The sequence below is a fragment of the Comamonas sp. A7-5 genome (assembly GCF_039581385.1).
GTDB classification, from domain to species: domain Bacteria; phylum Pseudomonadota; class Gammaproteobacteria; order Burkholderiales; family Burkholderiaceae_C; genus Comamonas; species Comamonas thiooxydans.
In genome coordinates this window covers 1-112,250 of record NZ_JBCPWO010000016.1, presented here as the reverse complement: position 1 = coordinate 112,250, position 112,250 = coordinate 1, and the positions used below count along the sequence as shown (strand labels likewise).

Annotated in this window: 104 protein-coding genes, 4 tRNA genes and 1 pseudogene; 58 read left to right on the top strand and 51 right to left on the bottom strand. The window is 60.2% G+C overall.

The window, feature by feature from the left end; genetic code table 11:
• Positions 1-270: 270 nt before the first annotated feature.
• Positions 271-873, bottom strand: a complete 603-nt coding sequence (locus AAIL67_RS21160) for a hypothetical protein (protein WP_343484797.1) — start codon at positions 871-873, stop codon at positions 271-273.
• A gap of 389 nt (positions 874-1,262) precedes the next feature.
• Here AAIL67_RS21160 and AAIL67_RS21155 point away from each other — a divergent pair, with 389 nt between their 5' ends.
• From AAIL67_RS21155 to AAIL67_RS21145, 3 genes are read left to right on the top strand one after another with little or no spacing between them, the layout of a single operon-like run.
• Positions 1,263-2,177: a hypothetical protein gene (locus tag AAIL67_RS21155; protein WP_343484796.1), complete on the top strand. Its 915-nt coding sequence runs from the start codon at positions 1,263-1,265 to the stop codon at positions 2,175-2,177.
• Positions 2,167-3,213, top strand: a complete 1,047-nt coding sequence (locus AAIL67_RS21150; protein ID WP_343484795.1) for a hypothetical protein — start codon at positions 2,167-2,169, stop codon at positions 3,211-3,213. Before AAIL67_RS21155 ends, AAIL67_RS21150 begins: the two co-directional genes overlap by 11 nt.
• Positions 3,210-3,596: a hypothetical protein gene (locus AAIL67_RS21145; RefSeq protein WP_343484794.1), complete on the top strand. Its 387-nt coding sequence runs from the start codon at positions 3,210-3,212 to the stop codon at positions 3,594-3,596. The genes AAIL67_RS21150 and AAIL67_RS21145 overlap by 4 nt, the downstream gene beginning before the upstream one ends.
• Before the next feature lie 511 nt (positions 3,597-4,107).
• Here AAIL67_RS21145 and umuD read toward each other — a convergent pair.
• On the bottom strand, positions 4,108-4,518 hold the full coding sequence (umuD, locus tag AAIL67_RS21140; protein WP_343484793.1) for a translesion error-prone DNA polymerase V autoproteolytic subunit: 411 nt from the start codon (positions 4,516-4,518) through the stop codon (positions 4,108-4,110).
• A 228-nt stretch (positions 4,519-4,746) separates the two neighbouring features.
• Between umuD and AAIL67_RS21135 the strand changes: the two genes are divergently transcribed.
• Positions 4,747-4,823: transfer RNA gene (locus tag AAIL67_RS21135), tRNA-Arg, on the top strand.
• 106 nt (positions 4,824-4,929) lie between these two features.
• Here the strand turns inward: AAIL67_RS21135 and AAIL67_RS21130 are convergent.
• A complete protein-coding gene (locus tag AAIL67_RS21130; protein WP_343484792.1) occupies positions 4,930-6,666 on the bottom strand; it encodes a M14 family zinc carboxypeptidase in 1,737 nt (578 codons plus the stop codon).
• A gap of 213 nt (positions 6,667-6,879) precedes the next feature.
• Complete coding sequence (locus AAIL67_RS21125; protein ID WP_063665236.1) at positions 6,880-8,718, bottom strand: DEAD/DEAH box helicase; 1,839 nt, start codon at positions 8,716-8,718, stop codon at positions 6,880-6,882.
• 264 nt (positions 8,719-8,982) lie between these two features.
• Between AAIL67_RS21125 and ettA the strand changes: the two genes are divergently transcribed.
• Entirely contained in the window at positions 8,983-10,644 is a 1,662-nt protein-coding gene (ettA, locus tag AAIL67_RS21120) for an energy-dependent translational throttle protein EttA (protein WP_003063408.1), read from the top strand.
• A 48-nt stretch (positions 10,645-10,692) separates the two neighbouring features.
• Positions 10,693-12,996 carry a DUF1631 family protein gene (locus tag AAIL67_RS21115; protein ID WP_063665235.1) on the top strand — a complete coding sequence of 768 codons (2,304 nt, stop codon included), beginning with the start codon at positions 10,693-10,695 and terminating at the stop codon, positions 12,994-12,996.
• Here the strand turns inward: AAIL67_RS21115 and AAIL67_RS21110 are convergent.
• Entirely contained in the window at positions 12,993-14,030 is a 1,038-nt protein-coding gene (locus AAIL67_RS21110) for a P1 family peptidase (protein ID WP_063665234.1), read from the bottom strand. The two genes, AAIL67_RS21115 and AAIL67_RS21110, sit on opposite strands and share 4 nt — an antisense overlap.
• A gap of 162 nt (positions 14,031-14,192) precedes the next feature.
• Here AAIL67_RS21110 and AAIL67_RS21105 point away from each other — a divergent pair, with 162 nt between their 5' ends.
• Positions 14,193-15,029 carry a MetQ/NlpA family ABC transporter substrate-binding protein gene (locus tag AAIL67_RS21105; RefSeq protein ID WP_034359209.1) on the top strand — a complete coding sequence of 279 codons (837 nt, stop codon included), beginning with the start codon at positions 14,193-14,195 and terminating at the stop codon, positions 15,027-15,029.
• A gap of 206 nt (positions 15,030-15,235) precedes the next feature.
• Complete coding sequence (locus AAIL67_RS21100) at positions 15,236-16,078, top strand: MetQ/NlpA family ABC transporter substrate-binding protein (RefSeq protein ID WP_224650378.1); 843 nt, start codon at positions 15,236-15,238, stop codon at positions 16,076-16,078.
• A gap of 3 nt (positions 16,079-16,081) precedes the next feature.
• On the opposite strand, the gene AAIL67_RS21095 is transcribed toward AAIL67_RS21100, so the two are convergent.
• On the bottom strand, positions 16,082-17,284 hold the full coding sequence (locus tag AAIL67_RS21095; RefSeq protein WP_224650380.1) for a leucine-rich repeat-containing protein kinase family protein: 1,203 nt from the start codon (positions 17,282-17,284) through the stop codon (positions 16,082-16,084).
• 65 nt (positions 17,285-17,349) lie between these two features.
• Between AAIL67_RS21095 and AAIL67_RS21090 the strand changes: the two genes are divergently transcribed.
• Together AAIL67_RS21090 and AAIL67_RS21085 are read left to right on the top strand one after the other, a co-directional pair.
• Positions 17,350-18,327 (top strand): SMI1/KNR4 family protein, encoded by a 978-nt coding sequence (locus tag AAIL67_RS21090; RefSeq protein ID WP_224650381.1) that lies wholly within the window; start codon positions 17,350-17,352, stop codon positions 18,325-18,327.
• 1 nt (position 18,328) lies between these two features.
• Complete coding sequence (locus AAIL67_RS21085) at positions 18,329-18,838, top strand: ankyrin repeat domain-containing protein (RefSeq protein WP_224650383.1); 510 nt, start codon at positions 18,329-18,331, stop codon at positions 18,836-18,838.
• A 57-nt stretch (positions 18,839-18,895) separates the two neighbouring features.
• On the opposite strand, the gene AAIL67_RS21080 is transcribed toward AAIL67_RS21085, so the two are convergent.
• The 8 genes from AAIL67_RS21080 to AAIL67_RS21045 all read right to left on the bottom strand — a co-directional run bounded on the left by AAIL67_RS21080 (position 18,896) and on the right by AAIL67_RS21045 (position 26,320).
• Entirely contained in the window at positions 18,896-19,264 is a 369-nt protein-coding gene (locus tag AAIL67_RS21080; RefSeq protein WP_003063394.1) for a copper-binding protein, read from the bottom strand.
• A gap of 23 nt (positions 19,265-19,287) precedes the next feature.
• Positions 19,288-19,776 carry a DUF411 domain-containing protein gene (locus AAIL67_RS21075; protein WP_224650385.1) on the bottom strand — a complete coding sequence of 163 codons (489 nt, stop codon included), beginning with the start codon at positions 19,774-19,776 and terminating at the stop codon, positions 19,288-19,290.
• A 19-nt stretch (positions 19,777-19,795) separates the two neighbouring features.
• Positions 19,796-20,278 carry a cupredoxin family protein gene (locus tag AAIL67_RS21070; protein WP_343484791.1) on the bottom strand — a complete coding sequence of 161 codons (483 nt, stop codon included), beginning with the start codon at positions 20,276-20,278 and terminating at the stop codon, positions 19,796-19,798.
• Positions 20,279-20,293: 15 nt separating this feature from the next.
• Complete coding sequence (locus AAIL67_RS21065) at positions 20,294-21,700, bottom strand: copper oxidase (RefSeq protein WP_224650389.1); 1,407 nt, start codon at positions 21,698-21,700, stop codon at positions 20,294-20,296.
• A 1-nt stretch (position 21,701) separates the two neighbouring features.
• Positions 21,702-23,147: a TolC family protein gene (locus AAIL67_RS21060; protein WP_343484790.1), complete on the bottom strand. Its 1,446-nt coding sequence runs from the start codon at positions 23,145-23,147 to the stop codon at positions 21,702-21,704.
• Positions 23,144-23,503: a hypothetical protein gene (locus AAIL67_RS21055; RefSeq protein WP_063665227.1), complete on the bottom strand. Its 360-nt coding sequence runs from the start codon at positions 23,501-23,503 to the stop codon at positions 23,144-23,146. Before AAIL67_RS21055 ends, AAIL67_RS21060 begins: the two co-directional genes overlap by 4 nt.
• Positions 23,504-23,618: 115 nt before the next feature.
• On the bottom strand, positions 23,619-24,080 hold the full coding sequence (locus AAIL67_RS21050) for a hypothetical protein (RefSeq protein ID WP_063665226.1): 462 nt from the start codon (positions 24,078-24,080) through the stop codon (positions 23,619-23,621).
• Between the two features lie 104 nt (positions 24,081-24,184).
• Complete coding sequence (locus AAIL67_RS21045) at positions 24,185-26,320, bottom strand: cation-translocating P-type ATPase (RefSeq protein WP_197483996.1); 2,136 nt, start codon at positions 26,318-26,320, stop codon at positions 24,185-24,187.
• 39 nt (positions 26,321-26,359) lie between these two features.
• Between AAIL67_RS21045 and AAIL67_RS21040 the strand changes: the two genes are divergently transcribed.
• Genes AAIL67_RS21040 through AAIL67_RS21025 form a run of 4 tightly spaced genes read left to right on the top strand, consistent with a single transcriptional unit; the run spans position 26,360 to position 29,398 of the window.
• Positions 26,360-26,833 (top strand): Cd(II)/Pb(II)-responsive transcriptional regulator, encoded by a 474-nt coding sequence (locus AAIL67_RS21040; protein WP_343484789.1) that lies wholly within the window; start codon positions 26,360-26,362, stop codon positions 26,831-26,833.
• Positions 26,834-26,890: 57 nt separating this feature from the next.
• Positions 26,891-27,694, top strand: a complete 804-nt coding sequence (locus tag AAIL67_RS21035; protein WP_003077169.1) for an ABC transporter permease — start codon at positions 26,891-26,893, stop codon at positions 27,692-27,694.
• Between the two features lie 13 nt (positions 27,695-27,707).
• Positions 27,708-28,697 carry an MlaD family protein gene (locus AAIL67_RS21030; protein ID WP_343484788.1) on the top strand — a complete coding sequence of 330 codons (990 nt, stop codon included), beginning with the start codon at positions 27,708-27,710 and terminating at the stop codon, positions 28,695-28,697.
• Positions 28,694-29,398: a hypothetical protein gene (locus AAIL67_RS21025; RefSeq protein WP_343484787.1), complete on the top strand. Its 705-nt coding sequence runs from the start codon at positions 28,694-28,696 to the stop codon at positions 29,396-29,398. The genes AAIL67_RS21030 and AAIL67_RS21025 overlap by 4 nt, the downstream gene beginning before the upstream one ends.
• Before the next feature lie 92 nt (positions 29,399-29,490).
• Here the strand turns inward: AAIL67_RS21025 and AAIL67_RS21020 are convergent, their stop codons facing one another.
• Positions 29,491-30,528, bottom strand: a complete 1,038-nt coding sequence (locus AAIL67_RS21020) for a porin (protein WP_003063368.1) — start codon at positions 30,526-30,528, stop codon at positions 29,491-29,493.
• A 568-nt stretch (positions 30,529-31,096) separates the two neighbouring features.
• Between AAIL67_RS21020 and AAIL67_RS21015 the strand changes: the two genes are divergently transcribed.
• Positions 31,097-31,173: transfer RNA gene (locus tag AAIL67_RS21015), tRNA-Pro, on the top strand.
• A 169-nt stretch (positions 31,174-31,342) separates the two neighbouring features.
• Positions 31,343-31,419 (top strand) — tRNA-Pro (locus tag AAIL67_RS21010).
• 130 nt (positions 31,420-31,549) lie between these two features.
• On the opposite strand, the gene AAIL67_RS21005 is transcribed toward AAIL67_RS21010, so the two are convergent.
• Genes AAIL67_RS21005 through fepB form a run of 3 tightly spaced genes read right to left on the bottom strand, consistent with a single transcriptional unit; the run spans position 31,550 to position 34,581 of the window.
• A complete protein-coding gene (locus AAIL67_RS21005; protein WP_343484785.1) occupies positions 31,550-32,578 on the bottom strand; it encodes an iron chelate uptake ABC transporter family permease subunit in 1,029 nt (342 codons plus the stop codon).
• Positions 32,579-32,586: 8 nt separating this feature from the next.
• Positions 32,587-33,615, bottom strand: a complete 1,029-nt coding sequence (locus AAIL67_RS21000) for an iron ABC transporter permease (RefSeq protein WP_343484809.1) — start codon at positions 33,613-33,615, stop codon at positions 32,587-32,589.
• A 27-nt stretch (positions 33,616-33,642) separates the two neighbouring features.
• On the bottom strand, positions 33,643-34,581 hold the full coding sequence (gene fepB, locus AAIL67_RS20995) for a Fe2+-enterobactin ABC transporter substrate-binding protein (RefSeq protein ID WP_343484784.1): 939 nt from the start codon (positions 34,579-34,581) through the stop codon (positions 33,643-33,645).
• A gap of 118 nt (positions 34,582-34,699) precedes the next feature.
• Here fepB and AAIL67_RS20990 point away from each other — a divergent pair, with 118 nt between their 5' ends.
• Entirely contained in the window at positions 34,700-35,503 is an 804-nt protein-coding gene (locus AAIL67_RS20990; protein WP_034395612.1) for an ABC transporter ATP-binding protein, read from the top strand.
• Positions 35,504-35,533: 30 nt separating this feature from the next.
• Here AAIL67_RS20990 and AAIL67_RS20985 read toward each other — a convergent pair whose 3' ends face one another.
• On the bottom strand, positions 35,534-36,433 hold the full coding sequence (locus tag AAIL67_RS20985; RefSeq protein ID WP_034356617.1) for an IclR family transcriptional regulator: 900 nt from the start codon (positions 36,431-36,433) through the stop codon (positions 35,534-35,536).
• A gap of 118 nt (positions 36,434-36,551) precedes the next feature.
• Between AAIL67_RS20985 and AAIL67_RS20980 the strand changes: the two genes are divergently transcribed.
• On the top strand, positions 36,552-38,642 hold the full coding sequence (locus AAIL67_RS20980) for a TonB-dependent receptor (protein WP_343484783.1): 2,091 nt from the start codon (positions 36,552-36,554) through the stop codon (positions 38,640-38,642).
• A gap of 19 nt (positions 38,643-38,661) precedes the next feature.
• Positions 38,662-40,014: an NtaA/DmoA family FMN-dependent monooxygenase gene (locus AAIL67_RS20975; RefSeq protein WP_343484782.1), complete on the top strand. Its 1,353-nt coding sequence runs from the start codon at positions 38,662-38,664 to the stop codon at positions 40,012-40,014.
• Between the two features lie 669 nt (positions 40,015-40,683).
• Here the strand turns inward: AAIL67_RS20975 and AAIL67_RS20970 are convergent.
• Positions 40,684-41,118, bottom strand: coding sequence for a YbaN family protein (locus tag AAIL67_RS20970; protein WP_343484781.1), 435 nt, complete (start codon positions 41,116-41,118; stop codon positions 40,684-40,686).
• A gap of 216 nt (positions 41,119-41,334) precedes the next feature.
• Between AAIL67_RS20970 and AAIL67_RS20965 the strand changes: the two genes are divergently transcribed.
• On the top strand, positions 41,335-42,438 hold the full coding sequence (locus AAIL67_RS20965) for an enoyl-CoA hydratase/isomerase family protein (protein ID WP_343484780.1): 1,104 nt from the start codon (positions 41,335-41,337) through the stop codon (positions 42,436-42,438).
• A 109-nt stretch (positions 42,439-42,547) separates the two neighbouring features.
• Here the strand turns inward: AAIL67_RS20965 and AAIL67_RS20960 are convergent, their stop codons facing one another.
• Complete coding sequence (locus AAIL67_RS20960; protein WP_343484779.1) at positions 42,548-43,666, bottom strand: DUF72 domain-containing protein; 1,119 nt, start codon at positions 43,664-43,666, stop codon at positions 42,548-42,550.
• A 178-nt stretch (positions 43,667-43,844) separates the two neighbouring features.
• On the opposite strand from AAIL67_RS20960, the gene AAIL67_RS20955 reads away from it, so the two are divergent.
• The 7 genes from AAIL67_RS20955 (at position 43,845) to AAIL67_RS20925 (ending at position 54,163) form a co-directional block, all read left to right on the top strand.
• A complete protein-coding gene (locus AAIL67_RS20955) occupies positions 43,845-46,226 on the top strand; it encodes a Tex family protein (protein ID WP_343484778.1) in 2,382 nt (793 codons plus the stop codon).
• A gap of 60 nt (positions 46,227-46,286) precedes the next feature.
• Complete coding sequence (locus AAIL67_RS20950) at positions 46,287-47,534, top strand: dipeptidyl aminopeptidase (RefSeq protein WP_343484777.1); 1,248 nt, start codon at positions 46,287-46,289, stop codon at positions 47,532-47,534.
• A gap of 66 nt (positions 47,535-47,600) precedes the next feature.
• The gene (locus tag AAIL67_RS20945) at positions 47,601-48,443 is read left to right on the top strand and encodes an HDOD domain-containing protein (protein WP_034356638.1); all 843 of its coding nucleotides are present in this window, start codon (positions 47,601-47,603) and stop codon (positions 48,441-48,443) included.
• Positions 48,444-48,651: 208 nt separating this feature from the next.
• Positions 48,652-49,413, top strand: a complete 762-nt coding sequence (locus AAIL67_RS20940; protein ID WP_034395630.1) for a response regulator transcription factor — start codon at positions 48,652-48,654, stop codon at positions 49,411-49,413.
• A gap of 273 nt (positions 49,414-49,686) precedes the next feature.
• Positions 49,687-50,283 (top strand): ATP-binding protein, encoded by a 597-nt coding sequence (locus AAIL67_RS20935; protein ID WP_253233117.1) that lies wholly within the window; start codon positions 49,687-49,689, stop codon positions 50,281-50,283.
• Between the two features lie 133 nt (positions 50,284-50,416).
• Positions 50,417-51,436 (top strand): patatin-like phospholipase family protein, encoded by a 1,020-nt coding sequence (locus AAIL67_RS20930; protein ID WP_343484776.1) that lies wholly within the window; start codon positions 50,417-50,419, stop codon positions 51,434-51,436.
• Between the two features lie 300 nt (positions 51,437-51,736).
• Positions 51,737-54,163, top strand: coding sequence for an AI-2E family transporter (locus AAIL67_RS20925; RefSeq protein WP_343484808.1), 2,427 nt, complete (start codon positions 51,737-51,739; stop codon positions 54,161-54,163).
• A gap of 17 nt (positions 54,164-54,180) precedes the next feature.
• On the opposite strand, the gene AAIL67_RS20920 is transcribed toward AAIL67_RS20925, so the two are convergent.
• The 8 genes from AAIL67_RS20920 to AAIL67_RS20885 all read right to left on the bottom strand — a co-directional run bounded on the left by AAIL67_RS20920 (position 54,181) and on the right by AAIL67_RS20885 (position 63,277).
• Positions 54,181-55,317 (bottom strand): iron-containing alcohol dehydrogenase, encoded by a 1,137-nt coding sequence (locus AAIL67_RS20920; RefSeq protein ID WP_343484774.1) that lies wholly within the window; start codon positions 55,315-55,317, stop codon positions 54,181-54,183.
• A gap of 583 nt (positions 55,318-55,900) precedes the next feature.
• Positions 55,901-56,248 carry a DUF4148 domain-containing protein gene (locus tag AAIL67_RS20915; RefSeq protein WP_343484773.1) on the bottom strand — a complete coding sequence of 116 codons (348 nt, stop codon included), beginning with the start codon at positions 56,246-56,248 and terminating at the stop codon, positions 55,901-55,903.
• A gap of 281 nt (positions 56,249-56,529) precedes the next feature.
• Positions 56,530-57,624, bottom strand: a complete 1,095-nt coding sequence (locus AAIL67_RS20910) for a porin (RefSeq protein WP_343484772.1) — start codon at positions 57,622-57,624, stop codon at positions 56,530-56,532.
• Between the two features lie 107 nt (positions 57,625-57,731).
• Entirely contained in the window at positions 57,732-58,535 is an 804-nt protein-coding gene (locus tag AAIL67_RS20905) for an SRPBCC family protein (RefSeq protein WP_343484771.1), read from the bottom strand.
• Positions 58,525-59,004, bottom strand: coding sequence for a (2Fe-2S)-binding protein (locus AAIL67_RS20900; protein ID WP_343484770.1), 480 nt, complete (start codon positions 59,002-59,004; stop codon positions 58,525-58,527). Before AAIL67_RS20900 ends, AAIL67_RS20905 begins: the two co-directional genes overlap by 11 nt.
• The gene (locus tag AAIL67_RS20895) at positions 59,001-59,882 is read right to left on the bottom strand and encodes a xanthine dehydrogenase family protein subunit M (RefSeq protein ID WP_343484769.1); all 882 of its coding nucleotides are present in this window, start codon (positions 59,880-59,882) and stop codon (positions 59,001-59,003) included. Before AAIL67_RS20895 ends, AAIL67_RS20900 begins: the two co-directional genes overlap by 4 nt.
• Complete coding sequence (locus AAIL67_RS20890; RefSeq protein WP_343484768.1) at positions 59,875-62,181, bottom strand: xanthine dehydrogenase family protein molybdopterin-binding subunit; 2,307 nt, start codon at positions 62,179-62,181, stop codon at positions 59,875-59,877. Before AAIL67_RS20890 ends, AAIL67_RS20895 begins: the two co-directional genes overlap by 8 nt.
• Positions 62,182-62,293: 112 nt before the next feature.
• Positions 62,294-63,277, bottom strand: coding sequence for a tripartite tricarboxylate transporter substrate-binding protein (locus AAIL67_RS20885; protein WP_343484767.1), 984 nt, complete (start codon positions 63,275-63,277; stop codon positions 62,294-62,296).
• 178 nt (positions 63,278-63,455) lie between these two features.
• On the opposite strand from AAIL67_RS20885, the gene AAIL67_RS20880 reads away from it, so the two are divergent.
• Complete coding sequence (locus tag AAIL67_RS20880; RefSeq protein WP_343484766.1) at positions 63,456-63,980, top strand: MarR family transcriptional regulator; 525 nt, start codon at positions 63,456-63,458, stop codon at positions 63,978-63,980.
• A gap of 481 nt (positions 63,981-64,461) precedes the next feature.
• On the opposite strand, the gene AAIL67_RS20875 is transcribed toward AAIL67_RS20880, so the two are convergent.
• Positions 64,462-65,634 (bottom strand): FAD-dependent monooxygenase, encoded by a 1,173-nt coding sequence (locus AAIL67_RS20875; RefSeq protein ID WP_343484765.1) that lies wholly within the window; start codon positions 65,632-65,634, stop codon positions 64,462-64,464.
• Positions 65,635-65,777: 143 nt separating this feature from the next.
• On the opposite strand from AAIL67_RS20875, the gene AAIL67_RS20870 reads away from it, so the two are divergent.
• Positions 65,778-66,749 carry an AraC family transcriptional regulator gene (locus tag AAIL67_RS20870; protein ID WP_343484764.1) on the top strand — a complete coding sequence of 324 codons (972 nt, stop codon included), beginning with the start codon at positions 65,778-65,780 and terminating at the stop codon, positions 66,747-66,749.
• 144 nt (positions 66,750-66,893) lie between these two features.
• Here the strand turns inward: AAIL67_RS20870 and AAIL67_RS20865 are convergent, their stop codons facing one another.
• The 5 genes from AAIL67_RS20865 to AAIL67_RS20845 form a co-directional block, all read right to left on the bottom strand.
• Positions 66,894-69,080, bottom strand: coding sequence for a TonB-dependent siderophore receptor (locus AAIL67_RS20865; protein ID WP_343484763.1), 2,187 nt, complete (start codon positions 69,078-69,080; stop codon positions 66,894-66,896).
• Positions 69,081-69,164: 84 nt separating this feature from the next.
• Positions 69,165-69,881 carry a DUF4198 domain-containing protein gene (locus AAIL67_RS20860; protein ID WP_034356725.1) on the bottom strand — a complete coding sequence of 239 codons (717 nt, stop codon included), beginning with the start codon at positions 69,879-69,881 and terminating at the stop codon, positions 69,165-69,167.
• Positions 69,882-70,221: 340 nt separating this feature from the next.
• Complete coding sequence (locus tag AAIL67_RS20855) at positions 70,222-70,581, bottom strand: DUF3325 domain-containing protein (RefSeq protein WP_034381224.1); 360 nt, start codon at positions 70,579-70,581, stop codon at positions 70,222-70,224.
• A gap of 2 nt (positions 70,582-70,583) precedes the next feature.
• The gene (locus tag AAIL67_RS20850) at positions 70,584-72,296 is read right to left on the bottom strand and encodes a PepSY-associated TM helix domain-containing protein (RefSeq protein WP_343484762.1); all 1,713 of its coding nucleotides are present in this window, start codon (positions 72,294-72,296) and stop codon (positions 70,584-70,586) included.
• Positions 72,293-72,601 carry a DUF3649 domain-containing protein gene (locus AAIL67_RS20845; protein WP_343484761.1) on the bottom strand — a complete coding sequence of 103 codons (309 nt, stop codon included), beginning with the start codon at positions 72,599-72,601 and terminating at the stop codon, positions 72,293-72,295. Before AAIL67_RS20845 ends, AAIL67_RS20850 begins: the two co-directional genes overlap by 4 nt.
• Before the next feature lie 902 nt (positions 72,602-73,503).
• Between AAIL67_RS20845 and AAIL67_RS20840 the strand changes: the two genes are divergently transcribed.
• The gene (locus AAIL67_RS20840; protein ID WP_224651094.1) at positions 73,504-74,484 is read left to right on the top strand and encodes an alpha/beta hydrolase; all 981 of its coding nucleotides are present in this window, start codon (positions 73,504-73,506) and stop codon (positions 74,482-74,484) included.
• 16 nt (positions 74,485-74,500) lie between these two features.
• Positions 74,501-75,358, top strand: coding sequence for a GNAT family N-acetyltransferase (locus AAIL67_RS20835; protein ID WP_034356690.1), 858 nt, complete (start codon positions 74,501-74,503; stop codon positions 75,356-75,358).
• Positions 75,359-75,669: 311 nt separating this feature from the next.
• Here the strand turns inward: AAIL67_RS20835 and AAIL67_RS20830 are convergent.
• Together AAIL67_RS20830 and AAIL67_RS20825 are read right to left on the bottom strand one after the other, a co-directional pair.
• Positions 75,670-75,956 (bottom strand): annotated as a pseudogene (locus AAIL67_RS20830) (heme-binding protein); the annotation flags it as partial.
• A gap of 211 nt (positions 75,957-76,167) precedes the next feature.
• A complete protein-coding gene (locus AAIL67_RS20825; RefSeq protein ID WP_343484760.1) occupies positions 76,168-77,124 on the bottom strand; it encodes a folate-binding protein in 957 nt (318 codons plus the stop codon).
• Positions 77,125-77,168: 44 nt separating this feature from the next.
• On the opposite strand from AAIL67_RS20825, the gene mltG reads away from it, so the two are divergent.
• From mltG to AAIL67_RS20795, 6 genes are all read left to right on the top strand, one after another.
• Positions 77,169-78,161 (top strand): endolytic transglycosylase MltG, encoded by a 993-nt coding sequence (mltG, locus tag AAIL67_RS20820; protein ID WP_343484759.1) that lies wholly within the window; start codon positions 77,169-77,171, stop codon positions 78,159-78,161.
• 89 nt (positions 78,162-78,250) lie between these two features.
• Complete coding sequence (gene tmk / locus AAIL67_RS20815; protein WP_343484758.1) at positions 78,251-78,940, top strand: dTMP kinase; 690 nt, start codon at positions 78,251-78,253, stop codon at positions 78,938-78,940.
• On the top strand, positions 78,937-79,962 hold the full coding sequence (gene holB, locus AAIL67_RS20810; protein ID WP_343484757.1) for a DNA polymerase III subunit delta': 1,026 nt from the start codon (positions 78,937-78,939) through the stop codon (positions 79,960-79,962). Before tmk ends, holB begins: the two co-directional genes overlap by 4 nt.
• 122 nt (positions 79,963-80,084) lie before the next feature.
• The gene (locus tag AAIL67_RS20805) at positions 80,085-80,408 is read left to right on the top strand and encodes a PilZ domain-containing protein (protein WP_176391731.1); all 324 of its coding nucleotides are present in this window, start codon (positions 80,085-80,087) and stop codon (positions 80,406-80,408) included.
• A 112-nt stretch (positions 80,409-80,520) separates the two neighbouring features.
• Positions 80,521-81,351: a TatD family hydrolase gene (locus AAIL67_RS20800; RefSeq protein ID WP_034356703.1), complete on the top strand. Its 831-nt coding sequence runs from the start codon at positions 80,521-80,523 to the stop codon at positions 81,349-81,351.
• Positions 81,348-82,076 carry an ankyrin repeat domain-containing protein gene (locus AAIL67_RS20795; RefSeq protein ID WP_034356706.1) on the top strand — a complete coding sequence of 243 codons (729 nt, stop codon included), beginning with the start codon at positions 81,348-81,350 and terminating at the stop codon, positions 82,074-82,076. The genes AAIL67_RS20800 and AAIL67_RS20795 overlap by 4 nt, the downstream gene beginning before the upstream one ends.
• 112 nt (positions 82,077-82,188) lie before the next feature.
• Here the strand turns inward: AAIL67_RS20795 and msbA are convergent, their stop codons facing one another.
• Positions 82,189-84,057 (bottom strand): lipid A export permease/ATP-binding protein MsbA, encoded by a 1,869-nt coding sequence (msbA, locus tag AAIL67_RS20790; protein ID WP_034356707.1) that lies wholly within the window; start codon positions 84,055-84,057, stop codon positions 82,189-82,191.
• Positions 84,058-84,357: 300 nt separating this feature from the next.
• Here msbA and tolB point away from each other — a divergent pair, with 300 nt between their 5' ends.
• The 5 genes from tolB to AAIL67_RS20765 all read left to right on the top strand — a co-directional run bounded on the left by tolB (position 84,358) and on the right by AAIL67_RS20765 (position 88,029).
• On the top strand, positions 84,358-85,677 hold the full coding sequence (tolB, locus tag AAIL67_RS20785; RefSeq protein WP_343484756.1) for a Tol-Pal system beta propeller repeat protein TolB: 1,320 nt from the start codon (positions 84,358-84,360) through the stop codon (positions 85,675-85,677).
• A 67-nt stretch (positions 85,678-85,744) separates the two neighbouring features.
• The gene (gene pal / locus AAIL67_RS20780) at positions 85,745-86,272 is read left to right on the top strand and encodes a peptidoglycan-associated lipoprotein Pal (RefSeq protein ID WP_034356711.1); all 528 of its coding nucleotides are present in this window, start codon (positions 85,745-85,747) and stop codon (positions 86,270-86,272) included.
• Positions 86,272-87,033: a tol-pal system protein YbgF gene (gene ybgF, locus AAIL67_RS20775; protein WP_224650436.1), complete on the top strand. Its 762-nt coding sequence runs from the start codon at positions 86,272-86,274 to the stop codon at positions 87,031-87,033. The genes pal and ybgF overlap by 1 nt, the downstream gene beginning before the upstream one ends.
• Positions 87,033-87,857 (top strand): tRNA threonylcarbamoyladenosine dehydratase, encoded by an 825-nt coding sequence (locus tag AAIL67_RS20770; RefSeq protein ID WP_343484755.1) that lies wholly within the window; start codon positions 87,033-87,035, stop codon positions 87,855-87,857. The genes ybgF and AAIL67_RS20770 overlap by 1 nt, the downstream gene beginning before the upstream one ends.
• 96 nt (positions 87,858-87,953) lie before the next feature.
• A tRNA-Lys gene (locus AAIL67_RS20765) sits at positions 87,954-88,029 on the top strand.
• A 100-nt stretch (positions 88,030-88,129) separates the two neighbouring features.
• Here the strand turns inward: AAIL67_RS20765 and AAIL67_RS20760 are convergent.
• The 13 genes from AAIL67_RS20760 to AAIL67_RS20700 all read right to left on the bottom strand — a co-directional run bounded on the left by AAIL67_RS20760 (position 88,130) and on the right by AAIL67_RS20700 (position 97,681).
• Positions 88,130-89,188 (bottom strand): tyrosine-type recombinase/integrase, encoded by a 1,059-nt coding sequence (locus tag AAIL67_RS20760; RefSeq protein WP_343484754.1) that lies wholly within the window; start codon positions 89,186-89,188, stop codon positions 88,130-88,132.
• 13 nt (positions 89,189-89,201) lie between these two features.
• Positions 89,202-89,483, bottom strand: a complete 282-nt coding sequence (locus AAIL67_RS20755) for a DUF4224 domain-containing protein (protein ID WP_302091485.1) — start codon at positions 89,481-89,483, stop codon at positions 89,202-89,204.
• A 63-nt stretch (positions 89,484-89,546) separates the two neighbouring features.
• Positions 89,547-90,089, bottom strand: a complete 543-nt coding sequence (locus tag AAIL67_RS20750) for a hypothetical protein (protein ID WP_343484753.1) — start codon at positions 90,087-90,089, stop codon at positions 89,547-89,549.
• A 126-nt stretch (positions 90,090-90,215) separates the two neighbouring features.
• Positions 90,216-92,012: a DNA cytosine methyltransferase gene (locus AAIL67_RS20745; RefSeq protein ID WP_343484752.1), complete on the bottom strand. Its 1,797-nt coding sequence runs from the start codon at positions 92,010-92,012 to the stop codon at positions 90,216-90,218.
• Between the two features lie 55 nt (positions 92,013-92,067).
• Positions 92,068-92,280: a hypothetical protein gene (locus AAIL67_RS20740; RefSeq protein WP_343484751.1), complete on the bottom strand. Its 213-nt coding sequence runs from the start codon at positions 92,278-92,280 to the stop codon at positions 92,068-92,070.
• The gene (locus AAIL67_RS20735; protein ID WP_343484750.1) at positions 92,273-92,530 is read right to left on the bottom strand and encodes a hypothetical protein; all 258 of its coding nucleotides are present in this window, start codon (positions 92,528-92,530) and stop codon (positions 92,273-92,275) included. The genes AAIL67_RS20740 and AAIL67_RS20735 overlap by 8 nt, the downstream gene beginning before the upstream one ends.
• Before the next feature lie 317 nt (positions 92,531-92,847).
• Positions 92,848-93,087 (bottom strand): hypothetical protein, encoded by a 240-nt coding sequence (locus AAIL67_RS20730; protein WP_343484749.1) that lies wholly within the window; start codon positions 93,085-93,087, stop codon positions 92,848-92,850.
• A gap of 35 nt (positions 93,088-93,122) precedes the next feature.
• Complete coding sequence (locus tag AAIL67_RS20725; RefSeq protein ID WP_343484748.1) at positions 93,123-93,461, bottom strand: hypothetical protein; 339 nt, start codon at positions 93,459-93,461, stop codon at positions 93,123-93,125.
• Positions 93,462-93,488: 27 nt separating this feature from the next.
• Positions 93,489-93,896, bottom strand: a complete 408-nt coding sequence (locus AAIL67_RS20720; RefSeq protein ID WP_343484747.1) for a hypothetical protein — start codon at positions 93,894-93,896, stop codon at positions 93,489-93,491.
• A 28-nt stretch (positions 93,897-93,924) separates the two neighbouring features.
• Positions 93,925-94,644, bottom strand: a complete 720-nt coding sequence (locus AAIL67_RS20715) for a hypothetical protein (RefSeq protein WP_343484746.1) — start codon at positions 94,642-94,644, stop codon at positions 93,925-93,927.
• Positions 94,645-95,054: 410 nt separating this feature from the next.
• Positions 95,055-95,684 carry a hypothetical protein gene (locus tag AAIL67_RS20710; protein WP_343484745.1) on the bottom strand — a complete coding sequence of 210 codons (630 nt, stop codon included), beginning with the start codon at positions 95,682-95,684 and terminating at the stop codon, positions 95,055-95,057.
• Positions 95,685-96,036: 352 nt separating this feature from the next.
• Entirely contained in the window at positions 96,037-96,771 is a 735-nt protein-coding gene (locus AAIL67_RS20705; RefSeq protein WP_343484744.1) for a S24 family peptidase, read from the bottom strand.
• A gap of 487 nt (positions 96,772-97,258) precedes the next feature.
• Positions 97,259-97,681: a hypothetical protein gene (locus tag AAIL67_RS20700; protein WP_343484743.1), complete on the bottom strand. Its 423-nt coding sequence runs from the start codon at positions 97,679-97,681 to the stop codon at positions 97,259-97,261.
• 27 nt (positions 97,682-97,708) lie between these two features.
• Here AAIL67_RS20700 and AAIL67_RS20695 point away from each other — a divergent pair, with 27 nt between their 5' ends.
• The 16 genes from AAIL67_RS20695 to AAIL67_RS20620 form a co-directional block, all read left to right on the top strand.
• On the top strand, positions 97,709-98,251 hold the full coding sequence (locus tag AAIL67_RS20695) for a phage regulatory CII family protein (protein ID WP_343484742.1): 543 nt from the start codon (positions 97,709-97,711) through the stop codon (positions 98,249-98,251).
• A 25-nt stretch (positions 98,252-98,276) separates the two neighbouring features.
• Positions 98,277-99,086, top strand: coding sequence for a hypothetical protein (locus tag AAIL67_RS20690; protein WP_343484741.1), 810 nt, complete (start codon positions 98,277-98,279; stop codon positions 99,084-99,086).
• A 59-nt stretch (positions 99,087-99,145) separates the two neighbouring features.
• Complete coding sequence (locus AAIL67_RS20685) at positions 99,146-99,487, top strand: hypothetical protein (RefSeq protein WP_343484740.1); 342 nt, start codon at positions 99,146-99,148, stop codon at positions 99,485-99,487.
• Between the two features lie 15 nt (positions 99,488-99,502).
• A complete protein-coding gene (locus AAIL67_RS20680) occupies positions 99,503-100,564 on the top strand; it encodes a YdaU family protein (protein ID WP_343484739.1) in 1,062 nt (353 codons plus the stop codon).
• A gap of 169 nt (positions 100,565-100,733) precedes the next feature.
• A complete protein-coding gene (locus tag AAIL67_RS20675) occupies positions 100,734-101,222 on the top strand; it encodes a hypothetical protein (RefSeq protein WP_343484738.1) in 489 nt (162 codons plus the stop codon).
• Positions 101,219-103,291 carry a phage terminase large subunit family protein gene (locus AAIL67_RS20670; protein ID WP_343484737.1) on the top strand — a complete coding sequence of 691 codons (2,073 nt, stop codon included), beginning with the start codon at positions 101,219-101,221 and terminating at the stop codon, positions 103,289-103,291. Before AAIL67_RS20675 ends, AAIL67_RS20670 begins: the two co-directional genes overlap by 4 nt.
• Positions 103,288-103,668 carry a Mor transcription activator family protein gene (locus tag AAIL67_RS20665; protein ID WP_202788892.1) on the top strand — a complete coding sequence of 127 codons (381 nt, stop codon included), beginning with the start codon at positions 103,288-103,290 and terminating at the stop codon, positions 103,666-103,668. Before AAIL67_RS20670 ends, AAIL67_RS20665 begins: the two co-directional genes overlap by 4 nt.
• A 71-nt stretch (positions 103,669-103,739) precedes the next feature.
• Positions 103,740-103,961, top strand: coding sequence for a hypothetical protein (locus AAIL67_RS20660; RefSeq protein WP_343484736.1), 222 nt, complete (start codon positions 103,740-103,742; stop codon positions 103,959-103,961).
• Positions 103,962-103,973: 12 nt separating this feature from the next.
• Positions 103,974-105,452: a phage portal protein gene (locus AAIL67_RS20655; RefSeq protein ID WP_343484735.1), complete on the top strand. Its 1,479-nt coding sequence runs from the start codon at positions 103,974-103,976 to the stop codon at positions 105,450-105,452.
• A 221-nt stretch (positions 105,453-105,673) separates the two neighbouring features.
• Positions 105,674-106,783 carry a DUF262 domain-containing protein gene (locus tag AAIL67_RS20650; protein WP_343484734.1) on the top strand — a complete coding sequence of 370 codons (1,110 nt, stop codon included), beginning with the start codon at positions 105,674-105,676 and terminating at the stop codon, positions 106,781-106,783.
• The gene (locus AAIL67_RS20645) at positions 106,784-107,467 is read left to right on the top strand and encodes an MAE_28990/MAE_18760 family HEPN-like nuclease (protein ID WP_343484733.1); all 684 of its coding nucleotides are present in this window, start codon (positions 106,784-106,786) and stop codon (positions 107,465-107,467) included.
• A 76-nt stretch (positions 107,468-107,543) separates the two neighbouring features.
• Positions 107,544-108,827, top strand: coding sequence for a DNA methyltransferase (locus AAIL67_RS20640; RefSeq protein ID WP_343484732.1), 1,284 nt, complete (start codon positions 107,544-107,546; stop codon positions 108,825-108,827).
• Positions 108,828-109,008: 181 nt separating this feature from the next.
• On the top strand, positions 109,009-111,159 hold the full coding sequence (locus AAIL67_RS20635; protein WP_343484731.1) for a ClpP-like prohead protease/major capsid protein fusion protein: 2,151 nt from the start codon (positions 109,009-109,011) through the stop codon (positions 111,157-111,159).
• A 28-nt stretch (positions 111,160-111,187) separates the two neighbouring features.
• The gene (locus AAIL67_RS20630) at positions 111,188-111,553 is read left to right on the top strand and encodes a capsid cement protein (RefSeq protein WP_343484730.1); all 366 of its coding nucleotides are present in this window, start codon (positions 111,188-111,190) and stop codon (positions 111,551-111,553) included.
• A gap of 5 nt (positions 111,554-111,558) precedes the next feature.
• Complete coding sequence (locus AAIL67_RS20625; RefSeq protein WP_343484729.1) at positions 111,559-111,879, top strand: hypothetical protein; 321 nt, start codon at positions 111,559-111,561, stop codon at positions 111,877-111,879.
• A 5-nt stretch (positions 111,880-111,884) separates the two neighbouring features.
• Positions 111,885-112,250, top strand: a 366-nt coding sequence (locus AAIL67_RS20620; protein ID WP_343484728.1) for a hypothetical protein, incomplete at its 3' end; no start/stop codon positions are given.

The window sequence follows — 112,250 nt, the reverse complement described above, 5'->3', positions numbered from 1 at the left end:
AGGTGATGGACCGTGCAGGGTTGGTCGACCGGACCAAGGAGCCGGCACACCCTCGCGGGTGTCCCCACACGGCCCACCGTAAAGCGGAGCCATGCGCGCGCAGGCATGCTCATAAAAGCAAATTAGCCGCAGACCATGTTTGATGGCGCGGCTGCTGCGCCTTGGTTACCGGGCGACCAAGCCCAGATCACGCTTAACGGGCGTGATGGATGCAATTGTAGCTGCTTCTAGGTGGATGGGGACAACTGAAAAATAGAAACTATATTTCTACTATAGTGCGGCATAGGTTTTTATGTTTTTATTCAAGATGGCCATTAATTTTATTTGAGCTTCAAGTGATGAGTCATGAGCTTCGATTACATCGAATTCGCCATCATCAAATGAGCGAGCAATTTCTTGATCTCTTTTCTGGTAATTTTTTACTGCTTCTATTATCTCTTTGTTTAATAATTGACTATATACATGTACTGTTTGGGTTAAACTTTTATTAAATTTTTCTGAAATGGAGTCATCCCAGACGAAATTTTCATGGTTTTGAATTCCTTGCATGTTATCAATTTCATTGCTTATGAAGTTTTCAGTCTGAACTATTGTTTCGGCAAGCGAAGTGGATAGTCGTATAAGTAAATCTTTGTTGACTTCCCAGCGACGATTTTCCTTCTGACTTTTTATGGAAAAATAGCTTATTATTAGTGCTGTAAATGTACAAAGGGCAATAATTGAATTCGCAATTGTTCCTGCTGCGATGTCAGCGTTGTTGGATGCATAAAAATATATTGATGATGCAATAAGTCCTAGGCATGCACCAATTAATAATGCAATGCATTCATTAGTTATGCGGAATCTTGGATTAGAGTCTTTTGTATGTGGCATATATATTAATTATTATTTTGATTATGTGCTTTGTCAATTCGTGTGCGCTGCTCACGGTCCAGCGATAGTTTTCTAGTTCTCCCTGGCATCAATGCTTCAGCTCAAAGATGGCTGACAGTACGCCGGCTTCTGCGGGAGGTGAGACGGCGCCGGAAGCCGTGGTATATGCGCTACTGCTCGTCATTTCGTTCTGTGTGCGAAGAGATCACCGGCTTAAAATGTCATGGAATTTTGCTCTTTAGCTTAACCAGACGATTGCTTCTGGCAACTGCAATGTTGTTTTCAATGAGTAATTCATCGGTGGAAACCCTTGATTCTAATGCCTGAAATTTTTCATTGTGAAATTGAGTTATAGTAATAATATAATTATATTTTATTTATAAGTATCTATGAAGAATAAATTAATGTTAATTACTGGGAGTCATGATGCGACATGTGACTATATTCAGGGGAAATTCCAAGATAAATATTTCTTTCGTCTGAATTTGGATCTATTTTCGGATTACAAGATTGCTATTGATAATGGATCTTTTCAAATTATTCATGAAGGCTTAGATATTTGTTCTGATGAATGTCTTGGTATTTATTTTAGGAAGCCAATTTTTGAGAATCTTGAAGGTGTATTTGATAGCGCTTATCATAATTTTGCACATCGAGAAACCTTTAGCTTGATTGAAGGTCTCGTTGAGTCTTTTGATGGGCCTTGCTTATCAAAGCCTTCTAAAATTAGAAAAGCAAATAATAAGGTGTTCCAGCTATTTTTGGCCGAAAAATTGGGGTTTAAGGTTCCTGCATCGCGGATCACAAATAATATGGAGGTTGTTCGTGATTTTGATGTGAGCGCCATGATTGTAAAGCCTCTTGCTATAGGCACTGTTGAACATGCCAATCATCGGGAGTATGTGCAGACCAATATGGTTTCTAAAGAAACTCCCATGGATAAGCTAAAGTTTGCTCCAGCATATTTTCAAGAGTACACTGAAAAGGACTACGAAGTAAGGGTAACCTTTGTTCGCGATCAAGCGCATGCGGTACGTATTGAGTCTGAAAATAAGATTGACTGGCGAAAGAAGGAGAATAATATAATATATAGGCCTTATACATTGCCTAGTAGCATTTATCTTAAATGCCTGGATTTCATGAGGGAGGCTGATATGGAGTTCGGATGCTTTGATTTTATTGTCAATAATGGGGAATTTGTATTTTTAGAGATGAATGCCAATGGTCAATGGGCTTGGCTGGAAAAAATACCTGGCTGCAATGTGGCAAATTCAATAATTGATTATCTAAGCGATGTTAGCTAAAATTATTTTTAGATTTCTTAATTTCTCGCCTTTGCTGCATGTTTCTTGTGATGAGAACTTTGGTGCCTTTGACGAGGAATGTGCTCGAAGATATTCTGTAGTTGCGGTAACTCTTCTTCGGAGCAAATTATATGTATTAACTTTTAGTGATGGTGGTTTTTATTTATTTAAAATTATTAATTTTAAGGAGAAATGTCCTGAGATTGATAAAAATGATGTAGATGATAAAACGAGAACATATATAATTCATGCAAACAATATAGATGAGGATACTTCAAAAATTCATTATGAATATTTGAAAGAAAATTACAATGCGACTTCTGCTTCCAAGGCATCGCTTGAGACTCGTGTCTCTGTGTATATTTCTTGTTATCTTGTGTTGCTGGGTTTTTTTGGTTATATATTAACCGAGGCATTAAAGAAATCCATTGATCAATTTGTTTTTATTGGATATTTATTTCTTTTTATTGGCGCATTGTTTTTAATGGCAACGACTGCTTTTATGCAGCTTTTCTTGAAGGTGAAATCAGTGGTTAGATCCACCTTCAGGGAGCTTAAAGCAGAAGAGGGTTCTGCTCAGAAGGCACTTACTTCTGCAATGTATACGAATTGGTATGCAGCGAAATATGAGTTCCAACGTCTTGCGAGTCAGGTGAAAAATATAGAGATAAATCTCGCACTATCTTTGTTGATGAGTATTTTTGCATGGTTGGCAGTCTCTATTAATTTAATTAAGAATAATAACGATATTAAATTATCTGATAAACCAAAGGTTGAGCATATAATTTTTGATGCGACAGGGTTTTTACAGTATAGAGAGTTAAAGACTCTATTGAGTGAGTTGGATACAGGAAAATATATTGAATGTCAGAAATATATTATTTTTGGAGGGCAAGCAAGCAAAGAACAATTAGATCTTATTAAATTGATTACTAAACCATATGTGATAAAAGTTGGTGTGCATTTTATTGAGCTTAAAATAGCTCCAGGTTTCGAAAAATCTATAGTGTTTAAGATTGAAGGATGTGCTAAATGAAGCCATACGTACTAAATTATAGTGAAACCATTGGTCGAGAGTGCGAATCGGTGAAGCGAAACTCGTTGCTGGATAAAATTGATAGCGGGCAAGCTATTAATGATGCTACCTTAATAACTGCGGTTGTCGAGCCTAGTGATACCGATGAAATATTCGCTTTTTCCACAGTGATTACACGATCCTTGGAAGATTGTGACGATCCAGATCACATCTTGCTTGGATCTACTTTCATGACAGAAGCACTTGAGAACTCGGATCCCGATGAGATTCTTTTCGAGGGTTCAACACTTATTACAAAGACTATTGAACCAAGTGATGCAGACGAAGTTGCTGGTGATTACTTTCCAGGACCCAGTAGCAGAAATGTGCTTTTTTTATGTTAGTCAGATTTAAGTTGCAGCTTCTGCAATTTGGTGTTCATGAGCTTGCCAATCTTGTGAAGGGGACTGCGGTGGGGATGGGCAAGGGGTTCGCTCTGGATGGGGATGGTGCGTGACTTCCTGCTCATAAGAGCAAATACCATATATGTGCTTGTCATCAAGTTGAGAGCGATATCTCGTGGGGTGTGCCGGGTGATCGTGCTGACCTATATTGCCGTGTTCAAGCAGGGCAGGGAGGCTTTGCTCGAACTTGGCGGGCCGAAGCCCGCGCTTTCATCTAGGTCAGTTGGTTGCGAAGCAGTACATCAGCCTGGCACTGCCGCTTTGTTTGGGCTAGTCAACGCTGCAGCCGTGCGTGCCGTGCGATGAGTTCCACGAGGCGTTGGCCACAGGGTCGGGGTTTGTGTCTTGGTGGCCCACGATGGCAGAGCCGCCGTCGCTCTTGGTTCAGTGGCCGCAGGTAGTGTCCTTGCCGGGCTCGGGTACGGCCATGGCGCTGTCAGGGGGCATGTGTTCATCTTGCAAAGCGCTTGATGCAGCTGGTGACGATACCCCATATTTCCAGCGTCTGTCCTTCCTGCGGCACGATGTCGGGGTAGGTGGGCGCGCCTGCCTTGAGCTTGCAGGTGTCGCCATCGCTGCCTAGCACTCTGATGACGAGCTCGCGCTCGACAACTGCCACGACGATGCTCCCATCGCGAGCGCGCAACTCCCTGTCCACCACGACGATATCGCCGTCATCGATGCCGTGCTCCTGCATGGACGGGCCGGCCACGCGCAGCAGGAACGTGGCCTTGGGGTGCGTGACCAGCAGGTCTGTAATATCCAGCCGCTTGCCTGCAAAGTCATTGGCGGGCGAGCCTGCAAGCGCGCTGCGATCAGCCAGCGGCAAAGTAACCGGGGACGCGATCAGTTGGACGGGCATACCACTCATGAGACGATAACTGTGCATATGTACTGTGTAGCGGTTGGCCACCATCAACCCCTCTGTGACCTTTTGGCGCTGGATGCATGCCTGCCGCGCGTTGTACTGAAGACGGCCCGAACCAAGGCATAATAACGACCGGTCATATCAAACGAGAAGTGACCGATGCGGAGCGCTCCGCAAATCTAGGTTGAGGCTAGACCGAAAAAACCTAGTGAAATCAATCATCTGCCCGTAGCTCAGTTGGATAGAGCAACAGCCTTCTAAGCTGTGGGTCACAGGTTCGATCCCTGTCGGGCAGGCCAAGCGAAGAAAAAGCCCGTTCATGCAATTGCATGAACGGGCTTTTGATTTCTGCATCAGCCGTGCTGCAGAGTGCATTTAAGACTCTGCGATCTTGCCTCTATATTTTCATTCCATTTCTTCTTCAAAAACGACCGATGGTGCGGCGACGACGCGTGCAATGTCCGTGAGGGCAGTAATCAGGCTTTTGCTTACATAGCTGAAAGGTGTGTCAGGCTCGAGGGCTGCAGTCGCCAAATGCGCTTTTGCCTGGTTGAGAGTGATGTAGTAGCTGCCCATTGGCGCTTCAATGGCGCCACGCGTCAGCACAGGGGTGTTGCTGCTGGTACGGGATGGGGTGTAGTTTTCTGCCAGCATCTGACCAGATTCTGCAATCTGCATGACTTGCACCCCCTGCAGGCGCAAACGGTCGACGGCTCGCCCTGAGTCAGCTGACAGCCAGTAACCGCATGGGCGGGGACGGCTTTGTTCGGGCTTTATGTTCAGCGATGAATTCCAGTCCACACGGGCTTCGATTTCCTGGCCGGATTCGGCCTGCAGCATGCGGATGGTGCGCTGCTCAGGTGTTTGTTTGGCCTGGATGGTCAGGGTGTTGCGGCAAGCGAGAGCGGAAATGTCGCGGGACACAAAGGATTCGACCTGCTTCAGGTTTTTTGATTTCTCGGCTGTGGCTCGCAGTGCTGCAGTTGCCGCAGTGACCAGGCTGTGCACGCGGCGCTGAATGTTCAGGCGCCCCAGATCGGAGCCGCGGCTGGCTATCAGCAGGGCGACAGAGTTTTTGAGACTGCTGGTGTTGGCAAGAGTGTCGGCAGTCAAACCGGCCATGGACATTGATTTGTCCTCAGGCTGAGCGCTGGGCTGAAAAAACCATTCATTGCTGAGCTCTGCCTGCTTGAGAGCGTTGCGTATGGGTTGACTGAACCACTCTCGCGCTGCCTTGTTGACAAATTCGTGTGCATTGGCCGTGGCAGCGGGTTGCAGCAGTACGTCGTAGCGCTGCACGGCCTGAAATTTCTGCAGCAACGTGCCAGCTGCTGCAAATTCACGTAGATCAATCACAGCTGCAGGCCGGTAGTTACGGGTCAGGCGGGCGAGGGCCTGTGCTTCCGGAGTGCTCAGCAGCAGATGATCGTGAACGAGGTCTGTGCCGTCTGCGGTGACGTGGCTGGCCGTGCCTGCCGCATCAGGATTGGCCCGGGGTACGATGATGATGTTGGTCTGCTGCAGCAAGGGCGCCAGCAGGCCGCCCTGGCTCAGTTCGCGTGCGACGACCAGCAGGGCCTCAGTGCTGGCGGGTTCGTCGCCACGCTGGCCGCCGACCAAAAGCACGGTGGGTTTGCCGCTGCTGTTGATGGCTGTTGCCTGGGTGCTTTGGCCCTGAGTCGCAATAAGTGCTTGAATCGGCAGTCCTTTTTGAGAGGTGCCGATAGTGACGGTGGACAGTTGCGAGCCGTTACCGGCCTTGCTGCTCATTGATTGCAGCCATGCAGAAATTTCTGTCTGCGTGCTGAACTGTTGTCGCCCGCTACCCAGGCCCGGTGTGTCATAAAGAGTGGTGGGGTCGGTAAAGCGAGACTCGATGGCCGGGTTATAGGGCAGGGCTGTCAGCTGTGGCGTAGGGACAACCGCCTGACTGATCACCGAAGAGGCGGCAGGAGAACTTGCTGCGGAAGGGGTTGGGGCCGGTGCAGGGCCTGACATGCCAGTCCAGGGCGGCAGCTGCACATTGGCACAGGCCGTCAATAGCACTGCCGAGCCCACTGTCGTCAGCTTGAGCATGCTTTGGGTCCAGACGGACTGCGTGCGCTTGGCATGAGAGAAAACAGGCTTGGTAAGAAATGTCATAAGTTCAACGCAGATAAAAAGAACATGCCAAGAGCGAAAGCTCGAGCTTCGCACATCTGGAACCCATATTAGGTCGGCTGGCTTGCTGTCGGCTGTCAGCGCGCAGCGATGCTGCAGCTGGAAAAAACAGAAGGGCTGCAATATTGGAGATTGCAGCCCTTCGGGAGGTTGGGTTGAAGGTAGTTTTACACCTTCAGCCATAGACGCCGTGGATTAACGGCCGTAACCGCCGCCAAAGCCCCCACGGTTGCCACCGCGATTGCCTCCGCCAAAGCCACCACGACCGCCGCCAAAGCCGCCACGGCGACCACGGTCGGCCATGCTGTCCACGCTGGTGCGCATAGGATCTGGCTGGCCACCAGCGTTGCTGCCGCGCGCGCCGTTGTGGCGGGCGTGGCCTTGCTGCGTACCCAGGTGCGCATCGGCACGGGGGGGCTGGTCGTCGTAGCGGTTGCCGCGCTCACGATCACCGAACTGGCGGGCGCCGCCGCGTTTGGGGGCTCGCTGTTGATCGCTATTGCCTTGGGGGCGTGGAGCACGCTCGCTTTGGCCAAACGAGTTGCTGCGCTCGCCATGGCGCTCGGTGCTGCGATCGGAGTTGCGTTCGCCGCGTTCGACAGCTTGCTGGCCCTGGCCGCGCTGGCTGTTGACGCGGCTGTTGCTGCGGGGCTTGTGCTGGCGTGCGGGGCGTTGCTGTGCTTCACCTTCTGCTTCGCCTTGCTGGGCATCTGCAGCAGGACGGCGACTACCGCGGCTGCCATTGGGAGTCTTGTTGGAGCGGATGCGCTCCATCATTTCCTGGCGGGCTGCCTTGGCAGCTGCCTGCATCACATCGCGGCTGGGAGGCTTGCCAGCGCCACCCCACAGGGTTTGTCGGCCCATGGCGATGGGCTCGGCGATTTCGCCTTCTTCAGGACCAAAACCTTCGATGGGCTGCACCGGAATCTCCTGCTTGGTAAAGCGCTCGATATCCATCATGAAGCCTTCTTCGTCCATGCAGACCAGGCTGACTGCGTTACCTTCGCGGCCGGCACGGCCGGTACGGCCGATACGGTGTACATAGTCTTCCGAGATATTGGGGATCTCGTAGTTCACCACGTTGGGCAGTTCATCAATGTCGATGCCGCGTGCCGCGATATCTGTTGCCACCAGCGCGCGCAGTTCGCCTGTCTTGAAGCCTTCCAAGGCCTGGGTACGGGCGCTCTGGCTCTTGTTGCCGTGCAAGGCCATGGCGGAAACGCCGTTCTTGGTCAGGTACTCGGCCACGTTGTTGGCGCCAAACTTGGTGCGAGTGAACACCAGCACCTGACTCCAGTTGTTTTCCTGGATGATGTGCAGCAGCACCTGCTTTTTCTTGCCGCGCCCCACGGGGTGGATGACCTGCTTGATACGCTGCACGGTGGTGTTGCGCGGCGTGACTTGGATGGATTGGGGGTTGCGCAGCAGACCATTGGCCAGCTCGCGAATTTCATCGCTGAAGGTGGCAGAGAACAGCAGGCTTTGCTTGTCCTTGGGCACAAGAGCCAGAACCTTCTTGACGTCATGGATGAAGCCCATGTCCAGCATGCGGTCGGCCTCGTCCAGGATCAGCATCTCGACGGTGGACAGGTCCATGAAGCCCTGACCAGCCAGGTCCAGCAGACGGCCTGGCGTGGCAACCAGAACGTCAACGCCTTTTTCGATGCGTGCGATCTGCGGCTTCATGCCGACACCGCCAAAAATCACGGTGGAGGTAATGTCCAGATATTTGGCGTAGCTACGCAGGTTTTCTTCCACCTGGGCCGCCAGTTCGCGGGTAGGGGTCAGCACCAGAGTGCGGATGCCCTTGCCGCCAAACTTGTTCTTGGGCGCTGTGCCGCTTGCCAGGCGCTGCAACATGGGCAGCGTGAAGGCGGCAGTCTTGCCGGTACCGGTCTGGGCGCCGGCCAGCAGATCGTGCCCGGCGAGAACCAGAGGAATGGCCTGTGCCTGAATGGGAGTCGGGTTTTCATAACCCTGTTCTTGTACGGCCTTCAGAATGGCGGGTGCCAGATTCAGTTCTTCAAATGTCATTGTGATCAATTGCGCCAATCCTGGGCGCGGGGTATCAGCCTGTCATGGCACCCGTGGGGTGCCTGGCCAGTTGTAGGCAGATATAGTTTGCGTGTTGGGAGCTTGGAAACGCTTCCTTTGTCCCCAGCTGAAGTGCTGCTGCAGCAGGCAACTGGACGCCTGTTGCGAGGGGTATTGTCGCATGCACCGATAATCATGGTTTGATTGCCGTGTAAAGCGGCACACTTTTTTGCATAAATCCAAGTAACTCAAAGCAATTCGGACATGGCTCAATACGTTTTTTCGATGAATCAGCTGACCAAGACGGTGCCGCCCAAGCGCCAGATCTTGAAAGGCATTTCCCTGAGTTTCTTCCCCGGCGCCAAGATCGGCGTGCTGGGTCTGAACGGCTCGGGCAAGTCTTCGCTGTTGAAGATCATGGCCGGTGTGGACAAGGAGTATGAAGGCGAAGCCATCCCCATGCAGGGCCTGTCCATCGGCTACCTGCCCCAGGAGCCTCAGCTCAATCCCGAACACACCGTGCGCCAGGCTGTGGAAGAAGCCATGGCCGAGGTGAACAATGCCAAGGCTCGTCTGGAAGAGGTGTACGCCGCTTACGCAGAAGAAGATGCGGACTTTGACGCCCTGGCTGCCGAGCAAGGTGAGCTGGAAGCCATCATCGCTGCTGCGGGAACGGACTCCGAGCATCAGCTGGAAATCGCTGCGGATGCACTGCGCCTGCCGGCATGGGACGCTATCGTGGGGCAGCTCTCCGGTGGCGAAAAGCGCCGCGTTGCCCTGTGCAAGCTGCTGCTGTCCAAGCCTGACATGCTGCTGCTGGACGAGCCGACCAACCACTTGGATGCCGAGTCCGTGGACTGGCTGGAGCAGTTCCTGCATCGCTTCTCCGGCACCGTGGTGGCCATTACCCACGACCGCTACTTCCTCGACAACGCGGCCGAATGGATTCTGGAACTGGACCGTGGACACGGCATTCCCTACAAGGGCAACTACTCCGACTGGCTGATCCAGAAGGGCAACCGCCTGGAAGCCGAGCAGAAGGGCGAAGAAGCCCGTGCCAAGGCCCTGAAGAAGGAACTGGAGTGGGTACGCCAGAACGCCAAGGGGCGTCAGGCCAAGTCCAAGGCCCGTATTGCGCGCTTTGAAGAGCTGAGCGATTACGAATACCAGCAGCGCAATGAAACACAGGAAATTTTCATTCCTGTGGCCGAGCGTCTGGGCTCCAAGGTCATCGAGTTCACCAATGTCTCCAAGTCCTTTGGTGACCGCATGCTGATCGACAACCTTTCGATGAACATTCCCGCTGGTGCCATCGTCGGCATCATCGGACCGAATGGTGCCGGTAAGTCGACTCTGTTCAAGCTGATAGCGGGTAAGGAGCAGCCTGATTCAGGTACGGTGGATATCGGCCAGACCGTGAAGATGGCCTTTGTGGACCAGCACCGTGATGAACTGGCCAACGAAAAGACCGTGTGGGAAGACATCTCCGGCGGTTTGGACATGATCACCGTGGGCAAGTTCACCATGGCGTCGCGCGCTTACGCGGGCCGCTTCAACTTCAACGGCCAAGACCAGCAAAAGAAGGTCGGCAACCTCTCCGGTGGCGAGCGCGGTCGCCTGCACCTGGCCAAGACGCTGATTCAAGGCGGCAACGTGCTGCTGCTGGACGAGCCCTCCAATGACTTGGACGTGGAAACCCTGCGTGCGCTGGAAGACGCGCTGCTGGAGTATGCGGGTACCGTGATGGTCATCTCGCATGACCGCTGGTTCCTGGACCGTATTGCCACGCATATCCTGGCCGCCGAAGGCGATTCCCAGTGGGTATTCTTTGACGGCAACTACCAGGAGTACGAAGCCGATAAGAAGAAACGACTGGGTGAGGAAGGTGCTGCGCCCAAGCGCATGCGTTACAAGGCGTTGAAGTAAGCATCAAAATGTCTCCAGCATCGGCTGGAGCGGGTATTCTTAGGGGCTATGAGCCTCGCACATGCATCCGTTTCCGTGCTGCGCACCTGCCTTGTCCAGGTGGTGCGTGGCGCTGATGCATTCGCGCTGCGATTGTTGCAGCGCACTGAATATGCGTTGGAGCAATCGCTTTCGACGGGTTCCCACTCTGTAAGGCGCGATGTGCTCGGCGCTGCGCTGCATAACCTGCAGCAGCACCGGGCCTCGGTGATCAGCAGCTTCCCGCAGAATTTGCTGGAGGCGCTGGTACTGTCAGCGCGCCAACCTTTTTCCTTTTCTGCACAGACGCTGGATACTGTCACTGGCCGGCTTTTGCCATTGGCGGCCATGGCCGAGTCGGCCAGCCGCCAGCTCAAGGCCGAGCACAAGCTGGTGCAGATGGTCGAGCCCCAGGTCGAGCTGGCGCTGGCCGATCTGGATGCGTTGATGAGCGGCGCTCAGGGGCTTGAATCCGCTCGGCCAGAGTGCAATCCGCTGCGGCTGGAGAACTATGTACGCGCTTTGAGCCAGTCGTTGACGGCTGTTCAGCCCGCCACGGAAGTGGCCGATTGCTGGCATGAATTCATGTCGCAGCAGCTGGGCTCGATTCTGGCTTCTGAATATTCCCGTGCTGCCAATTTGCTGCGCCAGCATGGCGTGCAGCCTGCTCGCTATGGCGCGGACGGTGACACCCGGCCTCAATGCCTGCTGACCTTGCGGCTGTTGCAGGAGTTGGCCTCAGATCTGCGCTGGATTGATGATTCGCGCTGCACCGTGCCCCAGTCGCTGACGGACTCCATGCTGGCGGGTTGGCCGGCGACCGAGCCGGCCTCTATCGCGCCTGTGCAAGATTCGGGGCTGGAGCCAGGTTGGACTTCGTATTCGGCCAATGCGCTGCAGACTTCGCAACAACCCTGGGTACCCAGTGCTCTGAGGGGATTGCGCGCACCACAGTCCAGTCAGGCGCCCAGTGCTCTGATTCAGATACGCACGCTGCAGCGAATGATGAGCCATATGACCAGCGACGGCCGCCTGCTGCCGCCGGTGCAGCGGGTCTTGTTGCGGCTTGAACCCATGTTGAGCCAGTTGGTGGCGCAAGACGGTGTTTTCTTTGAAGATCGCTTGCACCCGGCACGGCAGTTGCTGGACGAGCTGACGGCTCGCAGCCTCTGGTTTGCCAGCGAATCTGCTCTGGGATTTGCCCACTTCATCACCGTGGCAGAGGCTGCGGCGAACCAGTTGGCTAGTGCAGGGCAGGCAAATGCCAATGTATTTGCCCGAGTGCTGCAATTTGTGCGCGAGCAGTGGCCGCCGGAAGGTCGTATGAGCCGCATTGCGGCGCTGAGCCTGCATACCGAAGTCGAGCATTCCACGCGGCAAGGGCTGATGAGCTCGGCGCTGGGGCTGGTCGATCGTCAAGTTGTGAGCGCCATCGAGCAGACCAAGCCCGATGCCCTGCAACTGGCGCAGATGATTCGCAGCTTGCCCAGTGCCAAGGGTGTGCCTGAAGATATTCTGGATTTTGTGACGGGCCCGTGGGCCGGTGTGATTGCCCAGGCACAGCAGCGGGCCGAACCAGGGCAGGAGCGCGACCCGGGTGGCTATCTGGCGCTGGTGCCCAGCCTGCTGTGGAGCGTGTCGCCGCAGGCCGCTCAGGATGTGACGCGGCTGGTGGCCATGGCGCCCAAGTTGCAGCGCCGCCTGGCGCGAGGCTTGCGCAGCGTGGGCCGCACGGATGTCGAAATCGCCGCACTGGCGGCCCGACTGGGAAGCCTTCAGCAGCGGGTGCTGGATGTGGCCGAGGCCGTGGGCCAGTCCGGCTCCGACGAATTTGCCAGGGGGGATGTACTCGGTGAACTGCCCAGCGTGCTGGCGGGTCTGGATGGTGCCTCAGAAACCGTGCGCGCAGGACTGGATATCACCTTGCCGGTACTGACCGACAGAGTCGAGGATCTGCCATCAGTGGCCGTGAAGCGAGAGGCGCAGGTTCAGGCCGCAACCCATTCCTCAGGAGTTGTCTTCAAGACCACAGCGCCGCAAAAGATAGTCAGTGCTCCATTGGACGAGACTGAAGCAGTTGTTTCTGCTCCCATGCCGACGCATGCATCCATGGGGCAGAGCAAGCCTGCTGATGTTGCCGAATGGCCTTTGGGCACCTGGGTGGAGCTGTGCAACGAGCGCCAGCAGCTGCGCACCAAGCTCACCTGGGTCAGCCCGCAGCAAAGCCTGTTTCTGTTTACTGCCGAAGACGGAAGCACCCAGTCCATGACGCGCCGCATGCGCGACAAATTGCTGACGCAGGGGCAGTTGCGGCGACTTGAGGCGATGGCCTAGCTTCTTGCGCGTAAATCCTGATGGCTGGGTAGTGTCGCCTGGCCTTCGATCTGTACCGATTGAGCCAGCAAGACGGCGCGTGCGGTGGCTATGGCCACGGCTTCGGCCGCCAATGTGCTCAGCGTCATCACTCCTAGCGATTTGCCGCTGCGGCCCGTGCCCAGGGCAAACAGGCTGTCGCCATCGCTCATGGTGTGCACGGGGTTGATGGCACGTGCCAGGCCATCATGGGCTACCACGGCCAGGCGGTGGGCCTGGGCCTTGGTGATAGCGGCGTCGGTCGCTACGACGCCTATCGTTGTGTTGCTGCCGGCTAGAATCGGCTTGGGCTCTTCGCCCGCCAGCAAGGCATCGCGGGTGCCGCACAATTGCAGGCCGTCTGCCGTGCGTGCCCCGGCCAGCAACTCACCGTTGAAGGGGTTGAATACATCGCCCAGCGCATTGCAGGCAATGATGGCTCCTACGGTGACGCCATCGACGGTGAAGCTGGCCGTGCCTATGCCGCCCTTCATGGCGCGCTCGTGGCCGAAGACCTTGCCCACCACGGCGCCAGCGCCAGCGCCTACGCTGCCCTCGGCGGGTCGCCCGGTGCCGGAGTCCTGCCCCGCATTCCGGCAGGCGGCATAGCCGGCCACAGCATCGGGGCGTATGCGCATATCGCCCATCATTACGTCAAACAACACGGCTGCCGGCACCAGCGGAATCCGGCCCACGCCGATATTCAGGCCGGCACCTTGCTCTTCCAGCCAGCGCACGGCTCCTGTGGCTGCGTCCAGCCCCCATGCACTGCCGCCGGCCAGCATGATGCCGTGTACCTCCTGCACCAGATTGCTGGGGTGCAGCAAATCGGTCTCGCGCGTGCCAGGGGCTGCGCCGCGCACATCCACACCGCCCACGGCACCCTGGGGGCACAGCACGACGGTGCAGCCCGTGGGGCGGTGCGAGTCGCTGAAATGGCCGACCGAAATGCCCTGCACACGGCCGATATGGCCTTCGTGCGCGAGCAGATCCTCAATAGTTGAAAAAGCGCTCATGCCAGTACTCCTTGTATTTCTTATATATTTTTATGGATAAACAGATGGTTTTTTATTCTTTAGGGTTTGCCCGTGTAGGGGTCATACTTGCTCACATTGTTGCAGCTCGGTAAACAAATGAGAGCCGTGCTGCCCACGTGTATCCAATTCCAGGAGAGATCCATGCCCGCCCATTTTTCTTTTGCTGCCAGCCGCCGTGCCGTTCTGGCCACTGCCGCAGTAGCATTGCTGGCGACTGCCGGTGTACCTGCTCTGGCACAGGACCCGGCCAAAAAGAACCTGCTGATTGGCGCCACCGCCGGCTCCAATTACGACCTGCTGCAAAAAGGCATAGTGCCCCAGCTGCAGAAAAAGGGCTACCAGATCAAGCTGATCGAGTTCAACGACTATGTGCAGCCCAATCTGGCGCTGTCCGATGGCTCGCTGGATGCCAATTTCTTCCAGCACCGTGCCTATTTCGATCAGTTCACCACGGATCGCAAGCTGGCGCTGACTGCGATTGCCCAGGGCCCGGTGGCACCCATGGGTGTGTACAGCAAAAAGCACAAGTCTCTGGCCGATATCAAGAGTGGCGCCAAGGTGGCTCTGCCCAATGACCCCAGCAACCTGGCGCGTGCATTGCTGGTGTTGCAGCAGGCAGGCCTCGTCAAGGTCAAGGAAGGGGTGAACCCGGCCCGTATCTCCGAGTTGGATCTGGCCGCCAATCCCCACAAGCTCAAGTTTGTGGCGCTGGAGGCAGCCCAGTTGCCGCGTGTGCTGGAAGACGCCGACTATGTGGTGGTCAATGGCAACTTTGCCGTTTCCTCGGGTCTGAAGCTGAGCGAGGCCGTGGTGCTGGAAAAGACTCCCGATCTGTACCTGAACGTGGTGGCCGTGAAGACCGGCAACGAAAACAGCCAGTGGGCCAAGGATCTGTCTGCTGCCTACCGCTCGCCAGAGTTCAAGGCCGTGGTGGACAGCCAGTTCCCCGGCTACTCCAAGCCTGCTTTCCTGAAGTGATGGGGTTGGACTGAATACGCCAAGGGCCGCGATGCGGCCCTTTTTTCATGCCCGTGGATTTGCTGGTTTTAGATGAAAAGCAAATAAGAGCATGGGTTTTTATTGGTTGGAATTTGCGCCCGCGGTCTGGATACTGCAAAGGCCTCTGCATGGATGCAGAGTCAGACCTTTGATATCAAAACACAGTACATCAACGAGGAGCAAGCATGACCCATCTTTTTTCCGTGGCACGGCGCCGCCGCAGTCTTCTGGCCACCACTTTGCTGGCAGGCGCTGCACTGGTCATGGGCGTCTTGCCGGCGGCGGCCCAGGACGCGGGCAAAAAGCAACTGGTCATCGGCGGCACGGCCGGCTCCAACATTGATCAGCTGCAATACGGCATAGTTCCCATTCTGCAGAAGAAGGGCTACAAGGTTCGCCTGGTGGAGTTCAACGACTATGTCCAGCCCAACCTGGCTTTGGCCGACGGTTCGCTGGATGCCAATTTCTTCCAGCACGAGGTCTATTTCAACCAGTTCAAGGGCGACCGCAAGCTCGATCTGACGGCCCTGGTACAGGGGCCGATTGCACCAATGGGCGTCTACAGCAAGCAGCGCAAAAGTCTGGCCGACCTGAAGGAGGGGGATCGCATTGCCCTGCCCAACGACGCCAGCAATCTGGCTCGGGGCATTCTGCTGCTGCAGCAGGCGGGACTGGTCAGGCTCAAGGAAGGCGTGAACCCGCTGCGCGTGTCCGAGCTGGATCTGGCCTCCAATCCCAAGAAGATCAAGCTCGTGCCCCTGGATGCGGCTCATCTGCCGCGCGCGCTTGATGATGCACAGTACGCCATCATCAACGGCAACTTTGCGATTTCCTCGGGCCTGAAGCTGTCGGACTCGGTGCTGCTGGAAAAAACGCCCGAGCATTATCTGAACATCGTGGCCGTCAAGACCAAGGACAAGGATGCGCAATGGGCCAAGGATCTGGCTGCAGCTTACAAGTCCTCCGAGTTCAAGGGCGTGGTGGACAGCAAGTTTGCGGGTTATGCCAAGCCCGCATTCTTGCAATAAGACTCAGCCGACAAGAGCCTGAACCTCGTTTTCCAGGTGGCGCAGCGCACGCAGCTCGATCTGCTGCAGCAGCGCTTGCTGCGTTTCGGGCAGGCCTTGCAAAAGCGCGGCGGCGCCAAAGTCGCTGAGCACGGCCTGCCCGGTCTGCAGATTGCACAGGATATTGTGGGCATACAGATCTCCATGGAGCAGACCACGGCCGTGCAGATGGGTGATGGCAGAACGTATGCCTTGCAGCAGCTGCTGGGCCTGGTCGGCTTGCAGGCGAAGTTCGGGGTCATAGACATCTCGTGTGCAGCTGTCGAAGCTGGGCGGCCCGGCCAGCGGGTGCATGGCTGAATCCAGCAGGGGCAGGGCCATGGCCATTTGTCCGTCAGGAGCACCCAGAACCTGCGCCAGCGGCGTCAGCAGATGAGGGTGCTGTCCTGCCGCAATGCCTGCCGCCAGTTCGGATTGCGGCGTGCCGTCGCTGGTCTGGGCGGCCTTGAAAACCTTGAGTGCCAGATCCTGCCCGTTGAGGCTGGCGCGGTAGATATGGCCGCTGGCGCCTTCGCCCAGCTTGCCGGTGATCTGCAGATTTTGATAGAAAATGGGCTCAATCCCATGCCCTGAAATCGTATCCAGCTCCTGTTTTTGAGTCATTGGGTTACCTGCCAACGCCAGCCACGCTAGGCGAGGCAGCCGGAAGATGACTTCGGGAGCATCTTCGAAACGGTTGCTTGCAATGCGCAGCAACTCCAGCGCTTGGCAATGCTCCAGGCTCTGGGGCAACTGACTCAGCTGGTTGCACGACAGCATGAGTTTTTGCAGGCGCGTGCATCGGCCCATGGATTCGGGCAGCCGCTGCACGCGGTTGTCCGTGAGAATCAGCCAGCGCAATCGCGGCGGCAGGCTGTCCTCGGGCACATGCTCGATGCGGCAGGCCTTGAAGCCCACCATTTCAAGTTGCGGCATGCGGCCCAGCACGCGGGGCAGTTCGCTGAACGGATTGTTCGAGGCAAACAGAATACGCAGCCGCGCAAAACGCGTCAGCTCTTCTGGCAATGTGGTGAGCTGGTTGCCGGACAGATCGAGGATCTCCAGCGTCTCGGTCAGCTGAGAAAGCGCGGCGGGGAACTCGGTCAGCCCATCGCAGAGCCTGATATGGTGTGCGCGGGCCAGTGAACCATTGGCCAGCCCGGAGTGAAACTGCTCTAGCGTCAACATAGGACGCGCAGTCTACGCCCTGTGCACCCCATGCACCTAAAACACACAATGCACGGAATGCCTGCATGAAAATCTTCAAAGACCTGCCTGCGCTGGTGCAGGCATTGCCCGAACTGACGCTGAGCGACTGGGTGGATCTGCCTGCCGATGCCGCTGCCCAGCTTGATGCGCCACATCAGTCCCCGCCAGCAGGTCTGCTGGCACAGCCTGCCTTGCGCTTTGTGGTGCGTGATGCGAATGAGGCGCCGCGCATGGGCCATAAGCCCTGGATGCCGGTGGCGGTGCTCGCTCAGATGCACTGGCCTTCACCCTCGGACGCGGTGGCATGGTCTCGTTTTTTGCAGGCCGAGTTCGGGCGCAGCCAGCGCTTTGTAGAAAACCATGATGTGTGGGATGAGGCCGACCTGCCCGAGCCGTATTGGCAGCCCGCCGATGCTTCGCTCGATCAGCGGCTGGCCCACTGGTATCAAGGCCTGCAGGCTCATGCCTGGATGGATGAAGAGCCCGCCCAAGCCAGGCCATTCAGCCGGGCCGAGCTGCGCCTGTGCGAATGGCGCCTGGGTTGCAATCTGCCCGAGTCCTTGCGTGACTATCTTTTGCAGCTCGGTGTGCTGGACTGGGCCGAGCGCTTGCTGAGTCCGTGCTTTGATCTCATGGCGCCGGATGCAGACATGGATGCCATCGGGCCGGTGCAAGTCGTGTTTCCGGGCATCGCCGATATTGTGGAGATGAGTGCGCCGGAACAGGCGCTGGCCTTGAAGGCGCAGTTGAGCGAGCTGGTGGTGTTCGGGGACTACCTGGGCAATGGCAATCTCTGGTGCTTTGACCGCCGCGATGGCTCTGTCTGGTATCTGGACCATGACAGCAGCCCCTTGCTGACCCGTATGTTCGACGATGTGGGCGACTATCTGGACGCGCTGGCCTTGATGTCGCTATGCCGCAGTCACGCCGTGGCCCAGGGGCGGGATGATGGCGATGAGCAGGCCGAAGTGCGGCTGGAAAAGCGCTTTGGGCGGGCGCTGATCAGGAAATGGATGTACTGAGATGAGTATGAAACTGCTCAAGGCCGCTGAAAAAGGCGATATTGCTGCGCTGGAGTTGCGCCTGAGGGACGGTGACGATATCGCCTATGTGCAAAAGAGCACAGGTCTCAATGCGCTGATCACTGCCCTCAATTGCGGCAACGATGCCGCGGCCCAATGGCTGGTGGAGCAAGGCAGTCCGCTGGATCAGGTGAGTCTGGCAACGGGCATGACCGCCACCGCCTGGGCGGCCTTCAACGGGCGCACAGAGATGCTGCAAGTGCTGCTGCAAGCGGGGAGCGACCTCGACAGGACCGGGGATGACAAGGGCCGAACCCCGTATCTGATGGCCGTGGACCATGGCGCGTGGGAGGCAGTGCGCTGGTTCTGGTCGGCCGGGGTCGATCTCCAGCGAAGGGATGCCCTGGGTCGCAATGCCCATGATCTGCTGGTGCACGGCGGTCGTGATGTGCCCGGGGATGTACTGGAGCGCGTGGCAGGCCATGCGGGAGTGACATCCACGGGGTTGTGACGGGATGACGATGCCATGCTTGCATGGCATCGTCATCGCTTTAACGGCGAGACTGCATCAGGACGCCGGCTGGATGCGGGTGATGATCAGCGAGCCATCCTTGTCCTCGGCGCGGAACAGCACTTTGTCACCGGCTTTGAAATCGTTGGACTGGCTGGCGTCTGCCAGCGCAAACACCATGGTCATGGGAGGCATGTCCAGGTTCTTGATTTCTTCGTGGCGAATCGTCAGCTTGCCTGTGCGCTTGTCCACGCGGGTGATTTCACCGGCGGTCAATGCATCGGCCTGAGCTGCAGGTGCGGTTGCAGAAGTGCCGGCTGCTGCGCCGTGACCAGCGTGTGCCGAGTGATCCTGCGCCAAAGCGGGAGTGGTCAGCGCAAAGCCCAGGCTCAGGGCTGCCAAAGTGGTGTGAAAGAGGTTTCTCATCATGTTCTCCTGAATTGAGGGGGTCAGCCGCGATAGCTGGTGAAGACCGAGGTGCTGACATCGCTGCGCATCAGGCTTTGGGTGACCAGCAGCACGTCGTAGGGGTCTTTGCGGCCGCCGTACTCGGGGCCGTCCATGCCGGGACTGCCGATGGGCATGCCCGGTACGGCGATGCCCAGCGCCTTGGGTTTTTGCTTCAGCAGCTTGTGCACATCGGCGGCAGGCACATGGCCTTCGACCAGATAACCGCCTACCAGGGCGGTATGGCAGGAACCCAGGCGGGTAGGCAGGCCCAGTTTGGCGCGTACGGCGCTGTTGCCCACGTCGTGCACCTTGACGGCGAAACCAGCCTGCTCCATCAGGGCAATCCAGTCCTTGCAGCAGCCGCAGTTCGGGTCTTTCCAGACCTCCATGGCAATCTTGGCGGGAGCAGCCGCCATTGCTGGCAGCGCAGCCATGCAGGCAGCGGCGGCCAGCAGATGCAGAACGTGGCGGCGGTTGGTGCTTGTCATCGGGAATTCCTTTCTTGCGTTATTCGGTGACGGTGAAACGCCCCGTCATGCCGGCCTGGTAATGGCCGGCGATCAGGCAGGCGAAGTCGAATTCGCCTGCGCGGTTGAAGCTCCACACCATGTCTTCGGTCTGGCCTGTGGCCACATGGGCCATATAGGGTTCGGCATGTTCCATGCCGGGGTACTTGAGCATCATCTGCGCGTGCTCATCGAGCGATGCCCGGGTGCCCAGCACCATCTCGTGCATGAGAAGGCCTTTGTTGACCACGCGCATGCGCAGGGTTTCGCCCTTTTTCACGCTGAAATGACTGGGGCTGAAGCGCATGTCGTCCGTCATCTGGATGGTGATGGTGCGCTGGGCCTCCCTGGTCTCGGCAGCAATGCCCCAGGGCTTTTGCTCCTTGACTACGGGACCGCTGGCATGGGCGTTGTTTCCATGTGCAAAACTTGCACTGACGCTTGCTGCCAAAGCGCAGGCGGCTATGAAATGAACAGTCTTCATGGGAGTCTCCTGGCATCAGTGCTGGGTGTGAGCCCCCGTGGCGGGGCCGGTTTCGGGTTTGCGTACGGTGGCGGCTCCGGGAGCGGTGCCGGGCGTGCTCTGGCGGGGGGCCTTGGCATCGAAAGGTGCGCCCTGCCATTCATAGGCACGGGTCCCTTTGGGCTGCTGGTACCAGCCGGGGTCCTTGTAGTCGTTGGCACCCAGGTTTTTGCGTACCTTGAAGCTGGTGAACATCCCGCCCATTTCGATGGGGCCGTAAGGGCCCTGGCCGGTCATCATGGGGAAGGTGTTGTCGGGCAAAGGCATTTCCATGCCGCCCATATCGCCCATGCCGCGCTCGCCCATCAGCATGTAGTCGGGCACGATCTTCTGGATCTTGCCCACCAGGCCGCGGTGGTCCACGCCGATCATGGTGGGCACGTCGTGACCCATGGCGCCCATGGTGTGGTGGCTCTTGTGGCAGTGGAAAGCCCAGTCGCCGGGTTCGTCGGCAATGAATTCGACCTGGCGCATCTGACCCACGGCCACATCCGTTGTCACCTCGGGCCAGCGGGCGGACTTTGGAATGGGGCCGCCGTCGGTGCCTGTAACCTCGAACTCATGGCCGTGGATATGGATGGGGTGGTTGGTCATGGTCAGATTGCCCACGCGGATGCGCACCTTGTCACCCTGACGAGCCACCAGTGGGCTGATGGCGGGGAAGGCGCGGCTGTTGAAGGTCCAGATATTGAAATCCGTCATCTCGTTGATGCGCGGTGTCATGGTGCCGGGCTCGACTGCATAGGCGCTGAGCAGGAAGGCATAGTCGCGCTGCACCTTGTCGATCAGCGGGTGGGCTGTCTTGGGGTGGGTGATCCACAAGCCCATCATGCCCATGGCCATCTGCACCATCTCGTCCGAATGCGGGTGGTACATGAAGGTGCCGGGGCGGCGCGCCTCGAACTCATAGACGAAGGTCTTGCCCGGAGGGATGTGGGGCTGGTTCAGACCGCCCACACCGTCCATGCCATTGGGCAGACGCTGGCCATGCCAGTGGATGGTGGTGCTCTCGGGCAGGCGGTTGGTGACGAAGATGCGCACCTTGTCGCCTTCCACCACTTCGATCGTGGGGCCCGGCGACTGGCCGTTGTAGCCCCACATATTGACGAAAAATCCGGGCGCCACCTCGCGCACCACGGGCTCGGCCACGAGGTGGAACTCCTTGACGCCCGCATTCATGCGCCAGGGCGTGGTCCAGCCGTTGAGCGTGACCACGGGTTGGTAGGGGCGACCGTTGGGCGGCGTCAAAGGCGCAGCCGTGTCGGCGCTGCCTTGCATGACGGGTTCGGGCAGGGCCGCCATGGCAACCCGGCTGACGGCCATTGAGGTTGTGGCGGCTGCCACTGCAGTGGCAGCGCCAGTGAAAAAGGATCGGCGTTGCATATCAGTGACCTGCTGCGGCTTGTGCAGCGGGCGCTGCGGTGGTGTTGACGGTGGGGGAGGTTCCTGGCGATGTGCCTGTCAGGGCCAGGCGCAGATCGGTCTCGGCCAGCCAGAAGTCGCGCTGTGCCTCGGTGGCGGTCACCACCGCTTGCGTGGTGCTGCGGGCCTGGGCCAGCAGTTGCCACACACTCATGAACATGCCGTTGTAGCGGTAGACGGTTTCTTCCTGCATCAGCTTGGCCAAGGGCAGAACCTCGGCCTGCTGCTGCTGGGCCAGGTCGTAAGCCGTGCGATAGGCCAGCCAGCTGCTGCGGGCTTCGCTGCGTGCGCGTATGGCGTTGTCGCGCAGCAGCGATGCGCTGCGCAGCACTTGGTTGCGTGCCATGCCGCGCGCGGCAAAGCCCCAGTCGAACAGCGGCAGCGGCACGTCGAACTCCCAGCCTTGCGTCTTGTCGCTATGGCCGGTGGCTCTGTCGGTGCTGGTGTTGTTGCTGTAGCTGGCGCCGATATCACCAAAGATGGTGCCAATCGTGGCCCAGCCCTGGCGGCCGGCGGTCACATCCAGGTCGCGCCGCAGCGCGCCCAAGTCCAGCCGCTGGCGCAAGGCGGTGGCTTCGGCGTCATCGCCGCCGCGCAGCTCGGTGGCTTTGGGCAAGGCGGGCAGTTGCTCGGACAGCTTGTAGGCCAACTGCTCGCCCCACAGGCCCATGCGGCGGGCCAGCTGCTCGCGTTCCAGCTGGGCGTTCAGACGCGCGCGTGCCAGCTGGGCGGAGGCCTGCTGCTGCTGGGCCAGCTCTCTGGCTTGGTCCATCTTGCTGAAGTTGCCGACCTGGGCCATGCGGCGGGCCAGCTCGCCGCCCAGGGCCGCTGCCTCGTGCATGCGCTCGTTGGCGGCCAGGGCTTGCTCGGCTGCCACGGCGCGCAGCCATGCGCGGCGTGTGTCGGAGGCAAGCAGCAGCACCTGCTGGGCGGCCGTCAGAGTGGCCTGTTCCATCTGCCAGCCCTGCCAGCGGCTGCGCCAGGGCAGGGTGATGAGCTGCACCAGCCCAAAGCTGAGTTGGCGCTCGATCTCGCGCTCGTGGCCGTTGCGAAAGCGGCCGAAGGTAAAGCTGGGGTTGGGCAGGGTCAGCACTTGCACGCGCTGCGCGTCGGCAATGCCGAGCGCAGCCAGCTGGGCCTGCAGACCAGGGTTGTTGAGCAGGGCGATGCGCACGGCGGTGTCGGCATCGACAGGGGCTTTGAGCCAGTCGGCAATCTGGGTCTGCGCATCCTGCAGGGCCTGGGCGTCCGGCGACGGCAGCTGTGCACCCGCGGGCAGCCTGCCTTCGGTATGTCTGGCCACGTCGCCGCGAAGTCCGTCGGGCGAGATACTGGCGCAGCCGGCCAGCACAAGTGTGAGTGACATTGCGGCGAGCAATGGTGCGGCTTTGAATGCAAGGCGCTTCATGGCTGGCCTCCGTGATGGTGCTGATGTGCGGAAGCACCGCTGTCCGGGGCTGGGCCGGAGGCATTGCCCTGGGATTTCTCCCACCTGAGCACATCGCCATGGCCGCGCGGGAACTCGCTCACCACGGCATTGGCGGCCTTCCAGTCACCGGGCTGGGCGACGATGGCCGCGCTGGCGGCAAGTGGCTGGTGCTGCAGCGCCAGCGTGGGAGCATCGGGATCGAAAACGCGGTTGCCGTTGGCTGGGGATTGGGCCACCGGGAGAGTCGACGCAGGCGTCTGGGCCAGGACTGGCGGGCTGACGCCGGTCATGAGCAAAGCCATGGCTGTCAAAGAAAGAGGGTGCGCGTGGCGCATAGAGGATTCCTGTCGTCTAAAACCGGGAGAAGGTCCGCAGCCTTGAGCGTTTGACGGCTCGAAACTAGACAGCAAGCACGATGGCTGCCATCAAAATGCGGACGCACCTAGGGCGTCAGAGCGCAGAAATCGGTGGTTTGACGAGGTCGGCAGGCGCTGCGCTGGCAAAGCGCGCTGCACCATGGGTCGGCTGGGCGGCCAGGGGGAGGCTGGAGTGAAGCGTCAGCAACTCGGGGTTGGCCAGCGTCGAGTGGCAGATGCCGCAGGCCGTGCAATGGCCTTCATGCTGGTGGCAGTCGCTGTCGGCGGCATTGGCGCTGCAGTTGACGGTCCCTGCAGGGCCTGCCTTGTGGGACGCGGCCATGTCGTGATGCGGCTGTGCGTCGGCTGCGAGGCTTGCATGCGCGTGGTGCACAGCGGCTGCCATGGCGGCCACTTCGTCCAGGCTCTGCGTCTGCACAAACGCATGTCCCATGTGATGGGACTGGTCGGTGTTCTGCTCCATGGCCATGGCATCACCTGCCAGGCCGCGCAGGGCCAGCAGCAAAACCAGGAACAAGGAGAAAAAGCGACGCATGGGCTGAATGATAGCGAAGGGCGGGGTTTAGTTCCCCGCCCGGTGCAGTAAATCGTAAATTAGATAGCTGCTTGCGCTTTCCCATCAAGGGCTAAGGTCGAATTTCATGTGTTTTCAGGCCTGTTCCCCCAATGGCGCAGGCGCAGGCCGTTGGCGACCACCAGCAGGCTCACGCCCATATCGGCCAGCACGGCCAGCCACATGCTGGCATTGCCGCTGACGGCCAGAACGAAGAAGGCCAGCTTGATGCCCAGGGCCAGGCTGATGTTCTGCCACAGCACGCTGTGAGCGCGCTGCGAGAGATCGACCACCTCGGGGATACGGCGCAGGTCGTCGTTCATGAGCACCACATCGGCAGTCTCCATGGCCATGTCGGTGGCATGCATGCCGCCCATGGCAAAGCCTATATCGGCCTGGGCCAGCGCCGGCGCGTCGTTGATGCCGTCGCCTGTCATGGCCGTGGGGCCGATGTCGCGCTGCAACTCGCTCAGGGTCTTGAGCTTGTCCTCGGGCAGCATATTGCCGCGTGCATCGCTGATGCCTGCTTCCGCGGCCACCGTGCGCACGGTGGCGCTGTTGTCGCCGCTGAGCACAATGGGTTTGACGCCCAGCGCCTGCAACTGGGCCACGGCCGCCTTGGCCTGCGGGCGCAGCGGGTCGGCCACGGCAAACAGCGCCTGCACGCCCTGTTCATTGGCCAGCAGGGTGACGGTGCGGCCCTGTTGCTCCTGCAGCATCAGCGCGGCTTGGAGTTCGGCACTGTCCCAGCCTTGCTCGCCCACCCAGCGCAGATTGGCCAGCGTCCAGCGTTCACCGTTGATTTGGGCCTGCACGCCGCGGCCGGGCAGGGCTTGCAATTGCTGTGCTTCGGCAAAGTCCTTGCCGACCTGGGTCTCCAGCCCCTGGGTAATCGCGCGCGATACCGGGTGGTCGGAGCGCGATGCCAGCGCATAGGCGCGGGCTGCGGCTTCATCGCTGCTCGCCGCATTCCAGTTCTGCCAGTCCACCAGCTTGGGTGAGCCCGTGGTCAGCGTGCCGGTCTTGTCGAGTGCGATGGCCTTGAGCTGGCGGGCCGATTCCAGTGCGCTGCCTCCCTTGATGAGAATACCGCGCTTGGCAGCAGCCGTGAGCGCGCTGACCACGGTGACCGGGGTGGACAGCACCAGGGCACAGGGGCAGGCGATGACCAGCAGGGCCAGGGCCTGGTAAGCGGCCTGATGCCAGCTCCAGTCCAGCAGCCAGGGCGCGAGCAGGCCCAGGGCAATCGCCAGCACCAGCACGATGGGGGTGTAGACCTCGGCGAAGCGGTCGACAAAGCGCTGGGTGGGAGCCTTGGAGGACTGCGCCTGCTCCACGGCATGGACGATGCGCGCAATCAGGCTGTCGCTGGCCGGTGCAGTTACACGCAGGTGCAACTCGCCGTCCTGGTTGATGGAGCCTGCATACAGCTCGTCGCCCGGGCCTTTGTGCGCCAGCGCGCTCTCGCCCGTGATGGGGGCCTGGTTGACCGAGCTTTCACCTTCGGTGACCAGACCGTCCAGCGGCACGCGAGCGCCGGGCGTCACGCGCAGCACGGCGCCCAGGGGGACCTCGTTGGCGGCCATGCGCACAGTGCTGCCGTCGGGCTGCAGCACATCGGCGGTCTCTGGCGCCAGTTGCAGCAGATTGCGGATGGCCAGGCGGGCCTTGTCCATGGCCTGGTCTTCGATGCGCTCGGCCGCCGCATAAAGGGCCATGACCATGGCGGCTTCGGGCCACTGGCCGATGATGAAGGCGCCGGTGACGGCCACCGCCATCAGTGCATGAATTCCGAGCTTGAAGCGCAGCAGATCCTTGAGGCCGGCCTTGTAGACCCCCAGACCCGACAACGCGATACCCAGCACGGCCAGTGCCATGCCCAGATATTGAAGCGTCGAGTTGGCGTCGTCGCCGCCAAACCAGTGGCAGGCCTCGGCCGCCAGAGCCGCCGCCAGAGCGGCGTAGATGCGCGGCCAGCCGGGCAGCACGCCATGGTCGTGAGCATGGTCATGACCGTCACCCTCATCGTGAGCCTGGCTCTTGGCTGGCTCGCTGATGGAAAACGGTGCACAGCAGCCGGTTCCGCAGGCCGATGTGGCTGTGGCGGCAATAGGTTTCGAAGTGGCTGGCACATGTTCATGCGGATGTGCATGATCGTGATCATGTGAATGACCATTGTGGCCGCCGCCATGGGCGTGGGTGGACAGGCTTTCTTGCTTCATGGCAGTATTGAAAACAATAAAGTCACTTCAAGGTCAAGCATGTCCCTCAATTCGCACGATATTCCGCGCTGGCGCATTGGCGAGGCAGCGAAGCGTTCCGGCATCGCCGCGGCCAATATCCGTTACTACGAGAAGGAGCAACTGCTCTCGCCTGGCATGCGCGAGGACAACCAGTACCGTCTCTACACCGATGGCGATGTTCACAGGCTGCGTTTTATTCGGCTGTGCCGGGCCATGGATATGTCGCTGGACGAAGTGCGAACACTGCTGGCGCTCGATGGTGCGCGCAAGGCCGATTGCGTGGCTGCCAACAAAACCCTGGACGCCCATCTGGGCCATGTGCGCGAGCGACTGGCCGAGCTGCAGGCTCTGGAGCATGAGCTGATGCAACTGCGCAGCCAGTGCGACGGCTCGGACAGCTTTTGTCACATCATCGAGGCCTTGCATGCCCAGGCCGATGAGCCCTTGCCCGAAGGCTTGCAGGTCAGTGCTGCGGCAAAGCGCCATGTCTGACAGGCGGCAACCGTGGCGGCTGCGCCCGTACCCTTAAGTGGACGCTATCATTCCTGCATGAGCTGGAGTGAAACCACCATCAAGCTGCCGGGGCGGATCTGGGCCGCGCTGGGCGCGCAGGCCCTGGCGTGGTGGCGCAGCATTTATCTGACAGCCGTGCTGCTGGTGCTGGTCAGCTCGCCGTCGAGCTACCAGAAGCGCGGGCGGGCCATGCTGGCCCAGCAGATGTTTGCGCAGACCGCCCCCATACTCACAGGCTTTACCGCGCTGGCGGCCCTGCTGTGTGCGGTGATTGCGCGCATCGTCATTGTCACCGCACAAAGTTACGGCCTGTCGCGCTATGCACTGGATCTGGTGGTGCGGGTGATGGTGATCGAGCTGATACCGCTGACGGCCGCACTGTTTGTGGCCATGCGCTGCACCATTCCAGCCGGCGTGCAGGTGGTGCAGATGCGTATGCAGGGCCAGCTCGCGAAGTGGAAGACGCAAGGCATTGACCCCGTCCGTGCGGCGCTGGTGCCGCGTGCGGCGGCGGGCGTGTTTGCCGCCATCACACTGGCCGCACTCAGCTGCATCGTGGCCTTGGTCACCGTGTATCTGAGCGTCTACGGCTTCAGCCTGGCCGGGTTTGGTGCGTACACACGCATCTTTGGTCAGATCTTCACACCGTCGCTGACGCTGGTGTTCGTGCTCAAGACCTGGTTTTTCAGCCTCACGGTGGCCGTCATGCCGCTGGCCTCTGCCATGTACACGCCGGTTGCACGGCACCGGCAGGGCGGGGCGGAGCTGGGTGGCTTTGCACGCATGTTTGCCGTGTTGCTCCTGATCGAGGTGATCTCGCTCATGGGCAACTATTACTGAAAAGGATGGAGCCATGAGCGAAACGCGTATGGCCGAGGAGCAGCTGATTGACGAGGAGTTGCTCAGCCTCAAACCCGTCGCGCACCTGCGCGCCAAGGCAGCCGCGCTGCTGGCGCTGACCCTGATCTTGATTCTGAGTGCTGCCGCTTATCTGCTCTATGCGCGCGGGGTGTTCGAGCCCACGCAGCGTCTGGTGCTGACGGCCGATGACTCCGAAGGCGTGGTCGTGGGCATGGACATGACCTTCTCGGGCTTTCCCATAGGCCGTGTGCACAAGATAGAGCTGGCCAAGGACGGCTCGGTTCGCATTCTGGTCGATGTGACCGAGAAGGATGCCCACTGGCTGCGCCAGTCCAGCGTGTTCACGCTGGTCAAGGGCCTGGTGGGCGGTACCACCATCAAGGCCTATACCGGCATGCTGGACGATGCGCCGCTGCCGCCGGATTCCGTGCGACCCGTGCTCAGCGGCGACGCCACGGCAGAGCTGCCCCAGATCATCAATTCCGCCAAGGAGGTGCTGGCCAATGTGGCTGCACTGACCGCCACGGATTCGGCCTTGGGCGGATCACTGGCCGAAGTGCGCAAGCTGGCCGAGCGCATGCAGGGCCAGGGCGGGGTTCTCGGAGCGGTGCTGGGCAGCGATGAGGAAGCGAAGAAGGTCGGCCAGATGCTGGAGCGCGCCAACTCCCTGCTCGGACGCATGGACCGCATGGTGGCGCGCGCCGACAGCCAGGTCTTCGATGCGCATGGCGTCATGCCCCAGGTCAAGGCCACCATGGAGCAGCTCAACGGCTTGTTGGCCGATACGCGCAAAAGCATGGCCAAGGTCGATGCCGTACTGGCCGATATGCAGGTGGTGGGCAGCAATGCCCGCGAGGCCTCGACCGACCTGGGTGCGCTGCGCGCCGAGGTCGAAAGCAATCTGCTGAGGCTGGAGTCCGTGCTCAACGATCTGCAGCGCAAATGGCCGTTTTCCCACAAGCCGGAGTTGAAACTGCCATGACGCAAAAAATCAAGAAAAAACAGACTCTAGGCCAATGGGGTAGAACGCTGGCTGCTATATCCGTCATAGCGATTTCGGCCTGTGGCAACCAAGCCCCGGCACCGGATTGGGCCTTGAGTGCCGAAGCTGCGGCGCAAAAAGCTACTCAGGCCTATTTGCAGGGGCATCAGCGCGTGGAGGCGCTGCAGTGGCAGAAGGCGCGTGATGCAGTGGCAAGCACCGGCCAGCCCGCGCAGGCCGCCAAGCTGGAGTTGATGCGCTGCGCGGCGCAGGTGGCCAGCCTGGACTGGAACAGCTGCCCGGCCTATGAGGCGCTGGCGCAGGATGCGGGCAAGCCAGAGCAAGCCTATGCCCGCTATCTGCAGGCCAGTCCGCAAGCGGGTGATATAGAGCTTTTGCCCGAGGCACAGCGCGGCGTGGCGCGGCAGTTGCTCGGCGGCGGAACAGGTGTAGCCGCTACGGCTGAGATCAAGGATCCGCTATCGAGACTGGTGGCTGCGGGTGTGCTGCTGCGTGGCGGCGCTGCGGTGCCTGACCTGCTGCAGCAAGGCGTCGATACCGCTTCGGAGCAAGGCTGGCGCAGGCCTTTGATGGCCTGGCTTCTGCTGCAACTCAAGGCAGCGCAGCAGGGCGGCGATGTGGAAAAGCAGGCGCAGCTGCAGCGTCGGCTGAAGCTATTGGAGACATCCGCACCCAAGTGAATCGGCCGGCCACCGGATTGAAAATGAAAAAGCGAGGCCTGAGCCTCGCTTTTGAGTGGATGGCGAGCCAGAGGCTCGCTCAAACCCGGTGCTTAGAAGCGGTGACGGATACCGGCGATCAGGCTGGTGCCGGTCTTGGGGTTGGCATCGGTCACGCGGTCGTACATCAGAGCGGTGTAGACATCGGTGCGCTTGGACAGGAAGTGGTCGTAGCCCAGGGTTGCTGTGGTGCGGGTGGCGTCGGTGGCCGCTTCGTACTTGGTGCGAGCCACGGCGGCCTTGACAGTACCGGGGGTGCCGGAGACAGGAATGTCCAGGCCCAGCGAGTAGGTCTTGCTCTTGCTATCCAGATCCTTGACCTTGGCCTGGCCGTAGGTGGCGTAGAGCTTCACGACGTTGAAGTTGTAGCTGCCGCCGACCATCCAGTCGCTCTTGGTGGGCATGACTGTGCCGCTGCCGGGGTTGGTGATCTGGTCGCGCTCGTAGAAGGCCGTCAGGCTCAGAGGACCGTTGAAGTACAGGGCGTTCACGCCGACGTTCTTCTTGCTCTTGTTGCCAGGAGTCGTTTGCTCGCCGAACTGGTAGTAGACATTGGCAGTCAGACCGCCAAAGCTAGGTGTCGTGTAGACCAGCATATTGCTCCAGCCGGTGTCGGCGGGCGTTGTCAGGCGGTTGCCGCCCCAGGCTGCGGTGGGCGTGTTCGCGTGCAGCACCAGAGGCGAGATGGTGAAGGAATCGCCGAAGGGGTTGGTCAGAATGGTGGGCAGGAAGTTGGGCGCCTTGTCGCGGCCCAGGCCGATGCGGCCGAAGTTGCCGTTCAGGCCGATGTTGGCATCGCGCGAGAAAAAGGTATCGCCGGGGAAGCGGCCGGGTTCACCCGTGTCCATGCGCATGAAGGCGGTGAGGTTGAAATCGACCTTCAGGCCGCCGCCCAGGTCTTCCGTGCCCTTCAGGCCCCACCAGGAAGTGGTCATGCCGCCGGAGCCGACAACGCCCTTGCGATCCTGGCCGGCCATTTTGACCGAGCCGGCATACATATCGGCCAGTCCGGTCAGTTGCACATTGCTCTGGGCAAAAGCGGCGCCGGAGCAGGCCAGGGCTGCAGCCATGGCGATAAAAGCAGTCTTCATGAGTGTCCTCTCGAGTTAGATATTGGATTTACGTTTTGAAATATAGCGGGGGTTTGTATACAGCTTGCTCTGCAGTTCCGCGGATGCCGATGAAATCATCTTTTCAGCGATATGACAGTGGTTTTTTTACCTCAAGGACTCAGGGAAATCTCTTGTGTGCACCGTGTTGGTGCTATCGATATTGCCGTGCAAAGCGGCTGGGTGAAGCCAGCTGAGCGAGAGTGAGTACTGAGGGTTTCGTGATCAAGGAATAACAGTCATTCCTGGTGGACCAGGTTTGATCAGGAGGTTCGGGGATGACAGCGTCAGCGGATGGAACAGGAGTGACTCGGCGATGGATGCCTGCCTGGAATCGCTGAAGCGCCCACTCTTGTCGTTCCCTTGGGCAGTCTTGGTCAGGCCCTGCGCAGGGCTCGCGATTGGCCGGAGTGTGCTGAGCGCTTATGCGGCCGGGTGTGCGTTGATATCAGGCCTGCAGCTTTCAGCACCAGTTCGATACTTTTTTGAAAAAAGTGCGCGTTTTCCCCGGGGAGGGTGTTTTTCCTCCCTATAATTCATCCCATCGACACGGAATGTAGCGCAGCCTGGTAGCGCACTTGCATGGGGTGCAAGGGGTCGCGAGTTCGAATCCCGCCATTCCGACCAAATTGAAAAGGCCTGTGATGAAAATCACAGGCCTTTTTCAATGCCGCTGCGAGGTTTGCTATGAAACCTGCAGCGCCAGATGACCGTCGTGGCTAATAACCGAGCAACTGCTTGAGTTGCAGCCTTCCCAAAAGATGGTCGAAAATCGGTTACAATAGCGTCATCGACACGGAATGTAGCGCAGCCTGGTAGCGCACTTGCATGGGGTGCAAGGGGTCGCGAGTTCGAATCCCGCCATTCCGACCAATCTAAAAGGGCTCCTAACTATAAAGTTAGGAGCCCTTTTTCTATCCAGGTCGCATGATGTCGTACGCCTCTTCAGGGCGATGGCTCGAAGAGAGATAGAAGTGGTGTCTCAACTTCTGCTGTTGCACTCCTAGCCCTTGCGGGAGCGAAAAAGCAGCCACAGCAGATACACCCCACCTAGCAAGCCCGTCACCAGTCCAATAGGCAGATGCAGGTGCACCGGCGCCCACTGGCTGAGCAGGTCGGCCGCCAGCAGCAGCACGGCCCCCATGGCTGCGGCCGTGAAAAGAGGCACGTCGGGCGACCGGCCCAGGCGCCTGGCCACCTGGGGCGCTGCCAGCGCGATGAACGCGATGGGCCCGGCCGCCGCCGTGGCAATGGCCGTCAGGGCAACGGCGCACATCACCATGATCAGCCGGGTACGCGGCACGTTGATGCCGAGCTGGGTGGCTGCGTCATCGCCCAGTTCCAGAAGGTTGATGCGGCGGGCGCACAGCAGCACGACCGGCACGATGGCGACGAAGCTGAACGCGGCCGGCACGACATGCGCCCAGGTTCGCGCACTGAGCGAGCCGGCCAGCCAGCGCTGTGCGGAGACGGCCCGGTCCAGATCGCCCATGACCAGCAGGATGGTGTTCAGGCCCGAGAGCGTGGCCCCCACGCCTATGCCCACCAGCACCAGCCGGTAGCCCCCTGCCACGCGCCGGCCGCTGGACAGCGCGAGCACGACCGCCGCCGTGGCCATGCCCGACAGCACGGCGGCCAGCGATATCCACAGTGGTCCGGCATCGCCCAGTACGATCAGCGCAATTGCCCCGCTGGCTGCGCCCGTGGTGAAGCCGATCACGTCCGGCGAGCCCAGCGCATTGCGGGAGACGGACTGGAAGATGGCACCGGCCATGCCCAGCGCCGCACCCACGAAGACCGCCGTGAGCACGCGCGGCAGCCGCACGCGCAGAACCACGCGCTCGGCGGCGGGGCTGGCGCCCGTGTTCAGCAGACTGTCCAGCACCTCGGCCGGGCTCAGCGACAGGGTTCCCGTGCCCAGCAGCAACACACCCAGCATCAGGGTCAGAACGACCAGTGCCATGCCCGCGGCCAGCGGCCTTGGTCGCCAGCGGAACGAATATGGGCCCCAGCGCAGTACCGGGGTCTTCACGGACGCCTTCATAGCCTGCTTAACCGGTATCTGCACGCCACCCAGACAAAGAACGGCCCGCCGATCAGGCAGGCGACGATGCCCGCAGCTACTTCCGCGGGCGTTGCGATGACGCGGCCGAGCACGTCGGCACCCAGCAGCAGCACTGCAGCGTAGAGCGCTGACAGCGGCAGGATCCAGCGGTAGTCGGGCCCGGACGAGAGGCGCGCAATATGCGGGGCCACAAGGCCGACAAACGCGATGGGGCCTACGGCAGCCGTGGCTGCGCCGGCCAGCAGCATGACCGCAACGCAGGCTAGTTGAGCGGTGGCGCGGACATTGACGCCCAGCGCCAGGCCCAGGTCATGGCCCAGCGCCATGGCGTTGAGCTGGCCGACAATGGCCCAGGCCGCCGCCAGCCCTGCCGCTACGGCGGCCGCCAGCACGGCGGCGTTGGCGTAGCCGCTGCCCTCCAGTGAACCGGCTGCCCAGTGTCGGAAGCCGTCAAAGACTTCCGGAGGCGCATTGAGCAGGATGATGCCGGCGCTGGAGGTGAGCATGACGGACAGGCCGGCCCCGGCCAGCACCAGGCGCACCGGGTGCGTGCCCGCCCCCCGAAACTGGCCGAACGCGAAGACGGCCGCGCCGGCCAGCCCCGCGCCGGCAAAGGCGCACCAGACATACTGGGCCACGGTTGTCAGGTCGAAGGCCGTCATGCCGATCAGCACGGCCAGGGCTGCGCCGGCATTGACACCCAGCAGGCCCGGCTCGGCCAGAGGATTGCGGGTCACGGCCTGCATGAGCGCGCCAGCAACGCCCAGGGCCATGCCGGCCAGGATGGCCACCACGGTACGAGGCATGCGCAGCAGGCTGACCACCAGATGTCGGTCATCGCCCAGGTCCGGTGCGCGCAGTGCCCCGAGGATGTCGGCCAGCGCAATGTCGCGCGAGCCCACGGTGATGCTCAGCATGGCGATGAGGCCTAAGGCCAGCATGCCGGTCGTCAAGCCCAGGCTGCGACTGCGGCGCCGGCGTGAGCCTTGAGCGGGCCGCGCCATCGCGCGTTCAGGCAATTCATGCATGGTTCAGTGGAAATGGCTGGCCACGGCATCGACCATCTGTTGCCCGGAGTAGTAGTCGATGCGAAACGATGTCGGCCCCAGCGCATAGACGCGCCGGCCGGCGACGGCTGGAAGGTTGGCCAGCAGCGGGTCGGCCAGGAAGGCCTGGACATCGCTTTGCGAGGCGCCCAGCAGAAAGACGGCATCCCCGGTGATGGCGGCCGACAGGTTTTCGCGGGAAATGAATTCGAAGTCCGAGGAGCGCGTCACCTGCGCGGCCAGCGTGGGCGGCAGACCTTCCACCTTGAAGCCCAGCGCGGCCAGCAGCCGCGCATGCGGGCTGGCAGGACGGCCGATGGAGTAGCTGCCGGCCAGGTTGTAGGCGACGATGCTGACCGGCTTGGCGGGTGGCGTGATGGATCCGGCGGCCTGGGCGACGTGGGCATCGAAGCGGGCAATCGCCGCCGCTGCCTCCTTCGTGCGACCGGTGATGCTGCCCAACTGCGTGGCGATGTCCTGCCAGGACTGGCTGGAGTAGTCGACCATGACCATGGGAACGCCTTGGACCTGCAGCTCGGAACGGTGCTGGGCCACGCTGTCGGCGCCGGTGGCAGAGGCCACCAGCAGATCAGGGTTGGCGCCCAGGACGGCCTCAATGTCGAACTGCAGGTTGCGGTAGAGCACCTGCACGTCACGTTCGTCGGCAACATGGGCCCATTGCGAGAAAAAGCCCTTGTCGTCGGTCAACCGGCTGGGCGTGGTGGCTGCGGTTGCCGCCACGGGGGCTTCGATGGCCAACAGGATGCCCGTCACGCTGGGCGAGGTGGACACGATGCGCTGCGGTAGCGAGGTCTGCTGCGTGGCGCCCGCCTCGGGGGCGGTGTTGCGCTGCATGAGCGCGATACCGGCCAGCACGGACAGTGCCGCAGTTGCGCCCAGGGCGGTAAGTTTTAGTCTGTTCATATCGATCTGACCGTGACAGGGCCGAGTGCATCCAGGTTCTTCAGGATATTCCTCATTGTAGAATGCATTCCAAATTTGTAATGCCTAAGAACCTATTGCTTGTGGGGCATGACCGGCCATGACACATCGACTGAGTGCTGATGCAGTGACGCTGCGCTACGGCGAGCGCACCATTTCGCAGGGCCTGTCCCTTGCTGTTCCAGATGGTTCCTTTGCCGTCATCGTGGGGCCGAACGCCTGCGGCAAGTCCACCCTGCTGCGCGCGCTGTCGCGCCTTCTGGCACCGGCCATAGGGAGGGTCATCCTGGATGGCAGGCATATCGCGCAATGGCCCGCCAAGGAGGTCGCGCGGCGCCTGGGATTGCTGCCGCAAAGCGCGATCGCGCCCGAGGGCATCACGGTGGCAGACCTGGTGGCGCGTGGGCGCTACCCCCATCAGTCTTTCCTGAAGCAGTGGACGGATGCCGACGAGCAGGCGGTGGCCGAGGCCATGCAGGCCACTGATGTGATGGCCCTTTCGGATCGGCTTCTGGACGAGTTGTCAGGCGGGCAGCGCCAACGTGTGTGGATTGCGATGGTGCTGGCGCAGCAGACGCCCATCCTGTTGCTGGACGAGCCCACGACGTTTCTGGACATTGCACACCAGATCGAGTTGCTGGAGTTGCTGGCGGACCTCAACCGGGCCGGCCGCACCGTGATTGCGGTGCTGCACGATCTCAACCACGCCTGCCGCTACGCCTCACACCTGATCGCCATGCGTGACGGGCGCATCGCCGCACAGGGCAAGCCCGGGGCGATCTTTACCGAGCAATTGGTTGAGGAGGTGTTCGGCCTGTCATCGGTGATCATTCCTGACCCTGTGACCGGGACTCCCCTGGTGGTGCCAAGGGGGCGCAAGGCGGTGCATGCCATGCAAGGCTGAAGCGCCGGGGTATCTTCTTGCGCGTCGCTTCTAGGGAGAGTCTGAGCCAAAGGCTCGTCCGCCTGTAGCCTGGTTGATCAGGCTGGCTTCGCGCAGCAGCGCATGTCTGTCGTCGGGCGACTTGAGCTGGCCCAGGTCAGAGACAGTGGTGACCGCGCAGGCGATCTCATGCTGTGCGTCGAACACCGGGGCTGCCTGGCCCGTGACGTTGGACAGAAGGTGGCTGGTCAATTCGGACCAGCAGCGCTCGCGCACTTCATCGAGCACGGCCTTGGTCGGTGGCTTGCCGCGGAAATGGGCGGGTTGCTGGCGGCGCGCGGCGTCGATGGTGGCCTTGGGCAGGAAGGCCTGGAACACCAGACCGCAGGCGGTGTTGTCTATGGGAAGGATGTCGCCAAGCGCCAGCGGATTGATAGAGAAGTAGGCGCTTCGATACCAGCGCACCAGGGTCGGCCCGCGGTCGGTCCAGATGGCCACGCCGCCGCTGAGCGCGTGCTGGTGTGTCAGCGACTTCATATGCTGCGCCGCAATTTCCACCGCATCCACGCGCTTGAGCGCGCCAATGCCGATGCTCAGTGCCGCGCTGCCCAGGTCGTAGAGGCCGCTGGCCGGGTCCTGTCTTGCCAGACCCTCCTTGACCAGGCTTTGCAGGTAGCGGTGGGCCGTGGAGCCCCCCGTTCCGGTGCGCCTTGCCACCTCGCCAAGCGCCAGCTCGCTTTCGGCATTGGCCAGGACCATGAGGAAGCGGGCGGCGATCGAGACCGACTGGATGGTGCCGGAGCGCTTCTCCCCGGCGGTTGTCTGAGGTGTTGTTGTTTTCAAAGGCTCGGCTTCCTTGCCTGTACTTGGAGCATCGCAGGTGGGCGCCCGGGCGCCGCTGGTCTCGATGATACCGGCTCCTTTCGGGTGGAAGGCACCCCCGGTACGCATACATCTTTGCAGTGTTGTTCTTTCTTTCCGCAGGTAGGAATGAATTCCTAATGGTGGAATTTCTATGCATCATGCTGTAACATAAAAACAAGAATCATTCTCATTAAAGGAAGATGCCGTGAAACTGTGTTTGCATCGCAGGCTCCCCTCCCGGGCGGGCGCTGTCGTACTCTCTACCTTGATGGCGCCGGCCGGCGTCTTTGCACAGGGTGTGTCGGGCTCCGAAGGCGAGGGGGAAACCGCCACGCTTGATGTGGTCGTGGTCAGCGGTGAAAAGGTCAGACGCGAACTCAAGGACACGGCATCCTCCGTGTCGGTCAAATCTGGCAAGGACATCGAGAAGGAGGAGAGCGGCAATGCCTCGGTTCACGAGGTGCTGCATGACGTGCCCAACGTGATCTACACCGACACGGTGGGTGCGCCCATCATCCGCGGACAGGACACGCAGGGCCCCAACAACGGCCAGAACGTCTTCTGGGGCGGCACGGTGCCGCGCGCCACCATCAATCTGGATGGGCACTACCTCAACTACAACGAGATGTTCTTCGGCGCGACCTCGGTCTGGGATGTGGAGAGCATCGAGGTGTTCCGCGGCCCGCAGACCACCTCGCAGGGCGCCAATGCCATTGCGGGCGCCATCGTCGTGAACACCAAGGACCCCAGCTTCAAGCGCGAAGGGGCCTACCAGCTGGAGGCGGGCGACTACCAATCGCGGCGTGCGTCCATCGCCGTCTCCGGCCCCGTGGGCGAGGAGCTGGCCGCGCGGCTGGCCGTGGACTACTCGGGGCGCGATACCTTCATCGACTACACCAATCCGCAGTTCCAGCGGGGCCAGGCCGATCAGGATTTCCGCGCGCTGAACGCACGCATGAAGTTCCTGTGGCTGCCCAGCCGCATTCCCGGCCTGGAGGCCAAGTTCACCTATTCCCACAACGACAGCAACCGCCCCAGCCAGGAGGCGGCGTCCGCTCCGTTCAGCGCGCTGGAGCACTGGACGACGACCATGCCCAGCTGGAAGCAGAAGACCGACACCGGCATCCTCGACCTCAGCTACGAGCTGGGCAACGGCGTGCGGCTGGTCAACCAGTCCCAGTATTCGCGCTCGTCCGTGCAGCGCTATACCGGCATTCCCGGCGAGGGCGATGCCGATATCCGTCAGAACAATGTCTCCAATGAGTTCCGCGCCCTGGTGGGCAGCGACAAGGACCGCCTGAGCGGCTTCGGCGGCGTCTACTACGCGCGCACCGGCACGGACGAAAGCCTGCTGCTGCGCGGCCTGTCCGCCTTCGACGACACGAAGAAGAACCTGGGCGTCTTCGGCGAGCTGAACTGGCGCCTGGCCGACCGCTGGACCCTGACCAGCGGCCTGCGCTACCAACAGGACGAGGTGGTGCGCACCGGCACTTCGGTGCTGGCACCCACCGCCCTCGACTACACAAAAACCTTCTCGGCACTGCTGCCCAAGCTGTCCCTGGCCTATGCCGCCACACCGCGCTGGACCGTGGGCGCGCTGGTCAGCCGGGGCTACAACCCGGGCGGTGTGTCGCTGAACCTCACCAGCCGGCAGTGGGCGTATTTCAAGAAGGAGTCGATCTGGAACTACGAGCTGTTCAGCCGCGCCAGCCTGCTCGATGACCGGCTGATGCTCAACACCAACCTGTTCTACATGGACATGCGGGATGCGCAGTACAACATCCCCGTGGTCATCTCCCCGGGCGTGGCCCAGTCCTACACCATCAACGCGGAGAAGGCCCATGCCTACGGCTTCGAGCTGGGCGCCGACTACCGCGCGCTGGACAACCTGCGGATCAAGGCCGGCGTGGGCGTGCTGCGCACCCGCATCGAGGAGATGGGCAGCAACCCCGGCTACGAGCACAACCGCTTCGCCCGCTCGCCCGGCTACAACCTGAGCCTGGGCGTGAGCTGGGACGCCAGCCCCCGGTTCAATGTCTCCGGCCAGGTGCGCCACCTGGACGGCTACTACTCCGATACCGCCAACACGCGCGCCTATGCGGTCGGCTCCAACACCATCGCCGACCTGCGCATGACCTATGCCTACAGCGCGCGCGTGCAGCTGTACGGCTATATCAAGAACGTGTTCGACAGGCGCGCACCGACGTACCTGCAGCAAAACCGCGGCATCGGCGGCATCGAGGCCAGCATGACCGCGCCGCGCATGATCGGCGTGGGCGTGCGGGGAACGTTCTGAGATGGGAATGACAGCAGACATGACAACCCGCAAACCCCTGCACATCGGCCTTTCGCTGGCCCCCACCTGGCTGAGCGGCGACGCCTGGCGGCGGCCCGGCAGCAATATCGAAGGGCTGTACTCCAGCGACTTCGCCCTGGACCTGGCCCGGCGCGCCGAGGCCGCGCACCTGGACTTCGTCTTCCGCCCGGACGTGAGCTTTCTGCCCATGGAGGCGCTGGAGACGGGCGCGGGCTTCGCCAGCCTGGACCCCACGGTGCTGATGGCCGCGCTGGCACGCGAGACCTCGCGCATCGGCCTGGTGTCCACGGTATCGACCACGTTTTTCCCGCCCTATGCGGTGGCGCGCCAGCTGCAGTCGCTGCACTGGATCAGCAACGGACGCGCCGGGTGGAACATCGTCACGGCCCTGCAGGGCCACGAGAACTTCGGGCTGCAGGCCATGCCCGATGCCGATGAACGCTATGCGCGGGCCGCAGAGTTCACCGACGTGGTGCGCCGGCTGTGGGCCAGCTTCCCCAACGAGGCCTTGAAGATCGACCGGCACAGCGGCCGCTACGCCGATGCCTCGCTGGTCCACCCCATAGACCACGAGGGACCGCACCTGAAGGTGCGCGGCCCGCTGAACCTGCCGGAGTTCGGAGGCCCGCGCATTCCGCTGGTGCAGGCGGGCGCATCCAGCACCGGGCGCGACTTTGCCGCATCGGTGGCAGACATTGTCTTCGCGCCCACGCCGGACCTGGACGCGGCGCTGGAGCTGCGCCGGGACCTGTCTCGGCGCGCCCAGCGCCATGGTCGCCGGGCACAGGATGTGCGCCTGCTGCCCGGCCTGAGCCTGTACCTGGCCGACACCCGCGAGCAGGCCCGGGAGATGTTCCAGCAGACGCACGGCCGGGTGGACAGGGGCCGCAAGCTGGCATCGATCAAGGCCATGGTCGGCCTGGACCTGACGGACTGGCCCGCGGACCGGCCGATCACCGCAGCCGACCTTCCGCCGCCCGTGGCAACCCCGTCCAGCCGCACGCATGCGGGCCTGCTCAGGCGCCTGATGGAGCGCGAGTCATTGCGCATCGACGAGCTGCTGCTGCGGCCGGAAATCCTCTCCGCCGCGCACTGGCAGGTGGTCGGCACGGTGGACGATGCCGTGGCGCAGATCACCGAGTGGAGCGCCGCCGGCGCCATCGATGGCTTTCTGGCCGCGCCCGGCGGCTCCGTCGAGTCCCTGCATTGCGTGCTGGAGCAGTTGATACCCCGCCTGGTGGAAGCCGGCCTGTTCCGCTCCCGCTACACAGGCACCACGTTCATGGAGCACCTTGAAGAGTCGCGTCAGGAGCGTGTTCATGCAGCGGCCTACCCATCTGCTCGCTCGTAGCGGCGATCACGCAGCTTAGTTGTCGCAGTCACGTCCGTCATTGGCCTCAATACTCTGTGGGTCAAACCCTCCCTGGGGCTTGCAGTTGGAGTCGAGTGTCTGTGGATCAGGACATTCTTTGTTACGTTGGCGCCTGCCAATGAGATACGGAGAGAAAGCATGGCGAGAGCATCGCTGTGCTTGGGGAGTCACACCAGCGCAGCCCGCCAATGCCGCGGCGGCCGCTGATGCGCTGCGCTAGCGCGTGAAGGCGCAGCACTTGACGTCGATCAGTTGGTGACTCGGTTTCCTGTTGCCCTTGATGTTGATCATCGTGCGGCCTTGGCGTTTTATGCTCATCGGCGCAGGCGCGCAATTTTTCCCGGATGTGCTGTCACCTTCCCAGCCCCTGGCCGGAACCTGAGTGGAGGTCATCGGGATATTGCAGGTGTCGTTGTCGCCCGGCTCACGCGGGTCGGCCTGGTTGCTTCCGCGCCGGCTCCCTGCGCGAGAGGCTCCTGCATGTCGATGCACGTGGCCGATGCCGTGGCCAGAGCAGGCATTCTTGGGGGGGGCAGACACTTGCCCTAGCTGTTGGTCTTTCCTACCCGATAGCGTGTGTTGTCCAGAACCAAGAATTGGCGGCAACATTGCCTGCACACGCTTCGTGGAGCGCTGCAGTGAGCTGCTCTAGACCTGCGGCTCCGGCCTGAGCCACAGCCAGAGCAATACGCAGGCCATGATGCTCAGCGTCATGGCCGTGAGCCATGGCTTGTACGAGAAATACAGAATCAGCAGGCTGCTGGCGCCCATGCTGACGGTTGCCGTCCATTTGGCACGGCGGCTGACCTTGCCGCCAGTGTCCCAGTTGTGCAGCAGCGGGCCGAACACACGGTGAGCATAGAGCCAGCGATGCAGTCTGGGTGAGCTGCGCACAGCCGCCCAGGCGGCCATCAATATGAATACCGTGGTGGGCATGCCGGGAACCACGGCGCCTATCAGCCCCAATATCACGCAAACCAGCGCAAAGGCAATGAGCAGATAGCGCAGCGGCGCGGAAAGCTGCTTGGATTCCAGGTGCGGTTCTTCGCGAGGGGTTTCGGGCGGTGGTGGCAGTTCGTTCATGAGGCAGAAGGTGGGCCGCAGAAGCTGGTGAAGCTGCAGCCTGGCACGGCTCCCATATTAGTCAGCATTGCAGACCGCTCGGGCTTTGTGGCTGCGATGCTGGCGGTATTTGTCACGTCCTTGTCCCTGCTTGCGTGGAGTGCAACCGCATAATCGGTGCGCATGGCCTGGCGACCGATTGGCGACCAGCATGGAATTGATTCAAGGAGCAAGACAATGACCCCCACCCCGAGCGCCGATATGTCCGATGTGATTGCCGAAGTCCGTGGCAAGCTGGGCATGATTACGCTCAACCGGCCCAAGGCGCTCAACGCGCTGTCTCTGGGTATGGTGCGCGATCTGCTGGGTACTTTGCTGGCCTGGCAAAAAGACGACTCGATTCTGGGCGTGGCCATTCGTGGCAGCAACAAGGAAGGGGTGTTCGGGGCGTTCTGCGCCGGTGGCGACATTCGCTTCCTGCACGCGGCCGGCAGCAGCGGCAATCCGCAGCTCGAAGATTTCTTCACCGAGGAATATGCGCTCAACCATCTGATTCACAGCTTTGGCAAGCCCTATATCGCCTTCATGGACGGCATCGTCATGGGCGGCGGTATGGGCATCAGCCAGGGCGGCTCGCTGCGTATCGTGACCGAGCGCACCAAGATGGCCATGCCCGAGACGGCCATTGGCCTGTTCCCCGATGTGGGGGGGGGCTATTTCCTCTCGCGCTGCCCCGGTGCCGTGGGCGAATGGCTGGCCTTGACCGGCGACACCATCGGAGCGGGCGATGCCCTGGCTTTTGGTCTGGCCGATGGCTGCATTCCTGCCGAACAGCAGACAGAGCTGTGGGAGACCCTTGCGACCACGGACTTTGCCAATGTAGAGGCGCTCAATGCCGTGGTGCGCTCCCGCTTTGTGAGCGCCGAACCAAAGACAACCGCTCACCGCGCGGAAATCGATGCCTGTTTTTCTCAGCCCACGGTGGCTGCGGTTGTGCAGGCCTTGCAGGCCGGCAGCGAATGGGCCCAGTCCGAAGCTGCCACGCTGCGCAAGCGCTCGCCGCTGATGCTGCATGTGGTGCTGGAGCAAATCCGCCGTGCGCGCCAGATGGATCTGGCCGAAGATCTGCGCATGGAGCGCGATATGGTGCGCCACTGCTTTTATCTGCGTCCGGGTCGCAGCGAGACCGTGGAGGGCATCCGCGCACTGGCGGTGGACAAGGATCACAGCCCGCACTGGAATCCCGCCAGCATCGAAGAGGTGAGCGATGCCGAGTGGCAAGCGTTCTTTGACAGCCCCTGGCCTGCGCATTCGCACCCGCTGGCGGCGCTGAAGGACTAATTGAAGTTCTCATTCAGAAAGCCCGGCAGGTTTGTGGCCTGTCGGGCTTTGTTTTTGATAGCCATCAGCGCTTTGAAAGTAAGCGTCTGAGGGGGATTCGAGTATTAATTCAGGATGACGGCCGCGGATGCTTGTCAGAGCCTGAGTCTGAAAGACTCGCAAGCGCCTGCGCCAGCAGCGCTATCGAGCGGGGGGCACATCCCTCGGCATCGTTGCTGATGGTCACAAAAGCGGGTTGACCGGCACCGGTGATGCCGGCAATCGTGCGGGCCAGCCGCTCGCGGGTATGCCGATCTTCGCTGAGGATCTCGTTGAACGGCTGGTGCTTCTTCTGGGCATCGGCATAGCCATAGGCGCCAAAGATGCGATTCAGGTTCCAGCGGCAGACCAGCGGCCCGGGCCATAGCGCACGCAGCATGTCCAATTGCGCCTCGATGGGCGGCATCTTGCCGTGCAAGCCTAGACAGAAGGTTGCGCCATGGGTCTTGAGTGTCTGGGGCAGCGCCGGGGTCAGCAGCTCGGGGTCTCTGACCTCGACGGCCACGACGACTTGCGGATGTGCTTGTAGCGCCTGCCTTACGGCGGACAGCAGCAGTCCGAGCTTGTCCATCAGCAGGCCGGGGCGGCTGAGCAGACTCCACGGCAGGGGGCTGAGCTGAAAGACCAGAACGCCCAGCTTGCTGCCCAGTCCTTCGAGTGTGGGCTCCACAAAATGCTCTATGGCCAGGTGAGGGTCGAGAAACGCCGGGTTGCTCTCGCGCGGCTTGCCTTCCTCGCTGCGTACCTGGGCATCGGTGATTCCGGCCGGGCATTTGACGACAAAGCGAAAGTCGTCATCGACCTGCGCGGCAAAGGCTGCATATTGGCTGGCCGTCAGCGGCCGCCAGAAGCTGCGGTCGACGCAGACGGTGCGTAGCAGTGGGTGCTGGTGATAGGCCGTCAGACCTTTTTTGGCCAGCACGCTGCTGTCGTAGGCACCGTCCCAGACCAGGCCTTCCCAGCCCGGATAGGACCAGGTCGAGACGCCCATGCGCAGCAGGGGAGACAGTTGCGCGGCCAGGTCCTGGTACTGCGCAGCTGCAGGGGCCAGAGAAATAGCGCCGCGCCTGGGTTTGCGTTCAACTGTGTCATCGGCCTGCGGCGCTTCTTCAGTCCGAGCCTTACCGGTACCGTCTCCGGGTGGAGGCAGCTCATCGGCAAAAAAATCGTCCTGGAAGGTATCGGGCATGTCGCAATAATTTTAATGAAATTGGCCTTCCGTGCATGCTCATCAAGGGAAAGCAGCTATGGAAAGCATAGTTTTTAAGGTTTGCTTGCACTTATGCTGGATATCGAGGGCAGTCTGGCGGCATGCCTATGGCAAACTCATTGGCTTCCTGTGTTGAACGCCGTGGGGCGAATATCGAATGCAAAAAATCATTGGTCAGATTGCTCAAGAACTGAATGTCAAGCCGCAGCAGGTGAGCGCGGCTGTGGAGTTGCTCGATGGCGGCGCCACGGTTCCGTTTGTGGCCCGCTACCGCAAGGAGGCTACGGGCGGTCTGGACGATACGCAACTGCGCACGCTGGACGAGCGCCTGACCTATCTGCGTGAGCTGGACGACCGCCGTGAGACGGTGCTCAAGGCCATTGACGAGCAAGGCAAGCTGACCGATGCGCTGCGCCTGGCGATTGCCAGTGCGCCGACCAAGCAGGAGCTGGAGGACATTTACCTGCCCTTCAAGCAAAAGCGCCGTACCAAGGGCCAGATTGCCAAGGAGTTCGGCATCGAGCCGCTGGCCGACAAGCTGTTTGCCGACCCCACACTGGATCCGCACAAGGAAGCCGAGGCTTTCTGCAAGCCCGCGACGACCTTGGACGATGGCAAGCCCGGCCCCGACTTCAGTACCACCTTTGCCGTGCTGGACGGCGTACGCGACATCCTGTCCGAGCGCTGGGCCGAAGACCCGGCACTGGTGCAGAAGCTGCGCGAATGGCTGTGGGATGAGGGCCTGCTCAAGTCCAAGAAGGTCGAGAGCAAGAACGAAAACGACCCCGAGGTCGCCAAGTTTCGCGACTACTTCGAATACGACGAGCCCATTGGCCGCGTGCCCTCGCACCGTGCCCTGGCCGTGTTCCGTGGCCGTGCACTGGAGGTTCTCGAAGCGAAGCTGGTGCAACCGGTCGAGCCTGAACCGGGCCAACCCAGCCTTGCTGAAGGCAAGATCGCGCTGCACCTGGGCTGGAGCCATGCCAAGCGCGCCGCTGACGATCTGATTCGTAAATGCGTCGCCTGGACATGGCGCGTGAAGCTGAGCCTGTCCACCGAGCGCGACCTGTTCAGCCGCCTGCGCGAAGATGCCGAGAAGGTGGCCATCAAGGTGTTTGGCGACAATCTGCGCGACCTGCTGCTGGCGGCGCCTGCCGGCCAGCGTGCCGTGATCGGCCTGGACCCCGGCATTCGCACCGGCGTCAAGGTGGCCGTGGTGGACAGCACCGGCAAGCTGGTGGACACGACCACCATCTACCCGCACGAGCCGCGCCGCGACTGGGATGGTTCTTTGGCGGTGCTCGCCCGTCTGGTGGAAAAGCACGATATCAATCTGATCGCCATCGGCAACGGTACGGCCAGCCGCGAGACGGACAAGCTGGCGGCGGACCTGATCAAGATAGCCTCCAAGGCCGACAAGAAAATCGACAAGGTGGTGGTGAGCGAGGCAGGTGCCTCGGTCTATTCGGCCAGCGAGTTTGCGGCGCAGGAAATGCCGGACATCGATGTGAGCCTGCGTGGTGCGGCATCGATTGCCCGCCGCCTGCAGGATCCGCTGGCCGAGCTGGTCAAGATCGACCCCAAGAGCATTGGCGTGGGCCAGTACCAGCACGATGTGAACCAGAGCGAGCTGGCGCGCCAGCTGGATGCCGTGGTCGAGGATTGCGTGAACTCCGTGGGTGTGGACCTGAACACCGCTTCGGCTCCGCTGCTGACGCGCGTCTCAGGCCTGTCGGGTTCGGTCGCCAAGTCGGTGGTGCGCTGGCGCGATGCCAATGGCTCGTTCAAGAACCGCAAGCAACTGATGGAAGTGGCCGGTCTGGGGGCCAAGACCTTCGAGCAGGCCGCAGGCTTTCTGCGCATTCGCGGTGGCGACAATCCGCTCGATATGACAGGCGTTCACCCCGAAACCTATCCCGTGGTGGAGCAGATCATTGTCTCTACCGGCAAGCCCGTGGACCAGATCATGGGTCGTGGCGAAGTGCTCAAGTCTTTGAAGCCTGAACAGTTTGCCAATGACAAATTTGGTGCTGTGACGATCAAGGACATTCTTGGCGAGCTGGAGAAGCCCGGCCGCGACCCGCGCCCCGACTTTGTCGTCGCCCGCTTCAATGATGGTGTGGAAGACATCAAGGACCTGAAGGAAGGCATGACGCTGGAGGGCACGGTCAGCAACGTGGCCCAGTTCGGCGCGTTTGTGGACTTGGGCGTGCATCAGGACGGACTGGTGCACGTGAGCCAGATGAGTCACAAGTTCATCGAAGATGCGCGTGAAGTGGTAAAGACCGGGCAGATCGTCAAGGTCAAGGTGCTGGAAGTCGATGTGGACCGCAAGCGCATCAGCCTGACCATGAAGCTGGACGCTGCGCCTGCGCGCCGCGATGGCCCGCGCGATAACCGCTTTGAAGGCGCTGGTCGTGGCAACAGTTACGGCGCCGGCAACCGTGGTGGCTATGCGCAACCCCAGCGTGGCAACCAGCCCGCAGAGCAAAACGCCATGGCATCAGCCTTTGCGAAGTTGCAGGGACTGAAGAAATAATCTCCTACCGGGCCGCCACTTAATTCATATTACAGGCGGCTTTTTTGTGGGAGCACATCAATGCGCAAAGCGAGAGGGCGGGTAATACTGCCGGCCATAGGGGTGGCAATCTTGGTGGTCTTTATCGGCGCCAAGATGGCATCGCGCGGCTGGATATCGTTGGACAGAATCAAAAGCAAGGCCCATGCCCAGCAGCCTGCACCCCTGGTCTGGCCACCAGCCCTGGCGCCAGAGAACGATGACTTTTGTCATACCGTCAAGCTCAATCTTGCCCAGGTTGACAAGGCCCAGGAAGAGGGCATCAACATAGATCAGCAGCGGCGCTGCATCACGCGTGCAGCGATGGCAGAGCATGAGGTGGCCAAAGTGCGTCACGCTGCCGCTCGCAAGCAGCACGAGAGCCAGCACGCGGAGCAGGTGCAGATCGAGCAGCTGGTGGATCAACAGATCGCTTCTGGCGAAATCGCTCTGCAAAGCCTGATGCAGGCTCGTGCCGGCAAGACAACACAGATTGCGACAGCCTTGTTGCCGGCGGCCCATAAGCCTATCCAGCCGATGCCGACACCGCCTTCTCAGCTGTTTGTTCCCATGAGCTATCGGAGCGGGGATCTGAAACTCAATGCCTTTGTCACCCCGGATCCCAGAGATGGGAGGAAGCAGCCTTTGATGGTCTGGCTGACGGGGGGAGATACCAATAGCCTGGGCGATTTCTGGAGCGAAGGGCCAGCCGCCAATGATCAAAGCGCCAGCGCTTTTCGCAAGGCTGGCATGGCGATGCTGTTTCCCGCATTGCGCGGCGGCAATGACAATCCCGGCCAGCGTGAGTATTTCTGGGGGGAAGTGCAGGACGTGGCAGCAGCCATCCTGCAGGCCGCACAGCTGCCTTATGTCGATCCGGCACGCATCTATCTCGGTGGGCACAGCACCGGAGCCACGCTGGCCTTGCTGACGGCGACGGCTGGCTTGCCCGTTCAGGGGGTGTTCGCTTTTGGTCCGGTGGACGAGATCGGCGGCTATGGCTGGCCCGTGAAATGGGGCTTGCTCTCGGCGGATGAAAAGCGCTTGCGTTCGCCCGTCTACTGGCTGCATGCCATAAAGAGCCCGACGTGGATCATCGAGGGCAGCAAGAGCCCGGGCAATATCAACAGTCTTGACAATATGTGCGCCGCACGAAAATCGAATCAGCTGCACTGTGTCTCGGTTCAGGGGGCTGATCACTTTTCCGTGTTACAACCCCTGACACGCAAGCTTGCCAGCCAGCTGGTCATGGGTCAGCCAGTGCAACTGAATAGAGATGAAAAGCTCTGACCTTCCTATGGGCCCACTCGTGTTCATTTCGTGGTGGCGACAGCCTTGCCACTGCCTTTGATCCAGATGAGCCGCGTCAAACCATTGAGCCTGTCAACGTTGCTGGAGCAGCATGTATTGCTGCCAAGCCAGCCGCGCGTCGTTGCGCTGCTGTCGAGTGAACTGCGCAAGCCGGAGCCCGGCATGCGCAGCCTGGTGCAATTGTTTTCCAGCGATCCGGTTCTGACCGCTCGTCTGCTGGCTGCGGCCAATGGGCCAGCGCATCTGCTGGGGCAGCGCGTGCACAGCATTCCCGAAGCACTGGTGCTGCTGGCGCCGGTTCAGTTGCGGCAATTGGTGCAGAAGGCGGCTCCAGTCAGCGCATCTCATGTTTCGGCAGGCTGGAGTCTGGCGAATTTCTGGCGCTACAGCCTGGACACGGCACGCATGGCGCGCGCGCTTGCAATGTCGGTTCAGGCCAACGCCTCGCAGGCCTATGCGTTGGGACTGCTGCATGGCCTGGGAGAGCTGTTGCTGCAGGCTGCCGACCCTGACACTTTCTTCCGACTTTCCGAGTTGCTGGAGCCCATGCATCCCAAGCGCCCTCAGGTGGAAATGCAGCTGATGGGCTATTGCTCGGGGCAGATTACGGCCCATCTGGCGCGGCAGTGGAATTTTCCGGAGCAGATCAGCGATGCCTTTCAGTTCATGCATGCGCCGATGGAGCAGCCTGTATTCGAGCCCTTGACGGGGGTGCTGCATCTGGCCATCTGGCGGGCATCGACCCGAGCGCTTAACTGGGGTGAGCGCCAGCTGGCTGTGACTTTCCCTGCTGAAACTGGACTGGCGCTGAGCATGGACATCGACATGGTGCTGCGTCAGGCATCCATCGACTGGCACGCGGCAGGCTCTCTGGATGTTCAGTTTTAGGGCTCCTTGGCGCCTGTGACGAGGAGTCGGCGGTTTTGAGTAGGTGTCGTCAGAAAACCGTGATTACTCAAATTGCATTTTTTCTTACGCTGAGTTGCAGTTTTAATTGCTAAAAACTATCTAATGACGCGCTGGGGAGTTTTTATCTATATGGTGTCTTGAGCACCATCCTGAGTCCCCGGCAGGCAACTCTGGCCAGGAGAGAGAAATGGACCCGAACGGTGCAAACAACTCTGGTGATGCCCTGATGCTCCGACCCATGGCTGTGGAGCTCGGTAGTCCTTCCATGTGGCCCGATCATATGGTGGGGCAGCCCGACAAGCCCGTCAGAGTTCTGTTGGTGGACGATGATGCGCATCTGCGCATGGTGATCGCACAGGAAATCATGAATGATCGGCGCACCATGGTGGTTGCTCAGGCGGACAACCTCAAGGATGCAAGAAAAGCCATTCGTCAACATGAGTTTGATGTCATGTTGCTGGATCTGAAGCTGGGGGCTGACGATGGTCTTGAGTTGATCGAGGTGATGAAAAGCCAGCGCCCGCAGGCCGAGGTCATTGTGGTTTCGGTGGTGGAGACGGAGGAGCAGGTGTTGCACGCTTTCGAGCTGGGGGCAACCGGCTATCTGGTCAAGAACTCCTGGTTTGGCAACTATCCTCAAGCGGTGCTGCAGGTCGTCAATGGCGGTGCATCCATCACTCCCAGTCTCGCCAGGCGGCTGTTGCAGCGGTATGACAAGCGGCCGGCCACCGGGGCCGTGCCGGGGGCCGGTATGTCCGACAGGCTCTCCAGCCGCGAATGCGAGGTCTTGCGCATGGTTGCCAGTGGCAATACCAGTGCAGAGATCGGCGTGCAGTTGGAGATCAGCACCATGACGGTCAACACGCACATCAAGAACATCTATCGAAAGCTCCAGGTGCGCACCCGAGCACAAGCCGTGCGTTTCGCCTACCTGCGTGGCTGGTTCTAGGCGCCAGTATCTGCGAACGCATTCACCATGTCCTACGTCTGGCAGCTGCTTCTGTGGAGTGTTCAGCTGCTGCTGTGGCTGCCCTGGCTTTTGCAGCCTGGAGCGGTGTTCAATTCAGCTCCCTGGTGGACTGCTGCGCTAGGCGCGGCGGGCAGCATGGCGGCTGTCGTCTGGCTGTTGCCTCTGGCATATCGCAGCGTGCTGTGGCGCAGACGTAAAAGCGCACGTCCATCGAGAGAGGTACAGCTGGAGCGCAGGCGCATAGCGGAGGCATTGCATGACGATGTCGGCAGCCAACTGGTGCAGCTGATCAGCCTGACCGGGCTCGGCACGGACCCGGCGATTCGCAGCAACGCAGAACAATGCCTGCTCGATCTAAGGCTGATTGTTGATTCCATGGATAGCCGAAACGAACCCTTGGGTGTCCTTCTTGCTCGTTTCAGGCACAGGCTGCAACCTGTGCTGGATCATCGAGGCATGAATCTGCACTGGGATGTTTGGGACCCGGAGATGTCTGGCGATACCGGCAGTCTGCCATGCGGCGCCATGGCCGAGGAAATCATGGCAGTGGTGAAGGAGGCCGTGAGCAATGTGCTGCAGCACACTGACGCGCCTGAACTCTGGATCACGCTGGCTGCCGACGAACAGTGGAAAAGTGCTTCAAATGTTTCAGATGCCTCCTTTGTGCATGCTCGCCTGAGCATTGAGGATGCGGGGCCTGTCAGACCGGCTGATGGCAGGCAAATCCCGGGCGTAGCATCTGCTGGCATGGGGTGGGTCAATATGCGCCGCAGAGCGCTTGTCATGGGGGCGAAACTGAGCATCTCCGCTCGACCCGGTGGCGGTACCTCGGTCACGCTCAACTGGTGAAGTCGCCGAGCTGATCGCGAGCAACGGGGCTTGCAAGCACAATGCCCACATGACGTCATCCACAAGAGCATTGCGAATCTATGCCGGTCTCAAGGCGCGGCAATCTATAGAGCGGCGGGGCTTGCAGCCGGATATGGTCAGAGTCATACCGGCGGCTGCAGGCGGTCCCAAGGGCTTGATTCTCGGACCTTTGGATCGCTTCATCTTTGGACAGTGGTTGCAGGCCAGCGCGCAGCCGGTGGATCTGATTGGAGCCTCCATTGGTGCCTGGCGCATGGCGACGGCTTGCCTGGACGCACCAGTGGAAGCCTTTGAGCGACTGGAGCGTGACTATATTGCACAGCGCTTCGATCCCCCCGAAGGGCAGAGGCGCACGCCGTCGTCGCTGGTCAGTGAGCGGTTTGCGCAGTCGCTGCAGGATTTTTACGGGGGGCGTGTGAGTGAGGTTCTGGCGAATCCGCGCTATAGGCTGCATGTGATCGCCGCCCGCGGGCGTGGCCTGCTGTCACGTGCATCGCCCTGGCGCACACCATTGGGCTATGCGGCCGCGTTTGCAGGCAATGCATTGCATCGGTCGGCATTGGGCTGCTTGCTGGAGCGGGTGATCTTTTCCTCTTCTGCAAGCGATGCTGTGCATGCTCTTCCCTTTGGTGTTGCGGACATTCGGTCTGCACAGACCCGGCTGACGGAGAGTAATTTCATGGAAGCCTTGCGAGCCAGTTGCTCCATCCCTTTCGTGCTGGATGCCGTGCAAGACATTTCAGATGCTCCCAAGGGTGCCTACTGGGATGGCGGCATTACCGACTATCACATGCATCTGGATTATCTGGCCTCTCGTAACGGCGATGGGGTGGTGCTATATCCTCATTTTCAGAAGGCGGTGATTCCTGGATGGTTGGACAAGGGGCTGAAATGGCGTCATGGACCGAGTTCGTATCTGGACTCGATGATTGTGCTGGCCCCTGATCCCGCCTGGGTGGCTTGCCTGCCAAACGCCAAGTTGCCGGATCGGCACGATTTTCTGAGCTATGGCACAGACCATGATGCACGCGCCAAGGCCTGGAATACTGCGGCGGCGGCCAGTCTGCAACTGGCCGATGAGTTTGCGCAGTGGCTGCATGCACCTGATCCGGGTCGAGTCGAGGCTCTATAGCGCTTTTTTGCAAATTACGACAAAGCCTGACAGCAGAGGGGGGCAGAGCCAGTTGGAATTCTGGATGAGCGCACTTTGTCTCAGAAAATCATAGACAACAGTCCATCAAGGATGCCAATGTCAGAGAACCGAAACGAGAATTCCCCGTCCGATGAGTCGTCTGCAATCCCCGAGGTCAACTTTGGCGCGGTTGCGCCAACCAAGCCGTATGCGGGGGCACCGGTCGAAATCGAGACTTTCTCGCGAGAGGCGGGTTCGGCCGGAGAGGGCCGGCAGCCAGCTCCCGGTTTGTGGGAGGGCATGGACAGACGAGCCAGGGCCAACGTGGCTCCGGGGCTTGTGCATCTGGCGGAAATGCTGCCGGCCCTGCGTTTGCTCATCGGGCTGATGATTGCTTCCATCGTGATTCTTGCCCTCTATTTCGGGCGGGACATGCTGATTCCACTGGCCCTGGCAATGCTGTTCGGCTTCTTGCTCGACCCTGCTGTCAGCAAGCTCAAGCGCTGGGGGCTGCCGCGAATGGCTTCGGCCATTGTGGTCGTGGCTTTTTCTCTGGCAGCACTCGGCGGCTTGGGCATGTATCTGGGTAGTCAGGTGCAGCAACTCAGTGCCGATCTGCCGACCTATCAATCGACAATCCGTGACAAATTGCGCAGTCTGCGCAAGAGCGCAAACATGCCCAGCGCCTGGGATGGTGTTTTCAAGACCTACAACACGGTGGAGAAGGAGATTGCCAGCGTGGATAGTGCCAGGGCGCGGGTACAGAAAGTGGAGGTTCAGCCTCCCGAGTCCAAGCCCACCACGCGGATGCTGCAGTGGCTGGGGCGTATTGCCGAGCCGGTGACGACCGCAGGCATCGTGTTGCTGTTTGTCATTTTGATTCTGCTCGACAGGGACGAATTGAGGGATCGGTTGCTTAGGCTGGTGGGAGGCAACCTCAATGTGGCCACCGATGCGCTGGATGAGGCCTCGCAGCGCATTGGCAAATATCTGCGCATGCAGTTCATCGTCAATGTCAGCTATGGCGTGCCACTCGCCATGGGCTTGTTGCTCATTGGTGTGCCAGGGGCGATTCTCTGGGGCGTGCTGGGTGCCATCATGCGTTTTGTGCCTTATGTGGGCCCGATGATGTCTGCGGTATTTCCGCTGGCGCTGGCTTTTGCGGTCGATCCCAGCTGGGACATGTTTTTGATGACTCTGGGCCTGATTCTGCTGCTGGAGCTGATCAGCAACAATGTGATCGAGCCGTGGCTATATGGCTCAAGTACAGGTTTGTCGACCTTGTCAATCATTGTCGCTGCAACCTTCTGGACGGCGCTTTGGGGGCCGATCGGCCTGATTCTTTCCACTCCTTTGACGGTGTGCCTGCTGGTGCTGGGGCGCTACATTCCCTCGCTCAAATTCATGGAGGTATTGCTGGGCAGCGAGCCTGTTCTCGGGCCGCAGCAACGGCTGTACCAGCGTCTGCTGGCCGATGACGCTGATGATGCCATCAGCATGGCCGTACAGTCCGTGGAGGAGCGCCTGCTCTCGAAGCCCAACCAGGATGACAGAGCCAGTGCCGTCAGCGGGTTTTATGATGAGGTTGCCATTCCTGCTCTGCGTATTGCAACCCAGCAGCATCTGGAGTCGGCGACGGCCGAACATCGCTTGCGGCTGTCCAATGGCATGGCAGCCTTGCTTGAGGAGTTGCAGGACCAATATGCATTCAGAAGCAGTGGCGAGCATGCCCGGGTAGCTCCCGGTGAAGGTGATCAGCGTCGATGCCTGCGCATTCATTGCGCAGGTGTGCGCTGGGAGGTGGATGCCCTGGGCGCAGCCATGGTGGCCCATGCAGAGAGCTTGCATGGTCATGAGGTTAGCTGCTCCGGATGGGCACTTGCCCCGGACTCGAAGTCCTTGCAGTTTGATGCCAATGGCTTGTTGGCGGATCGCGAGTGGGTTCAGGCCGTGAAGCAATCGGATTTATTGGTGCTGTCGATTTTCAATCACCAGCCACAAAGCATGGCGAGACGCATTGTGCGGCGCATTCGCCGCCATTGGCCGGGTGCACGAGTGGTGCTGTGCCTGTGGAATGCTCCAGCCGTGGCAGCTGACCCCGAGTTTTCCCGGCAGACAGGAGCGCAGGCCTGCGTGACCAGTCTGCGTGAGTTGCATCTCTGGGTAGAGGCCATGCAGGTTGGAGATCCCGGCGAGTGTGTGATTGCTGCTCCGATTCCCGATGATGATGAGCAGCGCGTCAAAATGCTGCATGAAAGCGGAGTGCTGGCACCAGCATTGACAGCGCTATACCGCGATACGGCCAAGAAGGCAGTCAACGCTTTCAACACCAAGTGGGCTCAAGTTTCCTGGGTGGATGCTGAACATGTCTTTGCGCCGGGCAGTCTGCTTCCGCTGTCAGCGCAAGAGGGCGCTCAACAAGGCTTCCCTCGTGATGGCACGGTGTGCTCGTATGTCGTGTATGAAGAGGAGGCCATTGTGGTCGGAGACTTGGCGCGAGACCCCCGATTTGCAAGCGACTCGGTGGTGCATAGCCTGAAGCTGCGCTTTTACGCGGGTGTGCCTCTGGTGGACAAGAAAGGCAATGTGCTGGGCTGCCTTTCCATACTTGATGACGAGCCTCGAAACATGTCCGACGATGAGCTCGAGGTGCTCAGCAGCATGGCGAGGCAATTGATGGACGATGTGCGCGAAGCGCTCAAGCAGGGTCCTGTCGTTGAGGCTTGAGCGCTGTGTGCAGTCTGTCAGAGCGAGGTGCTGAGCATCTGCTCATAGTCCTGTGCGGATGCCAGCCGTGGATTGGTGGCGTGACAGTGATCCTTGAGTGCACCGCTGATGATTGCATCAAACTGCGCGCGCTCCACGCCCATGGCAGCCAGACCCGATGGCAGGTTCAGGCGGGCATTCATATCTCGGATCGCGTCGGGGATATCGCTTCCGCTGCTGAGACCCATGGCATGTGCCATCCGGTTGAGGCGGTCCTCGCGCTGAACGCTTTCGGCTTCGGCATTGAAACGCACGACTGCGGGCAGAAACATGGCGTTGAGCGTGCCGTGGTGCAGGCGTGGGTTGATGCCGCCCAGGCTGTGACTGAGGCTATGCACGCAGCCCAGCCCTTTCTGAAAAGCCATGGCTCCTTGCATGCTTGCGCTCATTAATTGGCGGCGGGCTTCCGCGTCGTTGCCATTGAGCATGGCCCGCTCGATATGCGCCCAGCCCCGGGTCAGTCCGTCCAGGCCGATGCCGTCAGCCGGGGGATTGAAGGCCGAGGCCATAAAGGTTTCCATGCAATGGGCTATGGCATCCATGCCGGTTGCTGCCGTCAGCATGGGGGGGAGGCCGAAGGTGAGCTCGGGGTCGCAGATGGCAGCCTTGGGCACCAGATGCCAGCTGTGAAAACCCAGTTTGCGATGGTCGTCCACGATGATGATGGCGCCACGCGCTACCTCGCTGCCCGTGCCGCTGGTGGTGGGTACGGCAATCAGCGGAGCAACTCGCTCCGTAATACGAGGCGAGCCGCCTTCAATCGTCGCGTAGTACGAAAGCGGGCCTTCATGCGTAGCCGCAATTGCCACGCCTTTGGCACAGTCAATGGCACTGCCACCGCCCACAGCGATCAATCCATCGCAGTTCTGGGCTTTGTAGATTTCAGCCGCAGCGCGCACAGCCGCTTCAGTGGGGTTGGAAGGAGTCTGATCAAATACGGCATGGGGCAGGCCGCCCAGTGCATTTATGGCTTTTTGCAAGATTCCTGCCGCCTTGACGCCGGGGTCGGTCACGATCAGCGGCTTGCTGATACCGACACGCTCGCATTCCTGGCGCAGCATTTGCACGGCGCCAAAGTCAAACTGGATCTGAGTCACGTAATTGATGAAGGCCATGTTCTGCTTGCTCAGTAATAAGGGGGTCTTGGCAATCTAGAAGCCGCATGCGGCCACGCAAAGACAGCAAACCCTAGGGGGGTGGAAAAATCGTCTCCCAGGGGACAGGGGGTGTTCTGGGCAGATTCGATCACGCCACCCCTTTAGATGCCAACCTGAAGCACTGATGCTTCATGCCTTCATGGCAAGATAATCCGTTAACAAAGAACTGTGGCGATGACTGCGGCCCTACTTCCAGCCTTCGCACCTTTGCCAAAGGTTGCGCACGTTAGCTATCTGTGAGCGATGAAGCTACATGTGAACTGCGCTTTGCCAATTGACGGGCACTGTCTGCTGCTCGCCCGCCCCCCGTTGGTTGGTCTTCAGGAACGGCTCAGGGGGCGGCGTCTGTGGGGCGATGATCAATTGAAGGAAGCGGATAAAGGCTTGGACTGGGTGATGCCAGCAATCCAAGCATTGATCATCGCCACTCGGCCGGCAGCATGGGGCAGTTGCTGCCGGTGGCCAGATCAAGCATGCCGGTCATCGCATCGCGCAATGCTGGTCAAGTAAGACCGGGGGCCCAACAAGGCCTCTATAGGCCTCAGCGAGCGATGGACTGCAACCGAGCTTCCCGCGCTGCTGGAGATTCGCGCAGCAATTCGTTAATCACTTCTTCGCGTGTTTTACCGGGACCTGCAGGGGGCGCAAAGTTGGGGAAGTTGCTTTCTCCATACGACAGGCGGCCGCTTTTCATCGCATCCGCAGTTTCGGCCCTGACTTGATCACGTGTCTTCTGGCTCACGAAATGTTCCGGATGAACAGTCACGCCTTGCTCGTTATTGGCTGGGTGTTCGTAGGCTGCCGAAGCCATCCCCGGCATGGCTAGTACAGCTACTACTGCTGCTGCGCTTGCAAATACGGATGCGATGGAGAGACGACGTTGAGACATGGTGATAGCTCCTAAGAAAGTCGGTGAAACACAATCTCCCAGGCCTTGATAGAGGTAAGGAGGAGATGTGTGGATCTTAGAAATCCGACCCCAACAGAAGCGGGACAGCGCGGTGACATTGTTGTCAGCTTCTTCTCATGCCGACCTGGACTGCCCATGGGCAGGTAGACATGCCCGGTCTATGTTGGTGAACGAGCCCCGCCTTGGGGGACTGTCACTTCTTCTTCTGAAAAGCGGGTGCAGGCCACCAGGCTACCCGCACCCGCTGATTGGCACCGGCTTTAGAACGTATGGCGCAAGCCCATGCCAAAGCCAGTCTGGTTGACGCCAGGCATTGGCGTTCCACCAGCTTGAGCGCTGCTTGCTCCAAAGGCCGCATTGCCGCTGTTCTTCATATAGCCCAGCGAGGCATAGGCCGAAGTGCGCTTGGACAGGTTGTAGGTACCGCGCAGTACCAGCAGCTGGCCCTTGTCCGCGTTGTCCTTGTACTTGAGCTGGTTGTACTGGGCGTCCACGCTCCATTGCCCAAGGGGGTAGGTCACGCCCACAAACCACAGGTCGTTGCGCGGCGATGCGATATAGCCGTCATTCTTGCGACGCATATAGCCACCACCAATCTTGGCGCCACCAAGCTTCACATAGCCGTTGAGCATAGTGCGCTTGTCGACTTTGTCGCTGCTGGTCAGCCCTGCGAAAGCACCGGGACCGCCGCGCAGCTCGTCATGCGCCAGCGCCGCTCCCCATGTCGTGGTGTCGTACTTGAGCATGGCCGACCACTCGCGGCAGGTCTTGGAGTCGGTGCTGCTTTCACCCGCGCAGTTGGTACCGCCGGGACTGGGGCCCGCATTGACGGCATCGCGGCCGAGGCTATAGGTTGCGCCGACCGTCAGGCCCGAGAAGGTGCCCTTGTAGGAGATCGCATTGTCGGCACGTGCATTGGGAAAGTAGTTGTCCAGACTGGCCATGCTGTGCAGGCTCGGACCGATCACGTCAGCGTCGAGTACGGACCAGAACAGCATGGTGTATTGACGGCCCAGCCCCAGCGATCCCCAGGGGCCATTGAGGCTGACGAAGGACTGGCGGCCGAAACCGCGACCGCCCTGGTTGAGAGCTCCGCTGTCGGGGCCGATACCCATCTCCAGCGTGAAGGATGCGCTCAATCCGCCTCCCAGATCCTCGCGGCCGCGAAAGCCCAGGCGCGATGGAACGCTGCCCGTCAGATTGGGCATGCGTGTGAGGCTGGACTTGGTTGCGCCCACGTTGTTCATGGTTTCGACGGCCGTATCCATGATGCCGTAAATCTGTACGGACGATTGTGCATGTGCCAACCCTCCCACCCCCAGAAGCGCAATGGCGCTCGCTACCTTCTTCAGCATGAATGTCTCCAATTTTTAATGTCGTTCAGTATTTTTTGCATGCGTGGTTTGATGTGATTGAGCTGTTGAGTCGTGAGCCTCCTTACTGGTCGGAGCAAAAAAAGTGCTTACTTGTGCAGAGACTGGAGCCATTCCCGGCATTCGGATGCAGCTGTGGCAGGCCACTCGACACAGATCGTCTTGTCCATCTGACGCACTTCTACGCGTATGACCTGGCCGGCGCGGCGTGCATTGCGAGCACCTCCGAAGATGCGGGCCCACCAGCCGGCTTCGCTGTATGTGTCCTGTGTCGAGGCTGTGATGGCTGCTTCCATCTGTTCCTGCGGAACTTTGCTAGAGGAGACGGTCGGCGCTGCGGCAGGTTTGATCTCAGGGCTCGCGACAGCTTGCTCGGCCAATGAAGGCATGGTGGGCGCTGTCGAGGGGCCGACGGTGGAAGGTGGTGCCGCATCAATGATCAACCCACCGGCCTCGAGGCGAGCAGCCAGATTGCTGCCAAACTCTTCCCAGAGACGATCGGCCTTGGTCTTCATGACCGACAGGCCAAAGGCGCCCAGGCGGCCCAGCACGTCGACATTGACTTTGATCCGTAAATCGGTGCCGCCGTTGGCAGCAGGCGTCAGGAACACTTCGCTGGTCTGCTTGAGCGAGCTGGCCACCGAGGCATCCTCGCCGGTGCCTTCCACGCGCATGTATTCCGGGGCCTTCTGTTCGACGATCTTGGTCTTGAGCTTGAACTTGGCGCTGATGAAGGAAATCTTCTGGTGCATCTCCGCCACGTACTCGGTGGGACTGATGACATCGATGGACTTCATCCCGGGCACGGCGCCGGCCATGATCTGGGGATTGAGGAGCAGATCCCAGACCTGCTGGGGAGGGGCTGAAACGGACAGGGTTTTTTCAATTTCCATGATGCATCTCCTGTGCTGCATGCAGCACGGATTCCACGATTTGGGTGTAGCCGGTGCAGCGGCAGAGGTTGCCGCTGAGGCCGTGGCGCACTTCCTCGCAACTGGGCTGGGGAGTGTTCTTGAGCAGGTCGCAGGAGGCCATGATGAAACCCGGCGTGCAGTAGCCGCATTGCAGGCCGCCGCACTGCATGAAGTTCTTCTGCAGGGGGTGCAGCTTGTCGTTGGCGGACAGCCCTTCGATGGTGGTGATGCTGCGTCCGTGAACCTGCACGGCCAGCATCAGACAGGATTTGATGACTTCGCCGTCCAGCAGCACCGAGCAGGCGCCGCAGGTTCCGGTTTCGCAACCCCGCTTGGTGCCTGTCAGATGCAGGTCGTCTCGCAGGAAATCCGATAGCAGCCGCCGCGACGCGACTTCGGCGCTATGCGATTCGCCGTTGACCTGGCATTCGATGCGATGCGTGCTCATGCCGCAACTCCTTCATTGATATCGATTCCAAACAACGTGGCCACCGTGCGGCGGGTCACCGTGCGCACCATGGCGCGGCGAAACTCGCTGCTGCCCCGCAGGTCGGAGACCGGCTGGATGTCCTCGGCCACGATGCTTGCGACCTCTGAAGCGAGCTGCGCATTCACGGTCTTGCCGCGCAAGCAGTCTTCGGCACGGCGCAGCCTGGTGGGAATGGGCGTGGATGCCCCAATAGCCAGACGTGCCTGGTGACATATCTGCCCCTCTCTTTGCACGACCAGGGCCACGCTGACCAGGGGGCGGTGCTCTGCTGCCGTGCGCAGAAAGCGCGTGTATTCCCCCTGGGTGCCGGGCGCCTGCAGCGGCACCCGGATTTCCAGCAGTAGCTCATCGCTCTCCATGGCCGTGGTGTAGTAGTCGACCAGGAACTCTTCCATCGACAGCACGCGTTCTCCGCGTGTGCTGCCCAGAACGACCGAGGCGTCGAGGGCCATCAGACAGCCGGGCGGGTCCGTGGATGGGTCGGCATAACAGAGATTGCCGCCTATCGTGCCCTGGTTGCGCACCTGCGGATTGGCCACCTGGGCGGCCATCCGGGCCAGCACCGGTGCATGCGCCTTCACGAGCTCGGAGCGAGCCACATCGATATGGCGGCTCATGGCCCCGATACGCAGACCTTGGTGCGGATCGAAATCGATGCCATGCAGCCGGGGCAGCCTTGCCACCGAGATCAGGTGCGTGGGCGCAAGCATGCGTTGGCGCATGGCCAGCATCAGCGCCGACCCGCCCGCGATGATGCGTGCATCGTCACCGTACTCGGCCAGCATCTGGCTGGCCTCTGTAACCGAGCGGGGCTCCGCAAAATCAAATTCACGCATGGCTTGCTCCTTGCTGCTGCTTGTCGCGCAATGCAGCCAGCACTTTTTCCGGGGTGATGGGCAGATCGGTGATGCGCACGCCAATCGCGTCATAGACGGCGTTGGCTATGGCTGGCGCGCCGGGCAGGATGGCGGTTTCGCTGGCACCCTTGGCGCCATAGGGGCCGTTGGGGTCGTTGGATTCCACAAGGCCGCCACGCAGCATGGGAACGGCATCGGCGGTGGCCATGTTGTAGTCCGCGAAATTGCCGTTCGCCAGGCGCCCGCCCTCGTAGTGCAACTGCTCATACAGCGTCCAGCCTATGGCCTGAACGGTGGCGCCATTGGTCTGGCCGTGAATCGCAAGGGGGTTGAGCGCCTTGCCGCAGTCGTCGGCGACATAGCTGTCGATGACGCTGACCTGGCCGGTCTCGATATCCACTTCAACTTCAACGGCCTGGGCTGCGTAGGAGTAAGCCGCGGCAATATTGCCGTAGAGCTTGTCGTCATGCATGACGGTCTTGGGGTCCCAGGTTCCTGTGACCTGAATGCCTCCTCCGCCATGGCGCCAGATATGCTGACGCGCCAGATCGGCCAGGGTGCTGCGGCGTTCAGGATCGGCACTTACATAGACAGCACCGCCCTCCAGCGTCAGTGCGTCTGAGGGGGTATTCAGGCGCTCGGCAGCCAGGCTCAGCAACTCTTGCCGCACCTTGCGCGCGGCGATGATGGCCGCGTTGCCGCCCGACATGGTGACGCGTGAAGCCAGGGTGCCCACGGCTACCGGTGCGACATCGGTGTCGGGTGCAAGCACATGAATATCGGCCAGAGGCAAGTCCAGTTCATGGGCCACGATCTGGCTGAGCATGGTGCTTGCCCCCTGGCCCATATCGCATTCACCACTGATGATGAAGACTCGACCGTCCTCATTGATCTTGATGACCAAGGTCGAACCATCCCAGTTGCCGATGGTTCGGTTGCCGCTCACATGCATGGCCGCTGCCATGCCCACGCCGCGGCGCTTGATGCCGCTGGGCTTGACGCGTTGGCGTTTGCTTGCCCAACCTATGGCCTCGGTTGCCTGGTCTATGCACTCCAGCAGTCCGGTGCTGCCGATATGCCAGCCGTGAATTGAGACATCACCTGCCTTGAGTGCGTTGAGCTTGTGCACCTGCACCGGATCCAGGCCCAGTTTCTCCGCCATGGTATGAATATGGCTGTTGAGCGCAAACTGCATCTGCGTTCCGCCAAAGCCCCGGAAGGCACCGCGTGGCGGATTGTTGGTGTAGTACAGCGTCGCTTCCGAACGCACATTCGGATTGCGGTGCATGTTGTCGCTGCGCATGGCGCTGACGTGCATCACATCACCGGCAAGGCCTGCATAGGCACCGCATTCGGCAATGATGCGAACCTGCTTGGCGACAATGCGGCCGTCCTTGAGCATGCCCAGCTTGAGGGTGATGCGCTCGGGCACGCTGGCGCATGCGGCCTGGAAGTCCTCCAGGCGATTGTTGACCAGCCGCACCGGACGTCCGGTATGCAGGGCCAGCAGGCCGGCAAGCAACTGGTTGTCGTCCTCCACGATCTTGCCGCCGAAGCCGCCACCGGTCGCCGCCTGCACCACCCGCACGCGGGAAATGGGCAGACCCAGGGTCATGGCCACCTGCATGCGCACCAGATTCACTGCCTGGGTCGAGGTGTAGAGCACCAGCCGGCCATCGGGGTCCAGCGAGGCCACGGTGGCCATGGGCTCCATATAGCCGGGGTATTGCGAGTGAGTTGTGTAGCTGGCTTCGTGAATCAGATCCGCAGCGGCAAAGCCTGCATCCACATCCCCGCGCTCGAACTGGATATGGTGGCCCACATTGTTGCGCCCTGGATGGATGCCGAAGGCTTCCTCATCCATGGCTTCCTCGGGCGTCAGAATGGCGGGCAGTTCTTCGTACTCCACCCGAATCAGATCCAGCGCATCACGCGCGATTTCGTCGGAAACGGCGGCCACCGCGGCTACTTCTTCGCCGCAATAGCGCGCCACGCCTTTGGCCAGAACGGCGCGTTCCTTGTGATGCGCCCCCCAAAGATTGGCAGGCGCATCGTCGCCGGTCAGAACCGCCTTGACGCCGGGCAGAGCGCGTGCCTCGGCAGTGTCTATGCGAACGATGCGCGCATGCGGGTAGGGGCTGCGCAGAACCTTGCCGTGCAGCATGCCGGCAAGTTTCAGGTCTCCCGCATAGATGGCTCGGCCCAGCACCTTGGCCTTGGCCGTTACCTGGGGAGTGTCCATGCCTAGCGTGGACTGAGATGAAAGAGCAGATGTCATATCCGTACCTCGCGGCAAGAGGGCCTCGGTCCCTGTGGACCTGAGGCTTCTGCCACGTCATTGAGATGTCTGTTTGAATCGCCCAGGACTGCGCCTGCACGATTCATCGAGCTCACTCGGCCACGATGCCCAGTTCCTTGATGGCCTTGCCCATCACCATGTACTCGCGCTGATTCAGATCGGTCAGCACCTTGGGCGAGCCGCCGGCCGGCAGGGCTCCGAAGACAGCCAGTTTTTCCACGACTTCGGGCTCACGCAAAATGGCATTGAGGTGCTCATTGAGCAGATTGATCACTGCGGCTGGGGTCTTCTTGGGAGCAAAGAAGCCGTTCCAGGCGCTGACGGCTACATCCTTGTAGCCCAGCTCCGCCAGTGTCGGCACAGCTGGTGCAAGCGATGAGCGCCTGGTATCGCCAATGGCCAGCGCGACCAGCTTGCCCGAGTCCAGATACTGGCGCACAGGCCCGAAGGTGACCCAGGCAGTATCGACATGCCCGGCCACGACATCGGTTACTGACGGGCCGACGCCGCGGTAGGGAACATGAGACAGCTTCACGCCTGCGGCTTTGTTCAGCCATTCGCCAGCGATATGCATGGGCGAGCCGGCTCCCGGACTGGCATAGGAGACGGTGGCGCCGCTCCTGGCCCTGGCAATCAGCTCAGGCAGATTCTTGACCCCCATTTTCGGGCTCGTAACCAGCACCAGAGGCTGAGTGGCTGTATTGATGATGGCTTCGTAGCCGTTGAGTACGTCGTAGGCCGCAGCTCCCGACAGCTTCATGACCAGAGGCGCGGTGGTGAACGGGTTGGGCGTGAACAGCAGCGTGTAGCCATCGGCGCGTGCACGCCCCACCATACCGTTGCCTATCGCACCGCCGGCACCTGGACGGTTGTCGATCAGCACGGTCTGCTTGAGCCTGTGGCTGAGCTTGTCGGCAAAGAGGCGGGCGATTGCATCGGTATCCCCGCCCGGCGGGTAGGACACGATCACCGTGATGGGCTTGCTTGGATAACTTTCTTCGGCAAGCACCGGCTGGGCAAGCAGCGTGCCGCAGGCAAGCGCGGTAAAGCAAAACTGGCGTCTATCAACTGACATGGTCGCCTCTCCTTGGGCCGTGGGTATAAATCTGGCGCTCAATCTCAATTGATTCATTAATGAAACAACGAATCGCAAGAGAAACAATAGACGGAGTTATACGCCTATGGTTGATCGATCAAATTGCCGTTTTCACTATTGACATGTGAATTTGTTATTTAAGGTGGAACAATGGCGCATGAACAAGAAAACGTGTGAAACGCCCTGGTCGCACTTGAACGCGCAAGGTGATGGACTGACGGTGGACGACTTCATCACCACCTTGATGAGCCAGGTGGGAAATGCTCTGCGGCGCACGATTACCGTGCCCTATGCCGAGAAACACGATCTGACGGTCTCTGAGTGGCGCTTGCTGGCCTTGATTGCTCACTCGAAGCGGTTGGCCTTCTCGGATCTGGTCATTCAGTCCACCTCGGACAAGGCCTTGGTGAGCCGCGCTCTCAAGCGGCTGCAAGCCAAAGGCCTGGTGGATCTGCAGGGTGAAGGCAATACGCCGCGCAAGAAGATTTTTTGTCAGGTCACCGAACAGGGCGAGGCCCTGCATGCACAGGTCATGCCCTTGGCGCGTGCCAGCCAGGCTGCCGCCATTCGGGCATTGCCTGAAGATGAGCGCAATGCCATGTACAACGCGCTGATGCGCTTGCGTGCACATTGCGAGAAAGCAGGCGCTTTGTCCGGCGAGGATGAAGCAGGTATGGAATAGTTCCTGTGTCCCTGTGTTGGACAACCGCCAGGATGCTGTTGCAACACATATAGACGCACGAATTTCCGCATGCTGCAGGCGGGGTCATCCGCACATTAAATGTGCTTCGCCGGTTGATGCGCCATTTGAGAATGAGGGCCGGGGTCCGCAACTTCCAAAGCAGCGGCTGGAAGTCACAGGCCAATACTTTCTCACCTGGCTTCCGAGGCCGCTCGTCACCGTCCTCTGACATGTCTCGCAAGTCAGCAGCGCTTGGCGAGATCCGGATCCACCATGGCAAGATGCGCTCCCGCAGACGCCTGTTTTCTTGCTCATGGGCAGAGGCAGGCTCATGCAATGGGCCAAGCAAGGCATGGGTGCCTGCCAGCCATGCACCGTGGTTTTTCGCCAGATGCCGACAGCGCCACGATGCTCGTTCAAGACCGCACCATCAACCCCCGAAGGCGCTGCGCAGGGCAACACTGCCGGGGTGTACTGTCGTTTAGGTAGAGCAGGCAACCGGCTCGGCCGTCAAAGCAACTTGCCACGCGTCATAGCCATAGACCCAGTCGGCATTGCCTCCGGCACGCAGCCAGTTATTGCCTCGCGAGCCTATCTGGATCTGGCTGGTGCGCTGCTTGCGCATGGCCTCGTAGTTCTGCAAGGCTTGCGCAACGCCTTCGGCATCCTGCACTGCATCAAGGTTGCGGGCCAGCACCACGGCATCTTCGATAGCCATGCCGGCGCCCTGGGCCATGAACGGCATCATGGGATGGCTGGCATCGCCGAGCAGCGACACGCGTCCCTGCGACCAGTGCGGCAGCGGGTCGCGTTCATACAAAGCCGTCTTGAGCACGCTGTCACACGCATCCAGCAAGGCTCGTGCATGTGGATGAAAGCCGGCATAAAAGCTGCGCAGTTCGGTCACGCTGCCCTCGGTGGTCCAGGATTCCTCATGCCAGGATTCCTGCGCCGTGGTGGCGAAGATAAAGGTGTCGCGGCCCTGATTGAGCGGAAAGGTCACGATCTGGCTGTCCGGAGTCGGTCCCCACCATTTGGTGAAGGCCCCGATATCGGGAACATGGCGCACACGCTCGGTGGGCACCACGGTGCGAAATGCCACCACACCGGTAAAGCGCGGGCTCTCTGCGCCAAACAGGGATGTGCGCACCACCGAATGAATTCCGTCCGAGCCTATCAGCGCATCCAGTCCATCGACTCGCGCGCCGTCGGAAAATTCCACGGCAACACCGGCATCGGTTTGCACAATCCGGTTGACGCGTTTGGCGAACTTCACCTGCTCATGGGGAAAGGCATCGGCCAGCGCAGCCAGCAGGTCGGCGCGATGGATGGTGAGTTGTGGCGCACCGTATTGACGCTCGGCCTCATTGCCCATGGTCAGGCGCGATGTTTCCTCGCCGTTGTCCCAGGTGCGGCTGATACGGTGCGTTGGGCGGGCTGCCGAAGCCCGTACGGCCGCCGCAATGCCGTCGCCCAGTCCGTCTAGTGCGCGCACAGCATTGGGCGTCAGATTGATGTCGGCGCCCACGCGCAGGTATTGCCGGCTCTGCTCGAACACCGTCACCTCGTGTCCGCTGCGGTGCAGCGCGTTGGCGGCGGCCAGGCCACCAATGCCGCCTCCCACAATGCCTATTTTCAATCGTGTCTTGGACATGCTTGCTCCTTGATATGGGTATGGTTTGCACGTTCCGGGCTGCGCAGGCAGCCCGCATACGGTGCCTGCCAGTGTCGACAAGGCCGCCTGTCACGTGAAGCGCAAAGCATCCATAAAATGACACAAATCGTCCGGAATCCTCCATGAAACAAAGCAGCGACCATTTAAGCGACGTGTTGGCCATCTGTCGAGCCGAGCGCGCGGTGACGGCCAGCTTTTCATTGGGTGAGCCTTGGGCGCTGGCGTCCGAGGGAGTGCCTGGGACCATGATCCGCGTCGCCCAGGGGCAGCCGTACTGGCTGCAAGTACAAGGCCAGGCACCGTTGCAGGTCTTTCCTGGCGATCTGGTGGTGCTGCCGCTGGGCAGTCCGCACGTAATTGCGTCGGACCTCGCACTGGCACCGGTTCCGTTCGCACGCATGATCGAGCGCTTTGCCCAGGGGCCAAAGGACGAGAATCCTCTGACGTTCGAGCATGGCGGAGGCGGGGCCCGGACCCGCATTGATTCGGTGCTGCTCTGGATATCGGCCTACTGCAGGCACTCCATATTGACTCTGCTGCCGCCGCTGCTGCACATACCTGCAGCGCAGGCAGCTCCACCGGCCATGCTGGGCAACATGCTGCAGACTCTGATAGAGGACTCGCTGGCGCGACGCGCCGGCTGGCGTTTGGCGGCCGCGCGCCTGGGTGAGTTGGTCCTGATCCACGTGCTCAGCAACCATTTCGCCGCACAGCAGCAGCGCGGTCAAGGCTGGGTGCGCGGTCTGGCCGATGTGCAGATTGCCAGGGCCATGGCCGCCATCCACGGTCGCCCCAGCCATGGCTGGACCTTGCAGGCCCTGGCCAGGGAGGCTGCCATGTCGCGCTCGCTCTTTGCCGAAAAATTCAAGGCGCTGGTTGGAGAATCGCCCATGGCCTATCTGCAGCAGCAGCGTATGGCCCATGCAGCCCAGCAACTGGAATCGGGTTTGCCGCTGGCCCAGATCGCCGAGGATTGCGGCTACGAGTCAGAGCGTGTTTTTGCCCGCGCCTTCAAGCGCTGGTGCGGTTTGCCACCGCGCGCCTATCAGCGCAGCGCCAAGGCGCTCAGAAACGAATTTGCTGCGCTGAAATGAGGTTCTCCAGCCGCTTGCGTGCAGCACTTCAATCAAACGCAGCCTGCCTTGCCAGCCGACCTCACAACTGAAGAGAAGGTGTCTTTGACGCCTTCGCCTCGGATCCATAGTGGCGGCTGGACATTGTTCGCATTGCCTGCCCGTTCAGTAACGATAGGTGGCAGTCAGCAGAAAGTTGCGGCGTTCGCCGTAGAAGCAGTCGCCGCGCGACAGGCATTGGGTGATCACCACCTTGTCGCCGATATTGTTGGCATGCAGGGCAAGGCGCCAGTCGCCGGCGTCATAGGCCACCATCGCGTCTGCCAGCAGGGATGAGGGCGTGTCGATGGCAGAGGTGCCGCTCCACTGCGGTCCGATATAGCGCAGACCGGCGCCGAGACTCCAGCCTCCGCGACCCTGAGCGGCAAATCGGTGCATCAGCCAGCTGGAGGCCATATGGCGCGATACCGAGGCCACGCGCTGCCCCTGGTCGCCAGCGTTGCTGCGGCTGATTTTTGCGTCGGTATAGGCGTAGGCCAGCGTCCAGTCCCAGTTTTTGGCCAGGCTTGCGATCAGCTCGGCTTCAAAGCCCTGGGTTTTGACCTCGCCCAGTTGCAGGCTGTTGAGCGGGTTGCCTGGGTCATTGGTCTTGCGATTCTGTTCACGCAGGCCGTAAACCGCGGCATAGCCAGAGATGCCTTTGCCCTCGGGAATCCATTTCACGCCGGCTTCCAACTGCTTGCCGCGCTGGGGCTTGAACGGCGTGCCGTAGAAGTCCACGCCGCCCAGTGGCTGGAAGGACTCGGTGTAGCTGACATACGGAGCCCAGCCGCCACCGGCCTGGTAGGTCACACCCAGGCGCTTGGTGGTGGCAGAGTCGTCGGCAGCCGCTGCCGGGCGACCTTCGGTCTCGGTTTTGGCCTTGTCGTGACGCAAGCCTACTGTCGCGGTCCAGGGGCCCCAACGCAACTGGTCCTGCAGATAGAAACCGAGCTGGCGCTGTGACACGTTGGGCGCACGTACCAGCCGGGAGGCAGAGGGCGGCGTGAACGTGCCATACACGGGGTTGTAGACATCCAGCGCCGTGCCTGGCCCGCGCCAGTTGGATTGGTTGCTGGTGTTGCGCTGCCAGTCCATGCCTGCAAGCAGCTGGTGCTGAACCTCACCGGTTTGCAGCAGGCCTTCGAGCTGCGTGTCGACCAGCAGCATGCGTCCGCCATTGATCTGCCATACGGCATCGCGCTGTACGGTGCGGCCGTTGGCGTCAAACACCGGACGTGCCGGACGGCCCGTGGCTGCGTTGGCTGCAAAGCTGGTGTAGAGCGTGCGGTAGTCCACCTCGCTGATGGTGCGGCGCAGGTTCTGACGCAGTGTCCATTGAGGGCTCAGACGATGGCTGAACAGATAGCCAAAGGACTTGTTTTCGGAGTCGTACTTGTCCCAGTCCGGTTCGCTGATAAAGGTGTTTGTCGGAATCTGCCCATAGGGGCTGGGCAGGCGCGTGCCCTGCCAGGGAAAGAACTGGGTGATGGAGCCGCTCTTGTCCTTTTGGTACAGGGCTTGCAGCGTCAGCGAAGTATCGGTACTGGGACGATAGGTCAGCGAAGGTGCAATCACCACGCGGTCGTCCTTGACATGATCGACCTGGGTGTTGCTGTCGCGGCCAACGGCCACCAGTCGGTAGAGCCACTTTCCTTCGTCGTCCATGGCGCCCGTCATGTCGCTGGCAATCTGTTTGCGGCCGTGGCTGCCCAGCTGTATCTGCACCTCACGCATGCGCTCGGCCTGGGGGCGTTTGCTGGTCAGGTTGAGCACACCGCCCACGCTGCCCTGGCCATAAAGCACGGAGGAGGGGCCGCGCAGGAATTCCACGCGCTCCAGCGTGTAGGGCTCGACTTTGATGTTGTTGTAGGTGCCGTAAGTGCGCAGCAACCCGTCCTGGTACTGACTGACATCACCGCCGCGGGCCTTGAAAGAGTCCACGCGGTTGTCGAAATAGCTGGAGTTGATGCCCGCCGTGTAGCGTGTGGTTTCGCGCAGTGTGGTCACGCCCTGGGCTTCGAACTGGTCGCGCGTGACCACGCTGATCGATTGCGGCGTTTCGATCAAGGGTGTATCTGTCTTGGTGGCCGAGATCGCACGCCGGGCGACAAAGCCGCTGACCGGACCTGTGGCAGTTTCGCCGGCCAGGCTGTCTTGCACGGTAACGGGGGCCAGCATGACTTCGGCACTGCCGTCTGCGCTGGGTGCGGGAAGCGAGGTCTGTGCCTGAGTGCCCAGGCTCAGGCAGGCCAGGGCGCTGAGCAAGGTCAGCGATGGTCGGCTGGGTACGCCGGGGAATGGGTAGTTCATGATGCTGTTGTCAAATAGATGGTCACGGACAATGACCATCAGGGTTGGTTGGAGCGGTTGCTGGAGTGAATGGGAGGCTCTGCGTCAGGGCTTGATGGCGGACGGCAGGGCGGGGGATGGCATGCCGTCCTTGACGCTGAAGCTCAACGTGGTCACATAGCTGGCTTCGCCATAGCGCTTGCCTTGCGCTTCGCCGCCTTGCTTGTCGCTGTGATGCACTTCGGCCACGTACAGGCCCTTCCAGGGCAAGGCAAAGTTGACCCGGCCCTGCTCGTCGCTTTGCGCCTCGCGCGACCAGCCCGAGGGGGCGACGATTTGCACCTTGGCCTTGGGCAGGGCCTGACCGTTGAAGCTCACCATGAATTGGCCCTGCTGGCCCGTGGGCACCAAATCCAGGGCCTGGGCATTGACGGCCACGGCCTGTGTCGGCGTTGCTACCCAGCGGGCCGCAGGTACCCACAGCAAAGCTGGTTCATTGCGCTTGCTGCGGTCAATCAAGGGATAGGAGGCGCTGGCAAAAAGGGTTTGGGCCTGGCTTGCCGCGTTGTAGCTAAAACCCGTGGCATTTCGCTGGCCGCTCAGTTGCAGCGTGCCGCTGGCTGTTTGCTGGGCCAGCGTGGGTGTGGCCAGAAATTTGTCCAATGCACCGGGCGAAGTCTCGCGCAGGTTGTCATTGAACTCACCAAAAAACAACTGGGCCTGGCCGCCATCGTTCTCCAGCCAGACTTGATGAGCATGGGCTGTGCCCAGACTGGCAAGCAGCAGAGTGGCGAGAGCAATGGGATGATGAAAATTGCGCATGAAAATCTCCTTGGATGCTGGATAGGTGAATGAATTGCTCTGCACGAGTGAAGGTCTTCTGCCCGATATCCAGACTCAAGCACCGGTCTGGATTCCAAGAAAAGAGCGCCTGTTGATCTCTTGTATGGCCCTGTGCTCTTTCCTTGCACCTCTTGTTCAATCGATTGGCCACGGCCAGCCATGCAAGGGCCGAGGCGGCTGCTGCATCGCGATGTGCATGCAATGTCCTTGCCCGGTCATGATCGGGATTCCTGTTGCATCAATAGCTGCCTGGGTTCTCAGTCATTGATGCTCAGCGACTCTCTGATTCGTGGCCCCTGCGGGTTCCGAGTGCAGTCCGTCAAGGACCGAGGCGGTCGAAGGTAAAAACCAGTATTCCCAGTGCCAGTGCCATCAAGCCAAACAGAGGCAGGCGCTGCGCTTGCCAGGTCGCCATGCTGGTGGCGGCCAGAGCCGCCAGGCAAAGAGCGGCCGTCCACACGGTGGCCGACATGGCTGCGGTGGTTGCGCCCGGAAAGCCCAGAGCAATGCCCAGTGACAAGGCCAGCAGGATCCAGCCGGCTTGGAACAGGCGCTGGCGGCGCAGTACTGTGGCGGGAGCTTCACTATCGATATCCGGCCAAGCGTCTTCATGGTGTCGGTCCATGGCCAGGGCAAGAGCCGTCCAGGCGGCAAAGCACAACAGAAAGTCGAGCAGCATTGCTATGCCTCCTGCGCAGTGTTGTCGCCAGGGATCCCTTGGGAGCCGGGCTTGCGTCCCGGGGCTGCCGCAGCCTTGGCGGGGAGCGCATGTCTGGCCGCAGGCTGGGATTTGCGTTGCAGCAGATGTCGGGTGAGGGCGGCAAGCATCAGCCCCATGGCCGCAAAACTCAGGTCCATGCCGGCCCAGCTCCAGTCCATGGCCGGCAGGCTGATGCCCAGATGCGTTGAAGTGGTCAAGGCATTGACCAAAGGCAATAGCAGGTATGCGGTGGCGGCCATGCCCAGCACCAGTGCCCATCCTTGGCGCGTGGGCCGGATCAGGCCCAGCAGCAAGGCCAGCGCCCAGGTTCCGAAGAAGCAGGACAGTTCGGCATCGGGGCGGCCTGGCATCTCCAATGGAAGCAGCCGGTTGGCCAACAGATAGGCCGCGATCGCCAGCGGCAGACCGCCCATGAGGCCGATATTGAAACTTGCCACCAGCCGTTCGCCAAAGGGCAGGGGGGCGGCAGGTGTCTTGCGCAGGGCCTGGGCGCGGCGCTTGACCGACCACAGTATCAGGCCCGAGGCAATCATCAGCGAGCCCATGACGCCAAAGCCAAACAGCACCCAGCGCATCCCGATATCGGCGAAACGCCCCAGATGCAGGCCATAGAGCACGCCATAGGTTTTGATGGCTGGGCTTTGCGGATCGACCTGGGTTTGCAGCTGGCCGGTGCGGCCATCGAAACGCAGCCGCGCTGGTCCGTATTGCAGCCTGTCGCCGTCGTGGCGGGTGATCTCCACCAGCGGGCCCTGGCTGTCGCTGCGCACGGTGATGCTGCCGACACGACCGCCATGCCACAGCTGACTGGCCTGGCTCAGCATGGGGCCCAGATCCAGCATGGGCAGGGGTTCGGCCTGTGCGTTGCTGCCACGCCTGGCGCTGCGCGCACCGGGAACATCGCCCTGCAACTCGGAGAAATAGCTTTGCGAATCCGTTCCTTTTGCGCCAGGGTAGGCAGCGGCTATGCCGGCCGGCATGTACATGGCGTGAAAAATCATCAGACCGCTGAACGTAATCATCAGATAGAACGGCAGCACCAGTACCCCCGAGACGTTGTGTGCGTCCAGCCAGGCGCGCTGTCCGCCCTTGCGCGGGCGAAAGGTGAAGAAGTCCTTGAAGATTCGGCGATGCGTGACCACGCCAGTCAGCAAGGCAATGAACATCATCAGCGTCGCCGCGCCCACCACCCAGCGGCCCTGGATCGTCCAGCGGCCCTTGTGAGCGGTGCGAAGCTCGAAATGGAAGCGGTAGAAAAATTCTCCGCCAGCGGTCTCTCGGGCCTGCAGTGCGGCCCCGGTTTGCGGGTGCAGCAGCAAAGTCTCGAAGCGGCTGTTGGGCTTGTCGCGCCACAGTACATTGACGGCCGGCGTACGTTCATCGGGCAGACGCATGATGAAGTTGCTGACGCCCGGCGCGTGCTCGTGCAGCGCCGCCTGGGCGCGTTGCGCAACGTCGCTGTCGGGTAGTGGCAGGCCATGCAGCTCGGGTCGCATCCACAGATTGAATTCGTTCTTGAAAAAGCTCAGCGTGCCGGTGACGAAAATCGCAAACAGAAGCCAGCCCAGAATCAGTCCCGACCAGGTGTGCAGCCAGGACATGGCCTGGCGAAAACCCTCCTGCTCGGGCTGACGCGTGGTTCTGGCGCTTGTCTTGGTTTGAGGAGCGGTCATGCTTCCACCCCCAACCACAATGGCCCATACAGCGCTGCGCTTAGGGCTAGGGCAGGAAGGAGTACACCGGCCCAGGCAAGCCAAGCCGTGCGTGCATAGAAGGTCCAGGCAATAGCCATGGCGTAGATGACCCAGGACAGCAAGGTGGCGGTCATCACCGCCTCCACGCGGCTCATCAGGGAACTCAGCAGCAGACTCAGGGCAGCAGTACTGAATGCGGCCAGCGCATAGCCTCCAAGGACGGCAGCCAAACTGCGCGAGGCAATCGCAAGGCGGTAGTGAGTAAGGGGCGATGTGGCTTTCATACCGCCTCCTGATGTGCCGGCGCTGGGCGGCAAGGATTGCCGCAGACAGGTGCTGCAACGACAAAGCGCGGGTGAATCACCCTTGGCGAGGAAAAGCAGGTATACGGAGAGCTCAGCATGACAGACAACCAAACGATGCAGTCGATTCGCTGGCTGGCTTGCGTCAAGAAATCATGCTGGCGTGCGAAGAAATGTAAAGCCGAGTATAGATGTAATTGAGAATGATTGTTATTTATTTGTGATTCGGCTTACAGAGCCTAAAAAGCGACATCTGAAGTTCTTCCCATCATTGGGCCATTGCCTGCCTGGCGGACGCCTGAAGGCCCTTCCTGGAGCGGTGGGCGACTCATCGCCGGGGCAGACCGGTATTCCCCTGAGCCCTACCTGGTGCGCAAGCTAGTTCTTCTTCTCTTCTGCACACGCTCTATTGCGACCACCAAGGATGGCAGCTGAACTGGCTGAAGCGGCGAGTGCATTGTGTGCAGGATGCTTAGGATCTGGCACAGGACACCTTCATGCGTCTTCTCAGGCAGTACTCGCAGGAATTGCAGGAGCGTGCTTTTTTGCCGCTGTGTTGGCGGGCGGAATGGGCAGCCGCGATGCACAGGCCCTGCATGGGCTCTCTGGCCGTTCTGGTCTCTTTGCTGTTGTGGTTCACCTCGACTCAGGTGAGCGACGATGTCGGCATGTCGGGCCTGCTCTACGGACTGATGGTCTGGATGCTCCTGCCGCAGGTCCTGCTTCACCGGGATCCCGTGGCTGCCGCCGTGCTGCTGCTTGTCATGGGCTGGCTCCCTGGAACGTCTGCGACGGTATCGATTACCAACAATTGTCGGCATTGGCCTGCAGACTTCGGAGTTGCAACGCACAATGCCATCCTGTGTTTTTTTACCGTCGTGATCATGTCCGATTCTTCTGCGGCTTTGCCAGCCAGTCTGACACCATCCATGCGCGATGTGCTGCGTCGCATGGAGCGGGCCGCGCGCACTCCCATGCATCAGCTCGGTGCGGAAGCTGCCAAGGCGGCTTATGAAGCTGGCGCCGGCGTGCTTGAGATCCCCAAGCAGGCCTTGCCCCGTGTGGAGGACCTGCAGATTCCCGCACGCGACGGAGCGAATCTGCCGGCCCGCCTCTATGCTCCTGTGACCCGCGATGAAGCCCCCGCTGCGGGCTTGCCTGCGCTGCTGTATCTGCATGGTGGCGGCTTTACGGTAGGCAGCGTGGCCACGCATGACCAGCTTTGCCGCCAGCTGGCACACCTGGCGGGTTGCATGGTTGTGTCGCTGGACTACCGCCTGGCGCCGCAGTTCCAGTTCCCCGTTGCACATAACGATGCCTGGGATGCGCTGCAGTGGCTGACGACCCATGCGGCGAGCCTGGGGGCGGATGGCAGCCGCATGGCTGTCGGCGGCGACAGCGCCGGCGGTACGCTGGCGGCAGCCTGTGCCATCGAAGCGCGCAACACCGGCCTCAAGCTTGCCTTGCAGCTGCTGATCTATCCGGGAACCACGGCGCACCAGGATACCGACTCCCATCGCCGCTTTGCCCATGGACTGGTTCTTGAAGAAGCTTCCATCACCTGGTTTTTTGCGCAATATATCGCCAGACGCCAGGATCGCGAGGATTGGCGCTTCGCTCCTTTGCTGGCCCCCGATGTCGACGATGTCGCACCCGCCTGGATCGGCCTGGCCGAGTGCGATCCCCTTGTGGACGAGGGCGTGGAATATGCTGACAAGTTGCGCATGGCAGGCGTGCCTGTGGATCTGGAAATCTACAAGGGCGTGACCCATGAGTTCGTCAAGATGGGCCGCGTGATTGCCGAGGCGCGTCAGGCGCACCGTGACATGGCGCAGGCCTTGCGCGGCGCGTTTGGATTGAATTGAAACCAGAGTGAGAACCATGAATCGACAGGACTTTCGCAGCTTTACCCGTATCGAGGTGCGCTGGGCCGAAGTGGACGCGCAGAAGATCGTCTTCAATGCCCACTATCTGATGTATGCCGATGTGGCCATCACCAACTACTGGCGCCAGCTGGCCATTCCTTACGAGGCAGGCTTTGCATCGCTGGGCGGCGAGCTGTTTGTGAAAAAGGCCAGCACGGTCTATCACGGCTCGGCCACTTTGGGCGATGTGCTGGATGTCGGCATCCGCTGCGTCAAACAGGGCAATACCTCGCTTCAGTTCGAGGCAGGCATCTTCCGAGGCATGGAGCTGCTCAACACCGTGGAGCTGGTCTATGTGTTTGCCGACGCGGCGACGCAGACCCCCAGGCCCGTTCCCCAGGCCATGCGGGATCTGCTCACGGCCTATGAAGCAGGGCAGGAGGTCGTCACGCTGCGCTCGGGCAGCTGGAACGATTTGGGGCGCGACGCCGAGCGCCTGCGCCTGGCCGTGTTTGTGCGCGAGCAGGGCGTGCCGCGCGAGATCGAGATCGACGAGCTCGACCCTGTGGCGCGTCATGTGGTCTTGTTCAACGGCTTGAACCAGCCCGTGGCCACGGGCCGGCTGGTCAGCGATGCGCCGGGCGTGGGGCGTATCGGCCGCATGGCCGTGGATCGCAGCGTGCGCGGCGGCCGCTGGGGGCGCATGGTGCTCGAAAGCCTGATGGATGCGGCGCGCGATCGCGGTGACAAGGAAATCGTGCTGCACGCGCAGCGCCATGCTGAAGCCTTCTATTTGCGCGCAGGCTTTACGCCGGTAGGCGAGCCTTATGAGGAGGCCGGCATTCCCCACATCACCATGTGCAAAGTACTTTGATACATTTTTTTTTGATAGCTTATAGCGCTTTATCTGTAGGCGTTCAAGCCCGATTTGATGCTTGATGTGAAGGAGCACCCATGGCAAGAATCATGACCGTCCTCTGTCTGATCGGGGTGGCGGCGGCTGCCTATGTGGCTTATCGCTACGGGGTCTTCTGAGTCTGTTCGGGCGAGGTCCGGGACAGAGGTGACCGGGCGGCTGAAGGTGGGGGCCACCCGCTGGCGAGAGCGCTCTGCGGCGGCCTGCTTCGCAGGCCTTGCCGCACGCAGGCTCGAAGCCTGTTCTTTTTAGCCTGCGTGCCGGCAGCTTTACTGCAGCTGATCCTTCAGCGCGGTGATGGCCTTCTGGGCGCAGGCTTCGTCCAGATGGCCGCCAGGCGCACCGGCCACGCCAATGGCACCAAGGGTTTCATTGCCGGTCTTCAGGGGCACGCCGCCCAGCACCATGGCCAGCAGCACGCCAAAGCGGTCCACACCGAGGCGCTGGCGTTGTAGCCGTCGGCGCTGCAGGCCGCCACGGTCTGCTGGGCCAGCTGCACGGCGCTGGTGCTGGCAATGCTGGGGGTGGAGGCGGTCGCTGCAGCTGCGCTGCGGGCTCCAGCAAAGTCTGGCCGTTGAGGCGTCGCAGCCCACTGCCATCCGGCAGGACTTTGTCGTCCAGCAAGTGGGAGGAATCAATGCGAACGCAGAGCCAGCCTTCGGGGTCTGCTATCTTTTTTAGGAAAAGATAATGACCCAGGTGCAAGTAAAGTTTAGCGGTGGCCGGGCCCGCACTGCCAGACCTGCGGCAGTGCGGGCCCGAGACGTTCAGATATCCGCCAGCAGCTCGTAGGGCAGGGGCAGGACCTGCAGCCCGATGCCCTTGCCTGCATCGGCGCTCTGGCCTTCGGCCAGCGCCGCATGGGCAAACAGATCGTCGCGGCTGGAAGAGGCAATCTGCATCGAGACGATGGCATCCCAGCCGCCTTGCACAGCTGCTGCTGCCTGCACCACGGTGCCGGTTGCTTGCTCGAGGTCTTCGACGCTGAAGACTTCCTGGCCGACGCTCAGAGCCTGCTCGGCATGAACCAGATAGGCGCGGCGCTTGAGCGTGCCGCGGAACTGGCTGCGGGCCACCACTTCCTGGCCGGGGTAGCAGCCCTTCTTGAAGTTAACGCCGCCCAGGGATTCGTAGTTCAGCATCTGAGGCACGAAGGCATCGACCACGGGAGCCGATAGCGTGGCCACGCCGCTCTGGACTTCGGACCATTGCCAGAGGTCTTCGCTCAGCAACTGTCCTTCGGGGGCCTGGCCCGCAGGGCCTACCCAAAGCGCACGCTGGTTGCCTGCAGCGGGGTAGAGCGCGATCACATGGGCATCGCCTTGCTGCTTGAGCGCCCAGGCGGCCGCATTCTTGCCGGCAAGCTGCTCGGCGGCCTGGCCAGCCAGGCCGTAGAGGGCGAAGTCAGCCGTCGCATCGCTGAGCTTGCACTGGGCGCGCAGCACAAACATGGACAGGCGCTTGAGCGTGGGGGCCAGCAGGCTGCGGTCACAGATCAGCACGATTTCATCAGCGCTGCGCCTGAAGCCGATGAAGCTGGCCAGCATGCGGCCCTTGGCCGTACAAAAAGCCGCAAGGCGGGCCTGATCGAACTTGAGCAGCGCGAAATCGTTGCTCAACTGGCCGTGGAGAAAGCTGGCTGCGTCGGCGCCAACGGCGCGGATGACACCAAGGTGGGAAATGGGGGTAATGCCGTTCAGGGGCAGCGTCTTGGGCTGGGTCATGGCTGAATTATGATCGTCGCTCTGTGTACTGATGGATCTAGCTTGTGCGTGCCCTTATTCGAGCACTGATATTTTTGCTGCTTCTGGCTGCCCTCGCGGCCGGCGGCGCCTGGTGGTGGCTGAACCAGCCGCTGCAGCTGTCCGAGCCCAATCTGGAGCTGGAGATAGAGCCCGGCACCACGCCGCGTGGCGTGGCGCAGAACGTGGTCAAGGCCGGGGTGCAAACCGATGCGCGCCTGCTCTATGCGTGGTTTCGCTTCTCGGGCAAGGACCGCGCCATCAAGGCCGGCAACTACGAACTGAGCACGGGTCTCACACCTTATGTGCTGTTGCAAAAGCTGGCGCGGGGCGAGGAAAGCCTGCGTGCGCTGACTCTTGTCGAAGGCTGGAACTGGCGTCAGGTGCGAGCGGCGCTGGCGCGTGAGGAATTCCTCAAGCAGGACAGCGCAGGGCTCAGCGACGAAGCCGTGATGACGGCACTGGAGCGCGCGGGCGTGCCGCCCGAAGGCCGCTTCTTCCCAGATACCTATACCTACGCCAAGGGCAGCTCGGACATGGCCGTGCTGCGCCGTGCGCTGCATGCCATGGATCGCCGTCTGGCTGATGCCTGGGCCATGCGGGCGGCCAATACCCCGCTCAAATCCGCCGATGAAGCCCTGATTCTGGCCAGCATCGTGGAAAAGGAAACCGGTCGCGCTGCAGACCGGGCGCAGATTGCCGGCGTTTTCTCCAACCGCCTGCGCATAGGCATGCGCCTGCAGACCGATCCTTCGGTGATCTATGGCGTGGGGGCCAGCTTTGACGGCAATCTGCGCAAGCGCGATCTGCTGGAGGACACACCCTGGAACACCTATACCCGTGCGGGCCTGCCCGTCACGCCGATCGCGATGCCCGGCAAGGCGGCGCTGATGGCGGCCGTGCAGCCCGATCAGACCAAGGCTCTGTATTTCGTGGCCAAGGGCGACGGCACCAGCCATTTCAGCGCCTCGCTGGACGAGCACAATAGAGCCGTCAACCGCTACCAGCGCGGTCAGTGAGCAATCTTTGAGGGTGCAAGGCCGTGGCCTGTGCCCTGTGTCGAATCAAACAACTGGTGCCGCCATGCGCCGCACTAGAGGAAATATCAGTGAGTACAGCTTTACCCAAGGGTCTGTTCATCAGTTTTGAAGGCATCGACGGTGCGGGCAAGTCCTCGCATATCGAGGCACTGGCCCAGGCTTTTCGCGAGCAGGGCCGAGTGGTCACGCTGACGCGCGAGCCCGGCGGCACGCCGCTGGCCGAAAAGCTGCGCGCCCTGATGCTGCATGACGCCATGGACCCGCTGACGGAGGCGCTGATCGCCTTCGCGGCCCGGCGCGACCATCTGGTGCAGGTCATAGAACCGGCGCTGGCGCGCGGCGAGGTGGTCATCAGCGACCGCTTCACCGATGCCACTTTTGCCTACCAGGGCGCGGGCCGTGGCTTCAGCTGGGAGCAGCTGTCAGCTCTGGAGCGCATGGCGCAGACCGGTACTGCGCTGCAGGCAGGGCAGGCCCCGGATTTCATGCGCGAGCCCGACATGACGCTGTGGTTTGACCTGCCCGCCGAAGTGGCGGCCGAGCGCCTGGCCACGGCCCGTGTTCCCGACCGCTTCGAAGCCCAGCCCGGCGAGTTCTTTGCCCGCGTGGCCCAAGGCTATGCCGAGCGCGCCCGGACTGCGCCTCAGCGCTTTGTGCGCATCGATGCCCATGCCAGCCGCCACGCCGTGTGGCAGCAGATCACCCAGGCCGTGGTGCGCAAGGGCTGGCTGGCCATCATGGTGGGCAGCAAGCCATGAGTGCCGTCGACGTCGAAGCGCCCTGGATCGCCGCGCAGCGTGGCCGCCTGCTGGCCCAGCGTGGTCATGCCTGGCTGCTGCAAGGGCCTTCGGGTCTGGGCCAGTACGCTCTGGGACTGTCGCTGGTGCGCGCCTGGCTTTGCGAGCAGCCGTCTGCGCAAGGCGCTTGCGGCCACTGCGCCAGCTGCCATGCCATTGAGGTGCGTGCCCATGCCGATCTGTGCGTGCTCATGCCCGAGGTGCAGATGATGGAGCTGGGCTGGCCGCTGCCGGAAAAAGCCCAGGCCGACATCGACGACAAAAAGCGCAAGCCCAGCAAGGAAATCCGCGTGGAAGCCATGCGCGATGCCGTGGAGTTCTGCCAGCGCACCAGCGCGCGCGGACGCGGCAAGGCCGTGCTGGTCTACCCTGCCGAGCAAATGAATGCGATTACCGCCAACGCCCTGCTCAAGACGCTGGAGGAGCCGCCCGGAGACACCCGCTTCGTGCTGGCCAGCGAGGCAGCGCACCAGTTGCTGCCCACCATTCGCAGCCGCTGCCTGACGCACACCATGACCTGGCCTGCGGCGGCCGAGGCCGCGCAGTGGCTGCAGGCGCAAGGTTTGAACGAGTCGGATGCCGCTGCGGCCTTGCAGGCTGCCGGCGGCCGACCCGGCGATGCGCTGCGCATGGCGGCGGACGCGGGCAAGGCCGCCGCCTGGGCGCAACTGCCAAGGCAGCTGGCCAAGGGGGATGTGGCTGCGCTGGCGGCTTTTGCACCGGTGGATGCCGTGCAGGCGCTGCAGAAAATCTGCCACGACCTGATGGCTCTGGCCGGTGGCAGCGAGCCCCGGTATTTCTCGCCTGCCGATCTGCCGGGCAAGCCGCTGCCCATGCCGCTGCTGGCCGAATGGTCACGCGAGCTGGTGCAGGCAGCGCGCACGGCCGATCACCCCTTCAATGCCGGGTTGATGATGGAGGCTCTGGCCTCCAGGGCGCGGGCCGTGCTGATCTCGGGCAAAGCCGCCAGAGCCGTGCGCTAGGTCATGAAGCACGGTTTGGCCAAAATATTTCCGGGTGTTAACCTCGCCACTACCGCCGCCCGGCTGCCACAAGAATTCCGCTACCCACTATGAACGCAACTACCACCCCTCGTCCCAGCGTGATGCAGCTGGCGATCAAGGAAAAAGCGGCACTGTATGCCGCCTATATTCCGTTGTTCGCCGAAGGGGGGATTTTTGTGCCCACGCAGCGTGACTATCGTTTGGGCGATGATGTCTATGTGCTGCTGACCCTGCCCGACGATCCGCAGCGCTACCCGATCGCGGGCCGTGTGGCCTGGGTGACGCCCGAGCGTGCTTCCGGCAACCGAACCCAGGGCGTGGGCATCCAGTTTCCCAAGGATGCCAAGTCCGCCGAACTCAAGGCCAAGATCGAGCAGATTCTGGGCACGGCCCTGAGCTCCGAGAAGCCGACCCAGACAATCTGATTTTTAACACTGGCGCGCTCCCACATCAGAGACGCCGAGCAAGAGCCGTCTCGCAGCGATGGCGTCGTCCCCTGGGGAAGCGGCGCAGCCGCTCAGGAGCGGTCCAATTTCTATGTTTACCGATTCCCACTGTCACCTGAATTTCCCCGAGCTGAGCGCCAATATCGCGCAGATCCGCGAAGCCATGGCTGCTGCCAAGGTCACGCGCGCGCTGTGCATCAGCACGACGATGGAAGAGTTTCCCGAAGTGCACCAGCTGGCGCTGGACTACGACAATTTCTGGGCCACCGTGGGCGTGCACCCCGACACCGAGGACATGACCGAGCCCAGCGTGCAGGACCTGGTGGAGCGCGCTGCGCTGCCGCGCGTGGTGGCGATCGGCGAGACCGGGCTCGATTACTACGGCATGGAAGACCGCAAGGGCGGTCGCACGATTGCCGATCTGGAATGGCAGCGCGAGCGTTTCCGCACGCATATCAAGGCGGCGCAGATCACGCAAAAGCCGCTGGTCATCCACACCCGCAGCAGCTCCGACGACACCCTGGGCATTTTGCGCGAGTGCGGCGAGGCGGATTCCGCCACCCAGGCCGGCGGGGTGTTTCACTGTTTCACCGAAACCGCCGAAGTGGCCCGTGCCGGGCTGGACATGGGTTACTACATCTCCCTGTCGGGCATCGTGACCTTCAAGAATGCCCAGCATCTGCGCGACGTGGCGGCCTTCGTTCCGCTGGACAGGCTGTTGATAGAAACCGACAGTCCTTATCTAGCGCCCGTGCCCTACCGCGGCAAGACCAATAATCCTTCATATGTGCCCTTTGTGGCCAAGCAGATTGCCGAGGTGCGCGGCATTTCCATCGAGGAGGTGGCCGCCGCCACCAGTGCCAACTTTGACCGCCTGTTCAAGGGCGTGACCTTGTCAGCGAACTCTGGAGCCAGTGCATGAGTCTTTTTGCTGCCCCATCGATTGCATCATCATTGAGCCGCCGCCAGAGCCTGCGCTGGGCCGGTGCTGCTGTCGTCGGGGTGGCTGGCCTGCCAGGACTGGCACGAGCCAATGACTACGAGGACTATTCGCGGGCGCTGGTCAGCGACAACTCCAGTGCCATGGTGAATCTGATCTTTCGCGGCTTCAACGCCAACACCCTGGATTCGCGCGGGCGGCCGGGGCTGGTGGCGGCCCTGCATCAGGACTCGCTCAAAGTCTTCGATGTGCTGCTCAAGGCGCCGCGCATCGATGTCAATCTGGCCTCGCGCCAGAATGAGACGCCGCTGATGATGGCCTGCATCAAGGGCCATCTCGACATTGTGCGCGAGCTGATCAAGCGCGGTGCCGACGTCAATCGCGAGGGCTGGACGCCGCTGCATTACGCGGCCTCTGCCGATACGCCGCAGACGCTGGACATCATCAAGCTGCTGCTGGAGGAAAGCGCCTATATCGATGCCGCTTCACCGAACGGCAGCACGCCGCTGATGCTGGCCGCCCAGTACAGCAGCGAAGCCGTGGTCAGGCTGCTGCTGCAGGAGGGGGCGGACATCACGCTGCGCAACCAGCGCAATATGACGGCAGCGGATTTCGCCAGGCTGGTGGACCGGCAGTACATGGTCGATCTGCTGGGCAAGGCGCTGCAGCATGAGCGCCGTACCCAGCCCTCGCGCGGGAGCTGGTAGTGGGCGCAGTTCACCGCCGTCATTAATATTTTGATAGCTGCTAGCGCCCAATGAAAAAGGACTTTAGAGTTATTTGACTCTGAAGTCCTTTGTTCATATGCGGTAGCAGCTCTTAAATTTGAGGTTCTCCGGGGGTCGAGCTGCGCACCTGGTTGTGCAGGCGGGCGTAGAGGCCGCCCAGCTCCATAAGTTGTGCATGCGAGCCTTGCTCGGCAATCTGGCCGCGCTCCATGACCACCACGCGGTCCGCATGCTCGATGGTGGACAGGCGGTGGGCGATCACCAGCGTGGTGCGTCCCTGCATCAGCCGGTTCAGGGCTTGCTGGACCAGGCGCTCGGACTCGTTGTCCAGCGCCGAGGTGGCTTCGTCCAGAATCAGGATGGGCGCGTCCTTGTAGAGCGCGCGCGCAATGGCCAGGCGCTGGCGCTGACCGCCCGAGAGCTGGCTGGCATTGTGGCCCACCAGGGTGTGCAGGCCCTGAGGCAGATTGCGCACGAAGTCACCCAGATTGGCCGCCTCCAGCGCGGACCAGACGCGGGCCTCGTCAATATCCTTGCCCAGCGCCACATTGGCCGCGACGCTGTCGTTGAGCATGACCACGTCCTGGCTGACCATGGCGAACTGCTGGCGCAGCGTGTTCAGGTCCCAGTCGGCCACGGGCACGCCTTCCAGAGTGATCTGGCCGCTGGTGGGCGAGAAAAAGCGGGGCAGCAGATTGACCAGCGTGGTCTTGCCGGCACCGGACGGCCCGACCAGGGCCACGACTTCGCCGGCCCTGACGTTCAGGCTCAGGTGCGAGAGGGCCGGAGCCTTGTCCGCGCCGAACTGCACGCTCACATCGCTCAGCTGCAGCGCGCCGCTGACCTTGGCGGAGGGCTTGAAACTGCCGCCTTGCTCGTCGGTGGAGCCTTCGAGCAGGGCCAGGCCACGCTCCAGTGCGGCCACGCCGCGCGTGATGGGGTTGGCCACATCGGCCATGCGGCGAATGGGCGCAATCAGCATCAGCATGGCCGAGATGAAGGCGGCAAAGCCGCCCACGGTCACATCCTGCACGCTGGCCGAGCCGATGGCGGCGCCGCCTTCGCGGCTTTGCCACAGGGCGATGCAGAGAATCACCGACAGCGCAATCGCCGCCAGCACCTGGGTCAGCGGCGTCATGGCGGCCGAGGCGATGGTGGCCTTGGTGTTCAGGCCGCGCAGCTGCCGGCTCAACTCGCCAAAGCGCGACTGCTGCGAAGCCTGGGCACCATGCAGGCGCACCATGCGGTGGGCCAGCACGTTCTCCTCCACCACATAGGCCAGCTCGTCGGTGGCCGTCTGGCTGGACTTGGTGATGCGATAGAGGCGGCGCGACAGCGTCTTCATGACCCAGGCCACACCCGGCACCATGAAGGCCACGATCAGCGTGAGCTGCCAGTTCAGATAGATCAGGTAGCCAAGCAGGGCGATCAGTGTGAAGCCGTCGCGGGAGATACTCATCATGGCCTGCACCAGCTGCTGGGCACCGGTCTGCACCTCGTAGACGATGGTGTTGGACAGCGCCGATGCCGATTGCCTGGAAAACAGGCTCATGTCGGCGGCCAGCAGACGCTCGAACAGCTTCTGGCGCAGACCCAGCATGCCGTCATTGGTGATGCGTGCCAGAGCGTACTGGCCCGTGAACTGGGCCAGGCCGCGAATGACGAACAGGCCGATCAGAAACACCGGCACCGTCCACAGCGCAAGCGAGCCAGCCGTAAAGCCGCTGTCAAGCAAGGGCTTGAGCAGTGCCGGCATGGCGGGCTCGGTGGCTGCCCCCACCAGCGTGGCCAGGATGGCCAGACCCCAGGCCCAGCGCTGGCCCGAGAAATAAGGCGTCAGACGCTTGAGGCGCTGCATCAGCGGCAGCTCGGATGGATTGACGGGGGCTGCTTGAGCGGGAGCTGGGGCAGGGACGGCCTTGGCGGTCTCGCTCGGCGATGGGGACGGTGTGGCTTGCATAAGCGCGTGATTTTAGGGCTTGTGCTTTTGGAGTCCGCACGGATCTCAATAGATGAAATTTGGGATGAAGTTGTAACCAACTATGCCTGTTTGAATATAAAGCGCAAGCCTGCGGCAGAATCGGCGAGGGGATTGCCTCTGCGCTCATGCAGACTCTGGCATGCTCCCGATCTGAAAGTTTTGTGGCACTTGCGTTTGATCACCCTACTGAGCACGTTCTTACATCAGGAATCCGTCAGTGTGTGTAACATTCGCGCTTGTGTTTGTACCGGGCAATTCCGGAAATTTTGATGGCTGCCAATGACTATTGACCGACTTCCATCCCTGACAACCTGGGCGGCAGGGCCGCGCGCTTCCCGCAGAGCCATGCTGGCAACGTTAGCCGCCACGCCGGCCCTTCCGGCACTGGCCCAGTTCAGGGTTGAGGTAACAGGCGTGGGCCTGACACAGTTGCCGATCGCAATTGCCCAGTTCAAGGGAGAGGGCTCGGCCCCACAGAAGATTTCCGCCATCATCCAGGCCGACCTGGAGCGCAGCGGACAGTTCCGCGGCGTGGATGCCTCGGGCCTGGCGCTTGACGAGACCTCACGCCCCGATGTGGCCCAGTGGCGTCAGAAGGGTGCCGATTCGCTGGCGACCGGCAGCATCACGCGTCTGGCGGATGGCCGCTGGGATGTGCGCTTCCGCCTTTGGGATGTGGTCAAGGGCCAGGATCTGGGTGGTCAGGGCTTCGCAGTCACCACCGGCGATCTGCGCCTCGTGGCCCACCGCATTGCCGACTACATCTATGAAAAGCTCACGGGCGAGAAAGGCATTTTCTCCACCCGCATTGCCTATGTGACCAAGGCAGGTGCCCATTACCGCCTGTGGATTGCCGATGCAGACGGCGAGAATGCCCAGTCCGCGCTGTCCAGTCCCGAACCCATCATTTCCCCCGCCTGGGCGCCCAACGGCACGCAACTGGCCTATGTGTCCTTCGAGTCACGCAAGCCCGTGGTCTACGTGCACGATGTGGCCAGCGGCCATCGTCGTCTGCTGGCCAACTTCCGCGGCTCCAACAGCGCTCCCGCCTGGTCGCCCGACGGCAGCCGTCTGGCCGTGACGCTGAGCCGCGACGGTGGCTCGCAGCTGTATCTGCTCAACGCCCAGGGCGGTGAACCCCGCCGTCTCATGCAAAGCAGCGGCATCGATACCGAGCCCTGCTTCTCCAGTGACGGCCGCACCATTTACTTTGTCAGTGATCGTGGCGGTGCGCCTCAGGTCTACAAGGTCTCGTCCTCGGGCGGCAGCGCCGAACGCGTGACCTTCACCGGCAACTACAACATCTCGCCCGCCATCAGCCCCGACGGCAAATGGCTGGCCTATGTCTCCCGCGTAGGCGGCGGCTTCAAGCTCCAGGTCATGGATCTGGCGACAGGCACAGTGAACTCCGTCACGGACACCACGGCGGACGAAAGCCCGAGTTTTGCACCCAATAGCCGTCTGATTGTTTACGCCACCATTCAGGGCGGCCGTGAAGCGCTCATGACCACCACGCTGGACGGCAAGATCAAGGCGCGTCTGGCCGGTGCAAGTGGAGACATACGTGAGCCCGACTGGGGCCCGTTTCAAAAACACTGATCTGAAGTTTGCTTTCCCTCTTTCTTTCTAGTGATGAAGTCCGTTGTGGACTGTTCGGAGAAATCTCATGTTGACTATCAAACGTCTTTCCCTGGCTTTGGCTGTGACCGCGCTGGTCGCAGGTTGCAGCTCTGGCGTCAAGCTGGACGACAAGCCCGTTGACGGTTCGCTGTCCAGCCAGGGTGCTGGCGCAAGCGGCCAGGGCCAAAGTGGCGTGTCGGGCGTGGACCTGACAGGTTCCGCCGCTTCCAAGGCCGGCCCTCAGGGCGTCAGCCGCATCGTCTACTTCGACTTTGACAGCTACTCTGTCAAGGCTGATGCACAGCCCCAGATCGAAGCCCATGCCAAGTTCATCAAGGCCAACCCCGCAGCCAAGGTGCAGCTGGAAGGCCATACCGACGAGCGCGGCGGCCGTGAATACAACCTGGCCCTGGGTCAAAAGCGCGCTGAAGCCGTGCGCCGCTCCCTGGGCCTGCTGGGCGTGAACGACGCTCAGGTTGAAGCGGTGAGCTACGGCAAGGAAAAGCCCGCTGCTGAAGGTCATAGCGAAGACGCTTACGCCCAAAACCGTCGCGTTGAAATCAACTACCGTTAATGATGAAGCAGGCCTTGTTGACTCTCCGTCACGCAACGCTGCCTCGCTTGGTGGCGGTCGGCTTGCTGGCCGGCTCTGCCATCAGCGCCCATGCAGCCCTGTTTGGTGATGACGAGGCGCGCCGCGCCATCATCGAACTGCGCCAGCGCGTTGACAGCCTGCAGCAATCGCAGGAGCAAACCCGCCGCAGCCTGCTGGACCTGCAGTCGCAGATCGAGTCGCTCAAGTCGGACCAGGCCAAGCTGCGAGGTCAGAACGAGCAACTGACACGCGATGCCGCAGAGCTGCAGCGTGGCCAGAAAGATCTGGCCAAGGGCTTTGACGAGCGGCTGCGCCAGTTCGAACCCGTCAGCGTGACTGTGGACGGCGTGGAGTTCACTGCCGATCGCAACGAGCAGCAGGAATTCGAGCAGGCTCTGGGCATGTTCCGTTCGGGCAAGTTCCCCGAGGCCGGTCAGGCCTTCGCCGCTTTCCTGCGCCAATGGCCCAAGAGCGGCTATACACCGTCGGTACGCTTCTGGCTGGGCAACTCGCAGTACGCCACGCGCGACTACAAGAATGCCATCGCCAATTTCCGTTCGGTCATGACCAATGCACCCATGCATGCCCGTGCACCCGAAGCGGCCCTGTCCATCGCCAACTGTCTGGTGGAACTCAAGGACACCAAGGCAGCTCGCAAGACCCTGGAAGAGCTGCTGCAGGCCTATCCGAACTCGGAAGCCGCAGGGATTGCCAAGTCCAAGCTGGCGACGCTCAAGTAATGGCCGAATATTCTCAGCCTCAAGCGGAAACAGCGCCCCAGTCCGGCGCTGTTTTTTCTATGGAAGAAGCAGATGTGCAGCGCCGCTTTGGCGGTTTGGAGCGCCTCTACGGCGTGCAGGGGGCAGCCCGGATTCGTGCGGCCCATGTGGTGGTGGTTGGTGTGGGCGGAGTCGGTTCATGGACGGCCGAGGCTCTGGCGCGCAGCGGCGTGAGCCGCTTGACTCTGATCGATATGGACCATGTGGCCGAGTCCAATATCAATCGCCAGATCCACGCGCTGACCAGCACTGTCGGTCAGGCCAAGATCGATGCCATGCGTGATCGCATCGCCGAGATCAATCCAGCCTGCGAGGTCAATTGCATCGATGAATTTGTCGATCCAGACAACTGGCAGCAACTCTTGCCGGCAGATGTTGATGCGGTGATAGATGCTTGCGATCAGATCAAGGCCAAGGCCGAAATGGCGGCGCATGCGCGCAAAACCAGGCAGTGCTTTATCTCCGTTGGTGCCGCAGGCGGCAAGCGCATGGCCCACTTGGTGGACATTGCAGACCTGAGTGCGACAACCCATGATCCGCTTCTATCGCAGCTGCGCTACCGGCTGCGCAAGCAGCATGGCGCTCCCAAGGATGGCAAGCGCATGGGGGTGACTTGTGTTTTCAGCCGCGAGGCCGTGGCACCACCTGATGCGTCTTGCTCGATCGAAGGCGGTGATGGCAGTCTCAACTGCCACGGCTATGGCTCGGTCGTGGCTGTAACCGCGACCTTTGGTCAGTGCGCAGCAGGCTGGGTACTTGATCAATTGGCTCGCAAACCAAGCTAATCCAACTAATTCAAGAATTAGGCAAAGAGCCGGGAAAAGTAGATTACAATAACGTCATTCCACTGATTAGGCAACTACTGCTTTTGATGTGTGGCAGGGTCTTTAGCTCAGTCGGTAGAGCAGCGGACTTTTAATCCGTTGGTCGCGAGTTCGAATCTCGCAGGACCCACCAGAATGCATAAGCCGCTACAGCTATTAAAGTTGTAGCGGCTTTTATGCTTTATGTGTCCGTATATGTGACGCGTCTCATATCCAGTGATCTCATACAGTGGTCATACAGTCATTACGGCTGTCTCGTTGGGCTGAGCAGTCGCCCGCCATCGAGCCTTGATGTAGCGCTCCGTTGTTGCCTTGTCGGAGTGGCCGCAGAGCAACTGAATCTGCTCGATAGGTGTCCCAGCCAGCCACATATCAGTGGCACCTTTGCCCTTTAGGTCCCGGAAGCCGAATGAGGCCATGGGCGGGATATTCTTGGATGCCCTGATCTCGTTTGCGGTCCTTATGGCTTTGCCGAGCATGGAATTGATGCCACCGTAGGTGTACCCAGTGCCCGCTCGGGTGTGCACCAGAGGTTGGTCCATCTGTGGATTTGTGCCCACGGCACGGTTGATAAGCTTTTCCAAACCCTCGGTCATCGCAATCTTCAGCCTTGTGCCTGTCTTTCCCTGCTCGAAGGTGATGATGCGATTTCCCGTGTGTGGGTCGCGTGCGAGGACTTTTGGCGTCCAGTAGATGATGTCGCTTTCCGGGCGCTGTAGCGTGCGGTAGGTCAGCTCCATCAGCACGCGCACCTGGGGCCAGGCCAAGGCATAGACCTCCTGATATTCTTGATGGGTGACATACCGGTCGCGCTTTTTCTCCGAGTTTTCGCGCGTGCCGCTTTTTTGCATACACGGGTTGATCTTGAGGCCGGGACATTTGTTTGTGCGAATCAGCCAGGACAGGCACGAGCTCAGACATGCCTTTTCCCGATTGGCTCGCACTCCACGCTCAGCCGCAGAGCCTGCGTCCAAATAGGCTTGGACGTGGTGGGGCTCAATGTGCTCAGGGAGCATAGCTCCAAAGAACACTTTGAGCGGCTCGGAGTCTTTTGTGTAGTCGGAGAGAGTCCGCGGCGCGAGGTCTTTTATGGACACCCGTTGTTGGCAGTCCACCAAGAATTGATCCAGCCAGTACGCGGTGGTGCCATAGTTGTCAGCTGGGCTGTTGTAGACAGCAGCTCGCTCCTTCGCGGTACGGATATCGGTGCCCATGCGCTCCCACCGGCCGTCCCTATGGCGGTAGTAGAAGGCGTTGTGTTTGAAGGAAAGGCGAGTGCCCGCGAGACCCATAGGATCTCCATCTTTACGTGCTCGTCCCATGTTTTCTCTGTTTGAAGAAGGATTGCAGCCCGATTACGTTAGGTGTGGATGAGACTGCGCTCGTGCTTTGACCTGTGGTCACGGCAGTGCTGCCGGTCATGACTCTGTCGAACTCAGTGCGCGCGACAAGAGGGCGACCGCTGGGCTTTGGCTTTACCACCATGCCAAGGCGCTCCAGAAAGCGGATCTGTGCAGCTCCATTTTTCAGTGGAGAACAGATCTCATTAATCTCCGCATCGGTGAGGTATGGCCATGGATTGTTCATGTGCGTCTCCATGAAAAAGCCCCGCACTAGGCGGGGCTTGGGGTAATTGGTGAGGGTGAGTAGCTACTCGACCCACTTTGTGCCAGGTGGGGTTTCAAGTGGCTTGATAAATACCGCCTCGTCCTCGATCTCGCCGAGCACTGGGATGCGGCGAAGGCTCGGTGTCTTGATTTGGCTGAGCTTTTCAATTATTTCCGCTGCTTTCAATGCAGTTGCGTCACCCAGGCGGAGTGCGGTAACCAGGTCATGAAGTTCAGCGGGAGGAATGCCCAATCCTTTCAGATTAGGTTTGCTCTCGGTTGCAGACCCTTCAGTGCTGGCGTCCGCGTCCGATTCAATAATTCCGTGTGCTCTCTCAATTAATCGAGTGCATGCGAGAGGAAACGACCCTTCTTGCACATCACCTCCCAGAGCCTTGCTGATCTGCTCAAGTGTGAGTGGCGAGCGCTTAGGTGTTTGTCCACTTTCTAGAGCGGAAATTGCAGGTGCAAGCAGACCCTCTGCAATGCGCTTAGCTGCCTCTGCATCTTGAACTCCACCAGTAGCCAGGTTTTTATACAGATGGCGCAGGTTCGCCAGTGCTGTAGTGTGCTGTGCTTCGCTCACGGTTGATTCCTTTCAATCGATACTGATTATATATACAGTGTTTTAAGGCTGCAAAGGGCGTACTAAGTGCTTGCCGGGGTCACACCAAAAATGAACCCCGATCAGTGGCGGGCCGGGTGGTGATGGTCAGGCGGCTTTTCGGAGCTGGCCTGCCTCGCTGTAGTTCGCGGCCACGATCAGCCGCATGGGTAGGGGGCTGACGCTGTTGCCGGCCATTCGCACCTGTGCCGTTTTCGTCAGGGGCTTGCCTGCGGCCGTGCGGTCGATGATGTAGTTGGGCGGGAAGTCCTGAGCGTTGTAGAGCTCGCGCGGCACCAGCATGCGCAGCGTGATGTCTACGATCACCCAGGGCTCTCCCTTGAGCCAGACCGTCACCAGTGCGAGGCGGTCGCGCGTGGTGATTGTTGTGACCGGCTCGCGCAGATCAGACCATTGCCCGCCGCTGCCGTGGTACCGCATGAGGAATGCAGCACAGCGCAGGGCGCCGGCTTCATGCTCCGGGCTCAGGGTCTGCTGCTCCAGCTTGGCGGTAATCAGCTGCTGTTGGCTGCCGCTGGTCGTGACCGTGGACATGCCCTCTCGCAGATCCCTCGCCGGCGTGGTGTTGAATCCACCATTCGCCTGCACCATGAAGGCCGTGGCAAGGCTCTGCCCGCCACCGCTGGCGGTGATGGTGCCGATGGGGCCCCTGATGTCGTTGGCGCCGTGACTGCGGCGCTTTGTGTTGCCTGAGCCTTCGCCGTGGCCGGCCTGTACCAAGTAGGCTGAGGCGGTGGCAAATTTGTTGCCGCCAGCGACCACCGTGCCCAAAGCCTGCCTCAGATCCAGAGCGCGAGGCTCTTGGCCTTCTCGCTCTCCGTAGCCCATCTGAACCAACGAGGCAGCAATCAGGCCTATCGTTGTGCCAGTACCGGGCCGGACTGGATTACCGCCAGCGGTCACGGTGGGCACGGGCTCGCGCAGATCCACGCCGACAGAGCCGGTGTTGAACTTGGTGATGAAGGCCGCGTGTGCTGCAGCTGGGGCAATGAATGGATCTTTGCTGCCGATCACATACTTCTGCATGCCATGGGCAATGCGGCGCATCGTGGCCTCGGCCAGATCCTTCTTGCGGCCGAAAATGCTGGCACCGGGAATGCTCCAGTCGATGCAGTCGGCAGCCGGCATGTGCGGTTTGAGTTTGCCCACGGGCTTTTTTGCGTGGGTTTTCTCGGGCCAGATGATGGGCAGCCCATCGCAGCGGGCGATCATGTACAGGCGCGTGCGTGTGCTGTGGCTGCCCAGGTCTGCATTGCATATCACGCGCCATTCCACCTTGTAGCCAAGGTCTCGGAGACTCTGCACAAAACGATCCCAGGTTTTTCCCAACTGATTCTTGTCGGGAACGAGAAACTGGTTGCGACGCGGCACACGCTCGCCCGGATCTGCCACACGGTAAGTCGTTTTGCCGTTGACGTCCGTAATCTTGTCCAGCGTGATGACTCGGCCCGTTGCTGGGTCGCGCTTGGCGATCAGACGCGACCAGTGCAGCATTTGCTCGACATTCTCCAGCGTGATTACATCGGGCCTGGTGACACCAGCCCAGCGAATCACGATCCAGGCCAGAGAGCGAATTTCCGTGGATCGGGGTTGCCCTCCCAGCGCCTGGCTGTGGTGCGTGCAGTCTGGTGAGGCGTGAAGCAGGCCTACTGGCCGGCCGCCCGTGACAGTGCGCGGGCAGACTTCACGAATGTCTGCGCGATGGTGGCGCGTCTGCGGGTGATTGATCGTATGCATGCCGATGGCATCGGCGTCGTGGTTGATTGCATCATCAACCGGGCGGCCGATGGCCTGCTCAATGCCTGTGCTGGCACCACCGCCACCGGCAAACAGGTCAATCACCAGCTTGGCAGACAGTGCCAGCACAAATTGAGGGGTAAGCATAGGGCTCCAGAAATGACAAAGCCCGCTCAGTGGCGGGCTGTGATGGGTGGCGCGGTCAGTGGCCGCATGGCAGGCTGCCGTCTGGCAGCGGTATGCAGAGATTGAAGGTCGCCAGCCACTGCAGGCCGGCGTCGGTGTGGAAGGGGTAGGGGCAGGCCTCGTTGGGCGTGCGGCCTGCTTGATAAGCCTCACGGGCTTCGGCCTCTACCTGGGCTTTGGGGATCAGCACCTCGCCACCGGCCCAGGTGGTCTTGAAGGCGTCAGCCATGGGCGTGAGCGGGTGCCTGGGCCATTTGGCGCACAGCCTGCTCGAAGCTCATGCTGCGCACGGGGCAGCGTTGCGGCTGGGTGTTGGCCAGGATCAGGGTGTCATGGCGCGGCAGCTGGCGGGCGCTGGTCAGGCCTTCGCAGTCGGTGTCATAGACCTTGCTGAGGCCGAAATGCTGCTGCAGGCGTGCTGTCTGGCTGGCTTTACCGCAGCCTTTGGGGCCGAAGATCACGATAGAACGGGTGGGCATGGCGTTGCTCCTTTGCAGGTTTGAGGGGGCGCAGCGCTTGCTGCAGCTCGGTTTGAAAGTAGGTGTTGAGAGAGGGCCCAGGCGTGGCGGCAGTCGCCGCCTGGCTCTGCATCAGGCGCAGCAGGCGGCTGCGCTGTCGGTCGCGGTGCTGCAGCTCGTGCAGAACGGTGTCTATCGGATGCATCGGCAGGAGATCCCCAATCCCAGGTGGCCCAGCTCGACAAAGCCGTGGTCAAACGCTTCGGCGGTGCTGCGGGCAATGTGTTGGATGGAGACGCAGCCACATGTCAGGACAAAAACGCGCATGGCGGTGGTTCCTAGAAAAGTGGCAGGGTCAGGTGATTGGTGGTGCCGGCGCGCACGCGCTTGATGGTCATCAGCGCCGGGCCGTGCTGGGTGCGGCGGCGCTGCTGCTTGGCCTGGGCTGCCTGCTCGGCTGCGATGCGCTCGCGCGCCTTGGCGAAGGTTTCGGCAATGTTGGTGCTGCCGGAATGGATGTACTGGAATGCCGCGCTGGTGATCGGGACGCTGGGCAAGGTGTGGCGTGCTGCTTGCATGGGGTTCTCCGGTTGAGGGCAAAAGAAAAGCCCGCTCAGTGGCGGGCTTCGGGGTTGGTGAATAGCTTGGTTCCGGGCCATGCGTAGAGCAGAAGGCCGTCTTTCCGCGCACTGCGCAGGCTGTTGTTGACCTCGTCCGTTAAGCGCTGCTCCGAGCTGAACAAGGCATAAGCGGTTACCTTGTCCAGCTTCCTGAGCTTGAGATTCAAGTGATGGAGGGCCACATAATTTGCGAGATCTCTCAAGTACGCTGCAACCCAGAAATGGGGGTGATCACTTGAGGTCAATTCTGGGTATTGCATGCTCAGGTGCTCGGCCTTTGGGGCGCTGCGGCGGGCGGGTGCTTTTCGCTCGGTGGTGGCGGATGTTGCCATGGTCATTGGCTCCATGAAAAAGCCCGCTCAGTGGCGGGCTTGGGGTGGTTCTTCAAGGCTTTCCTCTGGATTTTTGAGAATGAGCTCTTGAATGAGGGTGCAGGTCAGCCGTATGCCGAAGCTCCAGAGCCATCCAGCCCATGCAAAGACTGCAAGTTCTACGACGCGAAGAACCTTGCCGTGAATCTTTCTCAGGCGGCTGAATTTTTTTGCTGACTCATTGATTTCATCGCGCATTCCCTTGTTGAAAAGCATGAGTGTCAGAAGCAGCACCATGATGGTGTTGATAATCCCTATCCAGACGCCGGCGAGCTCTAGCAGGCGCGGGCCGTAGCTGGGTTGCGCATAGGTGGCCCAAGCGATGCAGGCCAGCACACACCAATGGGTCAGGTCCAAAAGCAGAGGTTTTAGAGATCTCTTTTGAGGTTGGCTCATCTGATGACTTCCTGAAAAGTAAGCCCGCTCATTGGCGGGCTTGGTGGTGTTTAGGGAGTATCGATTCGCGCAGGGGCATGACTGCACCCCAGCCGTTATCGAAGCGCACAAGGATGGCACCGCAGTCATGTTCGCCAATGCGTTGTGGCGGAGCCCATCGCACGCCGGGCAATTGAGCCAGCAGGCGCACATACTTGGCATCCACTCCGAAGCAATATGGAACGTCAGGTAGTGGGATGTTGCAGAACCGCTTTAAGAACCGATCTTTCGGGATGTCTCCGGCACCTTTGCATAGATCGCAGGCATATGCACCAGCGACATCTGCGCTGGGTTTGTCAACCTCCCCAGACTCTCCGCATTCAAAGCAAGGATCGAATTCACCGCGGTTAAGGTGCTCTCCCTTGCCACCGCACCCGGTGCATGTTGCGGTTGTCATCCAGCCGTGGCCTTTGCATTCCGGGCATCGCTGCAGATGTTGCAGTTTGGGGTGTGCCATCAGCGGAGCAAAGTCCCGCCAAGCGGCTTTGGGCGTCTCAACGAGCTGCATGTGCAGTTGGTCAAGCGTCGATTCCATGGACTTGATGGGCGTTGCTGTGCAGTGCGGTGCGTCGGCCTCGGGGATGGCAATCAATGCGCCGCGATCACTCGCAAACACCATGCCCAGGGCTCTGAAATTTTCGGTCAAGACGTGGCGAAACTGGCTCGGGCCGCAATGCATGCGGCGCATAAGGTCGTGGACAGATGGCAAGGTGGCTCCTGTTCATGAAACAAAAAAGCCCGCTCAGCGGTTGCTGGCGGGCTGGTGAAAAGTGCCGGTGCCCTGTTGGGCATGCCTGGGGAAGTGATACAGAGGGAGGGAGGAGGGTTCCCAGGCCCGGCGAAAACTGAAACCATCTGGTGTGACCACTGTCGCCATCAACGTAGAGTGCGAACCCTGCGCTGAAGTTCCTGATAGCTGACGCCTCAGACCCATTTCTGCGGCGGCAGACCTGCTTGAGCGGTCACACCAGATGGCCCCGCTGATGCCCTTCGGGGGATAGGCTCATGCACGCCGCATGCTGGCTACTTGCTCACATTTTTGATACCCCCAATGCTGGTCTATGGATGAAAAAAGCCCGCAGGGCGCTTGCCGTGCGGGCTGGTGTTGGGTGGATCTGGCTATTTGCTCAGGTCTTTTTCAAGCTGGGCTTTCTCGCTGCGCAAGCGCTCTAGCTCGTTCTGAGCGGCCAGTTGCTCGCCCTGGCAGCGTGTTGCCACTGCCTGCATTTCTGCGCTGATCGATTGCTCCCAGGTAGCGCCTGCCAGGTTGTTCATGGCAGATCCCTTTCGTTGTGCCAGAGCGTCAAGATCCTTGCGGCAGTTGTTCTGCACGCGCTGGATGTTGTCGTAGGCACCGCCGAGATAGAGCTCGTTGATGTCTTTCAGTCGACCACTCTTGCGCATGCGGTCAGTCTGCGCGTTGATGCGGTCAGCTTCGGTCATTGGCTTGGCTGCGGGTGCTGCGCTCTGGCCCGCCGTTGGTGCAGCGAGCGCTGCAGGGCTTGGCTTAGGCGCATGCCCAGATGCGGGCCGCACTTCAATGGTCGAGCTCTTGCCAGTGGCGCAAGGTCTGTCTTGAAAGATCTGTTTGCCTGTCCCGTCGTCGCATTTGTAGATGGCCCAGGCTGGCGTGCTGGCTGCAAAGAGCAGCGCAAATGCAGCCAGTGTTTGCTGGCGTGTCGTCATGTCTTCTCCCTCATTTGGTAGGGAGGTTTTAGCACATGAGGGAATTAGGTCAAACCACAGCACCCTGCTGCAAGGTGCTCTGGTTTGCCCCGTAGCGCACGGGGCGGGCGTTGCCGGGATTCCAACCAGCATGACCGTCTTTGCTCTTGGCCGTCTTCGCCTCACCTTTTTTCCGTTTACCGCGCTTTGGCGGGCTGTGAACGGCGGGTGCCGCGCAGAGCAGCGGCCATGCCCGCTGATGCTATTTGCCCGGTGCGCACTGCATTGGTGGTGTGAACCGTCTGGGCGTGAAATTTTGAAAGACCGGGCGTAACCCGGTCGATACCGTGGTGCCCATCACATTGCTGCGATGGGCTGAATGTGCCACAAGTAAAACTAGTATGCAAGTAAAACTAGCAATTAATCTTTGCTGCCTCTACAAGCGTTTCCCGTTCCAAGCCCAAACAACACGGCCGACAACCGTCACTTCGTGATCTCCGTTCAAGACCTCTACGGCTTTGGAACTCTGGTTATCGCTGGAGACTTGAAGTTTGCCGCTCAGCAGGGGAGTGACACGTTTGATGAAGTTCCTTCCGTCGACCTGGAGAACATAGACGCCTTCCCTTGCTGAAGGGTCGCGCGCGCCAGAGCCCGTATCGACTAGAAGTACATCGCCGTCGGTGAAAGTTGGATACATGCTGTCCCCGTTGGCATGAATGAATCGCAACTCCATCGGGTTCTGTGGCTTGATGTACTGATTGACCCAGTGAGGGGAAAGCGCCATGTCGCCAACGATTACATCTCCCTCAAGCAATTCGTTGCCTGGGCCCATGCTTCCGCTGTTAGCAAGAATGGGCACGATCACAGCATCCGGCGCGTGATACATCTGAATGCCCGAGCGGTCTACGAAAGGCGCAGGGGCGCGACTAGTTGGCGCCGCATCATCCTCGCCAATAAGTTGAGCGACGCTCATGTCAAAGATTCGAGCAAGCACCTCCAAGCGCGTTCTCTTTGGTGCGGTACCAGATCCATCCTGCTTTTCCCACTGCTGGATCGTTTGCCATGCCAGTGGCTTGGAAAGGCCCTCCGCTTTGGCGATTTCTTCAGCCAGTTGCTGCATGGACCAGCCGCGCGCCTCTCGCTCTTTTTTGATGATCTGGTGAATTGACATAAGCACAAGTGTTCCTTGTGTCGGCTTGCAAGTCTATGCAAGATCAACTAGCATGCTAGTTATTCTTGTATAGGTGAAATATGTCCAAGCAAGCTCAAGACGATGTGAAGGGTGCGGCACGAGAGGCTGCGGCTAAAGCGATTTCTCTGCTTGGAGGCCCGGTAGAGGCCGCTAAGAAAGTGTCTGCGCCGTCATATCAAGCTGTTCAAAGTTGGCGTGTCGCTGGCGTTCCAACTCGGTACTGCGTGCAGGTTAGTGGTCTAACTGGCATGCCTCTGTATGAGCTTCGGCCATCGGATTGGTCGGTTTACTGGCCAGGCAGTGCAGCCACAGCTTCGAGTGCCAGCCATGGTTGACGTTCTTGCTGAGCAAATCGCAACAGCCTGGAATGGCCGCAATGCTTACCTAGTCGCTGCTCAGTTCGGCCTGCCCGCTCGTTGCGTCTACACGGCCATCCTGAGTCTGCATGCCGAGCGCAATTGGCTGCTCAGTCTGCAGCAGGCCGGCGTTGCGCTTTCAGAAGCGCCGAGCGCGCGGCTTGCTTTGCTGCTGGATCTGATTGCTGAGGATCACCCTCCACAAGACCGAGTTTTTCACACAGCTGCGCAAACACCACCTGTTGGCGAGGGTCTGCAATGCCCTTGTCGCGCTCAGCCTGGCGGCATGTCGCAATCCACTTCACAAGGGCCTCAGCAGTGAAGTTGGGCTCCACCTCCAGCATAAATATCAAGTGGCCGAGCATGGCCTCGATGGCGTCGATGCGTTCATCGGGTGTGGCTGGCTTGTCTGGTTGCGTGTCCATTTTTTTCGTCTTGATCGGCTCTGATATCGGGGCGGTTTTCGCCATGGTAGCCAATGGCGCGGGGCTGGCTTTTTCTTTGGCTGGTGTGGCTGTGGGTTGTGTGCTCATGGCTGCCTTTGTTTGAGGAGGACTGCTATGGGCTCTACTTTCACAGTTGGCGCTGATTCCGGCTATGGCGATCTGCATGGCGAATCCGACACTGGGCGCGGAATGTGCTTGCAAGATGCCGCGCGCCTGGTGGCAGAGCGCTTCCCCGGTGGCGTGCCTGCACTGGCTGAGGCCATGAAAGTGTCCGCCAATACGCTGCAGCACAAGCTGAACCCGAATAACACGCGCCACAAGCTGACGATGGATGAGGCGTTGGCGATTCAGCAGGCATCAGGCCTGCCGTTTGTGTTGCAGGCGATGGCTTCCGCTATGCGTCATAGCTGCGTGCCCGAGGCGCCTGATCAGTCTGGCGGCAATCCGGTCGAGGCGTTCATGCGCTACCAGCATGGCCTGGGCGACTTCACGGCTTCGGTGGCCGATGCCTTGCTGGGTGATGGCCCGATCAATCGCAATAAGTTTCGCCGCGTGCAGGCCTTTGCCAGCGATGTGATGGTGTTGACAGGCTATCTGGTGGCAGCGGTGGCCCAACGCGTGCCGCAGCAGCCATCGACCGATGGATGGGACGGCTGAAATGTATATCCAGCTGAGTGCCCGAATGATGAACCAGGCGGAGGTGCTGCGCCAGATTCGCGGCTTGACCGGCCCGCAAGCTGCCAAGGCCTATGCCAAGGCGCTGAACGATACCGGCTTTCAAGTGCGCCGCGCCATGCAGGATGAGATGCGCGCTGTGTTTGACCGTCCCACGGATTACATCTTGCGCAGCCCGTTTGTGCGCATGGCTACAGCCGCGAAGCTGAGCGTGACCATTGAGCCGACCTATATGGGTGGCAAGGGGATTGACCCGCAAAAGATCCTTGATGCCCAGACCTGGGGCGGTCGTCGTCGTGACAAGCGCAGCGAGGCTGCACTAAGGCGTGCAGGCATCTTGCCCAACGGCTACCAAACGGCCATTCCAAGCGATGACAGGGGTGGCCCATATCCCGGCAGCGATGACGGCAAGGGCAACTTGCGCGGCCCGTTTCTGGTGCAGCTGATCAGCTATTTCCATGCATTTGGCGAGCAGGGCTACAAGGCCAACATGAGCGAGAAGGGCTATCAGCGTGTTCATCGTGGCACCAAGAAGCAGGCCGGCAGGCGCTACTTCGTGACCTACGGCAAGACACGCGGCGGGCCACGCATCACCCAGAAGGGTGAGCAAGACGACCGCACAGCTCACCTGGCCCCCGGAATCTGGGCTGCCAGCGGCACGGGCGGTGCCGATGTGCGCCCGGTGCTGATGTTTGTGCGCCCTGGCCGTGGCTACCAGCCCCGTTTTGACATGGACAAGGTAGCCAAGCGCGCAGACGCCGAGGCCTATCTAGAGCGCCGTATCCGTTACCGCTTGCGTGAGGCCGCAGGCGTATGACCGCAACCCATTTCAACGCGGCCACGCAGCCGCAAGCACAGATATCAGGAGGAGCAACCATGCAGCAATCCAAACCCGTGATGACCAGCAAAGACACCAGCGCAGAGGCTTTTGCCGAGCTGGGCAACGAGACCCGCCGCCGTTTGAGCGAAAAGCTCTATGAGTCGCTGCGCCATGCCCACCAGCAAGGCGTGCGTGACATGAGCCGCCGTGAGCTGCGCGACTACTACAACCAGCAAACCGGCGTGTGGCTGGAGCTGTGCAGTGTGGCGAGCACCGTCAATGCCCTGCTGGCTGCCGGACGGCTGGAAGAGGGCGCCGCTCGCCGCTGCAGCGTGTCGCCGCGTCAGCGTGATGTTGTTCCTGTGAAGTGCAAGGCGCAGCAGCAAGCCATCGCCTGATATCGAGATTGCCAGATGTACCAGTATCCGCACCATATCGGTGACTTCAACACCAAGACACGGCACCTGTCACGGCTGGAGCGTTCCATCTTCCGTGACATGCTGGACATGTACTTTGACACTGAGCTGCCTTTAGACGGCTCTGATATCAACCTGCTTGCGCGTCGGCTGCTGTGCCGTTCGCCTGAAGAAGTGGATGCCATGCAGTTCGTGCTGGCCGAGTTCTTCGAGCAGCAGACCGGCGGCATGTATGTCAACCACGACTGCGAGGCCGCTATTGCTCTGTACCGCGCTCAGGCAGCAGGCCGCGATACAGTCAAGAAGAACGAGAACACGCGCCAAGAGCGCAGCCGTGCTAGGCGTTCCGCTATCTTTTCTGCACTGCGTCAGTTGGGTGTTGCACCCAAGGGTACGGCCAAGATGGATGAACTCTTGGCCTTGTGCCGTCAGCACGGTGTCACGGTGACGGATGACGGCGCATACGTGACGCCTCCAGCGCCACAGCCGCCTGTGGAACCTGATAACGGCAATGTCACGGATGTTGTCACGCCTGCTCCCGTGACATGTCACGCCCCTGTCACGGGTAACCAGAACCTTAACCTTAACCAAGGTAATACCCCCCAACCCCCCAACGGGGGGGCGAGTGGTGGACTAGCTATCGCTACAGCACTGGGAGCCAACTTCCCCGACCTGCGGCGCACAAGGCTGGCCGAGGTGGCAGAACTGGTCGCAGAGCTTGTCACCAGTGGTCAGGTGACTGGCGAGGTGCTGCTGGCTGCAGGCGAGCGGCAGCGCGATCTGCTCAACGAGGACGGCGGCAAGCACACCCCATCGATGCTGCGCTGGCTGCGAGAGCAGCGCTGGAAGGACTTGGCTGCCGAGCCAAAGGCTGCTGCCGCGCCAGTGGACTGGGCAGCATCGCGCGGCGGTGTCGAGGCCATGGCCGCAAAGCTTGGACTTCCGGTCTATCAGGACTGGGCCGATGCCCGTCGCCCCGACGAAGCGCCGCGCGTCTTCCTCGGCTACGAGGCCATGGTGCGCTCGGCCCTGACCCGGTCGCAGGAGGTGGTCGCCTGATGATGTGCCTAAAAAATGAGCAGGCCGAGTGGCGCGGGTCCTCCCGGGCCACCTCCGAAGCGGGTAATTCGAGCCGCATGTTTAGACTGTTGTGCAGTGCTCCTAGGGGGGTTAAGTGAAGATCCTGCCTTACTTGGATGCTCCTATTTCGCAAGCGGAATTTGCAGAAATGATCGGCGTCAGCGAGGCCCGTGTGAGCCAGCTGGTGAGCGAGAAAGTGATCACGCGAGGCGACACGGCTCACGAGTGGCTGCTGAGCTACTGCGAACGTCTGCGCGATGTCTCGGCGGGGCGGGCTGGCAGCGATGGCACCGACCTTGCCTATGAGCGTGCCTTGCTGACCCGGTCACAGCGTGAGGCTCAAGACCTCAAGAACAAAGTGGCACGCGGGCAGTTTGCTCCCATCGGCCTGTTGGCTGACGTGCTGGGCCTGGCCAGTTCTGCGGTGGTCGACCACATGGATCAGGTCGAGGGGCAGATGCGCAAGGCTTGCCCAGACCTGCCTTATGACGCCCTGGTTGTCGTGCTTCGTGTGCTGGCTGGTGCCCGCAATGAGTGGATTCGAGTCACGACAAAACAGATATCAGAACAGATAGAAGGAATGGCCTTGGGCTTTGAAGAGGACGCAGGTCAGCCAGAAGAGGAGGACGGCGAATGAGCGTTGTCACCATTGAAGCCATGGAGGCCATCAAGGCAGCCGCGGCGCTGGGAATGTCCAGCATGCGGGCAGAGGTTCCGCAAACCTTGTCGGAATGGGCAGCTGAGCATTTCCTGCTGGCAGGTGAGTCCAGTCACCAAAAGGGCGGCTGGGTGGCTTGGCCCTTTCAGATCGGCATCCTGGATTTCATGAGTGATGACCGCATCGAGGAACTGGCGGTCAAGAAATCCAAGCGGGTGGGCTATAGCAAGATGATCACGGCTTTCATTTGCTACAACATCGCCCACCGCCGTCGCAAGCAAGCACTGTGGCAGCCGACGGACGATGACCGCGACAGCTTCGTCAAGTCAGAAATCGAGCCGCTGCTCGATCCGGTGAACGGTGTGCCGTCCGTGCTCGCTGCCCGCAAGCGAGGCGGGCGCATCGAAGAGACCATCAAATACAAGCCATTCCGCGACAGCGTGCTGCACCTGCTGGGCGGCAAAGCTGCGCGGGCATACCGTCGTATCACGGTCGCGGTGGCAATCCTTGATGAGTGGACGGCTTTTGATCAGACCATCGGTGCCAGCAAGGACAAGACAGCGGGCTCGCCCGGCAGCTTGGCCAAGGGGCGGCTGGAGGGCGCCCCGTACCCCAAGTTTGTGGGCGGCAGCACGCCGGGCATCATGGGGCTGTGCCACGTATCTCGCGCCTGCGAGGATTCAGAAGATGAGGTGGATTACCTCATCGAATGCCCACGCTGCGGCGTAGAGCACACGCTAACTTGGGGTGGGCCTTCGGTGCTGCACGGCTTCAAGTGGGAGCGCGGCAAGCCCGAGACCGTGCGCCATGTCTGCCCGCATTGCCTCGAGTCCATCACCCAGGCCGATTACATGCCGGGTGGCTGGCCCCTGGTCGGAGCCTGGGTGTGCCGTCGCTCAGGCAAGCGCTTCGGCGCTGACCGCATTTGGCGCGATGCCAGCGGCGAACCCTGCCGGCCACCGCGCACGTTGGGCGTGCATATCTGGGCGGCCTACAGCCCGCAACGCCCCTGGTCAACGATTGCGGACGAATTCGAGAAGGCCGACCGCGCATTGAAAGAGGGCGATGCCGGCCCCATGACCAGCTTCACCAACGAAACCCTGGGTCAGGCCTGGGAGCTCAAGGGCGAAGCCGCAGACGAGCATGCGCTGCAAGCCCGTGCCGAGCCCTACAAGCTCAAGACTGTGCCCGTTGGCGGCTTGATGCTCACGGCTTGTGTTGACGTGCAGCATACCTGGTGGGATATCAGCGTCTGGGCCTGGGGCAGGGGGCTGGAGAGTTGGGTGGTGGATCATCACATCATCGAGGGCAACCCCGCCAACGAAAGCGATTGGGAGCCCGTCACCGCCTATCTGCAAAGCCGTTTCAAGCAGCTCTGGAACGGTAGCAGCATGGGCATCACGGCCACCAATGTGGACAGCGGCGACCAGACACAGGCGGTCTACAACTGGGTGACCAAAGCGCAGAACGTCATCCCCAACCTGCGCGCCATCAAAGGCCGGCCTGGCATTGCCCTGGTGGGGCCTGTCACGTTGCAGGAGGTCAACTATCGCGGCCGCAAGATTGCGCGCGGGGTCAAGCTATGGAATGTGGGCGTTGATAACGCCAAGGATCTCTTGTTGGGTCAATTGGCCATCAAGGAGCCAGGCCCAGGCTACCTGCACTTCAGCCATGAGTTGCCCCGCGAGTGGTACGAGCAGTTGACCGCCGAGCATCGTGTGCTGCAGCGAATCAATGGCAAGGATGTGTTTCGCTGGATGAAGCGCCGGCAGCGCAATGAAATTTTGGACTGCCGCAACTATGCGCTGCATGCCGCCATGGCTCAGGGGCTGCATAAATGGTCTGACGCCAAGTGGCAGTTGCTCGAGCAAGCGGTGCAGCCGCCGCGCGACTTATTCAGTCCGCCTGAAACGGATGCCAGCGATGCAGCTCCAGTTCTGGAAGAGCCTGCACCCCGCGTGATCACTCCGACCGTCCCACCCAAACCAGCGGCCCAGCGCCGCCCCCGATCCTCTTTTGCCAGCGAAGAATGGAGCAGCAGACTATGACAGTGAATACTAACAAGAGCCAAGCAGATGCCGCACAAGTGGCCGATTCCGTGTTGCAACTCGAGTGTGATCTGGTGGAGATCGCGCGGCAAGAGCTGGGCATCAGTGAGGTCGAAGCCTTGAAGGTGGCCCAGGCCTTTGTGCATGGCCTGCGCAAGCGCTACGGCGGCATGCGTATGGGCGGTCGTGGGGCGTCCATCTACATTCCCTCGCCCAGCAAGGCTGAGCGTAACAAGGCCATCTGTGAGGAGTTTGACGGCACCAACCATCTGGAGGTCATGCGGCGCCACGGCATCCAGCGTGCCACGCTCTATCGGGTCATTTCTGCCAAGGCCGGATCTGCACGCATCGGCGTTCCCAGCGCCAAGGCGCCTTGAGAAAGTCTCATTTGTCGGCATGCAATGAGACGGCAAACCCCGTAGCGTGCAGCGCAAAGGCAAGGCAACACATGACCATCATCACCCAAGAGCATCTGGATCTGCTCGACCTGGCGATTGCCAGCGGCGAGCTCAGCGTTTCCTACCAGGGGCGCAACGTCACATATCAGACCACCGATGCGCTGCTCAAGGCGCGCTCTCATATCGCTCGGCTGCTTCAGCAGAAGTCGCGCCAGGGCGCTGCCACGTTTGGCGGCCGTGGTTACGGCCAGGCCAGTTTTGACCGCGATTGAAGGAGCTCACATATGGCCAACATCATTGACAGCCTGGTGAGCTATGTGGCGCCCGAGGCGGCCTTGCGTCGCGCCCAGGCCAGGAAGGTGCTTTCTCACTACGAGGCCGCACAGCCCAGCAGGCTGCGCAAGAACCGAAACACCAACCCATCGCCCAATCTGCTGGTGGGGCGCAGCGCTTCAGCATTGCGCAACCATGCGCGCTACCTCGAGCGCAATCACGATATCACCCGTGGTGTGCTGCGCACTTTGGTGAACAACGTGGTGGGCCCCAACGGCATTGGCATCGAGCCTCAGCCGCGCCGCCGCGATGGAACCATCCACAAGGAATATGCCGATCAGCTGCGCCAGTTGCACCGCAAGTGGAGCAAAGCGCCCGAGGTGACCGGGCGCATGCACTGGTCGCAGGCCCAGCGCATGGCTGCTTATACCTGGCTGCGCGATGGTGAGCTGTTTGCGCAGCAGGTGGTTGGCAATGCGTCCGGCCTGGTACATGGCAGCAAGGTGCCTTTCAGCTTGGAGCTGTTGGAGCCAGACTTTGTGCCGCTGGACTTCACGGATCTCAGCCGCAAGATTCGCCAAGGCATTCAGGTCAGTGACTGGGGGCGACCCATTGCCTATCACGTCTTCAAGCGTGACCCGCGCGAGTCTGGCGCCTGGATCACGCCGGCGGATCTCAAAACCATTCCAGCGGCCAACATGCTGCATGTGTCCACCATGGATCGACTGCACCAGTGGCGCGGCATCAGCGAGCTGGCGAGCGTGCTCAACCGCGTGGAGGATCTGAAGGACTACGAGGAAAGCGAGCGTATTGCCGCCAAGATTGCGGCCAGCATGGCGGCCTACGTCAAGCGCTTACCTGGTGTGGAGGGTTTTGACCCTGACAAAGACTCCCGCGAAAAGGACGCCGATGGCAACCCTCTGCCCCGTGATCTGCGCCTGCAGCCGGGCATGATCTTCGACGACCTGATGGTGGGTGAAGAGGTGGGCCTGATCGATACCAATCGACCCAACCCCAACCTGGTTGCATGGCGCTCGGGCCAGCTCAAGGCCTATGCCGCTGGCGTGGGTGCCAGCTACAGCAGCATCAGTCGCGACTATGGCGGCACCTACAGCTCACTGCGCCAGGAACTGGTGGAGCAGTGGGTGCACTATGCCGTGCTGACCGATGACTTTGCGGGGCAGTTCAGTCTGCCCGTCTGGGAGATGTTCGTGCGCGTCGCCCATCTGAGCGGCGCTTTGCCTATCCCTGATGATGTAGAGCCAGGCTCAGAAGATGATTGCCTTTTGATCGGCCAGTCCATGCCCTGGATCGACCCGCTCAAGGAAGCCAACGCGTGGGAGAAGCTTGTGCAAGCAGGCTTTGCCAGCGAGGTGGAAGTCATTCGACGTCGTGGTGGTAATCCCCGGGAGGTACTTGATCAGATTCAGCAGTATCGGTTTGAAGCTGCGGAAAGGGAGCTGAAGATGTCTTCTAATCCGGCGAAGTGATCATTCGCCTAGTCTGAATTTTTGGTTCGCTTGCGAATGAAACGGAACCTTTGCCTTTAAAAGTTGTTCTTGCGAAAGGCTCAAGCGTCTTGCCTTTTGTTGGTTTTGCATCACGAGGGGACAATTAACTCATCGATAACCTAAGACTCTGTAGAATGTGACAGTATTGTATTCATTTATTAAAAATGAAATATGGATCATAAGTAAGGAGTTTGAAGTTTATGAGTTTAATTGCAGCTGTTGAGAAAGAAAGGCATCATGTAGTCGTAGATTCTTATACGCCTACGTGGAATGAGTTAATTGCTCAGTATAAAGCAGGTGACGTACAAGTTGATCCTGCTTATCAAAGAGGCTTCCGTTGGGATTATGAGCAGCAGACTACTTATATTGAATCTCTATTGCTAAATATTCCAACTCCTCCAATTTTTTTGGCGGAGAAAGCTAATGGTGCTTTTGAGGTGATTGACGGGCTTCAGCGCTTTAGTTCGATACTGAAGTTTTTTTCTTCTGAGATTTTTCCAGAAGAGAATGCCGTAGAGAGTAATAAGAGTAAGCATCAAAATGATATAAGAGTTCCAACTATTCTGTCTGAAGCTCCAATCATTAAAGGATTATTAGGGGTTAGTCGCGAGACTATGCCTGATACTCTTGTTAGAACTCTTAGGTACTCTCGCGTTCAAATTATTCTTCTTAAGAAGGAGTCGAGCGGTGTTGCTCGATACAATGTATTCACTCGTCTAAATAGGGCTGGAACGGCGCTCTCTAATCAAGAAATTAGAAACTGTTCAGCGCGTTTGTTTGATAGCGAATTTGCTGATTCTTTAAATGAAATGGCGACAGATGATGCCATTCAAGAGGCTCTCGGCTTATCAACTAAAGAGAAGACTTCGATGGGGACGCAGGAATGCATCTTGCGATTAATCGCTTTTGGTAACTTTACGCCAACCACTAAAAGCATTGAGGATTTTTTAGACAGTGTGATGTATCTTGCATCGAATGGAGAATTTGATTTTTCGGAGAGTCATAAGAAGAAAATAATATCGACATTTGAATTGCTTGCAGAGGCATATCCTAATGGAGAATCTTTCAAATTCTATAGAAATGAAAAATTCTCTGGTCAGTTTAGCTCCAACCTATTCGATATAGTTGCATCTGGTGTTCTGAAGAACATTGCGAAGTGTAAAAGGCAAGGTGTTGATGCGCTTCGAGATCGCATTATGGCAATGCATAATGAGAGTGAGGTGGCGGACCTAACAGGGGCAGGTTCCAATACACGCGCAAAAATGATGGGTCGTGTTGCGTTCGGAAAAAGATGGTTTGCAGGTATTTAAATGACACGACACTTTCATTTAAGGTCAGCAAGACAAGAAGTAAATATCGCTCATGCGCGGCATAAGTCTATGCTTGATAGTATTCGCCAGCATTCATTGGAGAATAATCGGGATAAAGATAAATTTTTATATCTCATGGCGATACCAATAATTTATGCGGCTTGGGAAGGGTATTTCAGAATTTCATGCTCAATATGTCTGAAACGTGAATGCTTGGTTGGCAAGAAAGTAAAGAATTACAAAAGCAACTATGCTGCATTATGGCTGCAGAAAGAGAAATTTTTCGACTCATTTTTGCAGAGGCTTTTTAATTCAATGCAATTGGGAAAGCCAGCTAAGAAAATTAGTTCAGGGAAGTTTCAGGCTGTTTCTGAATTTGCTGCGAATATTTCGAATTGGTTGGATCGACCGGTTGATCATTTGTATGATTTCGATGATTTGGTTATGACATATTCGAATGTTAATAAAGAAGTTGCATTGCTCAATTCTGGAATCATTGGTCTTCAAACTGATGGTGTTGACTTCTCTAGAATTGATGAGCTCTTAAGTAGAAGAAATGATATTGCACATGGTGGTTTGTTGAATTTTCCTCATGAAACCAATGTAGTTGATTTGCTAGCCTACACTGGTAGATTGATTGATACTTTTCACGATTCTGTAATAGACTGGCTTTCTCAAAACTAATTCTTTGTATTTATTGAGTTATAATGTAGTTATAGAGATTTGGCTTATATTCAGTAAAGGGGCTATGTTACAACAAATGAAACATTTCGATGTACATACGCCAAAGCGTCGTTCGAATATTAATTCGAAAGCAAAAGAAAGTTACCCATACTATGCAGGATATGCGGAGGCGTTTGCTCGTGACGCTATTCAACGTCTATCAATAGCCGGTGCAACCGTTTTAGATCCATGGAATGGCGCTGGTACTACCACCTATGCCGCAGCCACAATGGAAAGACGTGCATTTGGTTTTGATCTTAATCCAGTGATGGTAGTTGTTGCTAAGGCGAAGTGTGCCTCTATGGAGGATGTTCGTAAAGCACGAGAAACACTGGATGATCTTTCATTACGCATTACGAGGACGCAACTCAAGAGTGATGCAGTCAGCCCCTGGGTTGGACCCAGGGCTGCTGCTTTAATTCGCCAGCTTGTGTCTGTAATTCTATTTCCCATCGAGGAACACCAAGAAGCTCTAACCCTGAATAGAATAGGTCAAGCTGTTTCTCTAGCATCACCTTCAGATTGTCTTCTAATCCTTGCTATTTTCAGGGCGGTAAAGCTTGGCGCTGCTAAAAGCTTCTCGTCTAATCCAACTTGGACTAAATTACCTGTTGCTCCTGAAAAATGGACTTCGATTGGTACTTGGCGAAATTGGATATCTGATCAAATGGATTTTCTTGAAAAAATTCATAAGGAAATGTCTGAGAATAATTCAATTGACAATAAACTTGTTGATATTGAATGTGCTTCATCCGAGAAAATTTCATTAGTTAATGCATCTGTGGATGTGGTATTAACGTCTCCGCCATATTGCACTCGTATAGATTACGCAATGGCGACTTTAATAGAGTTGGCTGTTTTGGGGCTTTCTACTGATGATGTTAATTCGACGTTGAGAAAAAACCTCTTAGGCACTACGGCAATTCGTGGGGCAATGCCAGAACGACTTGATGCTTGGGGTATGTCATGTAATTTATTGCTGGACCAAGTTTATGATCACCCATCTAAAGGGTCAAAATCATATTATTACAAGAATTTCCTGCAATATTTTGATTCTCTTTATCGATCAATAGGTGAAATTTCAAGGGTAACAAAGGATGGCGGGGTGGTTTGTAGTGTTTTACAAGGTTCTTATTACAAGGAGTGTCAAATAGACCTTCCAAAAATATTCATGGAGATGTCTTTGGCTCAGCGGTTAAACTTGACCGAGATGGCATCTTTTGATGTCGCTCAAAATTTTGGAAGCGTTAATAGTAAGTCTTTAAAATATCGTGAATCAGTGGTCGTTTCCGAGAAGGTTCTAGTATTAAAGAAAGTTTAATCTTTCATTTGAATGGTTAGATTTTTTCAAATTTGAATGTGAATTAAATTAGTGGATTTTATTTTCTTCTAATCTAAAAATACATTAAATAGTCTCATTTCACGGCATGAAATGAGACAGCGAAACCCAGAAACTGCCTGCATTCCGCCCTTGAGGCGACAACGAATGCAGGCAGTTTTTCATGAGCACATCGCAAAAGTGGTTCAACATCCGCCGCAAGACTGCGCAGGCTGCAGCTGCTTCGGGTGTGCAGTCTGCCGCTGAGATCCTGATCTACGGCGATATCGGTGAGAGCTGGTGGGAAGAGACCACCAACGCCCGCGACTTTGTAGCCGAGTTGCAGGCCCTGGATGTGCAGGTCATCACCGTGCGCATCAACAGCCTCGGCGGCAGCGTACCGGATGGCTTTGCCATCTACAACGCCATGAAGCGCCACCCGGCCACCATTACCACCGAGGTGGATGGCATGGCTTTCAGCATCGCCAGCCTGATTGCCATGGGCGGCGACAAGGTGTGCATGGCTGAAAACGCCATGCTCATGGTGCATGCGCCCTGGACTTATGCAGCCGGCAATGCGGTCGAGCTGCGAGACCTGGCTGACGAGCTCGATACCTGGGCCGCTGCCATGGCTACCAGCTACGCCCGCAAGACCGGCAATCACGATGCCGTCATGGCTTTGCTGTCCGACGGCAAAGACCATTTCTTTACCGCTGCCGAGGCCTTGGCAGACGGCTTCATTGACTCCATCACCGATGCGTCACCCGTCGCGGCCAGCGCTGCCCGCGACTTACCCCTTTCCCGTTACCGCTCCCTGCCTGCTGCTTTGCAGCGGGCTGGGGGTATTTCTGCGGCATCCGCCGCGCAATCCGCTCCTGATGAGGACAACATGAACAAAAACCGCACCCATGTGCTGATGAACGCCATTGGCGCATCTGGCGCGCCGGCAGCTGGTGGCGGGAGCGCCGCACCAGCTGCTGCTGCTCCGGTCGCTGCCGCTGCTTCCACGCCTGTCCCCGACGCCGCTGCACAGGCTGCGGTGCTGGCTGCTGATCAGACCCGCCGTCAGTCCATTCGTGCATCGTTTGCTGCCTGGGCTGGTCGTGACGGTGTGCAGGATCTGCAACGCCAGTGCGAAGATGATCATTCTGTCTCTGCGGCCGCAGCTGGTGCTCGCCTGCTGGCTCACCTGGGCTCGCAGGCCGTGCCTGTGGCAGGCGTGAACGTCACCACGGTGGAAGACGAGGGCGACAAGCGCCGCGATGCTGCTGTATCTGCCTTGCTGGTGCGTGCCGGCTACGCAACCAAGGAGCAGGTCTCTGCCCACAGTGGCAATCCATATCGTGGAATGAGCCTGGTGGAAATGGCACGTGCATCGCTGGAGACCGCCGGCGTCAGTGCCAAGGGCAAGGATAAGCGCGAGCTCGTGGCAGCCGCCTTCACCCAGTCCACCAGCGACTTTCCCATTCTGCTCACCGATGCCATCCATCGAGTGCTGCTGTCCGCATATGCCGTGCAGGCGCTGACCTGGCAGCGCTTCTGCAAACGTGGTCAGGTGTCGGACTTCCGCGAACACCACCGTTTCCGCGTTGGTTCTCTGGGCAATCTGCAGCCCAAGGGTGAAAACGGCGAGTACAAGAATGTGAGCATCCCGGACGGCGAGAAGTCCAGTATCTCCGCTGCGACCAAGGGCTTCATCATCAACCTGTCGCGCGAAATGATCATCAACGATGACCTGGGCGCGTTCACTGACCAGGCTGCCGCCATGGGCCGCAGTGCCGCCCGTACCGTCGAGGCTGATGTCTACGCGCTGCTGGGCGAAAACAACGGCCTGGGCCCCCTGATGCTGGACGGCAAGCCCCTGCTGCATGCAGACCACGGCAACGTGGTGGCAGAAGCTGCGGCTCCTTCCAGTGCTGCCTTTGAAGCCTTCCGCATCCTCATGGCCAAGCACAAGGACGTGAGCGGCAACGACTTCCTGGATCTGCGCCCCGCCGTCTGGCTGGGCCCCGTGGGTCTGGAGGGGCGCGCCAAGCTGATCAACAAGTCCGAGTACGAGATCAGCACCGATGTGAACCCCATGACACCCAACGTGGGCCTGGGCATGTTCCGCGACATCGTTGGCAGCCCCCGCCTGGATGGCACTCGCTATTACGCCTTCACCGATGTGAATGAAGGTGCTGCTGTGGAGGTCGCTTTCCTCGATGGCGTGGATACGCCATTCATCGAGCAGCAGGACGCATTCGATACCGACGGCGCGCGCTTCAAGGTTCGCCTCGATTACGGCGTGGCCGGTCACGACCACCGCTGCATCGCCACCAACGCCGGCAAGTAAGGCCTGCGGCTGACAAAGGAGTATTGAAATGGCAAACAACTTCATTCAGCCCGGCAAGGTGCTGGACTATGTGAACACCACCGCTGATGCGGTGGTCAGCGGGCAGGTCGTGCTGGTCGGCGTCATTCTGGGTGTTGCCCTGGGCAACATCGCGCCGGGTCAAACCGGCTCCGTCCAGATCGATGGCGTCTTTGCCGTCCCTAAGTTGGCAGGTGCTGCCATTGCCCAGGGTGCGGTGCCTGTGTTCAAGCCGGCAGATGGTGCTTTCACCGGAGCTGCAGCAGCCGCAGGCGACATCTCTGGCGCTTGTGCTGTGGCCTTTGTTGCAGCCGCAGCAGACGCCGAGGTGGTGCATATCAAGTTCACCGGCGTGCCCGGCACTGTGAAGGCTTGAGGCGCATGACCGCACCTCTTGCTCCGTTCGCAGCGGTCGAGTCTCGGCTCAATGCCTCCGTGCTGCGACGTCTTGCCAATGCCACCGCGACATGGCAGGGCGGTCAGCCGTTCGGCGTGATCTTTGATCGCTCGCAGCTCGAAGGCTTCATGGGTGATGCCGTTACCGGCGTTAGCAGGGCCGTTTCGCTGTGCGTTGCCAATGCCCCAGGAATTGCCGAGGGCAGCACTGCCCTGGTTCTGTCTGGGCAACCCTGCGAAGTGACTGGCCCGGTGGTTGCAGACGCCAGCGGCTGGGCCACGTTCCCCATCGTCTTTCTGAACTGATCGCCATGTTGCTGCTTGAACAAGTCATCAAGTCGCGCTTGGCAGGGCGCAGTGCGCTGGCCTCTTGGCAGGTGCGCGGTGCTTCTGAGCTGTGTGACCGCGCCAAGGTGCCGGCCGTCGAAGTGCGTATGTCTGGCGCGGGCATGGGCGACGTCTCACGCGAGGCCGCCCAGCTGGAGCCGCGCTGGTCTTGTGTGCTGGTTGCCAAGCGCAGTGGCACCGCTGCCGCCGAGCTGGATGCCGCCATGGAGGAGGTGGTGGGCTGCCTGCATGGCTGGCGGCCAGCGTCACCAGGCGGGCGTGCCTGGTCTGAACTGCGCGCCGCCGGCGTGCGTGAAGCCGAGTTTGTCGATGCCGGCCTGGTCGGCTAT

Coding starts and splice junctions, on each gene's coding strand:
- AAIL67_RS21160 (WP_343484797.1), bottom strand. CDS start 873: ATGCCACATACAAAAGACTCTAATCCAAGATTCCGCATAACTAATGAA.
- AAIL67_RS21155 (WP_343484796.1), top strand. CDS start 1,263: ATGAAGAATAAATTAATGTTAATTACTGGGAGTCATGATGCGACATGT.
- AAIL67_RS21150 (WP_343484795.1), top strand. CDS start 2,167: ATGTTAGCTAAAATTATTTTTAGATTTCTTAATTTCTCGCCTTTGCTG.
- AAIL67_RS21145 (WP_343484794.1), top strand. CDS start 3,210: ATGAAGCCATACGTACTAAATTATAGTGAAACCATTGGTCGAGAGTGC.
- umuD (WP_343484793.1), bottom strand. CDS start 4,518: ATGCCCGTCCAACTGATCGCGTCCCCGGTTACTTTGCCGCTGGCTGAT.
- AAIL67_RS21130 (WP_343484792.1), bottom strand. CDS start 6,666: ATGACATTTCTTACCAAGCCTGTTTTCTCTCATGCCAAGCGCACGCAG.
- AAIL67_RS21125 (WP_063665236.1), bottom strand. CDS start 8,718: ATGACATTTGAAGAACTGAATCTGGCACCCGCCATTCTGAAGGCCGTA.
- ettA (WP_003063408.1), top strand. CDS start 8,983: ATGGCTCAATACGTTTTTTCGATGAATCAGCTGACCAAGACGGTGCCG.
- AAIL67_RS21115 (WP_063665235.1), top strand. CDS start 10,693: ATGAGCCTCGCACATGCATCCGTTTCCGTGCTGCGCACCTGCCTTGTC.
- AAIL67_RS21110 (WP_063665234.1), bottom strand. CDS start 14,030: ATGAGCGCTTTTTCAACTATTGAGGATCTGCTCGCGCACGAAGGCCAT.
- AAIL67_RS21105 (WP_034359209.1), top strand. CDS start 14,193: ATGCCCGCCCATTTTTCTTTTGCTGCCAGCCGCCGTGCCGTTCTGGCC.
- AAIL67_RS21100 (WP_224650378.1), top strand. CDS start 15,236: ATGACCCATCTTTTTTCCGTGGCACGGCGCCGCCGCAGTCTTCTGGCC.
- AAIL67_RS21095 (WP_224650380.1), bottom strand. CDS start 17,284: ATGTTGACGCTAGAGCAGTTTCACTCCGGGCTGGCCAATGGTTCACTG.
- AAIL67_RS21090 (WP_224650381.1), top strand. CDS start 17,350: ATGAAAATCTTCAAAGACCTGCCTGCGCTGGTGCAGGCATTGCCCGAA.
- AAIL67_RS21085 (WP_224650383.1), top strand. CDS start 18,329: ATGAGTATGAAACTGCTCAAGGCCGCTGAAAAAGGCGATATTGCTGCG.
- AAIL67_RS21080 (WP_003063394.1), bottom strand. CDS start 19,264: ATGAGAAACCTCTTTCACACCACTTTGGCAGCCCTGAGCCTGGGCTTT.
- AAIL67_RS21075 (WP_224650385.1), bottom strand. CDS start 19,776: ATGACAAGCACCAACCGCCGCCACGTTCTGCATCTGCTGGCCGCCGCT.
- AAIL67_RS21070 (WP_343484791.1), bottom strand. CDS start 20,278: ATGAAGACTGTTCATTTCATAGCCGCCTGCGCTTTGGCAGCAAGCGTC.
- AAIL67_RS21065 (WP_224650389.1), bottom strand. CDS start 21,700: ATGCAACGCCGATCCTTTTTCACTGGCGCTGCCACTGCAGTGGCAGCC.
- AAIL67_RS21060 (WP_343484790.1), bottom strand. CDS start 23,147: ATGAAGCGCCTTGCATTCAAAGCCGCACCATTGCTCGCCGCAATGTCA.
- AAIL67_RS21055 (WP_063665227.1), bottom strand. CDS start 23,503: ATGCGCCACGCGCACCCTCTTTCTTTGACAGCCATGGCTTTGCTCATG.
- AAIL67_RS21050 (WP_063665226.1), bottom strand. CDS start 24,080: ATGCGTCGCTTTTTCTCCTTGTTCCTGGTTTTGCTGCTGGCCCTGCGC.
- AAIL67_RS21045 (WP_197483996.1), bottom strand. CDS start 26,320: ATGAAGCAAGAAAGCCTGTCCACCCACGCCCATGGCGGCGGCCACAAT.
- AAIL67_RS21040 (WP_343484789.1), top strand. CDS start 26,360: ATGTCCCTCAATTCGCACGATATTCCGCGCTGGCGCATTGGCGAGGCA.
- AAIL67_RS21035 (WP_003077169.1), top strand. CDS start 26,891: ATGAGCTGGAGTGAAACCACCATCAAGCTGCCGGGGCGGATCTGGGCC.
- AAIL67_RS21030 (WP_343484788.1), top strand. CDS start 27,708: ATGAGCGAAACGCGTATGGCCGAGGAGCAGCTGATTGACGAGGAGTTG.
- AAIL67_RS21025 (WP_343484787.1), top strand. CDS start 28,694: ATGACGCAAAAAATCAAGAAAAAACAGACTCTAGGCCAATGGGGTAGA.
- AAIL67_RS21020 (WP_003063368.1), bottom strand. CDS start 30,528: ATGAAGACTGCTTTTATCGCCATGGCTGCAGCCCTGGCCTGCTCCGGC.
- AAIL67_RS21000 (WP_343484809.1), bottom strand. CDS start 33,615: ATGGCGCGGCCCGCTCAAGGCTCACGCCGGCGCCGCAGTCGCAGCCTG.
- fepB (WP_343484784.1), bottom strand. CDS start 34,581: ATGAACAGACTAAAACTTACCGCCCTGGGCGCAACTGCGGCACTGTCC.
- AAIL67_RS20990 (WP_034395612.1), top strand. CDS start 34,700: ATGACACATCGACTGAGTGCTGATGCAGTGACGCTGCGCTACGGCGAG.
- AAIL67_RS20985 (WP_034356617.1), bottom strand. CDS start 36,433: ATGCGTACCGGGGGTGCCTTCCACCCGAAAGGAGCCGGTATCATCGAG.
- AAIL67_RS20975 (WP_343484782.1), top strand. CDS start 38,662: ATGACAACCCGCAAACCCCTGCACATCGGCCTTTCGCTGGCCCCCACC.
- AAIL67_RS20970 (WP_343484781.1), bottom strand. CDS start 41,118: ATGAACGAACTGCCACCACCGCCCGAAACCCCTCGCGAAGAACCGCAC.
- AAIL67_RS20965 (WP_343484780.1), top strand. CDS start 41,335: ATGACCCCCACCCCGAGCGCCGATATGTCCGATGTGATTGCCGAAGTC.
- AAIL67_RS20960 (WP_343484779.1), bottom strand. CDS start 43,666: ATGCCCGATACCTTCCAGGACGATTTTTTTGCCGATGAGCTGCCTCCA.
- AAIL67_RS20955 (WP_343484778.1), top strand. CDS start 43,845: ATGCAAAAAATCATTGGTCAGATTGCTCAAGAACTGAATGTCAAGCCG.
- AAIL67_RS20950 (WP_343484777.1), top strand. CDS start 46,287: ATGCGCAAAGCGAGAGGGCGGGTAATACTGCCGGCCATAGGGGTGGCA.
- AAIL67_RS20945 (WP_034356638.1), top strand. CDS start 47,601: ATGAGCCGCGTCAAACCATTGAGCCTGTCAACGTTGCTGGAGCAGCAT.
- AAIL67_RS20940 (WP_034395630.1), top strand. CDS start 48,652: ATGGACCCGAACGGTGCAAACAACTCTGGTGATGCCCTGATGCTCCGA.
- AAIL67_RS20930 (WP_343484776.1), top strand. CDS start 50,417: ATGGTCAGAGTCATACCGGCGGCTGCAGGCGGTCCCAAGGGCTTGATT.
- AAIL67_RS20925 (WP_343484808.1), top strand. CDS start 51,737: ATGGACAGACGAGCCAGGGCCAACGTGGCTCCGGGGCTTGTGCATCTG.
- AAIL67_RS20920 (WP_343484774.1), bottom strand. CDS start 55,317: ATGGCCTTCATCAATTACGTGACTCAGATCCAGTTTGACTTTGGCGCC.
- AAIL67_RS20915 (WP_343484773.1), bottom strand. CDS start 56,248: ATGTCTCAACGTCGTCTCTCCATCGCATCCGTATTTGCAAGCGCAGCA.
- AAIL67_RS20910 (WP_343484772.1), bottom strand. CDS start 57,624: ATGCTGAAGAAGGTAGCGAGCGCCATTGCGCTTCTGGGGGTGGGAGGG.
- AAIL67_RS20905 (WP_343484771.1), bottom strand. CDS start 58,535: ATGGAAATTGAAAAAACCCTGTCCGTTTCAGCCCCTCCCCAGCAGGTC.
- AAIL67_RS20900 (WP_343484770.1), bottom strand. CDS start 59,004: ATGAGCACGCATCGCATCGAATGCCAGGTCAACGGCGAATCGCATAGC.
- AAIL67_RS20895 (WP_343484769.1), bottom strand. CDS start 59,882: ATGCGTGAATTTGATTTTGCGGAGCCCCGCTCGGTTACAGAGGCCAGC.
- AAIL67_RS20890 (WP_343484768.1), bottom strand. CDS start 62,181: ATGACATCTGCTCTTTCATCTCAGTCCACGCTAGGCATGGACACTCCC.
- AAIL67_RS20885 (WP_343484767.1), bottom strand. CDS start 63,277: ATGTCAGTTGATAGACGCCAGTTTTGCTTTACCGCGCTTGCCTGCGGC.
- AAIL67_RS20880 (WP_343484766.1), top strand. CDS start 63,456: ATGAACAAGAAAACGTGTGAAACGCCCTGGTCGCACTTGAACGCGCAA.
- AAIL67_RS20875 (WP_343484765.1), bottom strand. CDS start 65,634: ATGTCCAAGACACGATTGAAAATAGGCATTGTGGGAGGCGGCATTGGT.
- AAIL67_RS20870 (WP_343484764.1), top strand. CDS start 65,778: ATGAAACAAAGCAGCGACCATTTAAGCGACGTGTTGGCCATCTGTCGA.
- AAIL67_RS20865 (WP_343484763.1), bottom strand. CDS start 69,080: ATGAACTACCCATTCCCCGGCGTACCCAGCCGACCATCGCTGACCTTG.
- AAIL67_RS20860 (WP_034356725.1), bottom strand. CDS start 69,881: ATGCGCAATTTTCATCATCCCATTGCTCTCGCCACTCTGCTGCTTGCC.
- AAIL67_RS20855 (WP_034381224.1), bottom strand. CDS start 70,581: ATGCTGCTCGACTTTCTGTTGTGCTTTGCCGCCTGGACGGCTCTTGCC.
- AAIL67_RS20850 (WP_343484762.1), bottom strand. CDS start 72,296: ATGACCGCTCCTCAAACCAAGACAAGCGCCAGAACCACGCGTCAGCCC.
- AAIL67_RS20845 (WP_343484761.1), bottom strand. CDS start 72,601: ATGAAAGCCACATCGCCCCTTACTCACTACCGCCTTGCGATTGCCTCG.
- AAIL67_RS20840 (WP_224651094.1), top strand. CDS start 73,504: ATGTCCGATTCTTCTGCGGCTTTGCCAGCCAGTCTGACACCATCCATG.
- AAIL67_RS20835 (WP_034356690.1), top strand. CDS start 74,501: ATGAATCGACAGGACTTTCGCAGCTTTACCCGTATCGAGGTGCGCTGG.
- AAIL67_RS20825 (WP_343484760.1), bottom strand. CDS start 77,124: ATGACCCAGCCCAAGACGCTGCCCCTGAACGGCATTACCCCCATTTCC.
- holB (WP_343484757.1), top strand. CDS start 78,937: ATGAGTGCCGTCGACGTCGAAGCGCCCTGGATCGCCGCGCAGCGTGGC.
- AAIL67_RS20805 (WP_176391731.1), top strand. CDS start 80,085: ATGCAGCTGGCGATCAAGGAAAAAGCGGCACTGTATGCCGCCTATATT.
- AAIL67_RS20800 (WP_034356703.1), top strand. CDS start 80,521: ATGTTTACCGATTCCCACTGTCACCTGAATTTCCCCGAGCTGAGCGCC.
- AAIL67_RS20795 (WP_034356706.1), top strand. CDS start 81,348: ATGAGTCTTTTTGCTGCCCCATCGATTGCATCATCATTGAGCCGCCGC.
- msbA (WP_034356707.1), bottom strand. CDS start 84,057: ATGCAAGCCACACCGTCCCCATCGCCGAGCGAGACCGCCAAGGCCGTC.
- tolB (WP_343484756.1), top strand. CDS start 84,358: ATGACTATTGACCGACTTCCATCCCTGACAACCTGGGCGGCAGGGCCG.
- pal (WP_034356711.1), top strand. CDS start 85,745: ATGTTGACTATCAAACGTCTTTCCCTGGCTTTGGCTGTGACCGCGCTG.
- ybgF (WP_224650436.1), top strand. CDS start 86,272: ATGATGAAGCAGGCCTTGTTGACTCTCCGTCACGCAACGCTGCCTCGC.
- AAIL67_RS20770 (WP_343484755.1), top strand. CDS start 87,033: ATGGCCGAATATTCTCAGCCTCAAGCGGAAACAGCGCCCCAGTCCGGC.
- AAIL67_RS20760 (WP_343484754.1), bottom strand. CDS start 89,188: ATGGGTCTCGCGGGCACTCGCCTTTCCTTCAAACACAACGCCTTCTAC.
- AAIL67_RS20755 (WP_302091485.1), bottom strand. CDS start 89,483: ATGAACAATCCATGGCCATACCTCACCGATGCGGAGATTAATGAGATC.
- AAIL67_RS20745 (WP_343484752.1), bottom strand. CDS start 92,012: ATGCTTACCCCTCAATTTGTGCTGGCACTGTCTGCCAAGCTGGTGATT.
- AAIL67_RS20740 (WP_343484751.1), bottom strand. CDS start 92,280: ATGGCTGACGCCTTCAAGACCACCTGGGCCGGTGGCGAGGTGCTGATC.
- AAIL67_RS20735 (WP_343484750.1), bottom strand. CDS start 92,530: ATGCCCACCCGTTCTATCGTGATCTTCGGCCCCAAAGGCTGCGGTAAA.
- AAIL67_RS20730 (WP_343484749.1), bottom strand. CDS start 93,087: ATGCAAGCAGCACGCCACACCTTGCCCAGCGTCCCGATCACCAGCGCG.
- AAIL67_RS20725 (WP_343484748.1), bottom strand. CDS start 93,461: ATGGCAACATCCGCCACCACCGAGCGAAAAGCACCCGCCCGCCGCAGC.
- AAIL67_RS20720 (WP_343484747.1), bottom strand. CDS start 93,896: ATGAGCCAACCTCAAAAGAGATCTCTAAAACCTCTGCTTTTGGACCTG.
- AAIL67_RS20705 (WP_343484744.1), bottom strand. CDS start 96,771: ATGTCAATTCACCAGATCATCAAAAAAGAGCGAGAGGCGCGCGGCTGG.
- AAIL67_RS20700 (WP_343484743.1), bottom strand. CDS start 97,681: ATGAGCACACAACCCACAGCCACACCAGCCAAAGAAAAAGCCAGCCCC.
- AAIL67_RS20695 (WP_343484742.1), top strand. CDS start 97,709: ATGGGCTCTACTTTCACAGTTGGCGCTGATTCCGGCTATGGCGATCTG.
- AAIL67_RS20690 (WP_343484741.1), top strand. CDS start 98,277: ATGATGAACCAGGCGGAGGTGCTGCGCCAGATTCGCGGCTTGACCGGC.
- AAIL67_RS20685 (WP_343484740.1), top strand. CDS start 99,146: ATGCAGCAATCCAAACCCGTGATGACCAGCAAAGACACCAGCGCAGAG.
- AAIL67_RS20680 (WP_343484739.1), top strand. CDS start 99,503: ATGTACCAGTATCCGCACCATATCGGTGACTTCAACACCAAGACACGG.
- AAIL67_RS20675 (WP_343484738.1), top strand. CDS start 100,734: ATGATCGGCGTCAGCGAGGCCCGTGTGAGCCAGCTGGTGAGCGAGAAA.
- AAIL67_RS20670 (WP_343484737.1), top strand. CDS start 101,219: ATGAGCGTTGTCACCATTGAAGCCATGGAGGCCATCAAGGCAGCCGCG.
- AAIL67_RS20665 (WP_202788892.1), top strand. CDS start 103,288: ATGACAGTGAATACTAACAAGAGCCAAGCAGATGCCGCACAAGTGGCC.
- AAIL67_RS20660 (WP_343484736.1), top strand. CDS start 103,740: ATGACCATCATCACCCAAGAGCATCTGGATCTGCTCGACCTGGCGATT.
- AAIL67_RS20655 (WP_343484735.1), top strand. CDS start 103,974: ATGGCCAACATCATTGACAGCCTGGTGAGCTATGTGGCGCCCGAGGCG.
- AAIL67_RS20650 (WP_343484734.1), top strand. CDS start 105,674: ATGAGTTTAATTGCAGCTGTTGAGAAAGAAAGGCATCATGTAGTCGTA.
- AAIL67_RS20645 (WP_343484733.1), top strand. CDS start 106,784: ATGACACGACACTTTCATTTAAGGTCAGCAAGACAAGAAGTAAATATC.
- AAIL67_RS20640 (WP_343484732.1), top strand. CDS start 107,544: ATGAAACATTTCGATGTACATACGCCAAAGCGTCGTTCGAATATTAAT.
- AAIL67_RS20635 (WP_343484731.1), top strand. CDS start 109,009: ATGAGCACATCGCAAAAGTGGTTCAACATCCGCCGCAAGACTGCGCAG.
- AAIL67_RS20630 (WP_343484730.1), top strand. CDS start 111,188: ATGGCAAACAACTTCATTCAGCCCGGCAAGGTGCTGGACTATGTGAAC.
- AAIL67_RS20625 (WP_343484729.1), top strand. CDS start 111,559: ATGACCGCACCTCTTGCTCCGTTCGCAGCGGTCGAGTCTCGGCTCAAT.